We start from the raw sequence: 110,868 nt of genomic DNA, 5'->3' as shown, positions 1-110,868 counted from the left end.
GCAAAAAAAGACATTGGTTATTATGGGAATTTTCCAAGAACATTCAACAAAAACAAATTAAATTTAGCCAGAGTAATGAGATCTCGGTAGTTAATAAAGAGATATATAAATTTAGGTTGACTCAATGACTATTGTAGAAAAGTTTAGGTCACAGTGAAATCCCGAATAATCTTGTTTCACAGGAAAGTTTTACAAGAGTGTTTTGTGGGATTGCCGATGGAATTTGTCAAAGAGAAGTACAGCAGTTATATTGTTGTCTTCTTTCTTTTTATTTTCATTTTTGGCAGGAAATTTGATTATTTTGTAGAATATTGAAGTGGTAGATTATATCTTTCCCTCTGTTAGTTGTTCTTGTTCTAAAAAGAATTCCTTCTATTTTAACCTCGATTGATTTATCTTCCTATTTTATTCTTTCTTGAATTGTTTCTTTCTCAATTATTTTCATTCATCGACTATAAAACGAAATAGTTTGGAGGGTTTTGTATGACCGTAAAGGTTTCAAGTATTGGTTTGAAAGGATTAGAGGGCTACCGTGTTCAGGTGGAGGTGCGGATATCGCAGGACACGGAATCTATGGTGATTGTTGGGTTGCCTGATGCTTCTGTTAAGGAGTCTCGAGAGAGGGTGTTGGCGTCGATTGCTCATTTTGATTTGGATGTGACGGATAAGAAGGTAGTTGTGAATCTATCTCCGCCTGATCAAAAGAAAAATGGTTCGCTATTTGATCTGGCTATCGCAATTGCTGCTTTGAAGGAACTGGGGGAGGTGAAGCGTGAGATTCCCACAGATACGGCGTTCATTGGGGCATTATCCCTTGATGGTTCGGTTGTGAGTGGAGAAGGGATACTACCTGCAGTTATTGCGGCAAGGGGACTTGGGATCAAACGAGTGTATTTACCTTATGATTCGGTGCTGCCACTCCATATGCTACAGGATATTGAATGTATAGTTGTGTCTCATATCGAGGAAGTCGTTCAGCATTTGGAAGGGCAAGAAAGCATGCTGTCTCAACCTTCTTTTTCCTCAGAGAATCATCTAACACCAGAGATTGCCACACATCAAAAGGACTTCTGTCATGTGATTGGACATGAGAAAGCAAAAAGAGCATTAGAAATTGCTGCAGCTGGTGAGCATAATTTGCTGATGAATGGTCCTCCTGGTTGTGGAAAGAGCTTGTTAGCTGAATCTTTTCCTTCCATCCTACCTTCATTAACAAATCAAGCACAACTCGAAGTGATGAGTTTGTATCAGCTTGCTCGTGAAAAACGCATCCATGTTCCATCTGTTCCTTTCAGACATCCCCACCATTCTGCTTCTGCTGTCGCCATTATTGGTGGTGGATCGAACCCGCGACCAGGTGAAATTTCGATGGCTCACCATGGGATTCTTTTTCTCGATGAGATTGCAGAATTCTCCAAAAAAACGCTTGATATGCTCCGTCAACCACTCGAAACAGGTGAAGTAACCATTAGCAGAGCGCATTCTACAGTGACGTATCCAGCTTCTTTTATCCTAATAGGTGCTATGAACCCTTGTCCATGTGGATACCTCGGTTCTCTTCATCATTATTGCACCTGTTCCCAAAAGCAAATTCAAGCCTACCGAAATCGGTTGTCCGGTCCTATCTATGACCGAATGGACATCCTTTTATCCTTACAGTCAGTTAATGTTAACCGGTCCTCCACGACGCAAGAATCTTCTAATGATATTCGTAAAAGAGTGGAAAAAGCGCGCGTGCGCCAGTATGAACGGTATCAACAAGAAGTATCCAATGCGAAGGTTCCGTTTGACATTTTGGTGGAAACGAGTGCCTTGACAACAGAACAGAAAAAGACACTCACCCAAATTTCTTCTAAGCAAAACTGGAGCAACCGTGTTCAGATAAAAATTATCAGACTCGCAAGGACCATTTCTGATTTAGCAGGGGAAGAAAGAATAGCTGATCAAGCCATTTGGGAAGCGATGACCTTAAGACGCTGGGGGCAGAATAAACAAACGACGATTGCGAGGGAGAAATAATGCCCTATAAGAAACGAGTGTATACACCAGAGCGATTTTATCATATTGTTTCCAGAGGAAATCGACGTGACCCTTTGTTTCGGAATGCCAGTGATTTTCAAGCATTTCTTCATATCCTAACACAACTCTACGAAAAGTACCCCTTTGAAATCGCCTCCTATTGCCTTATGAACAATCATTTCCATTTACAATTACGTTCTAGGGAAGTACCCATTTCAAAGCTAATGGCACTAATCAATAAACGTTATGCCAATTACTATAACACCAAATACCGTTTAACAGGCCATGTCTTTGAAAAACGATTTTATGACAAAAGAATTGACGACAAAGAAGGAATGTTAAAAGTTAGCCGTTATATACACCTTAACCCAGTTGAGGCGAGGATGGTTAAGCTGGCAGAATACTATCCTTGGAGTAGCTATCAATATTATAAGGATAAGCATTCTACAGTACCTTGTTTTATGAATGTGAATTTTTTACTAGATTATTATGAAGGATCATTGACACAGAAACGGGAAAAGTACTGTAGTCTTCTTGGTCACAGGGACGACCCGAAATATGTCGAAGATTGATAGAAAATTAGAATGAGGAGTGATAAACTGAAATAGTAGTTGGATATTGGAGGTGTTTTTTTCGGTTTAGGAAAGGGGGGATAATCATAGAAAGATTTCTTTGTGGAAGGATTACGGCAAGGTGATTTTACCACGCTTGTCATATTTTTTACTAATCTTCTCCAATAAATGTATCACATAGCGCCAATTCGTTTCCCATGGATAGTAAACTCCAACAGATTACGTAAACTCTTGGTCACAGCGACGCCTCGAATAATCTTGTTTCAGAGGGGACTTTGTTGTGATTTCAGTTGGAATTTGTTAAAGAAGAAGTACAGCAATTATGGTGTTTTCTTTTTTTATTTTGGTAGGAAAATTGATTGTTCTGTAGAATATTGGAGTGGTAGATTGTGATGACCTTAAGATGTTGGGCGTAGGATACTTAAATGAAGATTTCGAGTGAGACATAATGCCTTTAAGAAAATAGTGCATATACCAGAGCCTTTTTATGACATTATTTCCAAGGAAAATCAACGTAACAACCTGTTTCAGAATATCAGATTTTCAAGCCTTTCTTCCTATCCTAACACAACTCTATGGAAAGTACCCCTTTGAAATCTCCTCTTATTGCCTCATGTATAATCACTTCCATTTACAATTAGTTCAAAGTACCCGTTTTAAATGGCACTGATCAATAAACGTTTCGCCAATTACTATAACACTGAATTTCACAAATAGTATTTCCTCGTATTTCCTCAATCAGGCTTTCTTATTGATATTTTTATTAAATAATAGGTGCTAGATACCCTATATAGAGAGGTTTTATGATTCCCATCTTAATTTGCCACAGAGAGAAAGTATCCTTATAAAAATGGAAGGAAGTAGATAATAATTAAAATTTTGTTTTTTGAATTGATAAATTATGGTAGTATTAATATGGGAAAATTAACTAATAAAATGATTCTTTTGGAATGTTTATCAAATTTTTGCTGGTTGATTAGACCTATTTTAGGAAGAGGGGGATATTTAAAAGTTGAATAGGACCGAAAATGTAAGGAACAAGAAAAAGATTACTATACTTGTACTGGCTTTATTATTATTAATAATATCTTTAGGTACTTATTTTACTGTACAAGTTGTTAATGCTAGAACAATTGATGAACAGTTGAAAATTGGTAATAAGTTTTATGAAGAGCAAAAATATGAAGAAGCAATTATAGCATATGAACAAGTGTTGGATATCGATCCCAAGAACACAGAAGCTCGTATTGGTATAGCAAAATCTTATGTGGCATTAGAAAAGCATGTTAAGGCAGTAGAAGTATTGGTAGCGGGAATTAAAATTGTTCCTAAATCTGCTAGTCTCTACTTGGAGTTAAGCGATGTAAAACTAATGCAAGAAGATATATTAGGAGCGATTGAATCTCTAGATGAGGGATTTGGAGTGACTAATGATAGCAAGATTAAGGAACAATTAAAAGAAATAGATGAAGATTTAATTCTAGTTTCTGATAGAGACAAGGTACAAATAGGAAAAACCGCTGAATTAAAAGTATTATATACAAAGCAAAATGATAATTCTTCTAAAGAAAAAGAACAAGAAAAAGAAAAAGAACAGAATGCTAATGAATCGAATGAAGAAAGTGATAATCAGCCTGCAAGTAATGATACTACTGACTCTACGAAAGATACTTCAGAGGAAACAGTTGAAAAGGATGAGGTAGAGAATATAACTACTGATGCTAATTCAACGGAAGAAACTTCAAAAAATGGCGATTCCGTTCAAAATACTGAGGATGTAAAGGTTGAACAAAGTATTGTAGTTCACGCAAAGTGGTCTTTAGGTAAAGATGAATTGGCGGAACTATCAGAAAAAGAAAGTGATGTAAATACACTTCTTGCTAAAAAAGCTGGACAGGAGACTGTAACTGCACAAATTGGTTCTATCAAGAAAACAGTTGCTATTTCTATCCAAGAACATGTTCTTGAGAGTTTAGAAGTGATTGCAACCAAAAATAAAACAACAATTGGACAAGAAATTGGATTAAAAGCAATAGGAAAAGATGCTGATGGCAAAGAAATGGCTATAAATCCAGTGTGGTACATAGAAGAGGGCACCGGAACACTTGCCAAAGCAAGTGGAGCGGAGAATACCTTTGTTTCAAATGAAAATGGTGAATCTACTATTATAGCTAAAATTGATGGAAAAGAATTTAAGATAAAGCTCCAAGTAGAAGACAACAACTATACCCTTACAAAGCTGGTAGAGGGACAAGGTTCTATTATAAGTAGTCCTACTGGAACTACTTTTAAAGAAGGAGACTCGGTTCTTCTAAAAGCAGTCGCTGATGAAGGATGGGAATTCGTAGGATGGGATTCAACGATTAAAACGAATTCTGCTGAAGTTTCCATTGTGATGGATAATGATAAGTCCATTAAAGCTAAATTTAAACAGAAACCTAAATATTATACATTGAACTTAACGAAAAAAGGCGAGGGAACAATTAAGACTTCCTCCGATAGTACTAGCATTAAAGAAGGGACAACTGTTGAAATTACTGCAACGCCAGCTGCGGGGTGGGAATTTGATCATTGGGAAGGATCCATTTCTGGTAATCAACGTGATACTAAAGTGAAAATGAATGGTTCTAAGCAAATTAAAGCAGTATTTGTTGAAATAGAAGAAAAGCAACCAGAAGATGAACCAAAAGAAGATGAACCACAAGAGGACGAACCAAAAGAAGAACCAGTAATAATACCGGTTGATAACGAAACTCCAAAAGAACCTAAGTATTATACATTGGAAACATCTGTTGCTGGCCAAGGAAGTATTGGAAAAGCGGTTAGCAATAATAAATATGAACAAGATTCCCTTGTGGAACTTACTGCCAATGCTGCGGACGGGTGGGGATTTGATCATTGGGAAGTAGATGGAGTGAATGCAGGTCAATCTACAAAGCTAAGTGTTAAGATGAATAGCAATAAACATATAAAGGCCGTTTTTGTACAGTACGGTAGTATTATAGGCATGATTAGTAATGCAAAAACTGGAAAAGAAGTTCCAGAGGTAAATGTTAAATTAAGAACTGGACTTGATAATCATTCGAGTAATCCAATTCTAGTTACCAAAACAAATAATGACGGTAATTATTCGTTTGCAAATATTTTTCCAGGTGAATATACGATGGAGATATCTTTAAATGAATATACAACTAAATTTATCAATGTTGTTGTGGAAACAGGAACAGTCGTCAAGAAGAATGAATCCATTATGCCTTTTGAAACAGAGATAAGTGATTTTGTGGTTGTATTATCTTGGAATGACTTGCCGAGTGACTTAGATGCACATTTAACTGGACCAAAATTAAATTCGACCGAACGCTTCCATATTTTTTATAATAATGAAATTTATGAAGAGAATGGTGTTAAATATGCGGAACTAGATGTGGATGATGTAAATGGATATGGTCCTGAAACAATCACCTCATTTAAACAAGTAGATGGTGTATATAGATTTTTTGTAAACAATTATTCTCTAGACGCACCTTTAGTTAAAAGTGGAGCAAAGGTAGAACTTTACAAAGACGGAAACCTTATTAAGGTATTTAATATTCCAACTAGCGGTGAAGGGGAATATTGGAATGTATTTGAAATTAATAATGGTATTCTCACGACTATAAATCAAATAAGTTCTCAGTCTATGGAATAATCACAAATATAGTAAATGGGGTGTCGCAAAGGTATGATACTTTTGCGATACTCTTTATTCTAATTATTAAATACAAGGAGTTTAAAAGAATGCATAAAAAGATAATGGCTAGTATGATAATTTTACTTATCACACTATTCTTCACAAGGACAACTATTCTAGCTGCAGAAGATACAGTCACATTTAAAGATAAAAATTTAGAATCAGCAGTAAGAAGTGAGATAGATAAACCAAGTGGTGACATTCTTAAAAGTGATGTGAAAGATTTAACGGAACTAGATGCAACCAATAACAATATTACAACATTAGAAGGTATTGAAGAGATTCAGAACTTAGAGGAATTAAGACTAGGAGATAATAATATTTCGAATCTAACGCCATTAAAAGAGCTGGATAATTTAAAGATTCTATATTTATCGAACAATGAAGTGAAAAATATTGAGTCGTTAAAGGATTTAGACAAACTAGAGCGTCTATTCTTAAGCGATAACCAAATTGAAAAAATAGAAGATTTAAAATCATTAAAAAAATTAAAAGTACTGAAAATAAGTGATAATCAGATTGAAGTTATCAATGGATTAAAGGATCTCATTAACTTAATGAATCTTGATATCTCTCACAATAATATAGAGGATTTATCTCCAATTCAACAATTAGTGAATTTAGAAGTTTTACATATTGAGGATAATGATATCGCTGATTTAAATGCATTAACAAATGCAACAAAATTAAAAGTACTTGGTGCTTCGGAAAATCCGATTGTATTAATTAAACCAATTGGAGCTTTATCTGAATTAGAAGTAGTGGAAATAAATGATGGGAAGGTAAAAGAGTTAGATAGCCTTAGAGCCTTAACAAAATTAAAGACACTACAACTAAAGAACAATAATATTAAGGAAATCGAAGCGCTGGAGGATTTATCCGAATTAGAAAATCTATATTTATCGGGAAATAATATTAAAGATTATACACCTGTTGAGGCTGTCTACGAAACACTTGATAAAAAGGATTTTACTTTAGCTGATGAAGAAAAATCTTCAGAAGAAAATAACGGGGAATCATCTACAAATAATATTTTAGTATATATATTATTTGGGATCGTAATCCTTCAATCTATCATCCTGTTTTATATGTTTTTACATTCAAAAAGAAAATAAGAATAGGATAACCGTGAGAATAGAAATTATTCTCACGTTCTTTTCCATATAAAAAACTAAAAGGGAGTTTTTATGTCTAGTTCAGTTTCAGCCAATAAAGGTATCTTAAATATTTATATAAATGATGAATTGGTAAGTACGTATGAATTTGATTTGAATAGCCAAAAAAAGATTTTGATTGGACGCTCCGCTAAAAATGATATTATCGTAAACTCTACTATTGTCTCCTCCCAACATGCAGAAATTTCGGTTCAAGATGGGGTTTGTGAAATTAGGGATTTAAACAGTACAAATGGGATTTTAATAGATAAAGAAAAAGTGAAAGAAAAAAAGCTTGAAAAGGATATGCAAATACGTATTGATAATCCGGATGATCCTCATAACCAGGGAATTTTAATTTTATATACAGAATTAAAGACGGATAGTGTAGAAAAATGGAATAATATATTTTTAAAAGATAAAAAGAATATCATCATAGGTAGAGAAAGTACAAATGATATTACGATTTCTCATAGTCTAGTTTCAAGAATGCATGCTGAAATCTACCAAGAGAAGAACGAATGGTATATTAAGGATCTAAATAGTACGAATGGTACATTTGTAAATGGAAAACAAGTGAAAAGTGCCACAAAACTAAATGTTATGGATACTATTTATATTGGCCAAACAAAGTTTGTCGTTCAACAAAATAAAATAATCTATAATTCGAATGTTCAAGGATTACAATTGGATGCAATCGATATTAGCAAGGTTGTAAAAGATTCAAATGCGGGCTTTTTTAGTGAAAAAAAAGAGAAAAAGATACTTGATCATATTAGTATAAGCATTAAACCAGGTGAACTAGTTGCTTTAATTGGTGGAAGTGGTGCTGGAAAATCAACTTTTATGGATACAATCAATGGATTCCGGCCAGCAACGGAGGGAACAGTTCTTGTTAATGGGGATGATTTTTATGCGAATTTTAATGCATATAAAAATATAATGGGATACGTCCCTCAACAGGATATTGTTTATGATTCTCTTACAGTACATCAAATGTTAACATATGCAGCTAAATTAAGAATGCCCGAGGATTCTAATGACCAGGAAATTGAGCAAAAGGTAAAGGAAGTAATAGCAGATGTCGAATTGACAGGCAGAGAAGAGTTAGTTATTAGCCAACTAAGTGGTGGGCAAAGAAAAAGAGCGAGTATAGCTGTAGAACTATTAGCAGATCCAAAGTTATTTTTCCTAGATGAACCAACTTCTGGGTTAGATCCAGGAATGGAACGGAATATGATGCGATTACTTCGAAAGCTTTCTAATATGGGGAAAACTGTTATTCTGATTACGCATGCTACAGCAAATTTACATCTGTGTGATAAGGTTGTTTTTCTAGGATATGGTGGAAGACTTTGTTATTTTGGACCGCCAAGTGGGGCACAGGAGTTTTTTAATGTAACTGACTATACAGATATATATGATTTGATTAATAATGAATCAGAATTCTGGCAGGATAAATTTGTGAAATCGCAGCATTATTCCTATTATCAATCTTTAAAAGGAAAAAAGGTGACAAAACATACCAAAGAAAAGGGACCTAGTAGGAGTTCTGTGAAACAATTTGGCATTCTTTGTTCCAGATACATGAAACTTACTTTAATTGATAGACAGCGGTTCTTATTTTTGATTATTCAAGCACCTATCATAGCGCTCCTTCTAGGACAAGTTAGTGAACGAGATTCTTTTTTCTTTTATGAGTCTTCGAAACAAATAATTTTTACTGCTGCATCTTCGGCTGTGTGGGTAGGTCTTTTAAATTCTATTCAAGAAATTACCAAAGAAAAGGTTATTTTTCTAAGAGAAAGGACAGTCAATTTAAAATTAGCGCCATATATTTTATCTAAGATGACTGTATTGGGTGTATTGGGCTTCATTCAGTCCATTTTATTTGTTCTTATTCTTAAATTGGTTACTGATTTTCCATCTACTGATTTGATTGGAAGCTTAGTGCTTGAAGTCATCATCACTTTTTTCCTAACTGTAGTTGCTTCGAGCGCTTTTGGTTTAGTCATTTCTTGTATTGTTGCAAATTCAGATCGTGCAATGGGGCTTGCTCCAATTATTCTTATTCCTCAACTAATATTTAACGGTTTAGTATTTGAATTAAAAGGAATTACTGAATTTTTCTCTAACTTCATTCTTAGTAAGTGGGCAGCAAGAGCATTGAGTATCTCTTTTGATTTAAATGGTGTACCGATGGAAATAGAGACGAAAGTAGCTGTTCCGCCAAGGGACTTACCAGACTACTATGATCACAGTTTAGCATTGCTATATCAAAACTGGGGGATTCTCCTGGGTATTTCCATTATTTCTATATTATTGTGCTTAATCCTATTAAAAGAAAAGAAAAAAGCCTAGGAGGTAAATGAAATGGGTATGGAGATTATTTATATAATTGTTGGTGCAATAGTTCTCATCAATATTATGTTATTTATTATTATTACAAAAAATAAAAAGCGAAATGATGTCATTAAAGTAGATACCACTAAGGCATCTAATTCCTCTCCTGTTTATAAACAAATGGTACAGGAAAACGTGGCGGATGAGTATTCTAAAACAGAAGTACTAGGTTCAAAGAAGGAACAAAAACCTGAATGGAAAATGCAAAACGAGAACTTAAATGAAGGCATGAATGATAAAACAGAAGTATTAGGAGGGATTTCTAATTTCACTACTCAAGAAAAAGCTCAATTAAAGGAACAATATTCTGTAGATGAAACAATGATATTGGCTGAAGTGCCGAATTATATAGATAAAAAAGTAATTCGCACAATAGAATATAAAAAAGCTGATGACTTAGAATTGTATAAATGGAATGAAGAGGAGGTAATTGTTATTGGAAGAGATCCGGAAAATAGTGATCTAACAATAACAAGTGATAACTTTATTGGAAGAATCCATGCCCTAATCTATAAAAAGTCAGATAAATATTTCCTAGTCGATTTAAACAGTAAAAATGGTACATTTATTGACAATATAGCCTTAAAGGGACAAAAAGAAATAGCTCTACAAAAGCCATTTCAGCTTGGAAAAACACAACTAGTAATCAAATAATGGAGGTAAGATACGTGCCTAATCATTCCTTAGAAGAAACAGAAGTACTAAATCCTTTTGTTAAATTTGGGTTTTGTACCAATAGAGGGATTCGTATAGAAAATCAGGACTCGTATTTAATTCATATTAATCAAAATGTGGCTTCCTTTGCGGTTGCTGATGGGGCTGGAGGACATCAATTTGGAAAACAAGCTAGTAAGTTAACAGTAGATGCCATAAAAAGGGAATTGGATTCTAATACGGACAATTCCCCTGAATATGTCTCATTATTAATGAAGAAAAAATACGAACAAATTAATAGTTATGTATATGAGGAAGGAAAAAAGCGGAATGCTGTTATGGCAACAACCTTAGCTCTCCTTCATATATTTTCTGGAAAAATCATTATTAGTAATGTAGGAGATACAAAAATATTAAGAATAAGAGATAAGAAAATTTCCTGTGTTTCTGAAATTCATACAGTTGCTTGGATGGAATTTATGGAAAACAAAATTAATGCGGAAGAATTAGATAATCATAAATTTAAGCATGTATTAACACGTGCTATTGGTGCTAGGGACCAAATAATACCTTTTATGCAAACAAAAAAAGCTTTGCCAAAAGATATATATATTATATGTACGGATGGTTTATATAATTTTATTTCTGAAGATACTTTACTAGATATTTTTACAAATACTACTGATGACTTTAATGAATTATGTTATCAGTCTGTTCAAAAAGCATTAAAGAATAATAGTAATGATAATGTAACGTTAATTGCAGTACAAGTGATGTAAGTCTGGAGTTGAGGATATGAATTTAGAGGTCGGACAAACATTTGACGGAAAATATTCTATTTTGAGCATACTGGGAAAAGGTGGAATGGGAACAGTCTATAAGGCTCAAAATATAAAACTTGGTACATTATGGGCAATCAAGCAGGTCAATAAAAATTTGAATCAATCTATTGATTTGTTGGCCGAGCCAAATATTATGAAAAAACTAAACCATCCATCCCTGCCTCGGATATTTGACATCATTGAGAATGAGCATTATTTATATATTGTCTTAGATTATGTGGAAGGTGTTTCTTTAGATAAAGAATTAAAAGCACTTGGCAGAATTCCTGAAAGAGATGTAGTTGAATGGGCAAAGCAAATTTGTGAAGTTTATATATACTTACATGAATATAGACCGAATCCAATTATCTATCGAGATATGAAACCATCTAACTTAATGAGAGTGCCAGATGGTTCGATTAAAGTAATTGACTTTGGGATTGCTCGAGAATATAAAGAGGAGTCTAGTACAGATACACAAAAACTAGGTACAGATGGTTATGCTGCCCCAGAACAAAGAGGAAAAGCACAAACGGATGAACGATCAGATATTTATAGTCTAGGTGTAACCCTATATCATCTAGTTACAGGATTAGGTCCTGCGGATATATTTGAATTTAAGCCTATTAGACAAATTAATCCTTCCTTTTCAGAGGGATTAGAGGAAATATTAATTAAGACACTTCGTCCCAATCCTAATGATAGATATCAATCAGCAAAAGAATTATTATCTGATTTAAACAATATCGACAAATTGTCTTCAGCCTATAAATTAGAAAGAAGAAAAAGATTATTTATATCATTAAGTTTAGTAAGTAGCCTCTGCTTTTTTGTTCTGCTTACTTTTGGAGGATTCTCAGAAATAAAGGCATCTCAATTTGACGAATACAACGTTATGATAAAAGAAGGAAATAAAGCAATTGATGCATATCAATTTGCAGAAGCAGAGAAAGCTTTTAAAAAAGCCATAGAAAAACTTCCTGAAGAATCAGATGCTTATAAAGGGTTAGTAAAGAATCTATATGTTCAAGGAAAATATAGTGATTCGATTAACTATGCTCAGAAAATCTTACCATTAATAAAAGAAGATAAGAGCATAGAATCGGAAATATATTATTATATTGGTTCCGCTTATTTTGAAACCGAAGATTTTGATAAAGCAATTGAGTATTTGCAAAAAGCTAGTACACTTTCTCCAGAATATACTTTGTATCAAAGGGATTTAGCTGTTTCATTAGCGAAAAATGGACAACCAGCACAAGCAATGGATATTTTGGAAAAGATGGAGAAGTTGAACTTAGATGAGGAAGTGACATGGTATCTAACCGGTGAAATTTCAGGTGCAGAAGGAAAGGTGGAAGATGCACTACATGCCTTTGAAAAAGTGTTGGAAGAAGGTAATGATCCATATATAAAAACAAAAAGCACACTAGAAATTGCTAAACTATATAAAAATAATAAAGAGCTACTAAAAGATACAGCAATTGATAAAAGGATAAAAACTTTAGAGAGTGGACTAGATAAATCAGAAGGTAACAATGATCTCTTAATCATTGAAATGCTTGCAGAAGCATATTATGAAAAAGCACTATATGAAAATAATAATACTTCCTTTTTTGAAAAATCGATTCAAAGGTTTACTCAATTGTTAGACAACGGGTACGAACGTCCATATTTATACAGAAATATTGCTATTATTTATCAGACTATGAATAGATTAGAAGATAGCGAGAAAACTTTACTGTTAATGAAGGAAAAATATCCTACTGAATATACTTGTTATTCTCAACTTGCTTTGCTTTATGCAAATATGGAAAATATAAAAGAAGAAGACGAACGAGACTTTAGTAAAGTAGTTGAAAATTATAATCTAGCTTTGAAATATAGTCCTGAAGGTGAAGCAACTCCAGAAATGAAGCCGTTAGTTAATTTGATTAATGAATTGAAGGATAAAAATTGGATTGAATAGGAGGAGGCTCATTGATATCAAAAGGGATAATTATGGTTATAATAGGCATAATCGGAAGTATAGTATCTATTATTCTACTATTTCTTCATTTATTTAAAAAAACTGCTGCAGATGAAACGGTATATGAATATGAAGCTAACATTCCTATAGAAACAATGGATATGAATAGTACCAAGACGATGAAATTTGATACAGAAAAAAATAAATCAAAACGATGGAATAATGGTATCAGTAAAAATATGAAGAAGTCAAAGTTAATGAGAGAAAATGAGGATAGTAGTAATAAGGAAAATATACTAAATAAATCTCATGATATGCCAGTTGCAGAAGATCAGGCTGTATTACATGATCCTATTTATGAAGCTAACACTGGTACAGAAGTACCATTACAGGCTGTTGATGAAACAATAATCATAGAGGACATTCAAGTTGAAAGTAGCAGCAAAGAGACGACAATCAAGGGTAGTGAAAAACAGCATAGGTCGATGAATGGGATAGAAGAAACTGTGTTATTGGAAGAACCAAATGGAGAAACAATAAGGGAAGTAGAGAATAATTTGTTGGAAGATAGAATAGAGCCAACAGAAATATTGAAAACTGAGTCAATAAAATGAATGAAATTTTAAAATATGGAGCAAATTATGCTCCATATTTTTATGTATTTTCCCCAAAAATTATAATGAGTCAAAGCTATTGGAAATTGGTATAAAGTTACCGAATATTCCGATCACCTTTACTTCCTGTTCTTCATAGGTAGTAGTGAATAGAGAACCAATGAGAAAGCTTTTTTTATTTGTCGTACTAGAAATAACACTATTGCCAAATAGTTCAATTCCTATGCTTGCTAAAGTATTGTCCTCTCCAACTGCCTCATTCAATTTATTCGAAGCCCAGTCAACATACTCTGCTTTTGTAGGATTAGTGAAAGCCATTAATAGGATGATTGCAATTACGATAATCAAAGATAATTTTTTTTTCAAATCTTCACCTCCTTTGTAAGTTTCTACTAATTTATTATAGCGTTTTTAGGTGTCAGCTACCACACAAAAATAGTTTCAATATGGTATTATGTATGATTATTCTTGTTCAATTCGAAAGTGTTTGTCTGGAATTAATGAGATTCTATTGGTATTAAATAATGCAGGGTTAATCCTGCTTTTTAATAGGTGATTTGTAAAACATGTTTGACTTTATTCCAATTAATGTTATTATAATGTCAAACGTTCTTTACATATTTGTGGGTGATATCTTGGAAAATAATATTCAATTTCAAAGGAAGATGAAGGGTTTGTCTCAAGAAGAACTTGCTAAAAGATGTAGTGTTTCAAGACAAACCATTAATGCCATTGAGAATAAAAAGTACGACCCTAGTTTACAGCTGGCATTTACTTTGTCTAATGTTTTAGGTATTCCTCTTGAAGCATTATTTATTTTTAAATACGAAAGGAATGAAGAAAAGTGACAACTGTAAAAAAGGTTAGTTTAATTTGTTCTCTAGTTTTAATTACTTCTATCGGTGGGTTTGGTATTTATGAATGGATTGCAAAAGATGAAATTAACGCAACAACAATCTTTTATTTGTTTTTAGGGATTGGATTTTTATTCCATTCCTTGACTTGGGGAGAAATGGAAGGGAAACATGAAGGGAAAAAAGATGAATTAGAAAAACATATTACACTATTAAGTTCAAAAATTAGTTATTATCTGTTACTTGTATTAATGGTGCTTGTATTAATTTTAACTGAGCAAGTAACGGCAATGAATGATATAAAAAATCTTCCACTTGTGATTGTTATCGGACTTGCGTTTGTAACACTTCCCATTACGGAGTTCGTGGTTTCAAGAAAGTACCGTTAGCAGGGACATGGGGGTCAGGTTCCTTGTCCCAACTCTAGAGATACACCGAAAAATCCTGTTTCACAGTCACAGGAAGATATCTGTGGGATTGCCGATGGAAAAATAAACGATATAAAAAGTTAATCGATTAGGCGCTAATCCTTCTTGAATTAGCGCCCTTAAAATATTGCGTCATCTACTCTACTAATCTATGCTTCATATTACCTCTAACTACTACTTTTAAATAGGGTTCCTCTTTTTCGTATTCAAAGAGACCGATATAATCTATTCCATGATAATTCAAATATATTTCTTCTGTATGTTCCGTCGTTTTTTATTTTTGTTCCTAATATATGCCTCTCATGGGGAGATGACATAAGTTCTTCTCTTCCATTAACTGCATTATCAGTATCTATAAGGATATAAGAAACGAGCATGAAATAGGGAATATCAAAATCTCTATCTACAAATTCTTTAATATCTAATTGTATTGTGTCTGTTTCTAAGAATGTTTTAACATACTCTACATCATTAAACTTCTCCACCAATTCATAAACTTCCCTAGATTCAGTGATATAGTCTATCGGAATGGGGGGAATAAAAAAATGAAGCACGGTGTTCGTTAGCATCCCAAAAATTACTGTTAGAAGCATTATTTTTTTCTCTTTCTTTACTAGGAATAAAAAGATTACTCCCAGTATTATTCCTATTGGTATAGTAATAGAATCTGTTTTAAATGAAACAAATGTAATAATGTATAGGAATGTTAGCTTCATAAAAAGAATTGGATTTTTTTCCTTCTGAAGAATAAAGACAGAGATACATAGTAGGAAATAAATGGCGTTCGCTATAATGAATTGCATAAATCCTCCTTTCCTGTTAATCATTTTATAGAATGGTTAAGCTGGCAGAATACTATCCTTGGAGTAGCTATCAATATTATAAGGAAGCATTCCACAGTACTTGTTTTATGAATATTAATTATTTTTACTAGATTATTATGAAGGGACATGGACGCAGAAACGGGAAAAGTACTGTAGTTATAAGCCGCTAAAAAATTGATTCATGGAAAAAGAAAGACCCTAATTCTAACTGTATTTTCTTGTTCATACCCATTCTAGGTTCCTTAAATAAATCTTTATACCCTTATCTTCATTGTTCTGCTAAATAAAAAGTTAACATTCAATTCAATCTGAATCATATTAATGACTCAGAAGTGCCATAGTGCTTTTATCTTTCAATAATCAATTCATACTCTTTCTTAAGCTCGCCTATTTTCGCCAGTAATTCTTTTCCTTTCACATCTTCATTCAATTTTTTCCCATCAGTCACCATAGGCGTTTTATTGTAGACTTTTCTCACCCCGAAGCTAATCCCATTGCCAGTAATGGATGATTGAATATTAATTTTTCCAGGAAAATGTATTAATAGATTCATTAATTCTTTTACAATAAGATTATTCGAATGGTTCAAGATGTTTAGTAACTCATAATCAGTTAAAAAAGCAATAGCAGAATCAACGGTACCCTCAAAATGTAGACTTATTGCTTCTGCAAGTATTCGATCAGCAGCTAATAAAAGGGGAGATAGAAATAATTCATGATCCATTAAGGCCAATTCCATTATGTAAAGAGCTGTTTCATAATCAGCTATTACTCCTTTTTTGGAACAATTAATAGAACTCAATACATCTTTGGGGAGTCTATCTATTCCTCCATTCATATAAGTATCCCTAAAAAAACTGTCTAAGTGATCCAGCCCTATTATCTCATCCGTTCCTGTGAGTTGATTTTGTGAGTTTAAAAAGTGTATCACTTCTAAAGAAGTAAGATTAATCTTATTCAATATACTTTCTATTTCCCAATCTTTCACGTATTTTTCAGTCAGTTCATGATGATTAAATCCTAACGTTCTTTCAACTGAATGGGAGAAAGGTAAATGGCCAATGTCGTGTAAAATAGCAGCAGCTCTAGCTAAGTTATCATTAGGAAAAAAGGAAGCTGTCAATTTCCAAACACCTATCGTATGTTCATACCTAGAATGGACTACAGGTGATATCAGCGAGCCTGCCCCAAAATGGGATAATTGCTTTAATCTTCTTACATAACTCGTATTAAAAAGTTCAACTTCCCATTCATTTAATTCAACTTCTGGATATAATGGTTCGTTTATATAGCTATAATTTTCTAGCATAATCAAATCCCCCTTGAGAAAAAAATTATTGGTATCTTATTTAGTAGATATGAATAATCTTGGTGCCCTTTGCGGAAGGGCAAGTTAATTATAAGAATATTAAAACCTTTTGTATCATGTTTCCTTTTTAACACGCTCATGAACTCATTTAGAAGAACAAGATGTTATACAGAAAGCAGTTATAAAACTTCAAGTTTATAAAGTCGATAGAACAAGCTATCGACTTTTTGAAAGCAAAAAATGGAGAGGTTTAAATTTAAGATGACGGAATTCTATTTAGCTTGTGATTCATTGAAAATATAAGCAGAACTAAAACAAGTGATTTTGGACTTTTATATTAATTAGTCCTTTGACTTATCCTTTTCCATCTTTTCACTATAGTGAAAAAATGCATTATAAGCAAGAAAGCCAGCAATGCCTAGTACACCTACAACCGTTACGATGAAAATGCTCATTCTCATTAAACCTCCATTCCTATTGCTAGTATATGAATATTTATCACGAAAACGCGGAATTACTGTAGAATTCTGAAATGACTGACTGTTTATAATTATAACAAATTTATGGAAACAGAGATGCCATAAAAAATTATGTTTCATGGGAGGGGGATAGATTCTTGGTCACAGGGACGCCTCGGAATTTGTCGAAGATTGATAGAGAGTTAGATTGTGTGAGTGTGATGAACTGAAATAGCAACTGAATGGTGTAAGGGTGGTTGGTTGTTGATTTTTAATGGTGTTGCTTGCTGCTTGGTTTGGGCAATATATTCAAGTGGGACCGAAAATTATTTCATTTTATTATTTACAATTTTTTTATATACTACCTTGTATATTCAAATCGTACTAGAAAAATCAGAGAAACTGCTGTTTATTTTAAAAGCTTATTAATTCAAATTAAAGAATCAAAAAAAGAAGATAAGCGCCGAACCAAAAAATGCTCTAAATAAAGGTATGGTTACTTTTCCCCGAATTTATACATGTGTACTAATAGGGGCTCGCTGCACAGGGACGCCCCGAAATATGTTGAAGATTGATAGAGAATAAGATTGTGTGAATGATAAATTGAAGTAGTAGTTGGATATTGGGGGGTGTTGGCGTTTTTCCTTTTCCAATGGCGAACCAAGATTTAAAAAGTAGACAATTGTAACCGTCAAGTAGAAATGGTTCTTACGCTAATTAGATGAAGTGCACCAAACAAATAAAGGTACACGTTTATGTTTACTTAAAACAACTCACTATACATGTACTTTCAATTAGTATATTATTACGTTATAACAGTATTACGTAATAATTGTATAAACGGTAAGATGCTTGCATATAATAAGGAGGAGAACAAAATGGCGGTGACTAATGTGGAACGTAAAATTGTACGTATCGGCAATAGCCTTGGTATCACATTACCACAAGAAGTGCTTGATCATCTGAAGGTGAAACAGGGCGATGAAATCAAGCTACAGCTTGAGAAGGATGGTACCGTATCCTTTAAACGACAAAAGAAACTGAATTACGATGCGTTAGATGGTATTGACCAGGATTTCCTTGATGGTATGCAGGAGTTATTCGAAAACTACGATCAGACGCTCAAAAATTTGGTGGATCGTTAAATAAATGGTCAGGTATTTACATCAAAAAGAACTCATCCTCATCAATGCTATGTTAATTAAAAGATACAGTTCTGGAGAGCAAATGGGGGTTAAGGACACAGCACTATTGGATAGTGCCATCAACCGGCCAAAACAAAGTGCTTTTGGTGAAGAAGCTTATCCTACCATCTGGTTAAAAGCTGCCGCATTATACAGCAGCATTGCCCAAAACCATGCTTTCCATAATGCAAACAAAAGAACTGCGTTTGCTGCAATGAAGCAATTTTTATGGGTAAACAGCTATCAGTTCGTTGCCCCTCAGAAAGAGGCAGAGGACTTTACTGTAGAATTGGTGGCAACAAAACCACCGATGGATATTCAGGAAGTTGCTAAATGGATTGAGAAACATGCAAAAGAAAGATAAAAGGTATACGTAAATGTTTATGTTTGCGTATACCTTTTATCTTAATTACTCAACTATCGCACCTTGAATATAGATCCTGTTTCTTGAGGTCACAGTGACGCCCCGAAAAATCTTGTTTCACAGGTATGTTTCACTTTGACTTGTCGATTGATATTCATTTGGAACGGAATATCAATCGACAGAGAGGTGATAGTCGGACCGTACTTTCGCTGTTTTCCATTTAGACATTTTGCAAGGTTGAGATGGTAGAGGGGAAAGTGCAAATTTCTCCTCATCCTCTGGTGTAGTCACTGTGACCATGAATTAATGATTCTCCTCCAATTGTAAAATCACTTTCGTAAAAACTATAAAATCATTAATGTGTTTTTCTAGAATCGCCTCTAATATATCTAGCTCTAACGTCTGGTAGTCATGTACAGCAATATTTCGGAATCCGACCATATTCATCAATGTATTTGCTAAGCTTTTTTCAATTAATCCAGCATTTAGTATCAATTTAAATGCTTCACGACTCGCTTTTGGTACTCCAAGCTTGCGTTTACTGATAATATGCATCGCTAAATCGATGCTCGCCTCACAAGCACGTTGAATATTTAAAATGATACTATCCTGTTTTGTAAAGTCCGTTAAGTTTGCAGGATTGTCCTCGTACACTTCATGAATACGTTTAACACAACGTTCAATTGTCGTCGCTTTATTTAAAATAACATCATTCATTGCCGAATACGCTCCCTCTTTCTTTGATCGCACTAATAATTGTAGCACGCTGCTCACTTAACGTAGCATACATGCTATAAGCACGCATTTTTTGGCGTGTAAATTCGTTCTCGTCATGTATATAAATCGGATTGCCTTGCTCAAAAATCTGCATTGTAAATACTGTATCGATTTGTTTAATGTCGACTAAATCGACTTCCCGACCGGCAATTGCAGCAAGCTCAGAAGCTAGCATAAAACGTTCATAAGATGATAGCTTCTTGTCACTGAAATAAGCAAGATCGATATCACTTGCATCATATGTCGTGCCTTTAGCGAATGAACCAAATAGAATGACGAAAGCTGGGTTTGTGTCTAGAATGATTTTATCAACTAACTTCTTTTGTAATTCTTCTTTTAGCATGCTTATCACCGTCCTTTCTCATATTATAAAGCTTATAAGGATAAACCGCACATATAGGGATAGGGACATGGGGTCAGGTTCCTTGTCCCAAACTCTAGAGATACACCGAAAAATCCTGTTCACACTCACAGGAAGATATCTGTGGGATTGCAGATGGAAAAATATACGATACCCAAAAAGGTAATAGATTAGGAGCTTAGTTCTTGGTCACAGTGGCGTCCCAAAATAGATAAATTTTCTTTTTCTAATCTAGGGTTAAATGAACAACTAACTGTTTGAATTTCCCCTTGTCCAGCAATAAGATTGGTAATCCCTTTTTCACTTAGGCATCTTTTTAAGGTATTTAACGTTTTTTAAATTATCATATTTATCCTCCAATGTTAATAGCTAGACCACCAAGAATTAACAACTTGTTGATGAATTTCTCTTGGTAATGGAAAGAGGTTATTAAAGGTATTTTTACCACCATACTCTCTAGGAGTAACATGATGAATATCATAATTAAACCAATTCCATTTTGGATTACCATACTTATCAATATAGGCCTTAATATATTTGTTTCTTTGTGTACTACTATCCCAAGTTACTCGTTTGTTAATAGGTACAACAGACATATTAGCCTTTGTTGGTCTAGGCATATATTTTTTATTGTGCTTATTTTGAATGGTTGGATATATGGCTGCTTTTTTATTGGCTAAGACTGGTTTTAATTGACCTGTTGTAGTTTTTGGATAGGAGCCTAACCATGCAGCGGTTGTAACACTTCTAGATATCCAAAATCTGTATTGATGATTTCGCTCTGAAAAGAGAACAAGTTACGGTACGACCTATACAATGGTAGAGTCATTGACATAATACAATCAAGAGACAAAGATGACGTTGTCGCTTGGCTCGCTGAATTTCCAAATTTGAAATATGTTTCAAGAGATGGATTTCATACATATGCTTCTGCTATTCGAGAATCTCATCCAAAAGCCCAGCACATCAGTGATCGATTTCATTTAGTGAAAAACTTGACGGATGCGATCACGCAATGCATTTATAAATTTTTATCCGCACGAATTGCCATTCCTTTGACAAAGGAAAAGAAGGTGATGAACGAATTACTGAGTAGTAAACCTTCGCAACGTGATAAAATTCTACTGGTTAAGTCCTTGGCTTCTCAAGGACGAACGGCACAAGAAATCAGATTTCTAACGAAATACAGTCTTCAAACAATTCGAAAATATATTAGAATGACCGAAGAAGAAATCCCCCAAAATTCAGATGATCGACGTGGCCGTGATCATAAGGAAGCTATTCAAAAGATCATGGGTAGAGTCGAAGAAGTAAGGGCCTTACAGAAAAAGGGATATAGTATAAGAAAAATAGTAGATAAGACAGGCCATACAAAGAAAACAATAAAAAATTATTTATCTCCCGACTTCAACCCTATCCATGGTCAATATGGTGTACGGCGTCCGGGAAAACTGTCTCCATTTAGAAATGAAGTCATTTCATTGCGCTCGAAAGGAACACCTTATAAAGACATCTATACAACCCTTTGTAAAAAGGGATATACAGGTTCTATAGCTGCCATTAGGCAATTCATAGCGAAGGAAAAAAGGCTACAAAGAGATTTAAAAGACTATGATGCCATCAGTTCTACTGAAATCATAGAAAGAAAATGGCTATTAAAGTTACTCTATAGGCCGCTAGAAAAAGTGAAAGCACTCACCCATGAACAAGTAAAGAACGTTGTTCAGAAGTATCCTTTATTGGGCAAATTGCATCATTTAGTTTGGCATTTTAAAGAGATTCTTCTTTCAAGGAAGGAAGATTCCTTACAGGCATGGATAACAGAAGCTGAAAGCCTCGAACTAAGTGAATTAACTAGTTTCTTGAACGGAATAAAAAAGGATATAGATGCAGTAAAAAATGCATTTATGCTTCCCTATAATAATGGATTAGCTGAAGGAAGTGTCAATAAGTTAAAAACTATCAAACGCATCATGTATGGTAGAAACAGTTTTGAACTTCTACGTAATAAATTATTACTGCTTGAATCACGCAAATTCAACTAACCTTGGAAAGAACCTATTTGACGCTTACCTTAATCTGCAATAATCATTGCTATTTAAGTTTATCATTCACTCAATCTAATTCCCTATCAATCTTCGACAAATTTCGGGTCGTCACTGTGACCATGAGTTTAAGTTCCCTCCAAAGTTTATTAATATCATTCAACAGTGCTTTATAATGATCCTCCTAAAATATTTTTTAACTAGCCTCCCAATTGTGTAAGTACCTCTTCTCACAAACCATTTACACTCTAACATTAAATGGTAAAATCTCTTTGTTTCTCACACAATAGACTCAAAATAATATCCTATTCCGATACGATGACAACAGCTATTTTAAGTTGCTATTCATGAGGCGTCGCTGTGACCTAGAATTTAACACATCAACCTTTCAATAAAGGTAAAAAGGGATAGGTACATTTCACTAAGTAAGAAATGTACCTATCCCTTTTTCTATTTACATACAAAACTATCAATATTATAATACTAGTATCGCTAGAGTGATTAATTGGTTACTCAGTATACCCAATACCTAGTAATCCTTACAAAGTGTTGGCGCACCTTGTAAGACTACTACGATATTTTATTTATACTTCTTGATTCTCACTAGACTACTGTCAAATGCTTGTTTAAATTCCAGAACTCGCTTACTTAATTTATGTTTGATAACATCATTATAATTTAGCGTTTACAATAAATTTACTACTATCAATAATATAGGTCGGAGAAACATAAGTTTGATTATTATCCCCTAAACCAAATTTGTATTTTGCACCAAAATAATATGACTGAAATACGAATTTTGAGCAATAATTCACATCAATTTTATGTGTTGCAGAAGTTATAGAATAGCTTTTTACTTTATTTAAGTTATTTTTAGCCCAAGTTCCTGCAAAAAACGATTTCCTGATGAGGTGTTTGGTCTATAAACACCAACAGTATTATTGTTGAACCGGTCAACAAAGTTACTAATTGAATTTACTTGAGTAACATCAGACCATTTTACAACATCATAGACTTTATAATCTGGCCCTACAATACCAACATGTCCAACATAATATGTATCCCATCCTGAAAACATTTTTGTCCCAATTATATCACCTACTTGCACAGTTGTGCTTGTACCTGGATACTTAGGAGCTCCACTACCTGTATTACTATCAGCAAAAGTACTAAAATCATCCGCATAAGAAGAGAATGGAAAAAGTAATATAATTGAGTTAATTTCATAATTCGAGCTTTTAAAGAAACACAGACTTACAGAATTTTATCTCCTATAAAATTTTTAAGCTGCTTGTTGCTTACTTAACTTACGGTTAATCCTATCTGCTCCTAACTTGGAAGCATTGTAAACAAGCGTTACGAGATCAAAATGGACTTTCGCTCTTTTCCCAGTACGATAACGAACATTGTTGAGCTGGAAATAACCTTTAAGATAGGCATTTACTCGCTCAACCGCTGTACGTCGTTTAAAGATGGTTTTCCAAGTTTTTGATCCACGGGCTGGTGCGGTATATCTTCTAAGATTGGTTGTGATTTTTACTTTGTATACTTTCTGGCAAAGACCATCATTCGCTAACGGACAGTCTTTACACTCTTTTGGACGTGTATATTTTAATGTTTCATACTGATGATCAAAGCTATCGTAACGGTAAGAATGCTCTCGAACACATGTAGGGGCGAAGTGCTTATCAAATCCAATAGGTTCGGGTTCATTCCGCTTATTATAAGCAATCACAGATTGATGCCCCATTCGATGAATTTGGGTATAAATCGCTTCAAAATCATAACCTGCATCCATTGTTTGATAACGCATGGAAGGAAACAAAACGTGTTCGTGAAGTCCTTTTAATAAAGGGATTGCAGCTTTTCCATCATTTAAATTAGCGGAAGATAGAAGAGATTGAAAGATATACTGACTCTTTGTCCCTACAGCTAAATGAGCTTTGTAGCCATACCAAAAAACATTTTTTCCTTGGCTGTTTTTCTTGATTCCCCATTGAGGATCTTGAGGAATTTCAGCTCGAAGTTCATCCAGAGGAATATCTAGTTGTTCTTCTATTTTCTTGTCATAAAGTGGAAGGTTGGCTTCCTGTTCTGCTTTTTCGATAAGCCATTGTTCACGCTCTTCTTTTGATTTACGTCCACGTTTTTTCGGTTCCGATTTTGGCTGTTCTTCCTTTGGAGGTGCTGCATCTTTGGCTAGTACATGAGTGGCATCAATGGCAACTGTGTCATCCTCCACAAAGCCTTCTGAAATGGCTTGATGGAGCAGTGTTCCTTGCACATTTTCAAGAACATCGGATTCACAAAGAACAGTAATCATTCTAGAATAAGCTGCTTCTGAGGGGATAGAGTCTGAAACTAAAAACCCACAGTCGAGACGAAAGATCATGTCATATTTTAACCGTTTCACTAAATCCTTAATAAACGGAATTCGCTCCGTAATTCTAGCGATGAGCGAATAAATCATCGCTGCATAGTTTAGCCCAACAGGCCTTCCAAAACGCGATTTCTTCGTTACCACAGCGAAGATCGGTTCGATGTCAATGGTAGAAAAAACAGCTTCAAACCGTTGGGTAGGTTCTAAATGATATAATTCTTGTAGGTCAAATAGGCTTCCTTGTCGTATAATAGTCATAGGGAGTCTTCCTCCAGTCTTATTAGTTTGTGTAGTGCTTACTAAATTCGACATTTTGGGGAGGTACTCCTTTTTTTGTGTCTCTGAGACCTTGAGGCTCTAAGCGTTAAATTTATGAAATTGATTCAATTATAAAAGCAAAAAAGAATCCTAGAAATATTTTTTTCATTAATAACCTCCTATTATATTATTATAGTATCTTTAATATAAATACTATTATATAATTAGAATAACAAAAAATCCCATTAATTGGAATATATCAGGAGGTTATTTTTTGAAAAATATGAAAAAAATAACTATTTTCACTATATTAATTTCTTTTATTGTAATTCTCTTAGTCTCTCTATATTTTTTCAACAGTTTCTCAAACAAAAAAAATCAGGTTAGACTCTCTCTAGAAGATCATTTATATGAAAATATGGATTATTCCAAGGATGATATTAAAAGCATTGATATTAATAACGCTATGTTCGGTTTTCATGCAGTAGTAATTTTCAATGATGAAAATGATATAGCATATACATACATGTATAGACCTGAAAATAAGACCGTTTATCAACATTCTGTAAATAAAATTAATGGAGATGATGCTTCTGATACCGAGCTTAAACATTTAGAAGAGGAACCAAAATAAATAATTTTAAACCCTTGGTCACAGTGACGGCCCGTACTCTTGGTCACAGTGACGACCCGAAATTTGTCGAAGATTGATAGAGAGTTAGATTGTGTGAATGTGATAAACTGAAATAGCAACTGAATATTGTGAGGGTGGTTGGTTGTTGTGCGTGAGATAAGCGCCTATTTCTTTCGGAAGAACATATTAGAAAACAAGAAAACCACCCTACGCCGTCGCAAGCAAAAGGGTGGTTCTCAAACAAAATAATATTTAATTGACAACCACACCCTGACGGTAGAGGTTGCAGAGAGAAGTGTTCGCGCACTTCTCTTTTTCATTATATACGTTTATTATATATTATATAGCTTATAATATAATATAGCTTATAATATAGCTTATAACAATTGCTTTCAACTATGTGTCATGCTAAAGATTGAGTCAAGTTTTTGTGAACTCTTGGTCACAGTGACACCCCGAACCAAATTAGGCTTTCCGCAAAATAAAAGAGTTATTATACAGAGATATGTTGGATACGTGTTTTAAAAGGTGTATAAGATTCGAAGTTTAAAAGAAAACTAGAAAACAATATAGTAAACCAGATATAGTGTAAAGTATATAAAAAAATTTGCGAGGTCATCATGCTTAAAAGTGTAACTGGGTTTTCAGGCAGAAACATAGACAATTTAATAAGTTACGACATTAAAAAATGAACCCCCTGGATAGAAGTACGTAATGAAACCACCCCAATCCAAAAGATGAATATATTCAAAAGATTAAACAAGGACGTATCATCTAAATTTGAATGTGACAATTCTAATGGGACTTGTACTCTGACAGACAGCTTATTCAGAGAATTGTGGGGTTGGTCATACGAAAGTAAGAAAACTTTACCGATTAAAGTTGCAAGAAAATTTAATGGTTACTGGAATAGACTAGGCAGTGATACGATGAATTCATTCTCTATTATATACAGACGAGCATTAAGAATAAATGATGATAATAAATCAATAGTAGACCAAAATAACAATCTGCAGACTTTCGCTACATTAACACATACTACTAAAAAACAAAGAGGGGTATGAGATGTATAATAGTTTAACAGGCTTTTTAGAGGAAAACAACATAGACAGTTTAATAGGATACGATATTAAAAATGAATCACCTTCTATTGAAGTATCCGCAGAACGTAACCCTATTAAAAAGATGGAAAATTACAAAAAGTATAAGAAGTTTGACTGTGATAACTCTAACGGAACTTGTAAATTAACAGGTAGTATGTTAGAAGAGTTGTTTGGTTGGACTTACAAAGGGAGATTTTCTTTACCATTAGAACTTCACAACAAGTTTGGTAGGTATTGGGATAGATTGGGTAGTGACACAATGAATTCATTTGCCACCATATACAATCAAGCATTAAGAATAAATGGTAGAAATAAATCAAATGTAGATAAAAATACTCAATTGCAGAGGTATGCTATATTAACTCATACAATTGGAAACATAACCTTAGTACCATTTAGATTATATCCTAGTGATGAAAAGTCTTTCAATCAAGCTAGAGGGTTTAAAGGTGGTGCAGACAGGAAGTATTTTGTTCATGACTTCTTTGATTTATCGTTAAAAATAATAAAAGAAAATGTAGATTTAGAAACATTCAAGACTTACATTGATACTTTTTATTTACAAGATTTTGTTAATGCAAACGACAATTATAGCATAAAACCTTTACTGCGTAAGCATGAATACTATCTTTCTCAAAGTAAAATGGATATAAGTAATTCTGATATCTTCTTACCTAATACTAATGAAGAACTAAACGAATTTCTAACGAATGTAAATAGTTTAATAATAAAACGTTCAGAAAGATTAGTAAATGTATTAAAAAAGAAACGAGGATTAAGCACTACTGATACAGAGGTAAAGTCAAAGGTGTTAGACTCTAATGAGAAAGTAACTAGAACAAGAACATCTAAAACAAGAAAAACTAAGTTAAAACCAATAGAGTTTTCAATGAAAGCACCACGTTGGTTAAAGATATTAATTGTGTCATTTATAGGAGCAAACATAGCTTGTTGGATTTATATAGATAGAACAGGAATAGGTATGAGTAATGTAATAGAACAATATGGAATAATAACTACTATAGTAGAATTTATGAAAGATTACATTGGGGGTATTTTAGAAACAACACTTACTATTTTTATTGTCCTGTATTTATCAGTCAAAGCTATAGAATTAGTGGTAGATATGTTATTAGATACGTTAGGTAGATGTTACTCTTGTAATAAGTTATTTGCAATGAAGAAAGTAAGAACAACAACACTTGAATCTACTAGCATTTCTATTAAAACTGAATTAAAACAAAAGAATTTAAATGGTGAGGTGGTAGGTACAATAGAGCAATTTGTACCAGGAACTAGAGAAGTTTATGAGATTACTTATCAGTGTAAGTTTTGTAATGAGAAACGTTTTGAGAAGAAAAGTAGAGAGTTTATAAATAATTAAAAAAAAATGAAAGGGTGGGTTGAATAAAATGGTACCTGTAGTTAGGACACTTGAAAAAAGAGTGTTTTATCGTAAGCCCCCAATCAAACAACGCATATAAACACGCAGTGCCTCCTGGTACGATGAATGTATCAATTTAAGGAGGTGCTTTTCATATGCCAGAACAAAAATTAACAATCGTCCCCGTCATGGTCACAGTGACTCCCCGAAATTTGTCGAAGATTGATAGAGAGTTAGATTGTGTGAATGTGATAAACTGAAATAGCAACTGAATATTGTGAGGGTGGTTGGTTGTTGTGCTTCTTTCCGTTTAGGAAAGGAGGTGATAATCATGGAAACATTTCTTGAATTTCTTCGTGAAGTTCTGAAGGGGATTGTGCGTGAGATAAGCGCCTATTTCTTTCGGAAGAACATATTAGAAAACAAGAAAACCACCCTACGCCGTCGCAAGCAAAAGGGTGGTTCTCGACCAAAATAATATTTAATTGACAACCATACCCTGACGGTAGAGGTTGCAGGGAGAAGTGTTCGCGCACTTCTCTTTTTCATTATATACGTTTATTATATAGCTTATAACAATTGCTTTCAACTATGTGTCATGCTAAAAAACTTGAGGTCACAGGAACGCCTCGAAATTTGTCGAAGATTGATAGAGAGTTAGATACAGGTGCAATAATGATGAAGAGAACCGAGGTATCCACATGGACAAGGGTTCATAGCACCTATTAGGATAAAAGAAGCTGGATATGTCACAGTAGCATGCGCTCGGCTAATGGTTACATTACCTGTTTCTAGTGGTTGACGGAGCATATCAAGCGTTTTTTTGGAGAATTCTGCAATCTCATCAAGAAAAAGGATTCCATGGTGAGCCATCGAAATTTCACCTGGTCGCGGGTTCGACCCACCACCAATAATGGCGACAGGAGAAGCAGAATGGTGTGGATGCCTGAACGGAACAGAGGGAACATGGATTCTCTTATCCTTACAATCGGTAAATGTTAACCAGGACTCCACAACGCAAGAATCTTCTAATGATATTCGTAAAAGAGTGGAAAAAGCGCGCATGCGCCAGTATAATCGGTATCAACAAGAAGTATCCAATGCAAAGGTTCTGTTTGAAACCATAGTGGAAACAAGTCCCTTGACAACAGCACAAAAAAAGACGCTCACCCAAATTTCTTCTAAGCAAAACTGGAGCAATCGTGTTCAGATTAAAATTATCAGACTCGCAAGGACCATTTCTGATTTAGCAGGGGATGAAAGAATAGCTGATCAAGCCATTTGGGAAGTGATGACCTTAAGATGCTGGGGACAGAATAAACAAATGACGATTGCGAGGGAGAAATAATGCCCTATAAGAAAAGAGTGTATATACCAGAGCGATTTTATCATATTGTTTCCAGAGGAAATCGACGTGATCCATTGTTCCGGAATGCCAGTGATTTTCAAGCTTTTCTTCATATCCTAACACAACTCTACGAAAAGTACCCCTTTGAAATCGCCTCCTATTGCCTTATGAATAATCATTTCCATTTACAATTGCGTTCTAGTGAAGTGCCCATTTCAAAGCTAATGGCACTGATCAATAAACGTTATGCCAATTACTATAACATCAAATACCGTTTAACAGGCCATGTCTTTGAAAAACGGTTTTATGACAAAAGGATTGAGGATAAAGAAGGTATGTTAGAAGTTAGCCGTTATATACATCTTAACCCAGTTGAGGCGAGAATGGTTAAGCTGGCAGAATACTATCCTTGGAGTAGCTATCAATATTATAAGAAGAATTCTACAGTGCCTTGTTTTATGAATGTGAATTTTTTACTAGATTATAATGAAGGAACATCGACACAGAAACGGGAAAAGTACTGTAGTAGTGTGATCTTTCAATGATGTGATCTTTCAATGATATAGATTCGTTGTGAATACCAACACCATACCAAGTGTCAGCACCACAAAAAGACAAAAATCATAAGTAGTCCATCTAAGAAATACATGTTGAGGAAGAAACTAATAATGATACTTGAAGGGAATTGGAGGGGGCAAGCTGATGTAACTGCATTGTGGGCATTTTTTTGTTGTCGATTCCGGACAAAATTTAAAGAGGACCAGACGCATCCAGTCCCCTTAAGTGTAAGCCGAAGCTATACACCGCTATTAATTATATACTATGATACTACAGTTCATCCTATTCGTAAAGTACAAGCCTAAATGTAGTTCGTTAAATTATTTACCTTATTTCTAAAATCAGACCCCATTATAGAGGTGTGAACAGGTATCGGTACTGAACTTCTCAGCTTTTCAGATTCAGCGTAGAACTTCCTGACAATCTGTTTTAATTCGGTTTTTGTAACACTGAGCTTTTTCAGTAGGAAGATTACAATAATAAAATAATCAACAATGGTGTCAAAAGTTATGTTGTTGATTCCTGTTTCACTTTGTAAGTATTCCTTAAGCCTAGAAGGGGGATTCATCTTTTTAAACCTGCAATCAAAGACTACAGAATTATGAGCTACTGCATTACGAAGCTCTTTAATAAGGAAGATGATATCTTCCACTATTCTTCCATTCTGATTATGGTTTGTAGTGTGCATATTTAAGTCTTCAGCAATTGCTATTCTAGTGTTTTGATTTAAACACTGAAGGAAGAATCCAAATTCTCCTAGATTAATGACTTCAAATATAGCCCACAGTGGAATTGGCTCATTCTTATGGAAGAAGTGTGAAATCACAGCCTTTTGTTCGGAATAGTTGTAACTAATTTGTTGATTGATTTTGTTCCGTAATTCAAGCCGTTTCTTCATTTTATCCCTATACTTACTATTACCCGTATTTTCTTTCTTATAATCATTTAATAGGTGTGAAAAAACAAAATCGAAGTCCACCGGTCCTATTCCAATTAAGGTATTAAGTGTATAGTTTTTAATCGCTGTTTCAATGAACATAATTCTTGGATATAAGAGTGTTTTAAGGTTTGTATCAAACTCATACACTCCAACAACCTCATCAAAGTTGGTATAGGGTATTTGGTGGTTTGCCTGTCCGATAAAACGATATCCTTTATATCCATGATAATATCCGATATTTAATAAATCTTTCTTCTGTTTGCTTCCGTTTATTTCTATGCCATGCTTATCCCTAAGATGACGCATTAACCCATTGGTTGTTTTCCCTTTTACCAAAATAAATCGCTCCCATTTACAACTATTATCCTAATTATAAAGGTTAACTACCAAAAAAACTACAATCCTAGTATTCAATTATAGTTGGAAGATTGTTCTTTTTGTCTATTATATTTCCAAAATTCTCACAATGATATAATAGTTCTAGAAACAATTGGATTAGAAGGGATGTGTATTTCTTGGATTCAGCCTATCTACATAATTCCATCTTTAACATTGAACTGAAAAGAAGAGAGCTAGAGCAACAAAATTTAACACGTTCTGAAGTCAAACGTTTGTTTGAAGATAATTATCGTGTTTATTCAAATAGTTCTTGGTCACAGTGACGTCCCGAAATTTGTCGGAGATTTATAGAGAATTAGATGGTATGAATGATAAATTGAAATAGTAGCTGGATATTGGAGGTGTTGCTTTCTGCTTAGGAAAGGGGGGATAATCATAGAGAGATTTCTTCGTGGAAGGATTACGGCGAGGTGATTTTACCACGCTTGCCATATTTTTTACTAGTCTTCGCCAATAAATGTATCACATAGCGGCAATTCGTTTCCTATGTATAGTAAAGTCCAACAGATTACGCAATAAACTGTAGGATTTTTTTCATTGTTTTTTTCTAGGAATTGAATATCTAAATATTCGTTTATAAAAGAAAAAGCATTGACTATTAAAAGAAATGCTAATGTTTTGAAAATGTATTTTCAAATGAAGTGAAGTAAACGACGTTGAAAAAGTAAAAGCGTCAAAATTAAATGAGTGAAAAAATTTAAATTTTTTTGTATTGACATGTAGACATTTTTAGTATGTATTAATCATATAGTTTTACCTCATTTATGATTTTATAGTTACCCAAACTTTATAAATAAATGAATCCTCAACCTTTACTCCTGGACGAATACGGAAACTTTTTTCTGAATGAACAACAAAATCAGGATTAGAAGCTAGAAAAAATGAAAGAGCATATGCTATTTTATAATCTGGTGTTATATATCCATTTATTGTTCTTGTTCTACTATGTATTTCGTTAGCTAGAGAATCAGCCCATACCTCTGATTCTCTTAAAGTTTCAATAATAAGCGTTTCTTTTTTTCATTCTATTTCCATCATTTACGACCTCATTTCTTTATGTCTAAATTCTATCACATTCACACAATCTAACTTTCTATCCATCTTCGACAAATTTCGGGGAGTCACTGTGACCAAACAACCACAGCGACGCCTCAAAATACACCGTTAAACTATTGTGCCACCATTTGGATGTAGAATCTGACCAGTCATGTAGCTTGCGTCATCAGAAGCAAGAAATACATAGCTGGTTGCCACTTCAAAAGGTTGCCCTGCACGTTTCATTGGTGGTTTGGATGTGTCGGTTCCATAGGTTGCTACTTTTTCTGCTGAGTAGGAAGAGGGGATGAGAGGTGTCCAAATAGGTCCAGGTGCAACACCATTCACACGAATACCCTTGTCTAGAAGAGATTGCGAAAGGGAGCGTGTGAAAGTCAGGATGGCCCCTTTAGTAGCGGAGTAGTCAATTAATTCTTGATTTCCTTGATAGGCTGCGAGAGAAGTTGTATTAATAATGGAACTGCCCTTCTTTAAATGTGGTAAACAGGCTTTGGTCATATAGAAAAATGAGTAGATATTTGTTCGGAAGGTTACGTCTAATTGTTCTGCTGTGATATCTAATATGCTCTGTTGAATAAACTGTACTCCGTGATTATTAACCAGAATATCAATTTTTCCAAAATGATGGACTGCCTGTTGGACGACGGTATATGACATTTTTTCCTGTTGTAAATCACCGGGAACTAGTAGGCACTTTCTGCCGATTTGTTCAATTCTACTTTTTGTTTCTTGTGCATCTTGATGTTCATAAAGGTAGGAAATAACAACGTCGGCTCCCTCTTTAGCATAAGCATAGGCGATGGCTCTTCCTATTCCACTATCCCCACCTGTGATAATAGCTACTCGGTCTTTCAGTTTTCCGCTTGCTTGGTAATAAGGATTTTCCGAAATAGGTTTTGGCTCCATAGTGTGTTCAAGACCTGGATGTTGTTCTTGGTGTTGAGGAGGAAAAGCAATATTTATATCTTGACACTTTTGTTTTTTTTCTAAGAATTTATAAACAGGATAGATAGGACATTCCCCTTTCCTATTTCATTTAAATAAGATAAAGTTCGTTAAAACCTTTTACTCACAGATTCGTTAGTGCTCGGATGGTTTCATAGCAATTTACAATTGGATGATAATCCGTCTTCGTTACGGGGCTTTTCTTATTCCCTACCTTTTGATTAAATCGATTTACTTTTTCATACCAACCACCCCGTTTTTTATCTATGAAATAGTTCCAAGCATAATTAAATAGAGCATCATAATTTCTCCAATATGTGAAAGCTTTTAATCGTGTTCCAAGAAGTGCTGATGCACCAATCGCTTCTGCCATCACCCAATAGTATTTATCTGACTCTAGTACTTTTCCTTCACGGTCAATCGAATAGTATATCCCCCCATATTCAGTGTCTAAGCCTAGCTTTAGTGCGCTATTATATAATTCTACTGCTCTCTCTATCATCCATGATTCAGATTTATATCTTTCCAAGAGTAAGAGTAGTTTGCTCCATTCAATGGAATGACCAGGAATAAAGCCTTGGGGCCGAAATTGCTGCATCTCTTTATTGGTTTCAATATAGTTCCAATCAATTACCCAATTAGGGTCATAGTGTTCCCATATTGATCCTTCTGATTGTTGAGCTAAATTTAAGGTAACATTATATGCTAATATATAGGCTCTCTCTAGATACTTATGGTTACCGGTTGCCTCATAGGCTGAGATCATTGCCTCGCACAGGTGCATATTCGGATTTTGCCCTCTGTATGGATTTATAATGGACCAATCTGAATTCATTTCATTTAGATATAACCCGTGATCTGGCTCCCAAAAATATTGGTCGAGTATGTTATAAATATAGTCTATTAGGTGAGAAGCGCAAGGTATCCCTGCCTGATAGGCTTTGGAAGCTGCAAGTAAAGCAAATGCGTGTCCATATGCATATTTATTAGAAACAGACACCTGATTATCGTTTAACTTCCAAAAATAACCTCCGTTATTAATATCCAGATGATAATTTTGAAGGTAGGATAAACCATGCTCAGCCGCCTGTAGACACCATGAATCACCACGTAACATGGCTCCAACACTAAACACGTAAATAAAGCGAGATGTCCCTACTAAGTGTTTCGTCTGATTATTGCAGATTGTCCCGTCATCTAAGTAGCACTGAAAGTATCCACCATTACGATAATCAATACATCTTGGATAATAAAATTGCAAGGTACCAAATATATGATTGGTTAACCATGCTGGATCACGAACCCGAATCTCACTATTCATTCACCACCACTTCCTTTTTTGAAATCATTCCCATTCTTTTGGGACCTATCTTAAAATAGTGACTTAACTAAAAATATTCTTTTTAGGACGGCAATATACATTGTCCAAACAAACTGTTAAGGGACATGGGGTCAGGTTCCTTGTCCCAAACTCTATGTATGATTGCGGTTGGAAATTGATATTCATATTAAAATTATCATACTCGCAAGGACCAATTCTGATTTAGCAGGGGAAGAAAGAATAAGCGGATCAAGACAGTTGGGAAGCGGTGACCTTAAGACGCTGGAGGCAGAATAAACAAATGACGATTGTGAGGGAGACATAATGCCCGATAAGAAAAGAGTGTATATATCAGAACGATTTTATCATAATGTTTCCCGGGGAAATCGCCGTGAACCCTTATTTCGAAATGCCAGTGATTTGCAAGCTTTTCTTCATATCCTAAACAGAACTCTACGAAAAGTACCCCTTTGAAATCTCCTCCTTATTGCCTCATGAATAATCATTTCCATTTATAATTGCGTTCTAGTAGAGTACCCATTTCAATGCTAATGGCACTGATCGATAAACGTTATGACAATTACTATAAGCCAAATACCGTAACTGGCCATGTCTTTGAAAAACGGTTTTATGAAAAAAGGATTGACGACAAAGAGGGAATGTTAAAAGTCACCCGTTATATTCATCTTAACTCATTGAGGAAGATAATAGTTCTTGGTCACAGTGACGTCCCGAAATTTGTCGGAGATTTATAGAGAATTAGATGGTGTGAATGATAAACTGAAATAGTAGCTGGATATTGGAGGTGTTGTTTTCGGTTTAGGAAAGAGGGGATAATCATAGAAAGATTTCTTCGTGGAAGGATTACGGCGAGGTGATTTTACCACGCTTGCCATATTTTTTACTAGTCTTCGCCAATAAATGTATCACATAGCGGCAATTCGTTTCCTATGCATAGTAAAGTCCAGATTACGCAATAAACTGTAGGATTTTTTTTCATTGTTTTTTTCTAGGAATTGAATAACTAAATATTCGTTTGTAAAAGAAAAAGCATTGACTATTAAAAGAAATGCTAATGTTTTGAAAATGTATTTTCAAATGAAGTGAAGTAAAAGACGTCGAAAAAGTAAAAGCGTCAAAAATAAATAAATGAAAAAATTTAAAATTTTTGTACTGACATGTAGACATTTTTAGTATGTATTAATCATATAGTTTTACCTCATTTATGATTTAATAGTTACCCAAACTTTATAAATAAATGAATCCTCAACCTTTACTCCTGGACGAATACTGAAACTTTTTTCTGAATGAACAACAAAATCAGGATTAGAAGCTAGAAAAAATGAAAGAGCATATGCTATTTTATAATCTGGTGTTATATATCCATTTATTGTTCTACCATGTATTTCGTTTGCTATAGAATGAGCCCATACCTCTGATTCTCTTAAAGTTTCAAAAATAAGCGATTCTTTTTTCCATTCTATTTCCATCATTTACACCCTCATTTCTTTATTTCTAAATTCTATCACATTCACACATTCTAACTTTCTATCAATCTTCGACAAATTTCGGGGAGTCGCTGTGACCAAACACTTGAAATAGTAGCTGGATATTGGAGGTGTTGCTTTCTGCTTAGGAAAGGGGGGATAATCATAGAAAGATTTCTTCGTGGAAGGATTACGGCGAGGTGATTTTACCACGCTTGCCATATTTTTTACTAGTCTTCGCCAATAAATGTATCACATAGCGGCAATTCGTTTCCTATGTATAGTAAAGTCCAACAGATTACGCAACAAACTGTAGGATTTTTTTCATTGTTTTTTTCTAGGAATTGAATATCTAAATATTCGTTTATAAAAGAAAAAGCATTGACTATTAAAAGAAATGCTAATGTTTTGAAAATGTATTTTCAAATGAAGTGAAGTAAACGACGTTGAAAAAGTAAAAGTGTCAAAATTAAATGAGTGAAAAAATTTAAATTTTTTGTACTGACATGTAGACATTTTTAGTATGTATTAATCATATAGTTTTACCTCATTTATAATTTAATAGTTACCCAAACTTTATAAATAAATGAATCCTCAACTTTTACTCCTGGACGAATACTGAAACTTTTTTCTGAATGAACAACAAAATCGGATTAGAAGCTAGAAAAAATGAAAGAGCATATGCTATTTTATAATCTGGTGTTATATATCCATTTATTGTTCTACCATGTATTTCGTTAGCTAGAGAATTAGCCCATACCTCTGATTCTCTTAAAGTTTCAAAAATAAGCGTTTCTTTTTTCCATTCTATTTCCATCATTTACACCCTCATTTCTTTATTTCTAAATTCTATCACATTCACACATTCTAACTTTCTATCAATCTTCGACAAATTTCGGGGAGTCGCTGTGACCAAACACTTCTTTTCACTAACTCGTATTTCATTTTAAAGTAATTTTTGTTAATCTAACTAAAGTAAGGAATATTATTAGTAAAATAGTTAGATAGGAATGAGGACATGAGTGATTTAATCGTTGCAGTGGGGAAAGTATTGTTTAAGGTTGTCGAGTGGCTGTTAGATCAGCTGTTGGGGGATACTTACACTCATTTTAAAACTAGAATTAGTAAATGGCTACAAAGGAAAATAAAGGGGAAGTCCAAAAGGTATCAAACCATTCAACAAGACGATGGGGTACTTTGGATAGCAGGCCGAAAAACAAATTTTGTTGTTAGCGGTGGTTCTGGAGAATTTGCTTATGATCGAAATTATATCCAGACAAGGTATGATGATGAGTATTTCGAATTGCCTCAAGAATTGAAAGAGCTGCGAGACAAGATTGAAGCAAGAGAACAAATGAAAAAAGAGCAAGGCCAAAAGCATATGTACAATACATATCAGGTAGCCTTAACCAATGCTTTTCAAACAAACACGGATATTATTGAAAAACCATATCCAGTTTTACATTTCAAAAGATCTGATTATTATAACTTTCAAGCAACGGTGGCAAGCCTAGACAATTACCAATTAAGCAGTGGAGAAACGATTAGAGAAAAATATATCGATCAAGCCATACAGGATTTACATGTGCCTTCCGATGTCTTGTCCCAAGGGATTGGAATCGTCTTAACAGTCGTAACCGCAGACGAAAAAATTGTTCTTACAAGAAGAAGAGCAGATACTGGCATTCGTCCAAATGAATTGGATGTTAGTGTAGTAGAAGCAATTGATCCATATCAAGATGCAGTAGAAAATTCCAACGGAGAGCAAAATTCCCGTAAAACCATCGATCTCTACAAAGTAGCTATTAGGGGATTAAAGCAAGAATTAGGGATTGTAGCTAGTCCAGATCAAATCCATCTCCTCGGATTTGGTGTAGATTTAGAATACTACCAATGGAACATCATAGGCACGGTAAAAACAGAACTTACCTCCAGCCAAATTATCGAATTAAAGTCATCCGGCATTCATGGCATTAACGAATTATCCAAGATAGAATTCATCCACCATGACCATATCAAGGTTGCAGAAGTCCTCCGTGATCAGCCATTATGGAGTACCGCTCAAATTGCTCTGTATTGGACGATGGTATATGACATGGGGAATCCTAATAAGGTTTTTGCGGATAGGACTTTTAAGTCGGTTTTTGGGAGAACGTAGGGTGATAGATTTACTTTAGGGAAGGTGTGTACATCCTCTGAAGTTACATCTGATTGATCTTTTTATTAAGGAAAAGCAGCAATCTCTATACTATGTGTTAGAAAGGAACAAGATAAATGGCTTTTTTAGAAAAAATACAACCACACTTACTCAGTCCAGATTTATTAATCCAGGAAACGATTTTATACGCAATTAATGATTATCCTGCCCTTCCTGCTGATTGGACGGTTCATTTATTGCAGGAGGCTTTTTCAAATAAAGATAAGCTATCTTCTATTTTAATTCATATAGAAAATCAGCCAATAACGGAAGAAGCATTACAAATTTTGATGGAAAAGGTACCGACAATGGACCGAACAAAGGTTCATCTGGCTTTGAAATTATTAAACAATGTGGAACCAGCACTAGCGATGAAATATAAAGAGGCCTTAAAAGGGTTTATTCCCGAAGATAATTGGTCCTTATTTGAACTATTAGTAGGCGGAGAAGAAGAGGAAGTTTATGAGAAATATGGAGAAGTTATAAATGCTATGGAGACAGCAAGTACATTCCCGTATCTTCTATTTAAGCAAGCTAAATATATCGCGAATTGTATAGTGAAAAAAGGCTGGATTACAGAAGAAGAAATAGATATGGTTTTCGCTGAAGAAATAGAGAACCAGTGGTTTTCTTTCAATGGTATCCTAAATGTCTATATGGTTGGTTTGCTAAAAATAGAAAAGTATATTCCACTTTTAGCAAGCTTGCTAGAACGAGAAGAAGACTCATTATTAGAAGAAGTTTCCACAGCCCTTATTAGCTTTCAATCTGACAAAGTGGTGACTGCTGTAGAACCTTATGTGAAGAAGTCTGAATCCGTTATTTATGCCGCATCTATAGTTGAAAATATTAAAACAGATTTGGCAGTTAAGGTGTTAAGAGAAGCTTATTCCACATTCAACGATTTGGAAAATCAAGACACAGTAATAGAAGCTCTTTGTCATCAATTTTCAGAAGATGGACTTCCGGAAATAAGCAAATATATGAAGAAGGAATACTTTTCCTCTTTTATTGATATGGAACATACTGCCTACAGTTATTATTCCATTTTAGGTTTCGACCATCCAGAATTAGGGGATTGGAAAAAGGCTGCGCTGCAAAGAGAGCTAGCACATCAAGCAAATTTAAACCAAAATAGAAGTGATAAAGAGCCTATTCGTAAAGAAAATAAGGTAGGAAGAAATGATCCTTGTCCATGTGGAAGCGGAAAAAAGTATAAGAAATGTTGTGGGAAATAAATTAAAGAGAGAAGGAAGCGATTTCCGTTGCTTCTTTCTTTAAAATGCAAACGTTTGCGTTATTTTTGCATTAAATACTAAAATTTTGATTTTTTTTCTTGTAAAATGGTAGATATATTACTATAATCAAAGATAAGTTTTAGTGCAAACGTTTTAATTGGAAATGGGAGGGAATAGAATGAAAAAGATGTTTTCATTTGAATTTTGGCAAAAATTCGGAAAAGCATTAATGGTAGTAGTAGCTGTTATGCCGGCTGCTGGTATTATGATTAGTTTAGGAAAGTTAATTGCAATGATTGATGCTTCTGTTTTTATCACAATTGGAAGCGTTGTAGAGAACATTGGTTGGGGAATTATTGGTAATTTACATATTTTATTCGCATTAGCAATTGGTGGTTCATGGGCTAAGGAAAAAGCAGGTGGAGCATTTGCTGCTGGGATTGCCTTCTTATTAATTAATAGAATTACAGGTTCTATCTTTGGTGTAACAAATGATATGCTTTCCCAAGAGGGAGCTTTTACGCATACTTTATTTGGAACGAAGATTTTAATAGATGGATATTTTACAAGCGTATTGGAAGCGCCTGCACTTAATATGGGTGTTTTCGTGGGGATTATATCCGGATTTATCGGAGCTATTGTCTATAATAAATATTATAATTTCAGAAAGCTGCCTGATGCACTTGCTTTCTTTAATGGAAAACGATTTGTACCGTTTGTAGTTATTCTGTGGTCTGTTATCGTATCCTTACTGCTTGCAGTGATTTGGCCAACTATCCAAACAGGAATTAATCAATTTGGATTATGGATTGCTACCTCAAGTGAAAGCGCTCCAATCCTAGCGCCTTTTATCTATGGTACGGCAGAGCGCCTTCTCATTCCATTCGGTCTACATCATATGTTAACGATTCCAATCAACTATACATCATTGGGTGGAACCTATACGATTATGTCTGGTGTGATGGCTGGTAAAGAAGTATTTGGACAAGATCCACTTTGGTTAGCATGGGCAAGTGATTTAGTGAATCTACAAAATGCAGGGGACACTGCTGGATATAATCAACTGCTATCATCTGTTACTCCAGCACGTTTCAAAGTAGGGCAAATGATTGGTGCTACTGCTATTTTAATGGGTGTGGCTGTTGCGATATACCGAAATGTTGATATGGATAAAAAGAAAAAATATAAGTCGATGATTTTTTCAGCAGCGATAGCTGTATTCTTAACAGGAGTTACAGAGCCTCTAGAATTCATGTTTATGTTTGCGGCACCATTACTTTATGTTGTTTATGCTATTTTACAAGGATTAGCTTTTGCCTCTGCCGATATTGTGGATTTACGCTTACATTCCTTTGGGAATCTAGAGCTAATCACACGCTTACCAATTGCTTTTAAAGCAGGCTTGGGCGGCGATGTTCTAAACTTTGTGATTGTGTGTATTGTCTTTTTTATAGTGAGCTATTTTATTGCGAATTTCATGATTAAGAAATTTAATTTTTCAACACCAGGTCGTAATGGTAACTATGAAAGTGATGCAGATTCTAACAATAGAGAGACTGGGAATGCTGTACCTACTAACAGCCAAGTTTTAGAGATTGTAGCATTATTAGGTGGAAAAGCGAATATTACAGATGTGGATGCATGTATGACAAGATTGCGTGTATCTGTAAAAGAGATAGATAAAGTTGGCGACGAATCGTCCTGGAAAGCGGCTGGCGCAATGGGCTTAATTAAAAAGGATGGCGGTGTTCAGGCAATCTATGGTCCAAAGGCGGACATTCTGAAATCAGACATTAATGACTATTTGGAGCAAGGGGAATGAAATTATTAACGTTAAATACTCATAGCTGGATAGAAGAAAAGCCTTTGGAAAAACTCGAGGCGATCAAGGAGCAATTGCTGGCTGATCCATATGATGTAATTTCCTTGCAGGAGGTAAATCAGTCGATGGATGCAGAGGAAGCGGAGGTAGATTCTTATTTCATAGCCCCGAATCCAAATACGGTGATTAAAAAAGATAATTTTGCTTTTCTTCTCCAGCAGGAGCTGAAGAAAAGCGGGCTCGAATATTATTGGAGCTGGGTTCCTAGTCATATTGGTTACGACCAATATGATGAAGGAATCGCCATTCTCACTCGATTTAAAGTAATAAATACAAGAGGGATATTGCTGTCACGCAAAGATGATTATACTGACTATCATACAAGAAAAGCATTGGAAGTTCGTTTTCAAGCAAATGATAGAAACTATTTTGTGTACGGATTGCATCTATCTTGGTGGCAGGATGAGACAGAAAGCTATCCTTTCTTGTATGAATGGAACAAGCTAGTAGAAGCCTGGGAAACGGAAGCGCAGAAAGGTAGCTGTATTTTGTTGATGGGCGATTTTAATAACCCTGCCCATATCGAGAAGGAAGGCTATAGCGTTGTTTCCAAGCATCCGCTTTTAAAGGATGCTTATCTGGACGCCACCGTTAAAAACGGCAGCCATACAGTTGAGAAGAAAATTGATGGTTGGGAGAACAATAGTGATCTTCTTCGCATTGATTATATCTTCGTTTCTGCTAATCTATCTGTAGACTCATATGAAACGGTTTTTGATGGAAGAAAGACCCCGGTTGTGTCTGATCATTTTGGGGTGGGGGTTAGGTTAGAGTGACAGGCACCATAAAAAGACAAAAAGCATTATTTTGTCTTTCTGTGAAGGACAATGGGAAAGGAATCATTTTTTTGGTTCTTTCCTATTTTTTTGTGGGGAAATGCAGGGATTTTGATTGTTAGGTAGAATGTTGTAATTTAATGTTCTTTCTTTCTTCGTATTCTTTCTATTTATTTAGTGAAGCATTGATAACCCTCCCCTTTTGCTTTGGCAAAATCTATCCATTTTATCCTTCATCGTATGCAATCAAATTTCATAAAAAAGGAGGTAGTTAGTTGGCAAGAAAAAGGCGCATTTGGTATCCTGGTGCTAGTTATCATATTACGAGTCGAGGTATTCGTCGAACTTCTTTATTTTGGGACAAGGAAGATCGAGATGAATATTTGCGATTGTTGGCAGAAGCAATGGAAAAAAGGCCTTTTATTCTGCAAACCTATTGTTTGATGACAAATCACATTCATCTTCAAATAAAAACCCTTCAACATTCCCCAAGTGATATTATAAGAATTCTCCATTTTAATTACGCAATCTATGTTAATAAGAAATACGATTTTACAGGACATGTGTTTGAAAGTCGTTATGGATCTGAGTTGATTACGTCTGCTCAATATGAATTAGAGGTAAATCGGTATATTCATCTGAATCCAATTCGAGCCGGTATGGTAGATTGCTTAGAAGAATATCCGTGGAGTAGTTATTTTAACTATATAGAGGCAAAGGAAGGAAGTCTGGTAAATTCAGAACGGATTCTTGCTTACTTTCCTGAGCCTCAAATCGAGCAATATCTCCAATTTTTACATGCAAGAGGGAAAGAATCGGATCAATATCCAGTCTGAGTTTTGATAGAACCGCTTTTAGGACAGTTGTATATGTGTTAGAGGTTATAAATGATACAGTGGAGTGGTACAATGAAAATTATATAAATAGTAGAAAATTTATAAGAAGTCATATATGGACCGATGTGGATGAAAGGGGTATGGAATGAAAATAGATAAAAGAAAGAATCAAAAAGAGAAAGTTAAGGGATTGGCTACATTAAAAGAAGGGCTAACTGTATATAAAGTGGCAGACCTTCGAGAGATTGGTAAAAAACTAGGAATCAAAAATTTAAGCTCTTTAAAAAAGGCAGAATTAATTTCCTATTTAGCGGAGGAAATTCCTAATTATCTTAGAACGATAATTAGTGAGTATGATGAGCGACGAATTTTTTTACTAAAGAGGATTATTGCTAATAATGGAATAATAAGTGAAGAGGATGTAGAAATAGAGGAGATGGAGTATTTCCCGAAGACGGGTTTCATGTTTATTGTCTATCATAATCGAAACCCATTCGTAACGATTCCTGTAGAAATATTGCCTTCTTTAGAAGAAATTGTTCAAGATAGTGCAATTCTTACCGATGTGAAGCGAAATACAGAATGGATTAAGATAACGCGCGGATTAGTCTATTATTATGGAACTATACCTGCAAACCGATTAATAGAGTTGGTGGAAAAATATATACCGGTCCATCCAAACGTTCCTGCGTTTAATCGTGTTATTTTGGATGCAATGGAATATTACCAAGAAGTTCATTATGACAGATACGGTTATTCTTACTGGGAAGTCCTAGAACCTGCAGAGATTTTGGCAGAACAAGCGTTGAGAAAAAATATTGCTTATTATCCTTTTACGAAGAAACAGCTCCTTGAAGCTGGTGAAACGAACTATTTGGAGCGTCCAAAGGGTTATTTTCAACTTATGGAACTATTTACAGAGGTGTATCAGATTCCAAAGGACGAAGCGAAGGCAATAATTGATGACTGTATCATACATGTGAAATTAAACGAACACCCTAGTCAGATTCTTCAATATTTACAGTTGGAATTACCACTCGAAAGCTTAGAAGAAGTAAAAAGGCTAATGGACATCATTGTTGTTTTTATGAATAATACAAGACAATGGTATTTAAAAGGATATACACCAGTAGAGTTATCAGGACGTGATAAGCAGGCATCACCGCCTTTATCGAGTCAAAAAGGAGAAGTTATTAGCTTTCAAACTCGTGAAAAAATTGGCAGGAACGATCCATGTCCATGCGGTAGTGGGAAAAAGTATAAGAAATGTTGTGGGAAGTAGTTAGGGGTAGTTATAAATATTAAATAGGAAAGAAAATGAGATTTCTATCATCGTTGGGTAGATGAGGAGGATTTACCAGTATGATAAATGCTAAGACGAATCGATTATCTGAAGAAGAAATAAAAGCCATATTGAGAGCAGCGGATATGATCATTGACAGTGGAGGAAGAACGCTTCTTGCGAAAATTTTAAAGGGCTCACGGGAAAAGAAGGTATTACAACTGGAGCTGGATAAGTGTCCGGCTTATGGTTATTTTAAAAAAGAGAAACTAGAAGAGATTATGAAGAAAATTGATTGGATGATTGATTATGATTTTCTAGATATTCAGTATTCTGGAAAACTCCCGATGATTATTTTTACAGAGCGAGGATGGGACCTTGAATCTGATCAATATACGGATGAGCTGTTAAATGAGTGGAAGGAATGGATCAAGCAAGGGAAGCAAGATCCAGATATGAGCTATTTAAAGGATCGAAACAGAAGCATGATTCTCTTGCTACTAGAGAAAGTGAGAGAATCTGGGGATCAATCATTTATCCCTTATTTAGAATTATGGGAGAAAGTGGATTATAAAAAAGTAAAAGAAGAGATTCGCACAACGATAAATGCATTAACCAGTGATGAGCCGATTGATAGCTCGATTGCAAAGGAAAGAAAGGAATATATCAAAAAAGCACTAAAAGGTGTGGAGCCGCAAGATATTCTTTTAAAATGCTGGGAATGTGGAGACCGGTTTACTTTTACATTAGGAGAGCAGCAGTTTTATAAGATGAAGGGGTTATCTTATCCTAAGCGGTGTAAAGAGTGTCGCTAATAGGTGACAGGCACCATAAAAAGACAGTTTTTAGATTTTGTCCATATCAGAAGGACAAAACTTATGATTGGATGGCGATAGCTGGTATCATGAGAGTTTCCAAACTTTTGGGAGCTCTTTTTTTGCTTTTGGACTTCTATAGAAGCTGGAATACTGATGAAAACAACTTAGGTATTAGCCTAAGATTAATAGTTAATAGACATTTTTAAGCAAATTGGGCAAGAGAACTAAACCAACTATTAAATCAAACATAATTATCTATGGAATTACTTATAGCTAAGTAAGACAATACCTTCTCTCATCTCCATACCAGATGAGGTTATTTCGTATGATGTACTTCGAAAATAAATATCAGAATAAAAAAAATATTGTCATATATTCTGACAACAATATAGATTTCCAAAAAAGTTAGTAGTATCATTCATGTATGTTATTTAATTTTGAAACATCGTTCCGTTCAGTGAAACGACTGGCGGTAGAAAGACATAAAAGATAATTTTGGGGAGAGGAGAAGGGAAGTAGTTAGTGGTTCTTTGATAGAAAGATAGAACTTTTTTTCATTATTTTTGGTAAGGGGAGGATTTTTTCAGTGAATATGAAAGTACATGAAACTTCAGAGGTACCGGAGAAGAAGATAACGGGTTATCAGTGGAAAACACTATGGTCTTCAACGATTGGGTATGCCATGGATGGATTGGATATGATGATTTTGGCATATACGTTGCCGCTTATTATAGCTTTTTTTGGCATTAATCAAGCACAGGCGGGAAGTCTTTCTACAATTACTTTGCTTGGGGCTGTAATTGGCGGAATTGTGTTTGGAGTAATGGCCGATAAATTTGGGCGAGTACGTGTATTTACTTGGACTATTTTAATTTTTTCTGTTTTTACAGGTTTGTGTGCTTTAGCTCCTAATTTAGAAACATTTGCTATCTTCCGCTTTTTAGCTGGTTTAGGGCTTGGGGGAGAATTTGGAATTGGGATGACGCTTGTCAGTGAGACTTGGCCGAAAAAGTATCGATCTCGTGCTACATCTGTTGTAGCGGTCGGCTTTCAAATAGGAATTGTTCTTGCTACTTTAACAGTATTATTTGTTGCACCGAAATTTGGATGGCACGGTGTATTCCTTGCAGGGGTTGTACCAGCTATTTTTGCATTTTGGTCCCGCAAAAATTTAAAGGAACCTGAGATTTGGACAAAGCTAAAAGAAGAAAATAAAAATAAGATAGCAATTGGACAATTATTTGCTTCTAAGGACACAACGAAGATAACAATTGGCTTAATCATTGCTACAAGCGTTCAAAATTTCGGCTTTTATGGCATTATGACTTGGATGCCCACAATGCTTGCTTCAGAACTAGGCTATGATTTTAATAAAACAACGTTATGGACAGTAACGACGATTATCGGCATGATTTTAGGGATTTTAATCTTTGGTTATTTGGCAGATAAAATTGGACGCAGACCATCTTATATTACCTTCTTGATTGCAGCAGCAATTATTGTTTGGGTTTATTTCCAAGTGACATCTACGGTAGCTTTATTGCTTCTTGGCGGAGTATTAGGATTCTTTGTAAATGGGATGATGGGTGGCTATGGAGCACTTCTAGCGGAACATTATAATACAGAAGTTCGTTCCACTGCGGAAAATATAATTTTTAATGTAGGACGAGCGATTGCTGGATTTGCGCCATTTATTATTGGCTATATCTCTCTTAATCATTCTTTAAGCTATGCACTTAGCTTACTATCAGGTGTTTATATTTTATCTGCATTAGCGTTTATCTTTTTAATTCCTGAATCGAAGGATAAAGAGATTGTTTAACAATTAAGGTTAAATACAGTTTCACTATATCTATATTTTAAAAGAGAGGGGTGTTTAAATGACACCTTCTCTTATTCTAAAAAAATGGAACAATGTTCCGCTTAGAGAAACTCATTTTCAAAGGAGAGAAAAGGCTTGGAATGGTTAAATCGATTTACACTTGTAATGGACTGCATCTCTTCTAATGCTAATATGGGGATGGGAGTCAGCGAACTTGCGCGAGAGACTAATTTAAGTAAGGGTACCATTCATCGAATGCTCACAAGTATGTGTGAACAACAGCTTGTTATTCAGGATAAAACCACTAAACAATATTATTTAGGACCGAAAACGATGCTGTGGGGAAGTCAGTTTTTAAGATTGCAGGATCCGATTAAACTATTGGGACGATATGGGGAAAAATTATCTAATGAAACGAACCTCTATACATTCATTTGTCGCTATCATGGCGGTGATGTCTACTGTGTTTATACCCATCAGCCATCCGATTTGCGCAACAAGTATTTTGTCCATGTGGGACAAAGGATGCCGATACATAGTGCAGCGGCAGCAAAGGTAATTGTAGCATACCAAGAGGAAGCGATGGTTGAGAAAATTGTGCAAGAGACACCATTTGAAGCTACCACGCCTTACACCAAAACGAATCCTCTTGATATAAAAAAGGAATTAAAAGAAATTTATCATTCTCAGCTTGCTTTTTGCATCGAAGAATTGGAAATAGGGGTATCTGCTATTTCCTCGCCAATATTTTATGACGACAAAAAAACAAATGTCAGCATCAGCATTGTTGGAGAAAGTGATTATATAATGAGGCAGCAAGAAACATTAGTGAAGCAAATAAACGAAGTGGCCAAAGAGGCAAGTGAACATATGAAATCTATGCATCTATTAAGTTCTATTCGCTTATAAAGAGAAGGGCGGAGCTCCATGGCCCATAATCAAGGAGATAGAAAGATGGATCGAAAAAGAAGATACGAAGAGCTTTTGAATAATATGAATCAATATAATTCAGGAAGTGAAGGAATTACAAGAGTTGCCTTTACGAATGAGGAGCAGGCATGCAGTCATGCTTTTATGCGTTTATGCAAAAATGAGGGACTAGAAATTAGGATGGACTATTGCGGCAATATTATTGCCAGACGAGAAGGAAAGAAGAATCTGCCGCCAGTGGTGATAGGGTCCCATCTCGATACCGTTTATCAAGGCGGTAAGTACGATGGCGTGGTAGGAGTTACAGCAGGATTAGAAGTGATAAAGCGCCTAAATGAACAAAATCTGGAAACGGAACATCCGATTGAAATTATTTCATTCGCTTGTGAAGAATCGTCTAGGTTCGGTGTATCTACGGTTGGAAGCAAGGCAATGGTAGGAACGCTACAAAAAGAGAAATATCAACACCTCAAGGATAAGGATGGAATTACCTTTGAAAAAGCTCTTTCACTTTGTGCCTTGCGATTTGATCAATTAGATTTGGCCAGCAGAGAGACAGAACGATTTCAGGCTTTCTTTGAATTACATATTGAGCAAGGTCCGATTCTGATGAATACCAATAAGAAAATTGGGATTGTAACAGGAATTGCCGCACCTGTTCGTTTGATTATTGAAGTAAAAGGTGCTGCTTCCCACTCTGGTACAACACCTATGAATATGCGTAAGGATGCATTACTTGGGGCAAGTGAATTAGCACTCGCGTTAGAAGAAGCAGCGAAAAAGGAACAGCATAACGGAACCGTCGCCACAATAGGAGTACTTTCGATTCCAATGGGAGCGATGAATGTCGTACCAGGTACAGTAGAAATGAAAGTAGATATTCGCTCCACTTCGATTGCCTCAAGAAATAAGGTACTTGACGTCCTTTATAAAAAAATGGAGGACATACAGGAAAGACGAGGATTGGAGATATTTTCACAGGAGATAAGTAAAGAAGAGCCAGTACAGTTATCAAAAGAACTTTCACTCGAAGTTGAAAAAATTTGTCTGGAAAAAAATCTTCCTTATCAATGGATGCAAAGTGGAGCTGGGCATGACGCCATGAATATGACTTCTTTAGGACCAGTGGGATTAATCTTTATTCCATCTTTAAATGGAATTAGTCATCATCCAGATGAGCATACCGATTTAGACGATATATTAATCGGAATTGATGTTCTAGAGGCAGCCGTATTACAGCAGGCAAGAGGGATATAAAAAGAAAGGGGAGAAAAAGGATGGCAGTGAAGACAGAAATTTTATTCAATAAGCAAATAAGCAAGCGCTATTTTCATCTAAAAGTAAAAGTCCCCAATAAACAGCTATTCCCAGTTCAAGCAGGTCAATTTTTCCATATTAAATGCAGTGATGGTTCAAAACCTTTGCTGCGCAGACCACTCAGTATATTTCGCATAAATGAAGCGGAAAGTACGCTGGAGTTTCTTTATCTAGTAAAAGGTGTCGGGACAATGGCATTAGCAGAGCGAAAGAAAGAAGAGAGGCTAGATATATTAGGTCCGTTAGGCAAGGGGTTTAGCGTAGCGGAAGGAAGCGAAAATATTCTTGTTGTTGCTAGAGGTGTTGGAATTGCCACCCTTTCTGCCCTTGCTTTTAAGATGAAAAGGATGAATATTTCGTGTTTTGCCATTGTTAGTGCTAGAACAAAAGAGGACTATTTAATGGAAGCAGAGTTAAAGGCAGCTGGTGTGGAAGCGGTTTTTGTAAATGATGAGGACGGAACGAGTGATCCTCATCATGTAAAATTTTTAGCAGAAACGCTAGTAAGCGAAAAAAAGATAGATGGGATCTATACATGTGGGTCAAGAAGGCTATCAATATTAATGAAGGAATTAGCTTGTGAACATCAGCTGTTTGCGGAAATTGCCTTGGAAGAAAATATGGGGTGTGGGATTGGCTCTTGCTATGGATGTGTTTGTCAGATAGAAGAAGAGGAGAGCATAAGGCCTGTTCGAATTTGCATGGAAGGACCAGTCTTCCCATTAGAAAAGGTGGTTTTTGCATGAGTGGATTGGAAGTATCATTAGGCAAGCTACATTTGAAAAATCCTATTATGCCAGCATCTGGAACATTTGCGGAACAAATGACGAATTATATCGATATAAATGAGATCGGGGCTGTTATTCCAAAAAGCATTACGAAGAATCGCCGCACAGGCAACCCAACTCCGCGTATTTGTGAAACAAAGGCAGGTGGAATGATTAATTCGATTGGGATTCAAAGTGAGGGATTAACGTATTTTAAGGAAAAGACAATCCCCTTTTATGCCAATTTTTCCACCCCATTTATTCCTAGTGTTTCAGCAGATAGTATCGAAGAATTTGTGGAGGTTTGTGAAGAGCTTGGTGCTATAGATGAGGTGGACGCCATTGAATTAAATATTTCCTGTCCGAATTTGAAAAATAATGGTCTGGCTTTTGGCATGGATCCATCCATCTCGCATGAATTAGTAAGCCAGGTTCGAAAGGCGACAAATAAACCGCTTATTCCGAAGCTGTCTCCTAATGTAACGAGTATTGTGGAGATTGCGAAAGCATGTGAAGCATCCGGCGCCGATATTTTAACGGTTTCCAATACTTTTTTGGCTATGTCTATTGATGTTCATACAAGAAAACCGAAGATCAGCAATGTGATGGGCGGCTATTCCGGCCCAGCCATTTTGCCACTTGTTGTCCGAATGGTTTACCAAGTATACCAAGCAACTTCTCTCCCCATTATAGGATGCGGTGGTGTCATGAATGGAGAAGATGCTATCGAGTTAATGCTCGCAGGTGCGTCCGCTGTACAAATTGGGACGGCATCCTTCATTGATCCAGAAGCAATGATAACAATACGAGACGAAATCGAAGCGTATATGAAGGTACATGGAATAAAGGATATACAAGAAATCATTGGTGGAGTGGTGGTTCGGTAGTCGTTGGGATGGGAGATTGGCAGAAAAGAATGTGGTTTTGGCTGATAAAAGGAGAGGTTGGCTGATATCCTCACCGTATTGGTTGATATATAAATTTTTCGTATAAAAAAAGGAGTGGAGAGTATGTTGTGGGATCATGTTATTAAAAACGGCTATTTATATACCGGAAATGGGTTTGAAAAAGGGCATCTCTATATAAAAGATGGAAAGATTGCGGCCATCTCCAAAGAGGAGTTAGCGGGAGAAGCTTTGGAAGCAACAGATGGAGAAGGCTTATATGTTTGCCCTGGCTTTATGGATACCCATATTCATTCAAGGGATCCAGGTCCAACGTATAAAGAGGATTTTTATTATAGCACCCAAGCAGCAGCGGCTGGCGGTATCACGACTGTTTTTGAAATGCCGAACACCAATCCTCCTATTAATAATGTTGGGAATTTTGAAAAGCAAAAGGAAAACCTTTCGGCAAAAGCACATGTGGATTTCGCGATATGGGGAATTTGCTTAGGGGATGTCAATCGAGAAGATATTGTTCCGCTTCATCATGCAGGGGTTATTGGCTTTAAGTTTTTCTGGGGATATGCCATTAATAAAGAGACTTATCAGTTGATGTATAACTACAAGGATGGAGATGAAGGGGTCATTCCACCGCTTTCAGATGGAGAGGTCTATAGTATTTTCCGAGAAGTGCAAAAAACAGGGCAAATTCTAGCTATTCATGCGGAAAATAATCAAATAATCCAACGGCTAACAGAGGAAGTAGAAGCTTCTGGGAAAAGAGATTACGAAGCGCTTCTCCAAGGACGACCGAACTTAGCGGAGGAAATGACGATTCAATCTGGTATTGCCTTGGCGAAAAATCTCGGAACTAGACTGCATATTCTTCATGTAAGTACAGGAGAAGGTGTGAAGTTAATAAGGCAAGCCCAAGCAGATGGCTATACAAATATTACATCTGAAACATGTCCACACTATCTCTTTTTATCCAATGAGGATTATGAAAGAGTTGGCCCGCAGATGAAGGTATATCCGCCTATTAAATATAAAAAGGATCAGGAGGAGCTTTGGAGGGGGATTCGAGATGGCACGGTAACAGTAGTTTGCTCCGACCATGCTCCCCATACAGAGGAAGAAAAGGATGGTAGCTTGTGGGATATCCCAGCTGGAATGTGCGGTGTTGAAACACTGGCACCACTACTCTTAAACGCAGTGAGTGAAGAGAAAATCTCTTTAGTCGATGCCTGTAAACTCCTTTCTGAAAATCCAGCAAAACAATATGGAATCTATCCACAAAAAGGATCCTTACAAGTAGGAACCGATGCAGATATCACCATAGTGGATATGAATAAAAAACACTCCATAACAAGAGAACAGCTCCACAGCAAAAGCAAAGTAACCGCATATGACCAAACACCAATTACAGGAATGCCAGTCGCCACCATTGTCCGTGGAACAAAAGTAATGGAAAACGGCCAAATCATAAGCAAACCAATCGGAAGAATCGTGGTTCCAGGAGGGAATGAGAGAGACGGTTCTCCTTTCCAGCTTAAGAGCATAGGTGATTTGTGATAGCTGGCTTCCATTCAAGATAAGGACAGTTTCTGGTTTAGTAGATAAAATATCTGTTACAAAAACAGAAGGAGAGAGGATAAATGAATAAAAAAGAAAAGCTAGATTCTTTTATAAAACTATACCACCTAATCAACTTTTACTACGAAAACCGCGACCGCCCAGCAGATAAGGAATTCGATTTCTTTGAAGAAGTAAAAACCAACTGCGAAATACTAGAGATTGATTATGATTTGTTTATTCAAGAATTACGGTTGCAGCGGTTGTGAGGAGGAAAGCGGGGGAAAGATTCTCCCGCTTTCTTTTTTAATTAATTGTATAGAAGAGTAGGGTAAACTAGCTTCAATTAAGAAGCTTTCAATCATTCTCATAATAATTTTTGATGGATACGTACTGAGCTCTAAGTAATATATTGGTAAAAAGATTTGAAGATTTGTTTATAGTTCTGCCTGATAACCGATAACAAGAATAGGTGGTGAGAAAAAATGGATATTGCAGCATTATCAATAGGAATGAATCAAGCACGCTTATCTCAAAATGTCGGCATAGCTTTAACAAAAAAGGCAATGAATACAGCTGAGCAGAATAGTGATCAATTACTAAAAATGCTAGAAGCTCCTCATCCCACACTAGGTAAATCAGTTGATATGTCGGTTTGATTGGTATTGTAATCATCTATTAGCTGGAACTTTCAAAAGCTAAAAAGTGGTAAGATTCAGCAAGAGGGACTAGGGAAATGGGCCATTTTCTTGGTTCCTTTTTTCTTTGTAAGTTCATTATATATAGGAAGTCATCTAATACTTAACAATTTTTTACAAGACTAGTGTATATAGAAAACGTATCAGAAACCACCATGTTGGAAATGAATAAATACACATAGTGTATATATTTATCGAAAAAAGGCTAAATATCATCGCCTAAATAAAGAGTATTTCTAACTAAGAACATGAAATAGAAGATACTTATACACTGATTTGAGAGACTTGTTTCAGCGAATATCTTAGTGGGATTCATTTTTGAGTTTTTTCACTAAAAGATCCGTTAATTAGCATTCTGTTAATATTATCGTTTGGGATTCCTGATTCAATATAACTCCTTATCAACTTCCATCCATAAGAACGATTATTTTTAAAGGTTTGGAAAAATAAATTTGCAGTATCTAAACTCTTACCCTGAATAATCATAGTTGCAGATATTATCACCATTGTTTCATCAGCATTTAATGGGATAGTAGAGAGCACATTTAGTTTCCATTCTGCATTATTTTCTTTAACAAAATTAAATCCTTGTTCCCACCCACGCACGGCTTCTTTCATTCCAAAATCAGCTATCTCACCCTTTGTGATTTCTCTACCTTTGTAATCTTTTGATATTAAATTTCTTAATTCAATCAAAGAGGAAGAATTCCAAACTCTTAAATAAGTATCAAGAAATTCTCTAAATGAATTATCCATATAATAGCCTCCTGTTCTTGTACTGGTATATTCATCTCACTGCTTATTAGTTGAACAAATATTATGATAATTTTACCACTAAAAGTAATACTTTGCCTTTTTGAGCCTGTAGTTTAATAAAATAATTCTGGGACAAGGGGTCAGGTACCTTGTCCCATGATAGATTGCCCTTAGCCAATACTTGGTTGCGGCTTTTTTATGTTTGCTGTGTTTAGTTGATGAAAGGCAATTTAGATGAGATTATATATAATATAGAGATAAACAAGATTTCGTGCAATCTATTATTAGAAAAGGAAAGGAATAATCATGGATAAATCAAAAGAGAGGGAAGAAATGTCCTTATCGTTAAAAGATAAAGTGAAGAAAATTCTACGAGACGAAATTATTATTAATAAGCTAAAACCAGGAGATCGTGTGGTAGAGACGGAGGTCGCTAAACGGCTTGGCATTAGCCAAGTTCCTGTTCGAGAAGCGCTTAGAGGCTTGGAAGAAGAAGGGCTTATCCGCACAGTAAAGTATAAGGGGGCATTTGTAACAGAAATAAATAAGACAGAAATGTACCATATTTTTTCCTTGCGTGCATCGATTGAGACAAATGCAATCGAAATAATTACTCCTTATCTAACAAATAAAAAACTTGGTGAGCTATATGATATTGTTGAACAGATGAAAAATGAAAAACCTGACTATTTGCTGCAATCTAAATTAGATATGGAATTTCACCGGACTATTATCTCTTGGTCAGGAATAGAAACATACAATCGAATATGGTCTATGCTCAATAGTCATATTCAGCGCTATATTACCGTTCTAAATCCTGAAATCAAAATAATGCCAGAAGAAGTGCATACATACCATTTAAAGCTAGTAGAAGTCTTAAAGGAAAAGGATATTCAAAAATCAAAGGAAGTATTTTGGGAACATATTATGAAAATGGTTCTATAAGTCTTTTTGCTCCATAACATAAGATTAAGTGTTGGGATTATATATAAAAATTAAAATTATATATATTTAATCTCGACACGTCTTTAAAAATTATATATAATATTATTAATTATATATAAAGTGAAAAGGAGGGATAGAAAATTAAATGATCTTTTTGCCAACAAAATGATAGCGGTTTCTATAAGGGTGTTTATAATCTGCTACATGAATTCAAGAATGAAGGAGGATATGATTAAATGTTTCGTTTAGAAGGAAAAGTTGCTGCTGTAACAGGTGCGACAAGAGGAATTGGAAAACAAATGGCAATCGCGTTGGCAGAGGCTGGAGCAACGATTGCGTTGCTGCAGAGGAATACAGCAGATATTACAGTTCAAAAAGAGATAGAAGCAATTGGTCAAAAGGCGATTATTGTTGCCTGTAATTTAGAGAATCAAACACAAGTAAAAGAGGCGATACCAACAGTAGTGGAGCAATTAGGCAGCATTGATATCCTTGTTAATAATGCTGGTATCCAACGTCGTTCTCCTTCTTTGACTTTTTCTGAAGAGGACTGGGATGATGTTATAAATATTAATTTGAAGACAGTTTGGCTTTTATGCCAGGAAGCAGGGAAGTATATGGTTCCCCAAAAGAAAGGAAAAATTATTAATATGGCATCTCTTTTGTCTTTCCAAGGGGGATTGACTGTACCTGCCTATGCTGCTGCTAAAGGAGGAGTTGCCCAGCTTACAAAGGCGTTAGCGAATGAGTGGGCAAAGGAAAATGTCAATGTAAATGCGATTGTGCCTGGATATATTGCTACAGATATGAATGAAGCATTAATGTCAGATGAAACACGCAATAGACAAATTCTTGAACGTATTCCTGCCGGTCGATGGGGCACAGCCGAAGATTTCAGTGGAGTCGTAGTTTTTTTAGCATCAGATGCTTCTAACTATATTCATGGACATTTATTGGCAGTGGATGGTGGCTGGTTAGGCCGCTAAATCTAGGAAAGGTTGATTTGCATACGAAAAATTTTTATAGTTTGCAAGGGAAGTAAATCAAACGTTTAAGTGTGAATACATCCTGTTCTTCTAAATAGGGTCTCCCTTGCAAAAGTGGTATTGATTGTTTAGTTATAGATTATTGTAAGCGCTTCACGATGACTTTTAATAAGATCGACTATATCATTTTTTGGAGGGAATGCAATGCCTATTATCATTGTTGCAATTGGTATTCTTATTTTATTATTTCTTATCATCAAGATGAAGCTAAACACGTTTGTATCGCTAGTTATTGTCTCTTTTTTGGTTGCGATAAGCCTTGGCATGGAATTATCGGAAATAGTAATGACAATAGAAGCCGGGATTGGAAGCCAATTAGGGCATTTAGCCTTAGTATTTGGATTAGGAGCAATGCTTGGGAGATTAGTATCTGATGCAGGGGGCGGAAATAGAATTGCCATTACCCTTATTAATAGGTTCGGTCCGAAACGGATTCAGCTAGCTGTTGTTGTTGCTTCCTTTATTATAGGGGTTGCCTTATTTTTTGAAGTAGGGCTTGTTGTATTAATTCCGATTATTTATGCAATAGCTAAAGAATTAAAAATGCCTTTTCTTTATTTAGGAATACCAATGGCAGCTGCCTTAAATGTTACACATGGCTTTTTGCCTCCACATCCGGCGCCAACTGCGATTACTGCTGCATATGGTGCAGATATTGGACAGGTGTTGTTATTAGGGACCCTTATTGCTATACCAACAACAATTATATCAGGACCGCTATTTAATAAATTTGCCATGAAGTTTTTTCCATACGCTTATAAAAAAAATGGAAATCTTGCAGCTTTGGGACCACAAAAGGAGTTTAATTTACAAGATACGCCTGGGTTTGGCATAAGTGTGCTAACATCATTATTCCCAGTTATATTTATGGGGCTTGCAACAATCTTCTCGTTATTGTTTCCTGGGGAATCTATTGGGAAAGAAATCATAGAATTTATTGGTGCACCGGGAACTGCCATGCTTTTATCACTTTTAATTGCAATCTATACAATGGGATATTCAAGAAAGATTCCAATGAAAGAGATTGGTAATACACTGTCTGAGTCTATTGCCCAAATTGCGATGATGCTATTAATTATCGGCGGTGGTGGTGCCTTTAAGCAAGTGCTAGTAGACGGAGGAGTGGGCGATTATGTAGCGACATTATTCAATGAAACGAATATGTCTCCTATTTTAGTAGCTTGGATGATTGCAGCAATATTGCGTCTCTGTTTAGGATCTGCAACAGTAGCTGCACTTACAACAGCCGGCCTTGTGACTCCTTTATTGGCCACAAGCTCCGTGAACCCAGCACTTATTGTTTTAGCAACAGGAGCAGGCAGCGTTATATTCTGTCATGTTAATGACGCAGGATTTTGGATGGTAAAAGAATATTTTGGTTTAAGCATAAAAGAAACCTTCCAAACATGGAGTACCTTGACCACGGTCATTTCGGTAACAGGTCTATTATGTGTATTGCTGTTGGGAGTGTTTGTTTAGTAATGGTGACAGTAATGGTGACAGGCACCATAAAAAGACAAAACACCACATCTGTCTCTCTCAGAAGGACAAGGGAAAGGAATCATTTTCTTGATTTCTTTCCCTTTTTTTGTTTATCAGCAGCCTTGAACTTCGCTAATAATATTTACTCCTTGCTTTCCACGGATGCTTAAGATTTTCTTGCTCATAAAAGGAAGTGGCATCTTCCATACTCTTATTTTGGTTAACATGGTTATTTTCGGTTAACTCCTCATCGGTTTGGCCGATTGCATTTAGTATCGTTCCCACTGCTTGTATCCAGCTTCCACTTATTACTAAAAATTTCCCCTTATCGTTATTGTTAAAGAGGATATGCTTCTCGCCGATTGCTTGGAAGGAGTTACCGACTGCCTGTGTGGTATTTCCTAAGATATTTAATGTTTGTTCCTTGCCTGAGTTATCGAATACTTCATCCACAGCTTCGACGATTGCACCAAATGCCTGTAACCAATTCCCTTTAATGATTAACTTACTTTCTAACTCATCTTCTAATAAAATATACGAACTGGCTACGACCGTATTCCCAATTGCTTGTATCTCAGCTCCGATTTTTTCATATGTTATCGTTTCTTGTTGATCTGCCTGTACGGCATTTCCAAAAGTTTGTAAAACATTTCCTATTAAGTCCAAGTCTTTAATTTCTTCTTCACTTAGTAAATTCCATGCACTGTTTCCTAAAGCAGCAAGGATGGCACCAATTGCTTGCACCCATACCGAAGCAATCTCGACTTGGTTCTTCATAATACCACGCCCACATTTTCTTCTAAGCTGTTTCTATATGGTATTCACATAATGGTGTCAGGGCACTTTGAAAAGATAAAATGTATAATTAGCTTCTAGTTTTTCTGTCGGAAGAATGATAGTGCCTTTGGTGCATGGTTTTGTCCTTCTGGTATGGACATAAATTAAAAAGTGTCTTTTTGTGGTGCCTGTCACCATATCAAAAGAAAAATTAAGTTTTTTTTAAGCAACTTTCATTATGCTAACAGTGAGATTGATTGCCTCTTTTAGCCAATCAGTCTCTCCCATTATGAAAGGAGTTTTTTATATGTCTGTATCAATCAACAGCAATTATTCCAATTTGTATGGCAATTGGACTACGGCAAACCTGACAAGCATACCGAGTACCCAGCAAACATCCAGTAATAGTGAATCAACTTTTAAAGACTATATGCAGCTTGCAACAAGTACCCAATTCACTAGTAGTGGCAATTACAGTAGTAGCACAACAGATCTAACATCTTTAACAACGGAACAGAAAACAGCTTATTTAGAAACGATGCTTAAACGTTTGGAGTCAACAGATTCTAGCGAGAGTTCTTATCTTCCTGAAAGCCTGCAAACAGCATTAAGCACAGTCGGCGATCTTCTTAGTGACTTTCAGGCAAGTGACAGCTCAGAAGAGGAGATTTCCGAGCTATTCACAGCTGTAACGGAAACGCTGGAAGAAGCAAAGCCTTCCAAAGCGGAAATGACGCCACCTCCACTACCAATAAATAACATAACTGCACAAATGGATGATTCGTCATCGGAAACAAGCACAGAACTATCAGTGGACCAGATGAAAGAACTAATTTTTAATCTAATTAATACACTTTCAGAGAACGATTCTACTGATAACACAGATACTTTGAGTGCATCTATTACAGAGCAACTTTCTGATTATGATCAAACTACTGCAACAGATGAAGAAATTTAGGGTGACAGGCACCACAAAAAGACATTGTCCATATCAAAAAGACAAATTCCAACAAAAAAATCTTCCATCTAGGAAGATTTTTTATTTTAAATTCGGATATCCCTGTTGTCTCAATGCTTCAAACACCAATATAGCTGCTGTATTAGAAAGGTTTAGGGAACGGATGTGTTCTGTCATTGGTATTCTTAAAAAATGGTCTTTATGTGTTTCTAGTAAATCTTTTGGTAATCCCGTTGTTTCTTTTCCAAATATGAAATAATAATCCTTTGATTTATCTTTGAAATCATGAGATGTATAGGTTTCTTCAGCGAATGTTTCAATATAGTAAAACTCACCTTGATTTTTTACAAAAAAGTCATTTAATGAGTCATAATATGTGATTTTTACAGTCTCCCAGAAATCAAGACCTGCTTGTTTGATCATCTTTTCATCGGTTGAAAAGCCAAGTGGTCGAATTAAATGCAAGGCTGTATCTGTTCCTGCACAAGTACGTGCAATATTGGCAGTATTAGCTGGAATTTCTGGCTGATATAATACAACATGTATGGCCATGAATGTCACCTCTATCTTTCTTTTCCCCTTCGAATTATAGCATATTTTGATCTCGTTGCAGGTATGATTTAGGTGATATCTCCCTTCGAAAATTATTACTATTTATCAGGTAGGAACCACTATCGCTTCAAGTAAAATGCTATTTTTTCTAATTTATTCCATTTTTAGCATCGTTGCCTTCTTTTTCTTTAATCGAAAAGCTTTCTTTTTTTCCATAAAGTAAAAGTACCTAGGAATAACAAAGAAAAGCGCTTTTCTAAAAGGAAACGATAATGGAAGGAAAAACATATGATCAACTCGTTGAAGAGTTTACGCCCATGATTAACCACATGATGAAAAAGCTGACGATTTATAAAGATAAGCAAGATTTTTTTCAAATTGGCTTAATAAGCATTTGGGAAACGACGAAAACCTTTAATCCAGAAAAGGGTAAGTATAGCAATTATTTATATCGGCATATGTGGGGAAGATTTCTAGATGAATTAAAGCGTCGGACAAGAGAGGCAGAAAGGAATGCTTATCCAAGTGAAGAATTTTGGGAGGTGATGGAAAGTCCTATCTTGTATCGGGAAGAAGAGGATTACGTAAAAGGACTTTGCAAGGAATTATCTGAAGGGGAAACAACGTGGGTAGTTGACACCTTTGTACATCAGCTGACGGTGAAGGAAATAGCGCAGAAAGAAAGAGTCTCCCCTTCTGCTGTAAAATGGTGGCGGAAGGGTGCGAAGGAGAAGTTGAAGCGGACATTGGTCCCTGAAAGAGGGGAATGATTTTTTTAAGAGATGTAACCTCGAAAAATAGAACGAATCCATTATTTGGCTATAAATCCATTTATTATTACAAAATTGTCCAAGAATCTATATAGTACAAATTCCGATAAAATTATATAATAAATGGCATATGTCCGTAAAAATAGGGAGAAATCTATGAAATTAGAACCATTTATAAATGCGAGTCCAGATATTATTGTTTTAAAAGATAAAGATGGACGCTGGATGGAAGCGAATAGTAAAACTTTAGAACTTTTTAATATAGAGGAATACCAAGGTAAAACGGAAGATGAATTAGGAAAACTATATCCTCATTTTGCTGTATACGTACCTGTTTTTGTGAAAAGTGATCTTGAGGCTTGGGAGACAGGAAAACAGATAGAAGTAAAAGAGTCTATTATTTTCAATAATTCGGAAAGAATATATGAAGTAATTAAGGTACCGATATTTGATGCTGGTGGAAATCGCCAAAACTTGATAGTATTTGGGCGAGACATAACAGAATTGGAAAAAAGTGAACAAACGTATAAATCTCTATTTTTACATGATCCCGACGGAGTCTATACGTTGGACAAGGAAGGGAATTTTTTAGATGTTAATAAAGTTGCAGAAGAAATCAGCGGGTATACAAGGGAGGAATTAACGAACTTAAATTTTCGTGATTTGATAGTACCTGAAAAACTTCCAAAGGTGTTGCAGCGTTTTGACAAAGTACTATGTGGAATGATTCAAGGGTTTGAGTCTCAAATCATTCGAAAAGATGGAGGAATTAGGGATATCAAATTAACCACTATTCCATTGAAGTTGAATGATCAAGTTATTGGTATACACGGAATAGCACAAGATATCACAGATAAGAAAAATGTAGAGAAACTACAAAAGAAACAAAAGACTATTTTATCGAGAATTGCTGTTGGAGAGCCGTTAGAACAAATAATCGAATGTATTACTGAAAGTGTAGAAGAACTATCAAGAGGGATTTGCTCGATTATGTATTATGAACAAGAACATAATTGGTTGCGTTTTGGTTATGGTCCAAAGCTAGACCCTGAATTTGCTGAAAAAATGGATAAGTTTCCTGTCGGTGAAAATTTTGCATCTTATGGGTATTCAGCATATGCGAAAGATATAAAAATTGTATCTGCTATACAAACTGAGACATCCTGGTCCAATTGGAAAGAAATGGCTCTGGTAGAGGGGCTGCATTCCTGCTGGTCATTGCCCATTCTCTCTTCAAAGGGCTCTTTATTAGGAACATTTTCTGTTTATTATAAAGAATCAATAACACTAAAGGATTCTGATATTGAAATCTTTAAAGATTTTAGTCATCTGACAGGAATTGCATTGGAGCGTCATTACCGGGAAGAAGAGATTAAATACTTAGCTAATTATGATAGTTTAACAAATCTACCGAATTTGCGATATTTAAAAGAACTCTTCCCGAAACGTTTACAAGAAACAAACAACCTTGCTGTTATGTTTTTAGATTTAGATAACTTAAAACCACATAATGATACTTTTGGTCATTCTTCTGGGGATAAGTTATTACAAGAAGTAGGGAAACGAATTCAAGAGGCCATTGGAGAAACGAATGTTGTTGCACGTATGGGCGGGGACGAATTTGTTATATTAATTAGTAATTGTACGAATAAAACCATGCTGCTTGAATTGGCTGATAAAATTCTCAAAGCAATTGAAGAACCGATTATTATCGATGGTCAAGAATTTTCCACCTATGGGAGCATCGGCATAAGTCTTAGTGGGGAACATGGTCAAACGTTTGAGGAGCTTATGAAAAACGCCGACATTGCTATGTATAGTATGAAAAAAATGGGTGGTAACGCCTTTAATCTGTATGATCCAACAATGAATAAAAACAATCTTAATGCTTTTCAATTAAAAAGCAATCTCAGAAAAGCACTGAAAGAAAATCAGTTTGTTCTTTATTATCAGCCCAAAATTAATACAGAAACAGGTACTATTATTGGAGTGGAAGCATTAATTAGATGGATTCATCCAGAGAAAGGAATGATCAATCCGGCCACCTTTATTTCCCTAGCGGAAGAAAGTGATTTTATTTTACTGCTAGGTGAGTGGATACTTAATAAAGCGTGTAATCAAATAAAGGAATGGGAAAAGTTAAATATAAAGATTCCCATCGCCATAAATGTATCAATTAAGCAGCTATTAAAACAAGATTTCGCTACACTAGTGAGTAAAAAGCTAAAGGAATTTAAGATATCCTCAGAATATCTTGAAATAGAAATAACAGAAAGTGTGTTATCTAGCAATGAATCGCTGGTTAGGGATGCGGTCTCCAAATTGCGGAACATGGGAATAAAGGTTTCTATTGATGACTTCGGAACTGGATATGCCTCCTTCATGTACTTAAAACAGTTTCAGGCGGATACCATTAAAATTGATCAATCATTTATTAGCCATCTTCCTACTAGTCAGGTAGATACAGCTATTGTTTCAGCCATCATCACTCTTGCTTCGGAATTAGGTATAAATGTGATAGCAGAAGGTGTAGAAACGCAAGAACAATTCAACTTTCTAAAAGATAAAGGGTGCAGTCAGCTCCAGGGCTACTTGTATAGTAAACCACTGCCACCTAACGAAATACTTTTATTATTAAGGGAAACAGAGGGACGGTTCTTGTGAGGTCAGTGGTCTCACAGAGAACCGTTCTCTTTGTTTCCTTTTTTGTTTATCCATTTACAGTTGATTCCTAAAAAAGTAACAAAATGTTAACAAAATCATTCCTATAGGAAGTAGTGCAAGCAACTAGTCTCCGTCATAATAGTTCTAAAGGAGGTGATGCATTTGAAAGAGAGAGGGGAAAAAAGTTGCATTGATTATAAATTTTTGAAAAAAAGGAGGTTGCAAAAGAATTTTACTCAAATGGAACTTGCAAAAGAGACAGGCCTAGATCATAATCATTTGGGGCAAATTGAAAGGGGACAAAAGGAACCCAAAGTTCGTACATTGTATAGGATTTGTGAGGTACTCGATTTACAGCTTGATGCGGTGTTAATTAAAGAGGAAACGAAGGAATTAGAGGAGTTAGAATAAAAGGGTGTGAAAGAAGGAGTGTGTAGGATGAGAGAGGAAATTATTGTGAATAAATATATGGTGAACAATCGTACCATGTTAATCATGCCAGCAGAAGCGGTAGATTATTATGCAGTTGTAAAAGAAATAGATCGGATAGTATTTGTTAAACAAACTCCTTTTGACATTATCAAAGAAAACCTTTTAATCGGAGGATCTGATTTTAATGGACGACGTCGCTCCATTACATATAAACTAGGAATGCAGAAAAAGCTGCCAATGCCAATTAACCCCCCAAGAAATATCTATGCATTTCCAACCCACTCACCTAAGCAATTTCACTGTCACTGGATATTCACCGAGCATATTGATCAAATACACCCAGTAAGAAATAATAGGAAATATAAGAGCGCTATTTTATTTAAAAACGGGGAAGAGATATACTTTGAAGTATCAGCATTCATCTTAGATAATCAAGTAGTGAAAACATGGAAAGTAAAAAAAGGAATGGAAGACAGAAAAGTAATACTTGAATATAGTTTTCTTTTAAATGGTAGAAAGGGAATGGAGAGAGAGAAGGATTAGTACATGGAAATATTTCTAAATTTTCTTATTATTATTAATTAAAGCTTAGGGATAGTTTTTGTATGTCGATTAATTACTCAAGGACTATCCCTCTACTAATGTCACTAGATGTCATTTGCCGTCGTAATGTCAAATTCTCTCGAAATTTTTCCCTTTATATTTATTGTATCTCTATTTTCACAGTGTTAATATTATTTTTGTAAGCGTTTTCTAAAATTGGTACTTGACCGTTAAATATACTTTTTAAGGAGGAATTCGATGAACCAACAGACTGTAGTTTTAAAAGAAAAGGTTGAAAAGTTCCTGAGTGGTAAGAAAAAGTTATTTATTTATGGGGAGTTTGTGGAGAGTAAATCGCAAAAAACGTTCGATAGTTATAATCCAGCGACTGGAGAAGTTTTAGCAAGTGTCTATGAAGCGGGTGTGGAAGATATTGATTTAGCAGTGAAGGCTGCACGAAAAGCGTTTGATGAGGGTCCGTGGTCAAAAATGAGTGCTTCTGAGCGTAGTCGTCTTATGTACATATTGGCTGATTTGATGGAGGAAAATAGCGAAGAACTTGCCCAATTAGAAACGCTAGATAATGGAAAACCAATCCGTGAAACGACGAATGCCGATATTCCTTTAGCCATTGAGCATATGCGCTATTATGCTGGATGGAGTACAAAGATTGTTGGACAGACAATCCCTGTTAGTGGTCCATACTTTAACTATACACGTCATGAGGCGGTCGGTGTAGTTGGGCAAATAATTCCGTGGAATTTCCCACTTCTTATGGCGATGTGGAAGCTTGGAGCGGCACTTGCCACAGGATGTACGGTTGTGCTGAAGCCAGCTGAGCAAACACCACTATCTGCTCTTTATTTAGCAGAACTAATGCAGGAAGCTGGGTTCCCAGATGGCGTCGTAAATATTGTTCCTGGATTTGGAGAAACAGCGGGGCAGCCACTAGTTGATCATCCGTTAGTTGATAAAATCGCTTTTACAGGTTCAACAGAAGTTGGAAAAATGATTATGTCTAATGCTTCGAAAACATTGAAGAGAGTAACACTGGAGCTTGGTGGGAAATCACCGAACATTATCCTTCCTGATGCGGATTTAACAAAAGCAATTCCAGGAGCATTGAATGGTGTTATGTTCAACCAGGGACAGGTATGTTGTGCAGGCTCACGGGTGTTCATCCAGAAGAAGCATTTTGATAATGTCGTTGCAGATATGGCTGCACAGGCCAAAAACATTAAGCAAGGTGCGGGTATCCACGGTGATACAGAAATTGGACCGCTCGTTTCTGCTGAACAGCAGCAGCGTGTTCTTGGCTATATTGAGAGAGGGTTGAAGGAAGGGGCACAGCTAGTAGCAGGTGGCTTTAATCCACGAGAAGAAGGCTACTTCGTTTCTCCGACAGTATTCGCCGATGTTCGCGATGAAATGACTATTGCCAAGGAGGAAATCTTCGGACCAGTTATTTCCGCTATGCCTTATGATGATTTAGATGAATTAATCAATCGGGCCAACAATAGTGAGTACGGATTAGCAGCAGGCGTATGGACGAGAGATATTGCAAACGCCCACTATATTGCTAGCAAGCTACGTGCCGGAACTGTTTGGGTCAACTGCTACAATACATTCGACGCAGCATCCCCATTCGGTGGCTACAAACAATCCGGAATCGGCCGCGAAATGGGATCCTATGCTTTGAATAACTATACGGAAGTGAAGAGTGTTTGGGTTTCGATGCAATAAGAGAAACGGTGGGAAGCAGAGAGAAGATTCTACTGCTTCCTTTGTTTTATTCAATTTCCCTTGAAAATTGGTAGCTTTTCTAAGTAGATGATATCGTCTCTTTCAACTGCAGCCCCTTCTGCTAGAATCGCTGCCTTAGCAGCAACGATTCCACCTGCCTTGCTAACAAGTTCTTCGAGTACTCGCATAGATTCTCCTGTACTAATGACGTCATCAATTAGGGCAATCTGCTTTCCTTTAATTTTGGCTGCGTCTTTACCATCCAGACAGAGTAATTGTTCCTTTTGAGTCGTAATGGAAACTACTTGATTGATTAGTGGTTCATTCATATATGGTTTCACATTTTTTCGGGCAACGATGTATTCATTCATTTCTAATTGTTTAGCTAATTCATATACAAGTGGGATTCCTTTTGCTTCTGCTGTAACTAAATAGTCTACTCCATTCAAATGTTCTGCTAGTAAAGGAGCGGAAGCAGCAACTATTTCTGTGTCTCCTAAGATTACAAAGCTTGCAATCTTTAATTCCTTAGAAATAGGGATTATAGGTAATTCTCTTTTTACTCCTGCGACTCTTAGTGTATAAGTTTCCAATTAATAAAACCCTCCTATTCTTTTAAACTCCAAAGATTCCTAGTAGAAATTCCATAACAACTCCAGCTAATAGTCCGAAAAATGGATCAGCGATAGCTGTAACAATTATGGTTACAGCAGCAACGATAGGAGAACCAGCTTCAGTGCCAGTTAGTGCAGCAGTCGCGTTTCCTGGTAATGTCACGATTGCTCCTAAAACGAATAGAAAGCCGGCAATTGAAGAACTAGGTACATACTTTCCGATTTTTGGTAAGAGTTTAAAGAGTAAGATAGCTGCCATTATTGCCATTGTTAAAACGCCTGCCCAAACGGCATGTGGGGCAGATGCTGTGGCTGAAATAATTACTTCGACTGGTCCTCCGCCAAACAGGGAAGAAGCCATGTCAGCTAAACTACTTATGATTGTAAGAGTATCAATATTTACACTTTCTCCAGCGATTTCTCCATTGATTTTACCAAAGGCAATATTTGCCCCAATGTTTAAACAAACAAGAGCTAATGCCCCACGAATAACCGAAGAATTCACAATGAATTTTTGAAGCTTAAATTTATCTTCTAATATGTTTTTTGTGACAGTGACACCCTCTTTTTTCGTGAAATGATAGACAATGCTAGAAAGTATGACAGAAATAGTGATTGTATACACTAAGTCCTTTGTAATAATATAGGTCAGTAAAGCACTTGCAAAAGAAGTTATGCCAATGATTCGATCATTTTTTGCCATATCCCACGCAACCTTCGCAAGCATGAAACCAACACCTGCCATCATTCCATTTGTAATAACAGGACCAATCCAGGTAACAATCTGCTCCATCAATCCAAAGATACTAATGATAACTAATAAAAGAGCACCAAAAAAGATCGAAGAAAGTCGTTCTCTCATATTTTTACCCATTGTTCCTGCAACGGCGATTGTTTCGGCTTGAAAGGAAATAACAGCCACATTACTTGTTAAGCTATTCCCAACAGCCCCCACAAAAAATGCTAATGCAGTTGGTACAGATGCGAATCCAAAGGAAAGTGCCAGTAATCCTTGTGGCAATCCATTTAATACAACACTTAATGCCGCAAGTATGTCTTTAAGTATATCTTCCATTTTCCTTCTCCTTTTCTATTTCCCGCTTGTTGCCTCCTATAGAAAAAAACCGTTCAGCAGAAAAAGAACGGTTTCTAGAAAAAAGAAATTTTCCGTCCATAGTAGAGTGATTTACGGCCACTCTGTAGAGACTTCCAGACCATATTACCGGAATTATAAGGGGGTATTTGTCGTATAATGTCATCATTATAGCGTATAATATTCGGATTTTAAATATAAAATTCGGAAAATTATAAAATGTTCTTTTTATGGGTATCTGTATAAAATAAACCTCTTTTATATCCAAAATGTACGTTCGACAGTTTATGAGTGCATATAAGAGCCTTGGATAAGTGTTTATAATGCTGAGGGTAATGGTCGAGCCTGACAAAAGATATGATAAACTTTGCAAAGGAAATATTTGATTAAAGCGAAGTACAGTTAGTTTCAATCTAAGTTGTCAAATCCTAAGCAAGTTATGTTGGATTTAAATTATGTAGATGTAGATTTTTGCTTAGAAAAACGTGCTGAACCCACATGGAGAATTATCAGATATATCTACTTTAAGTATTTTTCTAAAGATATTTTGATATTAGTGAAAAGGTTTAAAGTTGATTCAGCTGAACGGGAGAAATTTAAAGGGAATTAGAGGGAATATCAAAAAAATATGTAAGATAATTTAACAAGTTAATAGACAGAATATTTTTAATAATCTATAGTTTGTTTATTGATTGTTTGTACTAAGTCAAAACAAACTGAAACTTACCAATCTAAATGGAATAATTGCTCTAATAAATGACTATTTAAATACGAATAGAGGTGTGGAAGATGAGTAGGATTGGAAATTTAGATTTTATTAAAAGAATGAATCGAACATTAGTCTTGGAAACGATAAGAAATGAACAACCAATTAGTCGTGCTAAGGTTGCAAAATCACTAGGTTTAAGTAGATCTACGGTTTCCCTAATTGTAGATGATCTATTAGCAAAGAAATTTGTTACAGAATTAGGGCTAGGTGATTCTACCAAAGAAGGTGGAAGAAGAGGAATTGAACTCGGGTTTAACCCGAAGTCTGCCTATGGTCTTGGAATAGAAATTGGAGATAAAGGTATCTTGCACATTTTAACCGACTTAAATGGGGAGATTTATAAAGAACAAACACTACCATTGACCAACAAGATGAATGAAATAATTGGTGGTATTCTACAATTTTTAGATGAATTAGACATCGATCAGCAATTAATCTTAGGTTTAGGAATAACGGTACCATCTATTGTTGATAGTACAAATGCAATAGTTATCGATGCTCCTTTATTAGGATGGAAAGATTTCAATGTAAAAGAACATATGCAAGGAGTATTTCCATTTCCTGTATTTGTCCATAATGATGTCAATTCGGCGGCATTAGGAGAACGATGGTTAGGAAATGGAAAAGAAACAATGGACATGTTTTACATAGCTTTCGGATCAGGTGTCGGAAGTTCTATCATCGCCAATGGTCAATTAATTTTAGGACATTCCTATTCAGCAGGTGAGATTGGTTACTTTTTAGATCAAACAGATATAGAAAAAGGAATCTTAAATAAAAAGGGAGAGTTTGGCTCTCTTGAAAGTAAGTTTACAAAATGGCTAGAAGATATAGAAAAAAAAAAGCTTGATTCCATAAATATGGAAGAAATAATAAACTATCTATCTATTACTCTAGCAAATGTAGTGAGTCTGTTAAATCCTGAAAAGATCATAATAGGTGGGGTTAAAGCAAGCTATTTTGATTCTTATGTAGGAAAAATAGAAAAAAATGTTTCGCAGTTATCAACTTATCCGGTAACAGTTAATAGGGGGTGTTTGGAAAAATATGCTTCTCCACTTGGAGCCATAAAATATGTTTTCGAACAAATACAAGAAACAATATAAGGAGGATAATCATGAAAAAGTATTCAAAATGGTTCGTGTTACCTGTTCTTTCATTGGCTTTACTAGCTGGATGTTCATCTAATGAGGATGCGTCAGAAGATGGTGTTGAGACAATTCGTGTTTTATCAAGTGATGACTTTGCAGGATTTAGAGAAGAAGCAGTAAAAGAATTCAATGAGAAATATCCTGATATTAAAGTAGAATTAGACAGCGTGGCATATGATCAACTCCATGATAAAGAATTAGCTTCTTTTAATGCGAGTGGAAATGCTGCATACGATATTGTGGATGTAGATGAAATCTGGACAGCTGAATATGCAGAATCAGCATTTATACAACCAGTTACAGATAGATTTACAGATGATATGAAAACAGGCATTTTACAATCGAGTTTAGATATAGCTTCTTATAAAGACGATTATTATGGTATTCCTATGTTTAACGATGTGCTCTTCTTTTATTATAACGAAGAAATGCTAAAAAAAGCTGGGTATGATCATCCACCGAAAACATGGGTTGAATTCACTGAAATGTCAAAAGCTTTAGAGGCAAAAGGAATTACGGATGGAGCAGCAAGCTCATGGGGATGGACAGCAACAGAAGGCCTAGTTGCTTATTATACACAATTTTTAGGATCATTTGGTGGTTCGTATTTTGATGCATCTGGAAATCCTACTTTTAATGACGAGAAAGGGGTAGCCGCATTGGAGTTTATGGCTAATTCATTAAAAGATGGCACGATTGATAAAGCATCCATCAATAATAATGATCGCCAAATATTAGATGCCTTTATAAATGGAAAAACAGCGTTTGTTTCTGGATGGTCTTTTTACTGGGGAGAAATCAATGCAGATAATTCACCTGTAAGAGGAAATGTGAAGGTTGGATTGATTCCTGCGGTAGAAGGTGCGCCGAATGCAACCACAACAGGATCTATGTATCTAGCTATTACTTCACAATCAAAACATTCAGAAGCAGCATGGAAATTCATGGAGTTTCTTGGAAGTAAAGATATTCAAAAAGAACAATCCTTAAAAGCAGGAGCACTCTCTACTTGGAAAGATTTATACGAAGATAAAGAACTAAATGAAAACCATGGTGCATTAAAAGAAATGGAAGTTCAATTAGGTTCTACTATTTCAAGACCTGCTATCGAAGATTACAATGAATTCTCTAAAGAATTACAAGTACGTCTTCAAGAAGTATTGGTAGGGGAAAAAGAACCGAAAGAGGCTTTAGATGAAGTAGCCGAAATTGTTAAGGAATTACAGGCAAAATAAAAGAATTAAGGAAAAAGAGGAATTAGAAATAAAGAATTCTAATTCCTCATCAAACAGTTAATGTGATTAAACACTAGTTTGGAGGTACAAATGGTAAAAAAAATTAGACCTTACTCTTATTTAATTCCAAGTTTTCTTGTCATCTTGTGTGTTACCTTACTACCTCTATTTTATGCCATTTTTATTAGTTTTATTGATTTAACGAAAAATGTCCATAAGTTAGATAATCCGAATCTCTGGAATTTTGTGTGGTTAGAAAATTATTTTGAGGCATTAAAAAGTGGTGTTTTTTGGTCTTCTTTTACAAAAACACTTCATTTTACTGCTGTCTCAGTAGGTCTTGAATTTCTGTTAGGTTTAGCGATTGCACTTATTTTAAATGAAAAATTCAAAGGAAGAGGTATCGTTAGAGGATTAATGCTGATTCCTTGGGCTTTTCCGACTATAGTAAATGCAGTACTTTGGAAGTGGCTTTACGATGCAGATCACGGAACGATTACAAAACTACTATCGGTACTTGGATTGACTGATGGATATGCCAATATTTTAGGAAGTGCATTTTCAGCGATGAATGCTGTTATTATTGCTGACGTTTGGAAAAATACAGCTTTTATTGCCTTAATATTATTAGCAGCCCTTCAATCCTTGCCAGGCTATATGTACGAAGCAGCACGTGTAGATGGTGCAAATGCAATGAAACGTTTTTTCACAATTACATTGCCAATGTTAAGCCCTGCTATACTAGTTGCGTTAGTGATGAGAACGATGGAAGCATTTAAAGTCTTCGATATTATTTATATCATGACTGGAGGGGGACCTGCTGGAGGCACGCAAGTACTGTCCTTTTTAACATATGAATCATCTATGATGTACGGTAAGTTTAGTTATGGCGCATCCATTGCTTTTATCATGTCTATTTTTACGATGATAATAGCTTTCGTTTATATAAAAATTCTATACAAGAATGTGGAGCAATAACATGAGAAAAACGACATTTCAAAAGTTATTAACGTATGTTGGAGTGATTGCTGTCCTGGTTTTTACTTTAACACCAGTTATTTTACTAGTAATTGCTACTTTTTCATCCAATGGAGATTTAAATGCAAGAACCTTTCATATCTGGCCTGAGAAATGGACATTAGAAAATTATATAAATGTCTTTTCTGGTTCAGCAAGTGACGGTAGTATTCCACCTTTTTTAACAGCAATGAAAAATAGTTTGATTATTTCGTTATCTAGTACTATTTTAACTTTGTTTATTGGGATTTTTGCGGCTTATGCTTATGCGAGATTCCGATTTAAAGGGAAAGAACCGATGCTTCTTTCTGTTTTAGGATTTAGAATGGTTCCAGAAGTAGTTTTGTTAATCCCGTTATATGTAATTTTTGCGCGAATGGGAATGACCAATAAAAAGATAACATTGATTTTCATGTATACTGCTTTTAATTTGCCATTTGTTATCTGGATGCTTCAAAGTTATTTTCGCTCTATTCCAAAAGCGATGGAAGAGGCTGCCTTTATCGATGGTGACTCTCACTTAGGGGTCCTTTTTAAATTTATTATTCCGATTTCTCTACCTGGAATAATTGCCGCAGGAATATTTGTTATGTTAATGACATGGGATGAATTTATGTTCGCAAGTATTTTCACTTCTTCCTATGATGCAAAAACTATCACAGTCGCTATATCGGAGTTTTCAAAAAGAGGAATGATTGACTTTGGTATGCAAATTACAGGTGGATTATTAGCTTCTATACCACCGATTATTTTAGCTTTATTTTTCCAAAAATACATCATTAGTGGCCTTTCAGAAGGTGCAGATAAGGGGTAATTTAATGACTATATTTTTTAATGAAATGAATGAACAACCAAAAGTTATAAGAGAAACAATTGATCAAAATAAAGATTCAAGTTTAAAGTTAGATCCTGAAAAACTATTATTGCTAACAGGAATGGGAAGTTCTCTTGCTGCTGCTGGACTACTTGTGATGACTTTACAACAAAATGGGATACCAGCAATCGCAATTGATAACTCTGAATTACTTTATTACTATCCAGAAAGTTATTTAGATAAATTCAATATTATTGTTATTTCCCAAAGTGGGGAAAGCTTTGAGGCGATTCATTTCACTGAAAAAAAGGAAGGAATAATAGCAATAACTAATAATAGAAATAGTACATTAGATAAAAATGCAACAACAGCTTTTTATACACACGCAGGAAAGGAAAATGCGATTGCATCCACTAAGTCCTTTACATCAACTGCAGCATTGTTGCTTCTTCTTGGATCTAGAATTGTCGGAAAAGATTTTTCTGATGAATTATATGAAGCAGCTAATATAATGGAGAGCCAATTAGCTAATGCCGATGAATATATGGAGAAAATTGGAGGATTTATCGATCCTGATAGACCATTGGTATTATTAGGAAGAGGTCCAAGTGTATTAACAGCTGAACAAGGATCATTGACACTAAAAGAAACATCACGAATTTTTGCAGAGGCTATGTCTGCACCACAATTTAGACATGGACCATTTGAATTAATAGAGGAAAATCTGCAAGCGATATTCTTTAATCCAAAAGGCAAAACCTATGAGAGTAATAAGAAGTATGTACTTGAAATGGCAGAATTAGGAGCGAAAGTTATCTATGTGTCCGATGAGCCAATCGAGCATAAAAATGTCCTAGCGTTTGCTATTCCATCTGTTAGTGAGTTAGTAAGTATCATTCCATATTCTCTTGTCATTCAGCTTGCTGCAGTCGTTTTATCAAAAAAACGAGGATTAGTCGCAGGTGAAGCTAAAATCATTAGTAAAGTTACAGGTAAAGAATAATGATAAATTTAGTTGGGAATTTAAATGCAGATTTAATATTAGCACAAATAAAAGATCGACCTGATTTTGGAGAAGAGTTTTTGGTTGATGATATGATTCTTCGCCCTGGTGGTGTGGCAAATCTAATTTTTCCTCTTGCTAAATTAGGAGTGAAACCAAGAGTTATTGCGACAGTTGGATACGATGATTATGGACAAAAAATATATGATGAAATGCTTCCTTTAATGGAAGATGGAGTAACGAGAACAGAAACACCGACAGCTGTTTCTGTAGCTATAGTGAAAGAAGACGGTGCAAGATATTTTGTCACTTATAGAGGGAACTTTAACTGTTTTACAAAAGAAACGATTGAAAAAGTAGAGCGATTTGAAGACGCGAAAGCAACGTTGTTTTATGGATATTTTCTCCTGCCGAAAATGGGGGTAGATGGAGCAAAAGAGTGCCTGATAAAAGCGAAAAAAGCATGCCAGCTTACCTTTTTTGATGCTAATTCTGCTATTGATGGTTGGAGTGCAAAAAGTAAACAAGATATTATCCAACTTCTCCCATATATTGATTATTTTATGCCGAATGATGATGAATTAGTTTATTTAACTGGTATCAAAGAAATTGAGAAGGCAGTCCAGTATTTATTTTTAAATGGTGCAACGAATATAGTAGTGAAACGAGGAAAAGACGGGTCTAGCTTCTATTCGAAAAATCAAACAATCCACCAAAAAGGATTTCCTGTTAAAGCATTTGACACAACAGGTGCGGGTGATAGCTTTAATGCCGGATTTATTTATTCTATTGTTCAGCATCAAGATATTCAGCAAAGCCTTATATTTGGGAATGCATTAGCTAGTTTTGTTGTTTCACGAAAAGAAAACCGTTATCCAACTTTAATGGAAATTGAAGAAAGAGTAAGTGTTTTAAATAACTCTTTTTCCATGAAGTCTATTTAAAAAAAGACCGAACTTTTTGTGAAAGATTCGATTTTAGAAAATGCTGTAGGGGAAGATCAGCTTATATGGGAAGGTAGGATCCCCATTAGGAGGAGAAGAAGATGGCTGGATTAAAATTAGTACATGTTAAAAAGAAATATGATCACCATGATTACACAGTAAAAGATTTTCATTTAGAAGTACAGGATAGAGAATTTTTAGTGTTTTTGGGAGCATCGGGTTGTGGTAAATCAACTACATTAAGAATGATTGCAGGATTGGAAGAAATTACAGAAGGTGATTTATTTATAGGGGATAGAAAAGTAAATGATCTAGCTCCGAAAGATCGAGATATTGCCATGGTTTTTCAAAATTACGCCCTCTATCCGCATATGAATGTTTATCAAAACATGGCTTATGGATTAAAACTTCGAAAATTTTCGAAGGAAGAGATTGATAAACGGGTGCAAGAAGCCGCTAGAATTCTGAGCTTGGAGAACTTATTGGATCGAAAACCAAAAGCTTTATCTGGTGGACAACGTCAAAGGGTGGCAATTGGTCGTGCTATTGTTAGGGAGCCTCAAGTATTTCTAATGGATGAACCATTATCTAATTTAGACACAAAACTTCGTGTGCAGATGAGATCTGAATTGATAAAGTTACATAAAAGGCTAGAAGCAACTTTTGTATATGTAACTCATGATCAAACAGAAGCTATGACAATGGCAGACCGAATTGTTGTTATGCATGATGGTGTTATACAGCAAGTAGCAACACCAATAGAGATATATCAATCTCCTGCGAATAAATATGTGGCAGGTTTTATCGGGTCTCCATCAATGAATTTTTTTCAAGGAGAAGTAAAGGAAGAAAATAACGTTGTCTATTTTGTGAATGAAGAACTTCGATTCATTATTCCTGAAGAGAAAGGTAAGTTTTTAATAAAAAAGGGATATAAGGATAAAGAAATTATTTTTGGTATTCGACCGGAAGACCTATCAGATGAAATAGATTCTGATCAAACCATTACAGGTGTTATGGATATGATTGAAAACATGGGTTCTGCGGCATATTTATATATTCAATTAAATAATAATAGCTATGTAGCCCAGGTAAAAGCAGGGAAAAACTATCCTTTTGGTCAAAATATTACTTTATCTTTTGATATGAATAAAGCTCATTTTTTCGATTCTGATACAGAAATGGCTATTCGCTAACAGGAGGATAAGATGAATATTATTCGAACGGAAAATTATGATGAGATGAGCATTATTGCAGCAAAGATACTAGCAAATCAAATTAAAGCTAAACCTGATTCTGTTGTAGGTTTAGCGACAGGTAGTACTCCAATTGGCTTATATCAAAAGTTAGTTACTCTTTATAAAAAAAGAGAACTTGATTTTAGTCAAGTTACTTCCTTTAATTTGGATGAATACATTGGTTTGGAAGAGAACCATCCACAAAGTTATACCTCTTTCATGAAAGATAAGTTATTTTCTCATGTGAATATAAATGCTGATAATACCCATATGCCTGATGAAAGGTTATCAAGTAATCTAGCGGCTTATGACGAACGAATAAGGAAGTCTGGCGGTATAGATATGCAATTATTAGGAATCGGTGAGAATGGACATATTGGATTTAATGAACCAACAGATTATCTAACAGAATATACTCATATTGTAGAGCTGTCGAATAAAACAATTGAAGCCAACTCCAGGTTTTTCCCTTCATTAGCTGAAGTACCTAAAAAAGCCATAACAATGGGAGTTGGAAGCATTATGAAAGCAAAAAGGATTGTCCTACTTGCTTCTGGAAGAGAAAAGGCAGAAGCGCTACATCAAGCACTAAATGGACAAGTGACAACAAAATGTCCTGCTTCCTTCCTTCAGTTGCATACTAATGTTACATTCGTCATAGATAAACAGGCTGCATATTTACTAGAAAACATCCCAAAACCCCCAATGATACGTACAGAAATTATTTACTAGAAGAGCTGATTTCCAGCTCTTTTTTGTTTAGATAAGTAAAGAAAAACAGTTTATAGCTAATGTCTCTTATTGTTTTAATGGTTAATTGATCTTTATTCTTCTATTTTTTTACAGAGGGATTTAATGATAGAGAGAAAATACGTAAGATTATTTAACATATTAAAAGATAATATTCTCTTTATTCGGTATGATTCGAAATACAACAGAATGAAAAGGGTGAGATAAAATGTTCAAAAAACTAGAAAACCTATCCACATTCAATCAAGTAAACTTACTGACTACTTCTCTCGTAAACATTCTAAGTATTAATGGAACAGTGGGAGAGGTTGAGATTGCCAATAAGATAGAGGAAATTCTTCGTAGTTTTCCTTATTTTAAAGACAGTCCTGAAATGATACGGACACAGCCTTTGCCTAATGATGGAATTGGCAGAAAGAATGTTTTTGCAAGGATAAAAGGCAATGGTGCATCCAAGAAGACTGTCATTTATCATGCTCATTTAGATACAGTAGGAACAGATGACTATGGGAAAATTCAAGAACTAGCAAATATACCAGAGCGCTTGCTAGAATTTTTCAAAAGCTGGGAGGGAAATAAAGAGATTCAAGAACAAGCGCATTCAGGTGATTGGATGTTTGGACGTGGAGCGCTTGATATGAAGAGTGGGATTGCTGTTCATCTAGCGAATATTCTTTATCTGAGTGAGCATCGTGATAAATGGGATGGAGAGATTATCTTTATGGTCAATCCAGTGGAAGAAAATCAGCATACTGGAGTAATTGCTGCTGTTGATGAGCTACTGCGACTTCGTAAAGAGGAACAGCTGGATTATATTGTAGCAATCAATACTGATTACATAACTTCTCTTTTTCCAGGGGATGAGCAGAAATATATTTATACGGGAGCAGTTGGCAAGCTACTTCCTTGCTTTTACGTATATGGGAGAGAAACGCATGTTGGAAGAACGCTAGATGGGTTAGATCCAACGCTTGTAACCTCAGAATTAAACCGTCTTATCAATAATAATATGGAATTGATCGAACAGGTAGAAGGAGAGCTGATGACACCGCCGTCTGTTTTATATCACCGGGATACTAAAAACTTTTATAATGTGCAAACAGCGGTAACGAGTCATATTTATTTTAATTTAATGGTATTAGAGGATAGTCCACAAGTAGTAGTTGAGAAATTAAAAAGGATTGCGAATAAGGCAGCGAGAACGACGGAAACTTATTATCAGAAGCAGTATCAATTGTATGCCTTACGTAATCATTTTCCTGAGGAAATGCCCAAATGGGAAATGGAAGTTTATACGTTTGAAGAGTATTGCGAGAAGCTTCGAAAGCAAGGAGTGGATGTGGAGGGAATAGCGGAACAAATGGAAGCTGCCTATAAAGAGGAAGACCCACGGGAGGTTTGTTTTCAAATAGTAGATTCCCTAAGGCAGCAAGATTCTACTGGAGTTCCTTGTATTATTATCTTTTTTGCTCCACCTTATTGTCCCCATCATTATTTAATAGGAGAAAGTAAGCGGGATAAACGCGTAATAGGCGTTATCGATGAAGTGGTAGGAAAATGGGAATCTGGTTCAGTCGAACAATTTTCTATCAAAAGATTTTTCCCCTATCTATCAGACAGTAGCTATTTATCCCTTCATGACACAGAAGAAGAAATAGAATCCCTTATTCATAATTTTCCTGAATGGAAGAGTATTTACCCAGTCCCGGTTGATAAGATAAGGGAGCTGAATGTTCCAGCTATTAATATTGGCGTATATGGGATGGATGCTCACCGGTGGACAGAGAGAGTTTATAAGCCATACTCGTTTGAAACGTTGCCGCATTTGATTAGGGATTTAACGGTTTGTTGGTTAGGGAAGTAGTCATATATTGTTATGGAAAAAAGGAGACGGAGATCCTATTTAAAAAGTTCTTTAAATGGTATATTACCATTATAAATCAATAGGAAATAATAGAACTTTTTAAAAAACTTCTATTAAAAGATACATCAAATATTATATGAATAGATAATATAAAAGACGGAACGCGCTTGCAGAAGAAATGTTATGGAAAGAGTTCAAAGAAATGGATACTGATCCTTGGATTTCATGGGTAATCAATCAAATAATAGCAACACATGGTACCATGCGAATTAATGAATTAGCCCAAGATGTAGTTCTTAGCAGAAGGCAATTTGGACGAAAATTTACGGAGAGAATCGGCGTTTCCCCTAAGGCATTCTCACAAATTGTCCAATTTCAATATGCTCTAGAATTGGCGAATACAACAAATAAATTGGTAGATATAGCTTTTGAAGCTGGATATACTGACCAATCACACTTTATAAAAGAATTTCGAAAGCATACAGCCTCCATACCGAGTGATTTTTTTCTCTTCATAAAGATAATGTCCCATTTTTACAAGAATAAGAAGTATGTTCAAGGTTAAAATGATGATACACATTGAAAGGAAATACAATCATTAGTGGAGGTATTATGTATGAATGACAAAATAACAGAAAACGAGTTCCAAGAAATTATTCAGAGAAGAAGTAACGGTGTAATAGATTTTGCTCCATTCTTAGATGAATTGTCCCAATGAGGAATTAATGAATACGAAATCGAAGTTGCAACAGGGCAAGCCACCTATAAAGGAGTATACAAGGAATTTAAAACAGATTCCCAGGTAAACTTGGTAGTTTCAGATAATTTTAATAGAAAGAAGGTACTTGCGGCCATTGCTAACATCTCACTCCCTTTCTTAGCTTTCTTGCAAGAGATTGCTGAAGCAGGAATTGTCAGCTATCGTGTACTCATACAAGAAAAAAAGGTCCTATACCTTGGAGCAAGAGGAGAAGAAATAGAAGAACAGCTTAAAATATAAAAATTTAAAATAAGGTGCTAAGTGATGGACGTAACAAATAATTATGTAGAGGAACTTGTTAAACTATATACACAACATATGGATAGGGATTATGCGGAATGGTCGGAGAATTATTTGCGGAACCAATTTGCCTTTTTAGGGATTCGAACACCAATACGCCGAAAACTGACGAAACAGTTCTTTCGTGAATATGGAGTCCCAACAAAAGAAAACTTAAAAGATATTATTTTTATATTGTGGGAACGATCAGAAAGAGAGTATCAAAAAGCAGCTCTTGATATTCTTGAAAAAGTAAAAAAAGAGCTTACCCCAGATGATATACCATGGTTAAGTTCTTTATTAGTGAAAAAATCATGGTGGGATACGGTGGATGTGCTTTCTCCACATATAATGGGTAATCTGTTCACAATCTATCCAGAACTAATAGCTCAATATGCAGATCAATGGATTGTAGATGATAATTTTTGGTTGCAAAGATCCGCATTGCTATATCAACTTTACTATAAGAAGAGAACAGATGAAAAACGTTTGTTTCAATATATTCTTACTACAGCTGATAGTGACGAATTTTTTGTCCAGAAAGCAATAGGATGGGTACTGCGAGAATATGCAAAAACGAATCCTGTAGCTGTGAGAGATTTCGTTTCTTTCAACGATTTAAAGCCACTTAGTCGACGAGAGGCTTTAAAAAATCTGTGAATGATAGTTCTGTAAAGGTTGTTAAATAGCCTTTTAATTAAGAGGCTGGGACATAAACATTTCAGCCAACAATAAATACGAACGATTATGCGGTAAGTTTACATGATCGTTCGTATTTATATTTTAGAAAAAGGTTTAAAAATGAAGTGAAATGGAGCGGAGGACGGTCGACTCCTGCGGGAAATAGAGGAAAGGCTGAGACCCCGCAGCGCAGCGAGGAGGCTCAGCTTCCTCCCCGGCGCATCGACAGTCTGTAGCGCAATGGAACGACTTAGTTTTTACACTTGAATATATTTGAAACCATAAATAACTAATATGAAAAAGTAGCTTTATTTAAGAGCTAAATTAGAGATTGTTCGTCTTTAAAGATTAGTTATTTAGATTTGTCCCAGCCTCTAGAATGATTTCGAATATTCACTAACTATTTAGTGTTAATGTCCAGAACCTAATTCATCTACATGGCTTACATGCTTACTATTAAACCAGATGAATACTACGGAAACTAACACAAATCCTGCTCCTACTAGGAATGGTACAGATGGATTGAAAATTTCCGCTAATTTACCAGCTGTAAAAGGTGCAATGGCACCACCTATAAAGCGTAGAAAACTGTATGCTGCTGAAGCAGTTGAGCGTTCAACAGGAGCTGCATTCATTACAGCAGTTGTAATCAGTGTATTATTGTTACCTAATAAAGCACCAGCTGCAATAACCGCTACGATAATTACCCATTGTGTCGATGTCCAAATCCCCATCGCAACTAACACTACTGCAAACAATGTTAACATGGCACACATAGATTTCACTGTACCGAAGCGCTCTTGTAATTTCGGTGCCATAAAGACAGAAGTTACAGCTAATAAAATTCCCCAGCCCAAGAATACAAAGCCTAATCCATGTTCATCTAAGCCCATAACAAAAGGAGCATAGGCCAACAATGTGAAAAATCCAAAATTATATAATGCAGCAGCAATCCCGAATATAAGCAAGGAACGGTGTTTTAGTGCCCTAAACGGATCTGCTAAAGATGTTTTTGGCTTAACCGTGTTATTCTGTAATGTAGCTTTTGGCATTAAAATTAAAATACCAAAAAAGGCAATAACCATTAAAGCTGCGACACCTAGGAAAGGACCTCTCCAAGACATAGCCCCTAACCAGCCACCTAGAAGAGGCCCAACAGAGATTCCTAGTCCAATAGCAGCTTCATAAAGAATAATTGCTTTTGCAGTACCGCTGTTTGATAGAGATACAATCGCGGCGAGCGCAGTTGCTACAAATAGCGCATTTCCGAGACCCCATCCGCCGCGTAGTCCCACAAGTGTCCAGATACCATTTGAAAGTCCGCCTAAGCAAGAGAAAACAGCAATGATTACTATTCCTAAGATAAGTGTCCACTTAACTCCAAGTCTTGATGAAATCATCCCAGTAATGAGCATTGCTACGGCCATTACCGCATTATAGCTAGTGAAGAGCAGGGTTACTTGACTTTGTGAGGCATCAAGCTTCTCTGCAATCGCTGGAAGGATTGGATCAACGAGACCGAGACCCATAAAGGCGATAATCCCAGCAAAAAATACAGCCCATACTGCTTTCGGCTGTTTTAACAAGCTAGCTTCAGTCCTCGTATTTACATTATTTTTTGTTGAATCTGCTGATACAGATTGTAAAGATGGCATGGATAAATCTCCCCTTTTTCTATTATCCCTTTGGTTCAAAATGTATTAGATTAATTCCTTAAAAGAATTCCGTATTACATCTCCGCGGCTAATAATGCCTGCTAAAATTCCGTTTTTTTCAACGGGCACTTTTTTTATTTGCTTCTTACCTAGTAAAGCCGCAATCACTTCTATTTTTTCATCCCAAGCTACCTTTACAACTTTTTTCTTCGCGATTTTCATTACATTCAAATGCAAGAGACTTTGTAATCTCTGGTTAAAATCTTCATCATCGCCTTTAATTACCACAGCATAATAAATACTGTCGATAATATGATCATCATGTTTACCAATATAGCGCAACACATCTCCATCACTGATGAAACCAACAATTTCATTTCGATCATTGACTATTGGAAGACCGCTAATTTTGTAATCAATAAATTTTTCGATAACAGAACGGACGGTGTCGCTTTCCTTCACTTTATATACTTGGTTTACCATAATATCACGGGCTAGCATTTTCTTTCCCCCTTAGATTTTTAAAAAATAGTTGTATAAGGAAACTATATAATTGTATTATACAACTATATTTCAAAACGTCAATTCTATTTTCAGAAATGGAGCTTCCCCTGTCCATTACAAATCATTAAATAAGTGTGCTATCATATTTTTATAGAAATATTTTGAAACGGTGAGGTAGTTAATCTATGCATGAAGAATCGTTGGAAGAACTAGAGGTTGAATTATCCATTCTGATACGTCGCATTACACACACGTCTTCCCATAAAAAAAATGGTAATCTTGATCGGTCAGCATATCTGTTATTACATGAAATAGTGACAAAAGGGCCAGCTGGTGTTAAAGCGCTAGCAACTGAATTTCAACTAGATGTTTCCACAGTAAGTAGGCAGGCAGCAGCACTGGAACAGAAAGGCTACTTGTTCCGAATTCCAGATGAAACAGATGGCAGAGCCTATACACTCCAGATAACCGATATAGGATTAGAAGAATTTAAAAAAGAAAAACAGTTTAGAAAGAAAAGAGTAGCAGAAGTTACCAATGTTTGGTCAGAAGAAGAACGAGAGACATTTGCAAGGTTGTTAAAAAAATACAATCAGTCTGCGATGAATGTTAATAATACATGAGATAGGGAAGCGGTTTTCATATTGGAGATGAAAGCCGCTTTTAGCATTGTGAGTAATGAAAGCGGCGTTCATTGTGGAAAGGAAAACCAAAATTAGGAATGTGGGAAGTAAAAATGGCGTTCATCCTGGAAATGAAAACCAAAATTAGGATTGAAAGTAGTGAAAAAGGCGTTCATCCTGGAAATGAAAACCAAAATTAGGATTGAAAGTAGTGAAAAAGGCGTTCATCCCGGAAATGAAAACCACAATTAGGATTGAAAGTAGTGAAAAAGGCGTTCATCCCGGAAATGAAAACCAAAATTAGGATTGAAAGTAGTGAAAAAGGCGTTCATCCCGGAAATGAAAACCACATCTAGCATTGCATCATGTTGTAAAAGAGGCGTTCACCCCAAAAAGCAACCCCACATTTAGCTTTCCTCATCAGAAAAAAATCGTTCATCCCCATAAAGATACTTCTATAGTTAACTTTTTTTCAAAAAAGTAATAAACCACTATTTGTCCCTCGGAAAATTTATAAACATATTACATTCTAGCGAGTCATAGACTATTCAAGAAGTAAGGAAGATTTACTAACTGCCATGAATGGAGGAATGGATGAGTATATTGCAATCAGGAACTCCCAACTACTTGAAGACAATTAATAAAAGAAAAGTGCTACAAGAAATTATCGAAGGAGATAATCTTTATTCCAGAGCAAGTTTGGCAAAAAGATTGAAGCTAAGTAAACCGACTATATCGGCATTGGTAGATGAACTGGTGGAAGAAGGCTGGATAATTGAAAAAGAAAGCAAAAAGGCAGCAAAGAGAGGGGGACGAAAACCGGTTCATTTAGTCTTTGATAAACAATTTAAATATACCATTGGCATTGATATTGGCGGAACCTCGACAGAACTAGCGATTATGGATTTGGATGGTGGCTTGATTCTTCATCGAAAAATCGATACACAGGATGGATTGAAGAAAGATTTTATTCTTTTACTAGTTAGTGAAGTAAATGCAATGCTAGAAGACAAAAATATTTGTCATACGAAGGTGTTGGCTTTGGCGATTGGTGCGCCGGGAATTACTGATTCGGATCAGGGAATCGTGATGGAAGCACCAAGCTTAGGGTGGCTCCACTATCCATTGAAAAGGGAGATGGCAGAGCATTTTCCTTTCCCGATTTACATTGAAAATGATGTGAATATGGCGGTGTTGGGAGAGTGCTGGAAAGGTGCTGCTAAAGATAAATCCCATGTAGTTTTAATAACGATTGGAACAGGAGTAGGCTGCGGAATTGTAATTAATGGAGAATTATTTCGCGGTGGTCAATATGCAGCTGGAGAAATAGGCTACATGATTACTAATAAAGATCAGGCAAGCCAAGGATTTGAATCGGTGTTTGAGGGCTATGGTTTTCTCGAAAATCAGGTAGGTGGTCCGTCTATTGTGAAACAGTATCAAAGCGGTTCTGCTACAAAGAAGGAGAATGCGGAGAAAATATTTCAAAAGGCAATCGAAGGAGAAGCACTAGCGGCTAAAATCATTAACGAGGCTTTGGATCATCTTGCTGTATCTTTAATAAATGTTGCTGCATTGCTTAATCCTGAATGCATCGTATTAGGGGGAGGGATTTCCAAATCAGGCCATTGGTTTTTGCCAAAACTACAAGCGAGAATCGAGCATTATCTGCCTGAACAAAGTAGAACAACGGTAATGCTAACAAAGCTGCCGCATGCTTCCTTGCTTGGCGCAACCGTTCTTTGTATGAAAAAACATGCATTATTGTCTAGTTGAAAAAATAGATTAGAAGGGAGATATACATGCTCTTTCAAAATGCTTTTAAAGTGGTTGATATTCATGGGCATTTACCTGCGAAAAAAGGCAGTAGTTTTATTAAAAGATCCAAAACGGGGGATGCCTATAATGCAGAAAGATCAGAAAGAATGAGGTTAACTTGGGATTTTCCCCATCCTTCAGAGGAAACAGACGAGCAAAAAGCAATCCCGCTCATGGATCGATGGCTAGCAGAGCTCGATACATATGGTGTAGAAGTCATGAACTTTCTTACGGCAGAAGACAATGATGATATGGCTGCGAAAATTAGCGAGCATTCAGACCGATTTATCGGGTTTGCTCATCATTCTATCGAAAGTAGCGATGCTCTGCCCGAGCTAAAAAGAGCGATTGAACAATTAGGATTAAAAGGCTATAAAATGTTTGGGCCCCTTGTGAATAGACCGTTGCATGATGAAGCCTTAATGCCAGTTTGGCAATATTTATCAGATAACCAACTGCCAGTTTTAATTCATTTTGGATTGTTAGGCAGAGCTGGTGGAATAGTGGAACATCAAAATATGTCTCCCCTTGCGATTTTTCAAGTAGCAAGAGAATTCCCAGATCTTCCAATCATTATTCCTCATTTTGGTGCAGGCTACTTCAAAGAGCTGTTACATTTATGCTGGAGCTGCCCAAATGTTTATGTCGATACATCTGGCTCTAATCAGTGGGTAAGATGGATGCCATATCCATTAGATTTAGAGACGCTCTTTCGAAAAACATTTGAATTGATTGGACCAGAAAGAATTATATTTGGCACAGATTCCAATGGCTTTCCGAGAGGCTTTTCCTATCGATATTTACAAGATCAGGTAAGAGTATGCAGAGAAATTAATATGAGAGAGGATGATATGGAGAATATCTTTGGGAACAATGCACGCCGTTTACTCAATTTAGAGATGGGAGTGAAGCAGCTGAATGCCAGACAGTAGATCACATATATATGTAAATCATATCCTAGAACCTACCTACGATTTTACCAAGCAACATTTCCTTCCCTACTTATTAGAAATTAATATCGCACATGCTACCATGTTAGCCCGCCAAAAAATCTTAAAAATCGCAGATACCGAAAAAATCATTAAAGCGAATCAAGGCATATTAGCGAAAGGCTATGGAAAGAATTATGATCCTATCTTTGAAGACTTATTTTTTATGATAGAAGAAGATTTAAAACAAGAAATCGGCGAAGAGCTTGTAGGGAATATGCATATTGCCTTCAGTCGAAACGATATGGATGCTACCATGTACAGGATGTTAGCTCGTGAAAAGCTTTTGCATTTTCTCACCGTGCTTATCGAATTAAAAAAGGTATTGCTGGGTCTTGCAAAAGAACATGAACGAACGATTATGCCAGCCTATACACATAATCAGCAAGCACAGCCGACTACTTTGGCCCATTATCTTTTAGCCATAGATAGTAGCTTAGAGAGAGATCTGGAGAGAGGCTTTTCTCTTTTAAAAAGAATAAATCAGTCGCCAATGGGTGCTGCTGCTCTAGGTACTTCTGGCTTTCCAATTGACCGTCCTTTTATGGCAACACAATTAGCTTTTGATAAAGCGATGGAAAATTCCTATGATTCGATTAGTGCCGCAGATTATATGCTTGAAATAGCTAGTGTAATCAAAATTGCCTTAAGCACCTTGTCCCGCTTTACACATGATCTTATGTTTTTTACGACAAATGAAGTAGATGCAATCAGGCTAGATGAAAGCTTAGTGCAAACATCAAGCATCATGCCTCAAAAACGAAATCCATCATCCTTAGAACATACCAAATCCCTTATTAGTAGAACAATTGGAGAAATAAACGCCGTATTTATGATGCCACATAATGCACCTTTTGGGGACATTGTCGATATCGGGGATGACATCCAACCTATTCTTATTAATGGCTTTTCTCATTCTTATCAAATCATCGAATTATTGACAGAAATTCTTAAATCTATGGAGGTGAATGTAGATAAGCTCTTTACCCGGTGCTGTGAAGGCTTTTCCACCGTCACGGAATTAGCAGATGTGCTTGTAAGAGAATGCCATTTATCCTTCCGTGATTCTCATCAAATTGCCAGTGTTTTAGTCCAACAATTATCTAGCTCTGGGAAAAAAATAAATGATGGCTCTGCTGAATTGGTTAAACAAATTGCCAAGGAAATATTGGGTACACCACTTGTTTTTACAGAAGCACATTATAAAAATGCGATTGATCCCTATCAATTTGTCCTTGTTCGCTCCGTACTAGGAGGTCCTAATCCGAAAGAAACAGAGAGGCAGCGGATACGCTCCACTCAACATGTAGAGGCTTTTTCTAAAGAAGTAGAAACATATAGACAGAAATTTACTTCTTATAAACAGCTACTACACCATAACAGCTACAACGTGTTAAGTAATAATAAATAACTTGTTTAATAGGAGGGGTTCTATTGAAAAAAATGTTAGGTGTTTTTCTTTTTCTCATAGTGTTAATGGTAGTTGTTGGCTGTTCAAAAGGAAAGGAATCTGGGGGAGAAGAAGGGGATACAGTAACCATTGAATACTGGCAATATGCCTATAAGGCTAAAGTTGATTTAATGGATGAGCTTATTAAAGAATTTGAAGAAGCAAATCCAGGTATCAAAGTAAAGCAAACAACCTTCCCTTATGAGCAATACAATGAAAAAGTGGCTACATTAGTTCCAGCTGGAAGAGGTCCAGATGTCATTAATTTATATTATGGCTGGCTTCCGAAATACATTGATTCAGGTTATTTACAGCCTCTTCCGGAAGATACATTCCCGGTAGATCAAATTGAAAGTGAATACTTCTCCTTAGTAAATGCAGCGAAATTGGATGATAAGTATTGGGCAATTCCAACGGCTGTTCGTACACTGGCGCTTTTTTATAACAAAGATCTTTTCGAAAAAGCAGGCTTAGATTCGAACAGTCCACCAGAAACATGGGATGAATTAGTAGATTATGCGAAAAAGCTGACAGTCAGAGAAAATGGAAAGTTAGTAACAGAAGGGATGGCATACGAAATAGGAGCTCAGTTGAACAACTGGTTTTATGATGCCTTAGTTTATCAGGCTGGTGGTCAAGGATTAAGTGAGGATCGGAAGCAAATTCTTTGGGATGATACTCCTGCTGGGTTAGAAGCATTTACGTATTTAGTGGAATTTGGATCCAAGCATAAGGTTGGGGAAAGCGGATTTTATACAGATGATGTAACAGCATTTAAAACAGGCAATGCAGCGATGAATATTGATGGCTCCTTCCGTCTGGGAACATTGGCTACAGATGCACCTGATTTAAATTATGGAGTTGCGCCACTGCCATCCTATAAAGAGAAAGCAACCCAATCATCATTCTGGGCAAATGGCATTACTGCAAAAGTAGAAGGGGAAAAATTAGAAGCATCGAAAAAATTCTTAGCGTTTTTAACAAGTGATGAAGTGATGGAACGCTGGATTGATGAGGTAGGGGAACTGCCAGCAAAAGAAGCGGTAGCAACACAAGATAAATACGTAAATGATCCGCTATATGGTCCATTTATTGAACAGCTTCCTTATGCGAATGCACAATTCTATGTCGACGAAACCGCGCAGAGACAGTATGTTATTGATGCGGTGAATGAAGTATTGCTAAATGGGGTTTCTATTGAGGATGCTTATAATGAATTTGCGGCTAAATCACAGAAGCTTTACGATGACTATTGGAGTAAAAAGTAAATCTGATGGGATAAAGAAAGGCGAATTTCGTCTTTCTTTATTCAGAAAGGAGGGGGCTCCATGACTAGTAAGAACGATTCTATTGTCAAAAAAAAGACTGCTAGATTCACGTTAAAACAGCAAAAATATATATTTGTGTATACTTGCTTGCTTATTCCTCTTCTCTTTTTTATTTCGATTCGATTTTTGCCAACACTTTATACCTTTAATATAGGATTCCGGGAATGGGATATTCTTTCGGAGGAAAAACCATTTGTTGGAATGGATAATTATATGACTCTTTTTAAAGATGAAATTTTTCGAAAAGCACTAGTAAATACGTTCATCTATGTTGTATTTGGTGTCATTGGGCAGTTGCTGTGCGGGATAGGGGTAGCTTTACTGCTGCAAAGAATCAATAAATTTGTCGGTGTGTTCCGAGCGATATACTTTATTCCTTATGTGACAAGCATTGTTGCCGTAAGCTGGGTTTTCAAATGGATTCTAATGAACAACGGGATTGTGAATGATATCCTGATGAAATGGGGCTTTGAGGCCCAGCTTTTTCTAAAATCACCGGATCAGGCGATTTATATTATTATCTTAACAATGATATGGCAAGGCTTAGGCTTCCAGATGATTATCTTCTTAGCTGGCCTTGAAAATATTCCGAAAATGTTCTATGAAGCAGCAGAAATAGATGGGGCGAATAGCTGGAATAAATTTATTCATATTACTTTGCCCTTATTAAATCCGACAATCGTATTTTCCGCTGTCATTGGAAGTATTAGCTTCTTACAAACCTTTACACAGGTCCAAAATATGACACAGGGTGGACCACTGAATTCAACGATATCGGTTGTGCTTTATATTTACGAATTAGCATTCCAGCACTTTGATATGGGCCTAGCTTCTGCGGCAACCGTTCTGTTATTTATTATTATTTTAATCATAACCATTATTCAAATGAAGGTATTAACGAAGAAATTTGAATACTAGAAAGGTGTGGGGGTGAAGACTTGAAAAAAAGAAGGTACTTTAAAAAATCGATTGTCTATATTCTACTAACCGTGGGTGCAATTTTTATGTTGTTTCCATTTATTTGGATGGTATCAACATCCTTTAAACCGCCATCTGAAGTATATGGACTAAAGCTGCTTGCTGACCATCCTACTTTAGACAATTATCGAAAAATCATGGTAGATACGCTATTTAATAAATGGTTTTTTAATAGTTTTATCGTTGCAATTATTACTACCTTAAGTGTTGCTTTATTTGACACTCTTGTTGGCTATGTTATCGCTAAATTTTCGTTTGTTGGGAAAAATATTATCTTTTTATTCATCCTAAGCTCTCTTATGATTCCGACCGAAATGCTAATTATTCCTTGGTATATCATGTCTACCGATTTAGGCTGGGTCGATACTTACTGGGGAATTATGTTTCCAGGCGTCATATCAGCTTTTGGCATTTTTCTGATGAAGCAGTTTATGGAATCTATCCCAGATGATTTGCTTGATGCAGCAAGAATCGATGGATTAAATGAATTCAAGATTTTCTTTCAAATCGCCATCCCACAGGTTTATCCAGCCTTATCAGCACTTTGTATTTTCACTTTCCTAGGAAACTGGAATGCCTATCTATGGCCCCTTATCGTCATCGAAACAGAAGAAATGCGAACACTGCCTGTCGGACTTGCCTTTTTCTCCGGCGAAAACCAAACCTATTGGGAAATCGTCATGGCAGGCGCAACGATAGCCGTCGTTCCACTCATCATCGTCTTCTTGATCTTCCAACGCCATATTATAAAGGGAATTACGCTGACGGGGTTGAAGTGAGGTTGGTTGGGACATGGGGTCAGGTTCCTTGTCCCACGCTGGTATCGAGGAGGGGAATGACGATTGAGAAGAAAAACGTAAACGACTCGAGTTTACGTTTTTTTTAGGTTATAGCAAGTTTTCTTTCCTGTACAAAATTCACACCCCCTTCAACAATAACTTCTTTATCACTATAGTAACTCCTCTTCACATTAATATTTTCATATAGTTTGAGACACAAAATAAGTTTACCCGTTAGAAAAGAAATAGTCTAATTTATGAAGTGAATGAACTTATTTAAGAATAGTTTCTAAGAAAATGAATGGAAAACAATCAATCTAGTAAGGAAGTTGAAATGTTTATAGGTAATCGAAAGAGAAAATTTTAAAAACAGAAAATTTTCTGATATAAAAGTACTATTTTAAAAAAATAAAAAGGATAATTGAATATTAATTTAGAATATTGAATCTTGTAATAATTACATACTTGCTAGAGGGGGATTTATTAGTGGTTAAGAAGAAGCTTAAAAAAACAGCATTGGCAGCGGTACTTGGAATAAGTACCCTCTCACTAGGATTATATGGGCCTCCTGAGAAGGCTGCTGCAGAAGCAGTTTATAAGGAAGTTGCCTCCAATTATGGAGGGGCCCCGATTGATTTAGGCATTGCTAATGATGAGCGAATCATTGAGATGCTGAAAAAAGAAGGAAAATTAGCAAAAAATGCAAGCCAAAATGAAGCAGAAGAAGCTCTGCAAAAATATTTAAAGGGTAAAGCGGAAGGGGTCAAAAAGGAAACAAAGGATAAATTGCCAAAAGCCTTAGCTGAATTAGAAACAAAGGGCGAAAAAGAAGCATCTACTAGTCTTCAAAAAGGCAAGGGAAATAAATTAGGGCAGGCAAAGAAAAATAAGGTTGATTCAGTAGAAGAAGAAGCATATAACGGGGAAGTTCGTGAAGATAAAGTGCTTGTTTTAGCAATAGATTTCCCGGATTATGAAAAAAGCTCAATTACCAAAGAGGAAACAGATATGTTCTATGAAGACTACACACATGACCATTTCCAAAATATGATTTTTGGAGAAGATGGCTATGAAGGTCCGAATGGCGAAAACCTTGTCTCGATGAAACAATTTTATGAAGAGCAATCTGGCGGAAGCTATACGGTAGAAGGGGAAGTTGCTGGCTGGTATACAGCTGATCATGAAGCAGCTTATTATGGAGGGAATTATCCTGGACCAGATGATAGTGATGCACGTCCTCGTGAGCTAGTATATGAAGCATTAACAAAGGCTGGACAAGACCCTAATGTAAATTTAAGCGAATACGATGTATGGGATCGTGATGATTATGATGGTGATGGTGTTTATAATGAGCCAGATGGTATCATCGATCATTTAATGGTTATCCATGCAGGTGTTGGTGAAGAAGCAGGTGGTGGTGCATTGGGAGGAGATGCTATTTGGTCCCATCGCTGGAATCTAGGAAACCTAGTTGCTGTACCTGGTGGAACTTCTAATAGTGATCGTTTTGGTGGTTTACTTGGTGCGTATGACTATACAATTGAACCCGAAGATGGAGCAGCTGGTGTATTTGCTCATGAATTCGGCCATGATTTAGGTTTGCCTGACGAGTATGATACGCAATATAGTGGTGGCGGTGAAGCAGTAGCTTATTGGTCGATTATGGCAAGTGGAAGCTGGGCTGGTGATGTTCCTGGAACAGAACCAAGTGGATTCAGTGCTTATGCAAAGGAATATTTGCAAGGAGCACATGGAGGTAATTGGTTAAGTGGTCCAACCTTAAATGTGGAAGATATTACAAGCAAAGGAACAGAGCTTTTATTAGACGAAGCAGTAACAAAAGGAACAAATAATGATGCTGTTCGTATTAATCTTCCGGATAAAACAACCGATGTAAACATACCAGCAAGTGGTCAATATGAGTATTTTGGTGGCAGTGGAAATAATTTGGATAATTCCATGAAAACTACATTAGACCTAACGAATGCAACAAGTGCAGAGTTAACGTTTAAAACTTGGTATGATATTGAAGCAGATTGGGATTATGCATCTGTAAAAGTAAATGGAACGTCCATTAAAGGGAACATTACAACAACGGAAAATCCAAATGCTCAAAACCCAGGTAATGGTATTACAGGAAGCACAAATGGAGAATGGGTGGATGCATCCTTTGATTTAAGCGCATATGCTGGACAAAAGGTGGAAGTAGAATTTAATTATTGGACAGACGTAGCTGTAGCTAATTCTGGATTCTATGTAGATGATATTAAGGTAACAGTTGATGGTGCAGAAGTAGTAATAGATGATGCAGAAGGTGACTCTGTCTTTACTTTGGATGGATTTAAGAAGGATGAAGGTAAATTCTATTCTAAACATTATTATCTATTAGAATGGAGATCCCACAATGGAGTAGATGCAGGCCTTTCTCATATTCGCCGCGGTGCTAGCTTAATGAGCTACGATCCAGGTCTTGTTGTTTGGTACGTAGATGAAGCATATGGAGATAACTGGACAGGAATTCATCCTGGAGATGGTTATTTAGGAGTAGTCGATGCTGATCAGCATACTAATTACTGGAGTGATGGAGTGGTTGGAACTACACGTTATCAATTAAACGATGCAGCCTTTAGCTTAGGTAAATCAAGCAAAATGCTTTTAGATTATTCCGCTATTAACGGCACAACATTGAAAGATAACTTTACAAAGAGAACTCCACTCTTTGATGACAGCGCAGATTACAGCAATCCAGGAAACCTAGAAGCAGGGCGTAACATCCCTACTACTGGATTGAAAATTCGCGTAGTTGGCGAAAGCAATGACGGTACGGTAGGTAAGATTTTATTATTTAAATAGTAGGACAAGGGGGCAGGTTCCTTGTTCCAGCTCTAAATAAGTAGAGTAAAGAAGCAAAGGCTAGTTCTTTTGCTTCTTTATTAATTTGGAGGGAAACAGGGGAACGATTCTTCATCCTATTTCACAAAAATGCGCCTTAATCTTAATACACTACCTAAAATCCGTGGCTTCATTAAGAAGCTAATGGGTTCTACTAAATTCATGACTTTTATAAAATGATCATAGATATCCCGTTTTTCCGTAGACAATAGGTAAATTTGCTTGGCATACCATTGTTGAATCTTTAACTCTATTGGTTTCTTTCCTATGATATCGGGATAGCGGAAATCCTCGGTAATAACCATCTTCCAAATCGGGGCAATAATCTTTGCAACCTTATTATGAAAAGCGGTAATGGTTTCCTGCAAGGAACCCTTCTGCTCTTGAAGTATTTTCTGCAGCGCTAGTGCTTCTAATACAGCAATACTCATGCCCTGACCAAAGACAGGATCAATTCTGCAAATCGTATCCCCCATTAGCAAAAGCCCACTTGGAAATGCTTTTACCTTGTCTATTCGTTTCCACTTAATCTGTGGAACCCGGTAAATAGAGGGGTTAGTTAAGGGTGTTGCATGGAGCAGCTCATGATAGATATCTAGTTTAGGTAATTTTTTTGCAAGCTCTAAAAATCCATCATCTTTTTTTATAATTTCTTTTTCGGAAATAGCGTTAAGATAGCCTATCATCGTAACAATATATTGATCACCTTCTACTTTTGAAATCGTTCCGCCCACTTTTTCCTGGGGAGGATTAGGATAGATTAATTTTATTTTCCAGTCTCTCTTGGGATCTTCAGGAAGATTGAATTTTTGACTTACATACGTTAAACCGATTTCTACTTTTTCTTGGGGAATTGTGATTCCTTTTTTATGCAGCCAAGTGGATGTTAAGCTGGTTGCACCACTAGTATCCACAATGAGATCAGCATAGATTTGTTCGGTTTTTTTGTTTGGTAATTGTATTTCAACTCCATTGATTCTGGACTCGTCTGTTTGATATAAAAAGTTTTTAACAGTTACTTGGTATTTGGATGTAATATTAGGAATCTGCTCTATGTATTGCTCAATATGGTATTCAAGATGTGGGCGAGTTTGGAGGGTCGTTGTATATCCTCCGTCATAACGTAGCTTCCATCCGCCATGATGATACCATGATAAATCCATTGTGGAATTAATCTTGATAGCACCACTGCTGTAGAATTTTTCTGTAATACCCGGAAAAAGTTCCTCCATTCCATATTGTCCAGCGTGAAGAAGGGCATGCAGATGTTCTCCCTGTCTTGCACCTTTTCGTGGTGTTGGATCCATACTTTTTTGGTCCTTTTCTAGGATAATTACCTCTTTAAATTTGTCTGATAACACTCTGGCTGCAAGCTTCCCAGCAATGCCTCCTCCGATGATAATTGCCTTGTTTGTCTCTGTCATCCACATTTCCTTCTTTCTATCTGATTTCAGCATATGTAATGCTTCTTTTATCGGATTCCAATCTTCTAGTAAATTGAGAGCAGTCATCATTCTATTAAACGATAACATTGCTTTTATGAAATAGAAGCAAGCAGAAGGACGGTTCCTTCTTTAATTAAAAGAACAACTAGTTAAAAACAAATGTGTTTTTTCAACTTTCTTCCATATATGATAGACTAATAGCAGTACAAAAGATATAGAAAGTAGTGAGGGGAACAGTGAAAAAGATTTTAATCATTATGAATATAGTAGTATTAACGGTGCTGCTAACGTTAGTTATATTGTGGAAGCTTGATGTTATATATCTGAATATTTCTGCACCAGTAGAAAAGAGTAAGGAGATTTTAGGTAAAGATGAAGTGTCCTTATTACTAGAGCTAGAGTATCCGAAGCTTGGGGAGGATATACAAGTAGCCTATTCTTTGTATGGTGAACCAATATATGAATCAAATGGTCAGAAGGATTTTTTGCTGTTAAAGGAAGAAAGAGAAACGATATACATAAACTATGACCAGAAAGAAAAAATAGAAGCTATGAATTTTTATATAGAAGGAGCGAAGGAGGAAATTCGTAGTTTGGGAGAGAAACTACTTCCGACAGACAGCTCATTTTTAGATGAAGATCATGAGGAAAAAGAGAGAAAAAACGATGCCCTCCGTTATACAACAACCGATTATAAAGAAATCTATTACTATCGTTTAACAGAGGAACAAGGCTATGCGATGATTATGATATCAAATAGTATTACGGACTTTTTTGGGGAAGAAGAAGAGGGAGAGTTTCCAAATTATCATGTTGTAGTTTCTAAAATCACAGGATTTGATTTATATGGTGTAAATGATTGGGATGAGGGACCGTTAGAGGAAGTAAAGGAAGAGGATCATTATGATGACGTTTTGGAATCTAGTGAATCTGAAGCGGGCGAATTAGATTCTGCAGAAGCAGTTGAATTAGATCAATCTGCTGCATTGTTAAATAATGAAAAGATAAGGCATTCGGACTTTTTGCCAAATGCAAAAAATGGAATGATTGCAGGTATTGATATATCCCTACATGATCCAATTGGTTCTCTTATAGAAGATCAAATTGGACAGCCTGACTGGAGAGTATCAACAGAAGGAGGCTATCTTATCTATTATGATGATTATCAAGCTGGATTTGGCGTTCCTTATGATTATGAAGAGTATTCAGATTCTCCAATAAATTCCTATTACCTTCCCATTTTTCTAACGGGGGATGAAATTATCGAATACTTAGGAAAACCAACTAGTCAGGATTATAGTGAAGTAAGTAGTGGATATTACCTATATTATGATTTAGGAGAATATAAATTGTTTTTTGAGAAAAATACAGATGAACCAGCTGAACGGTATTACTCGGTTGAATTGAGAGATTAATTTCTTACAGGACAAGAAAAAGAGATATTTTCTCATCATTAATTCTGCAAGTAAGCTAAAAAGGTTAAGCCCCATAAAAGAAAAAGGACAATCACGTTATAAAAATCTTAAAACGTGATTGTTCTTTTTTATCCCTTTTTAATCAACTGCACTCGTCCTACTTGTCCATCTTCTAAACGAACTTTAATTCCATGTGGATGGGAGGCTGACTTTGTTAATATATCTTTTACAATGCCTGCTGTTCGCTTCCCGGTTCTTTGGTCTTGTTTTAGGACAATTTCAACGTGAACGCCTGGAGTGATGTCTTTTCTATTTTGCCCGTTCATTACACACCCATGCGTTTTCTTTGATTATTTGGTTTTTTCGTTAGCTGGCTTTTCATTTTCTTCGTTTTCTGATTGCCGCTCAAGCTTGCTTTTTCGCCTTGTCCTTGCTGCATTTTATTTGCTAACTGTTGCTTCATTGCTTCTTGTAAGCTAATTTTCTTTTTTCCTTCTTGCTCATTTGTCTGCTTATCGTTCACGGAAGTTTCCTCCATTATTATTGAAATAAGGTTCCTCTCCCCATCATAACAAAGGACGGGATATACTTCAATCAGGTGAGTGGGACAAGGAACCTGACCCCTTGTCCCCTCATATCCCCTCCTTTTTCTGAATAGGATGTAAGAGAACTGAAATGGATGGTGGTAATGATGAATCTGCCGTTAATTTTGTCTGGCCCAATGGTGCGCAGAGTGGAGGAAACTTGCGCCTATCTGTGGATTGCATTAAGTGAGAAATATCGATTAAACGCAAATCTTTATGCCATTCAACGCAATCAAGAGACAGAAGAATATGATTATCAGCCAATTGCAAGTAAAGCTGATACACAAATTGTTCGGTTAGGGAAACATTTATATATCTATTTGATTAAAATCCAGCCACAATCAGAAAGGTTTCCCACTCAAACCTTGATAGGATACAATATGGAATTTAAAAAAGGTATCGATACGTATGATTTAAGTGATTTCGAATTATTATCCCCCAATAATCCAGCATCTATTTGCTATGGAACCCTACACTATCCCACATTTTTTATTCCAGAAACAGATGAACGAAATATATTATATGGATCCTGTCGCAAGCTGCATGGAATTGGAGAAGATGCATTATGTTTGGGGGATGAAAAACTGCAGGAGTCCTATTTTCATTTGGAGAAAAGGCCAAGTGCTCTTTTTCTAACAGGCGATCAAATATATGCAGATGATGTCCCAGCGCCAATAGCGCCCTTTTTATCCTTATTGGGTAAGCAGCTAATAGGGAAGGAAGAACCATGGAGGGAATTATGTAAGGACCTTAAAAACAAAGCACTCCAAACAGCCATCAATCAAATAAATGGGAGACAAGAAATTATCAATAAATACTGCCAATTTACTTCGCGAAATGCTGCAAATCACCTTTTGGCACTTGGAGAGTACGCAGCTATGTACGTCATGAGCTGGAATCCTGAAATTTGGGAGCTGGCAAGAAGGATGGAGTATCTAAAGGGATTTGATGACTATTTAAAAGATAATCAGATTTATCTGGAAGGAGAGAAAGCGAAGGATAAAGTAAATGAAAGAAAAATAAGTACATTAAAAAAAGAATACACTGAACAGCAAAAGGAAACGGAAATGTTCCAGCAATGTCTGCCAAATGTACGCCGTTTATTGGCGAATATCCCTACTTATATGATATTTGATGATCATGATGTAACAGATGACTGGAATATTACAAAGGAATGGCAGGAAAAAGTGGCTAGTTCACCGCTCGGAAATCATGTTATTGCCAATGCTTTAACTGCCTATTGGGCTTTTCAAGGCTGGGGAAATGATCCGGCTGCTTTTCCAGAGTCATTCATTCCAAAAATAAGCAATTATACGAAAAAGCTAAAAGCGAATACCCCAGCATATGAAGAGTGGCTATACACACTATTATCCTTTCGTGGTTGGAGCTATGTTGCACCAACCAATCCACGAAGCCTTGTATTAGATACCAGAACCCAACGAGCCTATCCAGCGGAACAAACTTATGTTGTCGGAAATGTGCTTAAACAGCGGACAAATGGACCAAATTTAATTCGCAAAAATGAATGGAGGCATTTATCGGATTTATTATTTGCGAGCGGCTGGCATTCTCATACGCCATTAGTAATTATTTCTGCTACTCCATTATACGGCGTTCATATGATTGAATCTTTTTTGAAAAATTATATCCTGCCTCTTACTAATATCTTGCCATCACTGCAGCGAAGCTTAGATTTGGAATGGTGGAAATTCAACGGAAGAGGCTTTTTCTTTTTCCATCAACAAATAGCGGCATGGAATCCAAGTATGTGTATTATCTTATCTGGAGATGCACATATGGCCTCTTCTATTCAAGCAGAAGTCTATTTTCAGCAAGAAAAGAACCGAAGCCTACATCAAATCACAAGTAGCCCCATAAAAAATCAGTCTTTTGATGGATTATCGGGGTTTGCTTTAAAAAGCATTCTCCAGTTTAGACAAAGTCGGGCAAAGGAGCAGAAGCTGTCCCGGTATTGCGGACATGATTATGTCATTCATGAAAAGGAAGCAAACTCTCCTTATCTATGGAAGGAAATTATTGCCCATGAAGTTTTACCAAATAGTTCGTTGATTGATATGAAGAATAATTTAGGATGGTTGGCTTTTCATAAAGAAGGCTATACCCATCAATTTTTAAGGCAGGAAAAGGGACGATTCTTGTGAGCTTATTTGACTCACAGGAACCGTCCCTTCGAATTCTTTATTAATATTCCACCATCATTTTAGCTCTTGAAAGCTGAACGTTACTAAACGCAATTCCCCCTAATATAAGAACAACTCCAGTCCATTGTAATGCACCAACAGGTTCTCCTAAAACTAGCGCGGACATGGAGACAGCTACCGGAAGCTCAGATGCTGTTAAGATGGTGCCGAGTCCTGGACCAACCTTTGGCATTCCAATCGAATAGAGAAGAGGTGGTAGAACTGCCCCGAAAAGTCCGAGAAGTAATCCATATGGTGCAACCCCTATTAAAGTAGGTAAATCAACTAAATACACAGGTGGAAACACTAGAAAAACAACGAATAAACCACCTATGGATAGAAGACCACTCTTAAGTAAGGCTGGAGTATTTTTCCCAACTGATCCGCTAAGGAAAATAAAAGTCGCAAATGTGAAGGCAGAGAGTAAGCCCCATCCAGCACCTTGCCAGGAAATGTTCATCCCACCTTCTAAAGAAACACCCCCTGCAAGTATAGAGCCGAACAAAAGAATAATTATCGATATTACCTTCTCTTTTGTAGGCTTTTTCTTATAAAGGATCATTTCAAAAAGTGTACCAATCCATACAAACTGAAACAGTAAAATAATTGCAAATGATGCATTTATCGTCTGTAATGCTTCATAATAAAAGATTCCCGTTAAACCAAAGGGGATGCCAGATAATAGTAGTTTGATAGCTGGCACACGTGTAGCTTTATATGTTTTCGTAAACAGAACAAGTCCCCAAGTAATTAAGGTTCCAAATAAATATTGTGCTCCTGTTACCTCTGCCGCCGAAAAACCAGCTGTGTAGGCAAGTTTAACAAAGGTCGATAGAATTCCATAACAGCAGCCTCCTAAAAAAACGATGAAAGCATAATGCCATTTTTTCAAATTGATTTTCCTCCCAGTGAACGTAAAATAGCCACACAACGGTCTGCAGACAATTGTGTGGCGAAAATAGAGTTTCCTCTAGAAAAATCCACGTCCTAAAAATAAGGTTTTATTATTCATTTCGTCCTTTATTATAAAAACAACTATGCTAGTTGTCAAAGGGGTTCTTTTTCCATTCCTTTGTATGGAGATTATGAAAAATATGTGAAATAGTAAACAATGTTAAGCGTTTTACATACAACTAGAGTAAGATAAAGCTATAAAAGAAAGAAGGGAAGATAAAACGAAATGTATACCAATAATCAAACGTTTTCCGCCATCGACAGTTTTGATAAAAATGCACAAGTAAATTCCATTCAGGAGACAGGCTTTGATTCCAAAGGGCATTATCATTCAAATGCGATTACAATCCAAATACAGCTAAATCCTCATCAATGCGCAAATCTATTAACTTACGGCTACGCTGGGAAATTGCATAATGTTTATTTCACGATAAGATCCAATAATCACGCCGATTTTTACGCAAATTCAACAGAAGACATCCATCATCTTCTAAAAGTAATAAGCTAATAAGAAGTTACTAAAGATCAATCATACTTAGATTGTCCAGTTATAATTTGACAGGATGGGAGGGATCTCCTGCATTCCTTGGGTGTATTTACAGCATGGGCTAGTTTGGGGGAATCATGTCTCCAATAGACGGAAAAGTATATCTATACAAATAAATGAAACTAATGGAAAGCCAAAAGCGTATATATATACTAAGATGATTTCGGAGGTGTTACAATGATATTCTTATTGTTATTTGCACCAATAGCCATAGTGGTAGGGTTAGTGTTATATTTCGAAAAGAAATCTGGCATGACGACCCCTGATGAAAACAAACAAGCAGAAAAATTAGGAGAAGTTGTCCATTACAATCGCGTTAATTCCAGCGGTGGACCAGGAGGAATGGGTTGATATAATGAAGGAGAAACAGAGGAACGGTTCTTTTTGAGATTATTCAACTCATAAGAACCGTTCCTTTTATTTTATAAAGTGGGACAAGGGGGCCTGTCCCCATGTCCCATTATTTAATGACAACATAGTCTAAATCAACTAGTTTTGCATAGGAAATAATTTGGTCTGTTGTCAAATTTAAGGATACTACTGTATGGTGACCGCCGCCATTTTCGATCCAAGCTTTAACACCATCTTGGAAATTTGGTTTAATGTCCCATAGAACGCGAGCTACTGGTAGGTTTGGTGCTGGTATGTTTGGCTCAAATGCAGTAACTTCATTAATTAAAAGTTTGAAATGGGTACCAAAGTCTGCCATGGAAACAACTACCCCATCACCAGCTTTTCCATCAAATACTAGACGAGCTGGGTCTTCACGATTGCCAATACCTAATGGAGAAACAATAATCTTTGGTTTGTTGCTTGCTAAAGTTGGGTCTACTTCAAGCATATGAGATTGAAGAACGGCTTCTTGTCCCTCGGCTAATTCGTATGTGTAATCTTCCATAAATCCTGTTGATTGGTTATGACTCATTACTTTTAATAAACGATCAAGAGCAGCAGTCTTCCAATCTCCTTCACCAGCAAAGCCGTAACCTTGTGCCATTAAACGTTGAACGGCAAGACCTGGAAGTTGTTTCATGCCATATAAATCTTCGAAGTTCGTAGTGAAGGCGTTGTATCCACCGTCATCAAGGAAGCGCTTAATCGCAATTTCGTAGCTTGCTTGGACTTTTACACTAGATTCCCATTCTTCCTTACTGTATGTGCCATAATCAAATTCATAAAGTGTTTCATATTCGGCAAATAGATCATTTATCTCATCTTCTGTAACAGCGTTCACGTATTGAACAAGGTCACCGATGGCAAAATAGTCTACTGTCCATCCGAATTGTATTTGAGCTTCTATCTTATCTCCATCTGTAACACCAACATTACGCATGTTATCTCCAAAACGAGCAACCTTAATATTAAAGCTTTCATTATAAGCTACTGCAACATCCATCCAATCAGCTATTTGTTGTTGAACAAGTGCTCGCTGCCAGTAGCCGACAACCACTTTATTTTGTTTGTTTAAACGAGCGTTGATAAAACCATATTCACGGTCACCATGAGCTGCTTGGTTTAGATTCATAAAGTCCATATCAATGGTTGCCCAAGGGATACTTTCATTGTATTGTGTTGCTAAGTGAAGTAATGGTTTTTGTAATAGTTTTGTTCCGCGAATCCACATTTTCGCAGGAGAGAAAGTATGCATCCAAGTGATGACACCTGCGACTTCATCTCGGTAGTTGACTTCTTTCATAATGCTTGTGATTTTATCTGAGCTAACGGCTAAATCCTGTAGAACGAGTGGGTAAGGCAAGACTCCGCTTTCATTTAAAGCATCAGTCATTCTTTGGGCATTTGCTTTTACTTCTCCTAACGCTTCTTCTCCATATAGATGTTGTGAACCGACAACAAACCAAAATATTTTATTAGTTGACATTCTATTTCCCTCTTTTCCATTTATTAGTTTAGTAGTTTAAGTTATTTTACTTTTGACCGTAATAGGCATTTTTGCCATGTTTGCGTAAATAGTGTTTATCTAAGATTCGTTGAGGTAATTCTTCTGAAAAACGATTTAATTCTCGTGTAAATAAATTCATTTTTGCAACCTCATCTAACACGACGCTATTCATGACAGCAGAATGCACGTCTTTGCCCCATGTGAAAGGACCATGTCCATGCAGCAATACTCCAGGAATAGCTAAAATATCTAATCCACGCTCTTTGAAGGTTTCGATGATTACGTTACCAGTTTCCGCTTCGTAGCTACGATCGATTTCTTCTTGGGTTAAATAGCGAGCGCATGGAACAGACCCATAAAAGGTGTCTGCATGAGTGGTGCCCAATGCCGGGAGGTCCAGCCCTGCTTGAGCCCATATTGTTGCCCAAGTAGAATGAGTATGCACAATGCCTCCGATTTCTTGATAATGCTTATAAAGTACTGCGTGAGTAGCTGTGTCGGATGAAGGTCTAAAGTCTCCTTCTACTACATTCCCATCTAAATCAATAACAACCATATCGCTTGGTTTCATTGTTTCATAGTTAATGCCACTCGGTTTGATAACAAATAAACCACTTTCACGATCAATGGCACTAGCGTTACCCCATGTATATTTCACAAGCCCATGCTTAGGCAATTCTAAATTTGCATAAAATACTTCTTCTTTTAGCTGTTCTAACATGTTAAATCTTCATCTCCTTACTCGTGAATCATATTTTCGACGGCTACTTTCTCAATAGCTAACCCTTTTTTATAACGGGCAATAAATGCTTCAAATCCTTCTACGTCAAAGCGATCTGGATACATTTCTTGCTTATCAACCTCTTTAAATACTTGCTTGTCGAGGAAGTCTTCTAAACTATCATTTTCATCTTTGTTCCTCATGTAAGAAGCAAGAATAGCCATTCCCCACGCTCCGCCTTCTCCTGCAGTTGCCATTATGGAAACGGGAGTATTCATGGCAGCGGCAACAATTTTTTGACCGACAACAGGGGTTTTAAATAAACCACCATGACCTAAAATGCTATCGATTGCCACATCTTCTTGTTTCGTTAAAATATCCATGCCAATTTTCAATGCACCAAATGCAGAGAAGAGATGTGTGCGCATAAAGTTCGCTAAATTAAATGTACTTTCTGGTGACCGGACAAAGAGAGGGCGCCCGCTTTCTAAACCTGTAATATTCTCACCTGAATAATAACCATAGCTTAGTAGTCCACCACCATCTGGATCCGCTTCCAAAGCAGTACTCAATAAAGCTTCAAATAATTTATTCATATCAACCTTTTGGCCCATCGCCTCTAAAGATTCACGGAATAATCGCATCCATGCATTTAGATCACTTGTACAGTTGTTTGCATGAACCATTGCAACTGGGCTGCCATCTGGCGTTGTTACTAAGTCGATTTCTGGATAAACCTTTGAAAGCTCTTTTTCTAGAACAATCATTGCGAAAACAGAAGTTCCGACAGAGACGTTTCCAGTGCGTTTTCTCACACTGTTTGTTGCGACCATCCCTGTTCCCGCATCGCCTTCAGGGGGACATAATGGAATCCCTGGCTGTAAATTACGAGATCGATCGAGAATTTTTGCCCCTACCTCTGTTAATACACCTGCTTGTTCCCCTGCGGTTGCAACTTTAGGAAGAATGTCTTTTAGCTTCCAAGGGTATTCTTTCGCAGCAATTAATGCTTCAAACTGTTCAATCATAGCTTGGTTGTAATCCTGTGATGCTTCATTTATTGGGAACATTCCTGAAGCGTCCCCAATGCCAAGTGCCTTTTCGCCAGTCAATAGCCAGTGGATATAGCCAGCTAAAGTGGTAATATGCTCGATTCGTGGAATATGCTGTTCATCATTCAATATTGCTTGGTAAAGATGGGCGATGCTCCATCGTTCTGGAATATTGAATTGAAAGGCATCTGTTAATTTTTTTGCGGCAACGCTAGTTGTAGTATTGCGCCATGTCCGAAAGGGTACAAGTAGTTCGCCAGTGTTATCAAAGGCCATATATCCATGCATCATCGCAGAAAATCCAATAGAACCAACCGTTCGTATGGTGACACCATAGTTGCGTTCAACCTCTTGCTTCATTTCACTATAAGCTGTTTGGAGACCGTTGATAATATCGACTAGGTTGTACGTCCAAAATCCATCTTCTAAAAGATTTTCCCACTCATAGCTTCCAGATGCGATGGTTTCAAAGTTATGATCAATTAAGACTGCCTTAATTCTCGTGGAACCGAATTCAATCCCAAGTGAAGTTAATCCCTCAACAATTGCTTGTTTTGTATTTGTTTGATTGGTTTTCATATATTCCCTCCTTGATAGCGATTTCATCAATTGTAATCGAATGGAGATTCATTTGTTTCATTAGTACATATTCACCTTAATATATGTACGTACTTATGTCAATTAAAAGTATAAATGTACACACAAATGCCAAAGAACACGATTGATGTTTCTATTAATTTTTTAACAAGAACTGATTCGATAACCAATAAAATAATAGTAAAAGATGATGTTGATATTTGTATGTAATTTGTCTGGTTTGATAGGTGTTATTTTATTTTATTCATACATATGCTAGAATATGACCATACAAATATCGTGATTATCAAATTTGAATGGATAACAACATTGAAGGAAGTGCGTTAAATGAAATTAAAGTATCAAATCATCATTGATGAAATAAAAAGTAAAATTCTTTCTGGGGACTATCGTGTTGGAGAACAAATTCCTACTGAATCAAGCCTGCAAGAAAAGTACCAAGTGAGCCGTCATACTGTTCGAAAGGCGATTCTAGAATTGGCGAATGATGGATACCTGAGAAGCGAAAAAGGATCTGGTACTTATGTTAGTAATCAATATCAGTCAAAAACGAGCGGGAAATCTAATAGTAAAACAATTGGTGTTATAACAACCTATATTTCTGATTACATTTTTCCGTCAATTATCCGCGGGATTGAAGGGAGATTAAATGTAGAAGATTATTCGTTATTATTAGCTAGTACCAATAATGATGTGGAGCAAGAAAAGAAAGCATTAGAAATGATGCTATCCTTTGGTGTAGATGGATTAATTGTAGAGCCGACGAAAAGTAATTTATACAACCCTAATATTGCTTACTATTTATCCTTTAAAGAACAAGAGGTTCCATTTATAATGGTCAATGCTTATTACGAAGAGTTAGAGGTTCCCTTCTTTTGTTTAGATGATGTGCAATCTAGCTATCTCGCTACAAACGAATTAATTTCAAAAGGACACACCCAGATAGGGCTTATAGCAAAAATGGATGATTTACAAGGGAAGTTTCGTATGAAAGGATATATAAAAGCCTTGGGAGAAGCCAAACTGCGATTTCAGGCAGAGCATGTTTTTTCTTATACTACGGAGACTAAGTTAGATTTAAATAGAAACTTGAAGACGTTCTTAGATGAAAATTTAGAAAATATGACTGCTATTGTATGCTATAACGATGAAGTTGCATTAGAGGTTGTAAATGTATGCAGACAACTTACTATCTCGATTCCAGAAAAACTATCTATTATTGGGCAGGATAATTCTTATATTGCCAAAAATGCAAACATTAAACTCACCACATTAACACATCCCCAAGAACAAATGGGACACGATGCAGCTGATTGGATCATTAAAAAAATCCAAGGGAAAAAGGACGTGCAAAACGAAAATTACTATCAACCGCAAATAATAGAAGGAGAAACGGTTAAAGATTTAAAAGCAGAAGCAGAGGGACGACTCTTGTGAGGTCACAAGAAGCGTCCTTTTTTCTTATTAATTTTCTTATTTTGCTTAAAGGTCTTTTCTATAAGAGAAAGATAGTATTTAATAGATAGAAAGATAGATATAGTAGAAAAAGGATGAATATACTATACTAACCATTTTTAACATAAAAAGAAGAAATGGGAGGTCAGCATGGGGTTCAGAGATGGATTTGAATATGATATGCAAAACTTGAAAAAGGATATGGAAAAAGAGGTTCATAAGACTTGGACCGTTGATTATAAAGGACATTGTATTGAAGTTGTAAATAAAATGAAAGAGGAATATCTTATCATTGATGGAGTAACAGTTGCTGTGAATAAACGGAAATCTATCTTTTCACATCTTCTTCCTTACGTAAGTTTATCAGGGATTCTTACTTTGGAGAATGGAAAAAGGCAAAAAGTTTCTGTCAAAATTGGTGGATATATAAGCCTTAACTGTATCATTAAAATCGATAACGAGACTATTATGAATGAATCGCAAAGGCTGGAATTTCTGCCTTGGGAGCATAAAGACAAAATCATTCCTTTTATCCAAAAGCAGGTCCAAGAACATAATAGAATAGTAGATGGACACTTACCAGATGATGACTACTTTTTTGGTACAAATAAGCCAAGATTAGATCCTGGCCTTTTTGATCTGATTATCAAGGAACCGAAGACACCATTTTTTGTGAGCAAGCTCATGAAACTCTTTAAAGAGCAACTGGAAAATCCAACTGTAAAAGCAAGAAAAGCGACATATGAACAAATTATTTTTGACCATTTGGCCATTTATCGAGAAGAGGTCATTCGGGAATTAGGACAACTTGAAGTTGATGAGCAGGCGCTAAAGCAAGAGGCGTTATGGCTTCTTGAGCATGCGGCACATAGAGATGTTGTTAAATTTGCAATCCTTGTACTCGGCTTTACTAATTGTGAAGAACACCAAGAGCTTCTATATACAATAGGCTTGCACGATGAATTTACGTCATATGCCATTTTTGCTATAAGAAGTGGGGGGAAGAGAGTAAATGATCAAATATGGAAACTAGTGCAGTCAGTTCAAGGGGTGGGAAAAATGACAGCAATTGAGCTAGTGGAAGCCAAAACTCCTGAAATGAAATATTGGTTACTAACAAAAGGTTGTGAAAATAGAAAATTTCATGATTTTATTGCCCTCCGTTGTGCTACAAAGGGAGAGTTAGATGTGGCGCTCTATGAGAAGAGTATTTCGAAGGAACTATATACTGGAGCAGCCATAATGATAGAGGGATTATTAGATGACTCAAACCCAGACGGCATGGATCACTATCCGTATGCTAGTGCTGTATTGTCTCGTTTCCTTTACCATGCACAAACGCATTGTGAAACCTTGGAGGATTTCTACCCGATTATCAAAATTAGTGAATTTCTAAATGAGGATGAAGAAATTTGGGAAGAGCGATTTAACGAACAATGGAAACAACATGAACGTAAAGCACTTCAAGAAGCGGTAGAGGTCTATATTACTAATCCTAAATGGTCAAAGCTTGCACTAGCTGCTTTGCAAGAGAGTGAGGAAATTGATTTCCGTTCGATTGAGATTGCTCGATTCTATCAATTGGACATCACGTCTCTACTATTTGAATGGCTGAAGAAGGAACCAACAAACAGTATGTTATTTTTGGCTATAATGGATACAAGAGAGCTACAGTCTATTAAGGATCTTTGTGCCTTTGCACAATCTCATTTCTCTTTTTCAAGCTTATCAATAGAAGAAGAGAAATGTCTCGAATGTATTATACTAGATTTACATGATTTCGAGGGTGTTGGAGTACCATTAGTACAAGTAGCACTCGAATCTGCAAATGAAGACTTGCGCCTGCATGCGTTAAGTGTCTTGACAGCATGGTCATCAACTTTTAGACATCAACCAGAAATACAACAAAACCTTAAAATGATCACCACTACTACAAAAGAAAAAGAAGAACGGAAATTAGCTAAGCAGTTGTTGAAGTAGGGAAGTGGAGGGACGGGACATGCTTTACCACAACCGTCCCTCTATTTTTTTCTTTCCTATCCCTCTAAATGCTTTAAGTGATGGGGAAGAGGAATTTCAGGATCAACAAATTTATTATTAAGATAGATTCGGGTATAGGCATCTCTGTATTGAGTTGGAGTCATTCCTTCATAGCTTTTAAATAGCTTCATAAAGTATTTCTCGTCGATAAAGTGGAGCTCGTATGCGATTTCTTTTATGGTTTTATTGGTAATACATAGCATTTCTTTCGCTTTGTTTATTTTTAAAGTATTAATATACTTGATTGTGCTCATCCCTATCTTCTTTTTAAACATTCTCGTCAAATGGTCTGGATTAAAAGAAAATTTCTCAGCAATTTCTTTTACCGTTAAATCTTTATAAATATTGACTCGAACCCATTCAAGAATCTGTGTGAATTTTTGAGAGGATTCACTGTCCTGATGATGGGATTGAAGTAACAGCTGTGTGTATTGATTCGTCAGTTCCAGTAGCAAAGAGGTAACCAAATAATCAACAGCATAGGTACTATAATAATTACTATGAGAAATATCCAATATTTGTTTCATAAGAATTAAAGCCTTTGTGGATTGCTTCAAATGAAAATAAGATGGTAGAAAAACAGAACTATTTAGCACATCATTTGTTGGATGAATATCTTGAGTGAATAAATAATGTGATAATTGAGCTTTACTCATTTTATTTACATCTTTTCGGGGGAAAAAGTGCATCCAGTAAAAGCTTGCATTCTCCTTTGAAGCTGCAAATCCTTGATAGTGAATAGCAGGAGGAATTAATAATACATCCCCAGGTTTTACCTCTAATCTAGTATTATCTATTTCTAAATAAATCGTATCCTGTAGACCTAAAATGAGTTCATAATCGCCATTTAAACACATAGGTTTATGCTTCCATCCGGCATTACTAACAAATTGTCCACATTTAAAATACATTAATGGAACACTGATAGGAAGATTGAGTCAAGTTTTTGTGGGAGTTTTTTTAGCTCCCTTTTTATAAAATAAAACTTTTAATTTTGTATCCGCTTTCTAAATATTTTCTTTCATCAAAATTTCGTTTTTTTCTTTTTTTAAGGCTCTGTTAAAGGCAAATGTTGATATTTGATACCTGTCAAAAAACTTGATATAATTAACACAAGAACGAACATTCGAGGAGGTTTTCAAGGTGAGCAAAGCGTTTAGCAACTTATTAAAGCATATTGATAAATTGCCACACACTCAAAAAGAACAAGTTTATCAATGGGTTAAACGCTATGTTGAACCTTCTTCCTCCGCAGGTGGTCGTTTAATCAATGAAATGAGAGAAACTCGCTTCAAAGAAGGTTTTGAATGCCCTCATTGTACATCGGAACACGTTGTTCGATTCGGAAAGTACAATGGTCGCCAACGTTATCGTTGTAAGGCTTGTAGCAAAACCTTTACTGATACAACCAATACCGTCTTGTACCGTACCCGAAAAGGAAACGAATGGATTACATTTGTTGATTGTATGTTCAAAGGTTATTCCCTCCGAAAGTCCGCTGAAATCGTAGGGGTTACTTGGGTTACGCTTTTTTATTGGAGACACAAACTGTTAAACGCTTTAAAGCAATTGGATGTTGAACATTTTGAAGGTATCGTTGAAATTGACGAGACCTATTTCCTATACTCTCAAAAGGGACAACGTGGCATTACTGACCGTAAACCTCGTAAACGTGGTGGAAAATCCAAGCACAGAGGAATCAGCCACGAACAAGTTTGTGTCCTCGTTGCCAGAGACCGAACAAAAGCAACCATCTCCAAAGTTGCTTGTATGGGGCGTATTGTAAAACCGAAAGTCGATACCTTGATTGGTTCTAAACTATCCAAAGAAAACGTAATTGTAACCGATGCTTGGAGGGCTTACAAAACCTATGCAAAAGAAAAAGGTTTAGAGCATTACCGTATTAAATCAGACGGTGGCAAACACGTTATTAAGGGCTTATATCACATCCAAAATGTCAACGGTCTTCATTCTCGCTTAAAACAATGGATAGACCGTTTTAAAGGTGTGGCTACAAAGTATCTTGACAATTACCTTGCTTGGTTTTTATTTGTTGATAGTCGTAGTAACGAAAGTACAAATCAACATATAAAAGAATTCCTATTAACATCATTTGTATTTGAGATGACAGACACATATGACAGTTTGCGACAGTCAAAATTTACTGTGTAGTTTCCATTTGTTAGGGCAAAATATTTTATTAATCCCTTATGAAATTGGAGGTCATTTAATGCAAAGGTATTTAATCGGAATTGTAATGATTATTTGTGGAATAATACTCCTATTTATGGCAAAGGGAAGAAGTTTTTTAGAGATTGAACAGTCACTTGTGATTGCTTATTCCTTTTTAGTATTTGGTGTTATTTATATTTTTTATAAAATGCTTCGTAAGTGATTATTATCTCCGCAAATAAAGAGTTTTTTCGCCCTTAATAGTTCGGGAAACCAGTGAGAAGTGGTTTCCCGAACTTTTCTCCTAAAAATCAACATTAAAATTTAACAGAGCCTTTTTTAAAAACCTTTTAATCCCTGTAAGGCAAAGTGAATGGGTTTTCCAATCGCTTGATTTAAGTATGGCATGTTCTGACGCACGGTTTCTGTTACTAATTTTGTGGGTATTTTTCTTTTCGGTCGATGCTCTTTCTTTGATTTTTCCGTGGTCTTTTCCCATTTTCCATATATCGTTTGG

The 110,868-nt window shown here is 36.0% G+C and carries 102 protein-coding genes, 3 pseudogenes and 1 riboswitch; of the genes and pseudogenes, 74 read left to right on the top strand and 31 right to left on the bottom strand.

Features of this window, described 5'->3' with window-relative positions; translation table 11 throughout:
- Positions 1-483 precede the first annotated feature (483 nt).
- From ACTQ5K_RS09690 to ACTQ5K_RS09650, 9 genes are all read left to right on the top strand, one after another.
- Positions 484-2,019, top strand: a complete 1,536-nt coding sequence (locus ACTQ5K_RS09690) for a YifB family Mg chelatase-like AAA ATPase (protein ID WP_441993847.1) — start codon at positions 484-486, stop codon at positions 2,017-2,019.
- Positions 2,019-2,591 (top strand): transposase, encoded by a 573-nt coding sequence (locus ACTQ5K_RS09685; protein ID WP_441993846.1) that lies wholly within the window; start codon positions 2,019-2,021, stop codon positions 2,589-2,591. The genes ACTQ5K_RS09690 and ACTQ5K_RS09685 overlap by 1 nt, the downstream gene beginning before the upstream one ends.
- A 1,012-nt stretch (positions 2,592-3,603) precedes the next feature.
- Complete coding sequence (locus tag ACTQ5K_RS09680; RefSeq protein ID WP_441993845.1) at positions 3,604-6,279, top strand: InlB B-repeat-containing protein; 2,676 nt, start codon at positions 3,604-3,606, stop codon at positions 6,277-6,279.
- Between the two features lie 89 nt (positions 6,280-6,368).
- Positions 6,369-7,436 carry a leucine-rich repeat domain-containing protein gene (locus tag ACTQ5K_RS09675; protein WP_035416691.1) on the top strand — a complete coding sequence of 356 codons (1,068 nt, stop codon included), beginning with the start codon at positions 6,369-6,371 and terminating at the stop codon, positions 7,434-7,436.
- Between the two features lie 72 nt (positions 7,437-7,508).
- A complete protein-coding gene (locus tag ACTQ5K_RS09670) occupies positions 7,509-9,836 on the top strand; it encodes an FHA domain-containing protein (protein ID WP_441993844.1) in 2,328 nt (775 codons plus the stop codon).
- A 12-nt stretch (positions 9,837-9,848) separates the two neighbouring features.
- Positions 9,849-10,532: an FHA domain-containing protein gene (locus tag ACTQ5K_RS09665; protein ID WP_048717653.1), complete on the top strand. Its 684-nt coding sequence runs from the start codon at positions 9,849-9,851 to the stop codon at positions 10,530-10,532.
- A 14-nt stretch (positions 10,533-10,546) separates the two neighbouring features.
- A complete protein-coding gene (locus ACTQ5K_RS09660) occupies positions 10,547-11,311 on the top strand; it encodes a PP2C family protein-serine/threonine phosphatase (protein WP_441993843.1) in 765 nt (254 codons plus the stop codon).
- Positions 11,312-11,327: 16 nt separating this feature from the next.
- Positions 11,328-13,322 (top strand): serine/threonine-protein kinase, encoded by a 1,995-nt coding sequence (locus tag ACTQ5K_RS09655; RefSeq protein ID WP_031539440.1) that lies wholly within the window; start codon positions 11,328-11,330, stop codon positions 13,320-13,322.
- 11 nt (positions 13,323-13,333) lie between these two features.
- Positions 13,334-13,936: a hypothetical protein gene (locus tag ACTQ5K_RS09650; RefSeq protein WP_441993842.1), complete on the top strand. Its 603-nt coding sequence runs from the start codon at positions 13,334-13,336 to the stop codon at positions 13,934-13,936.
- Positions 13,937-13,996: 60 nt separating this feature from the next.
- Here ACTQ5K_RS09650 and ACTQ5K_RS09645 read toward each other — a convergent pair whose 3' ends face one another.
- Positions 13,997-14,302, bottom strand: coding sequence for a DUF4359 domain-containing protein (locus tag ACTQ5K_RS09645; RefSeq protein WP_031539842.1), 306 nt, complete (start codon positions 14,300-14,302; stop codon positions 13,997-13,999).
- A gap of 269 nt (positions 14,303-14,571) precedes the next feature.
- On the opposite strand from ACTQ5K_RS09645, the gene ACTQ5K_RS09640 reads away from it, so the two are divergent.
- Positions 14,572-14,784, top strand: coding sequence for a helix-turn-helix transcriptional regulator (locus tag ACTQ5K_RS09640; protein ID WP_441993850.1), 213 nt, complete (start codon positions 14,572-14,574; stop codon positions 14,782-14,784).
- Complete coding sequence (locus ACTQ5K_RS09635) at positions 14,781-15,179, top strand: hypothetical protein (protein WP_048717659.1); 399 nt, start codon at positions 14,781-14,783, stop codon at positions 15,177-15,179. Before ACTQ5K_RS09640 ends, ACTQ5K_RS09635 begins: the two co-directional genes overlap by 4 nt.
- Before the next feature lie 245 nt (positions 15,180-15,424).
- On the opposite strand, the gene ACTQ5K_RS09630 is transcribed toward ACTQ5K_RS09635, so the two are convergent.
- Complete coding sequence (locus ACTQ5K_RS09630) at positions 15,425-16,021, bottom strand: hypothetical protein (protein WP_441993841.1); 597 nt, start codon at positions 16,019-16,021, stop codon at positions 15,425-15,427.
- A gap of 367 nt (positions 16,022-16,388) precedes the next feature.
- The gene (locus ACTQ5K_RS09625) at positions 16,389-17,351 is read right to left on the bottom strand and encodes an HD domain-containing protein (protein ID WP_441993840.1); all 963 of its coding nucleotides are present in this window, start codon (positions 17,349-17,351) and stop codon (positions 16,389-16,391) included.
- A 1,336-nt stretch (positions 17,352-18,687) separates the two neighbouring features.
- On the opposite strand from ACTQ5K_RS09625, the gene ACTQ5K_RS09620 reads away from it, so the two are divergent.
- Both ACTQ5K_RS09620 and ACTQ5K_RS09615 read left to right on the top strand, forming a co-directional pair.
- Positions 18,688-18,954, top strand: coding sequence for an AbrB/MazE/SpoVT family DNA-binding domain-containing protein (locus ACTQ5K_RS09620; RefSeq protein WP_051641024.1), 267 nt, complete (start codon positions 18,688-18,690; stop codon positions 18,952-18,954).
- 4 nt (positions 18,955-18,958) lie between these two features.
- The gene (locus ACTQ5K_RS09615; RefSeq protein WP_441993839.1) at positions 18,959-19,357 is read left to right on the top strand and encodes a type II toxin-antitoxin system death-on-curing family toxin; all 399 of its coding nucleotides are present in this window, start codon (positions 18,959-18,961) and stop codon (positions 19,355-19,357) included.
- A 171-nt stretch (positions 19,358-19,528) separates the two neighbouring features.
- Here the strand turns inward: ACTQ5K_RS09615 and ACTQ5K_RS09610 are convergent, their stop codons facing one another.
- The 4 genes from ACTQ5K_RS09610 to ACTQ5K_RS09595 form a co-directional block, all read right to left on the bottom strand.
- Positions 19,529-19,657, bottom strand: a complete 129-nt coding sequence (locus ACTQ5K_RS09610; RefSeq protein WP_269320395.1) for a hypothetical protein — start codon at positions 19,655-19,657, stop codon at positions 19,529-19,531.
- Between the two features lie 3 nt (positions 19,658-19,660).
- On the bottom strand, positions 19,661-20,074 hold the full coding sequence (gene hepT / locus ACTQ5K_RS09605; RefSeq protein WP_031539830.1) for a type VII toxin-antitoxin system HepT family RNase toxin: 414 nt from the start codon (positions 20,072-20,074) through the stop codon (positions 19,661-19,663).
- The gene (mntA, locus tag ACTQ5K_RS09600; RefSeq protein ID WP_031539829.1) at positions 20,067-20,477 is read right to left on the bottom strand and encodes a type VII toxin-antitoxin system MntA family adenylyltransferase antitoxin; all 411 of its coding nucleotides are present in this window, start codon (positions 20,475-20,477) and stop codon (positions 20,067-20,069) included. Before mntA ends, hepT begins: the two co-directional genes overlap by 8 nt.
- A gap of 380 nt (positions 20,478-20,857) precedes the next feature.
- Positions 20,858-21,115 (bottom strand): HNH endonuclease signature motif containing protein, encoded by a 258-nt coding sequence (locus ACTQ5K_RS09595; RefSeq protein WP_155986786.1) that lies wholly within the window; start codon positions 21,113-21,115, stop codon positions 20,858-20,860.
- Between the two features lie 204 nt (positions 21,116-21,319).
- On the opposite strand from ACTQ5K_RS09595, the pseudogene ACTQ5K_RS09590 reads away from it, so the two are divergent.
- Together ACTQ5K_RS09590 and ACTQ5K_RS09585 are read left to right on the top strand one after the other, a co-directional pair.
- Positions 21,320-21,877: pseudogene (locus ACTQ5K_RS09590) on the top strand (transposase); the annotation flags it as partial.
- 99 nt (positions 21,878-21,976) lie between these two features.
- Positions 21,977-22,540, top strand: a complete 564-nt coding sequence (locus tag ACTQ5K_RS09585; RefSeq protein ID WP_441993849.1) for a transposase — start codon at positions 21,977-21,979, stop codon at positions 22,538-22,540.
- A gap of 862 nt (positions 22,541-23,402) precedes the next feature.
- Here ACTQ5K_RS09585 and ACTQ5K_RS09580 read toward each other — a convergent pair.
- Together ACTQ5K_RS09580 and ACTQ5K_RS09575 are read right to left on the bottom strand one after the other, a co-directional pair.
- Positions 23,403-23,648, bottom strand: a complete 246-nt coding sequence (locus tag ACTQ5K_RS09580; RefSeq protein WP_031539824.1) for a hypothetical protein — start codon at positions 23,646-23,648, stop codon at positions 23,403-23,405.
- A gap of 174 nt (positions 23,649-23,822) precedes the next feature.
- Entirely contained in the window at positions 23,823-25,178 is a 1,356-nt protein-coding gene (locus tag ACTQ5K_RS09575; protein WP_048717801.1) for an IS1182 family transposase, read from the bottom strand.
- Positions 25,179-25,452: 274 nt separating this feature from the next.
- Between ACTQ5K_RS09575 and ACTQ5K_RS09570 the strand changes: the two genes are divergently transcribed.
- The 3 genes from ACTQ5K_RS09570 (at position 25,453) to ACTQ5K_RS09560 (ending at position 28,777) form a co-directional block, all read left to right on the top strand.
- A complete protein-coding gene (locus tag ACTQ5K_RS09570) occupies positions 25,453-25,812 on the top strand; it encodes a hypothetical protein (RefSeq protein ID WP_441993838.1) in 360 nt (119 codons plus the stop codon).
- Between the two features lie 1,065 nt (positions 25,813-26,877).
- The gene (locus ACTQ5K_RS09565; protein ID WP_031540292.1) at positions 26,878-28,299 is read left to right on the top strand and encodes a hypothetical protein; all 1,422 of its coding nucleotides are present in this window, start codon (positions 26,878-26,880) and stop codon (positions 28,297-28,299) included.
- A 331-nt stretch (positions 28,300-28,630) separates the two neighbouring features.
- Positions 28,631-28,777: a hypothetical protein gene (locus tag ACTQ5K_RS09560; protein ID WP_251629087.1), complete on the top strand. Its 147-nt coding sequence runs from the start codon at positions 28,631-28,633 to the stop codon at positions 28,775-28,777.
- A gap of 185 nt (positions 28,778-28,962) precedes the next feature.
- On the opposite strand, the pseudogene ACTQ5K_RS09555 reads toward ACTQ5K_RS09560, so the two are convergent.
- A pseudogene (locus ACTQ5K_RS09555) lies at positions 28,963-29,259 on the bottom strand (ATP-binding protein); the annotation flags it as partial.
- Here ACTQ5K_RS09555 and ACTQ5K_RS09550 point away from each other — a divergent pair.
- The 3 genes from ACTQ5K_RS09550 to ACTQ5K_RS09540 all read left to right on the top strand — a co-directional run bounded on the left by ACTQ5K_RS09550 (position 29,213) and on the right by ACTQ5K_RS09540 (position 30,510).
- Positions 29,213-29,647, top strand: a complete 435-nt coding sequence (locus ACTQ5K_RS09550; protein WP_031540097.1) for a hypothetical protein — start codon at positions 29,213-29,215, stop codon at positions 29,645-29,647. The pseudogene ACTQ5K_RS09555 and the gene ACTQ5K_RS09550 overlap by 47 nt on opposite strands.
- Positions 29,647-30,192 carry a transposase gene (locus ACTQ5K_RS09545; RefSeq protein WP_031540098.1) on the top strand — a complete coding sequence of 182 codons (546 nt, stop codon included), beginning with the start codon at positions 29,647-29,649 and terminating at the stop codon, positions 30,190-30,192. Before ACTQ5K_RS09550 ends, ACTQ5K_RS09545 begins: the two co-directional genes overlap by 1 nt.
- 123 nt (positions 30,193-30,315) lie before the next feature.
- Complete coding sequence (locus ACTQ5K_RS09540) at positions 30,316-30,510, top strand: hypothetical protein (RefSeq protein WP_031540099.1); 195 nt, start codon at positions 30,316-30,318, stop codon at positions 30,508-30,510.
- Here the strand turns inward: ACTQ5K_RS09540 and ACTQ5K_RS09535 are convergent.
- Positions 30,507-31,481 carry an Abi family protein gene (locus ACTQ5K_RS09535; protein WP_031540100.1) on the bottom strand — a complete coding sequence of 325 codons (975 nt, stop codon included), beginning with the start codon at positions 31,479-31,481 and terminating at the stop codon, positions 30,507-30,509. The genes ACTQ5K_RS09540 and ACTQ5K_RS09535 overlap by 4 nt on opposite strands.
- A gap of 179 nt (positions 31,482-31,660) precedes the next feature.
- On the opposite strand from ACTQ5K_RS09535, the gene ACTQ5K_RS09530 reads away from it, so the two are divergent.
- The gene (locus ACTQ5K_RS09530; protein WP_155986790.1) at positions 31,661-31,807 is read left to right on the top strand and encodes a hypothetical protein; all 147 of its coding nucleotides are present in this window, start codon (positions 31,661-31,663) and stop codon (positions 31,805-31,807) included.
- Positions 31,808-32,306: 499 nt separating this feature from the next.
- Here ACTQ5K_RS09530 and ACTQ5K_RS09525 read toward each other — a convergent pair whose 3' ends face one another.
- From ACTQ5K_RS09525 to ACTQ5K_RS09505, 5 genes and pseudogenes are all read right to left on the bottom strand, one after another.
- Positions 32,307-32,549: a hypothetical protein gene (locus ACTQ5K_RS09525; protein ID WP_081836733.1), complete on the bottom strand. Its 243-nt coding sequence runs from the start codon at positions 32,547-32,549 to the stop codon at positions 32,307-32,309.
- Positions 32,550-32,708: 159 nt separating this feature from the next.
- Entirely contained in the window at positions 32,709-33,611 is a 903-nt protein-coding gene (locus ACTQ5K_RS09520) for an SDR family oxidoreductase (protein ID WP_031540101.1), read from the bottom strand.
- Positions 33,612-33,669: 58 nt separating this feature from the next.
- Complete coding sequence (locus ACTQ5K_RS09515) at positions 33,670-34,866, bottom strand: AGE family epimerase/isomerase (RefSeq protein ID WP_251629088.1); 1,197 nt, start codon at positions 34,864-34,866, stop codon at positions 33,670-33,672.
- 1,223 nt (positions 34,867-36,089) lie between these two features.
- Entirely contained in the window at positions 36,090-36,350 is a 261-nt protein-coding gene (locus tag ACTQ5K_RS09510) for a hypothetical protein (RefSeq protein WP_441993848.1), read from the bottom strand.
- A 554-nt stretch (positions 36,351-36,904) separates the two neighbouring features.
- Positions 36,905-37,164, bottom strand: a pseudogene (locus tag ACTQ5K_RS09505) (hypothetical protein).
- Between the two features lie 207 nt (positions 37,165-37,371).
- On the opposite strand from ACTQ5K_RS09505, the gene ACTQ5K_RS09500 reads away from it, so the two are divergent.
- The 15 genes from ACTQ5K_RS09500 (at position 37,372) to ACTQ5K_RS09430 (ending at position 53,333) form a co-directional block, all read left to right on the top strand.
- Positions 37,372-38,511, top strand: coding sequence for a hypothetical protein (locus ACTQ5K_RS09500; protein WP_251629079.1), 1,140 nt, complete (start codon positions 37,372-37,374; stop codon positions 38,509-38,511).
- Between the two features lie 116 nt (positions 38,512-38,627).
- The gene (locus tag ACTQ5K_RS09495; protein WP_048716977.1) at positions 38,628-39,788 is read left to right on the top strand and encodes an SEC-C metal-binding domain-containing protein; all 1,161 of its coding nucleotides are present in this window, start codon (positions 38,628-38,630) and stop codon (positions 39,786-39,788) included.
- Between the two features lie 178 nt (positions 39,789-39,966).
- On the top strand, positions 39,967-41,610 hold the full coding sequence (locus tag ACTQ5K_RS09490) for a PTS transporter subunit IIBC (protein ID WP_441993837.1): 1,644 nt from the start codon (positions 39,967-39,969) through the stop codon (positions 41,608-41,610).
- Positions 41,607-42,446 carry an endonuclease/exonuclease/phosphatase family protein gene (locus ACTQ5K_RS09485; RefSeq protein WP_441993836.1) on the top strand — a complete coding sequence of 280 codons (840 nt, stop codon included), beginning with the start codon at positions 41,607-41,609 and terminating at the stop codon, positions 42,444-42,446. The genes ACTQ5K_RS09490 and ACTQ5K_RS09485 overlap by 4 nt, the downstream gene beginning before the upstream one ends.
- Before the next feature lie 275 nt (positions 42,447-42,721).
- Positions 42,722-43,282, top strand: coding sequence for a transposase (locus tag ACTQ5K_RS09480; RefSeq protein WP_031538597.1), 561 nt, complete (start codon positions 42,722-42,724; stop codon positions 43,280-43,282).
- A 145-nt stretch (positions 43,283-43,427) separates the two neighbouring features.
- The gene (locus ACTQ5K_RS09475) at positions 43,428-44,564 is read left to right on the top strand and encodes an SEC-C metal-binding domain-containing protein (protein ID WP_031538599.1); all 1,137 of its coding nucleotides are present in this window, start codon (positions 43,428-43,430) and stop codon (positions 44,562-44,564) included.
- An 80-nt stretch (positions 44,565-44,644) separates the two neighbouring features.
- Complete coding sequence (locus tag ACTQ5K_RS09470) at positions 44,645-45,379, top strand: RQC-minor-1 family DNA-binding protein (protein ID WP_284561600.1); 735 nt, start codon at positions 44,645-44,647, stop codon at positions 45,377-45,379.
- A 595-nt stretch (positions 45,380-45,974) separates the two neighbouring features.
- Positions 45,975-47,204: an MFS transporter gene (locus ACTQ5K_RS09465; RefSeq protein ID WP_349205247.1), complete on the top strand. Its 1,230-nt coding sequence runs from the start codon at positions 45,975-45,977 to the stop codon at positions 47,202-47,204.
- Between the two features lie 135 nt (positions 47,205-47,339).
- Entirely contained in the window at positions 47,340-48,113 is a 774-nt protein-coding gene (locus ACTQ5K_RS09460) for an IclR family transcriptional regulator (protein WP_441993835.1), read from the top strand.
- Positions 48,114-48,131: 18 nt separating this feature from the next.
- Positions 48,132-49,391 carry a M20 family metallo-hydrolase gene (locus tag ACTQ5K_RS09455; RefSeq protein WP_235251935.1) on the top strand — a complete coding sequence of 420 codons (1,260 nt, stop codon included), beginning with the start codon at positions 48,132-48,134 and terminating at the stop codon, positions 49,389-49,391.
- Positions 49,392-49,411: 20 nt separating this feature from the next.
- A complete protein-coding gene (locus ACTQ5K_RS09450) occupies positions 49,412-50,197 on the top strand; it encodes a dihydroorotate dehydrogenase electron transfer subunit (RefSeq protein WP_284561602.1) in 786 nt (261 codons plus the stop codon).
- Positions 50,194-51,105 carry a dihydroorotate dehydrogenase gene (locus ACTQ5K_RS09445; protein WP_441993834.1) on the top strand — a complete coding sequence of 304 codons (912 nt, stop codon included), beginning with the start codon at positions 50,194-50,196 and terminating at the stop codon, positions 51,103-51,105. The genes ACTQ5K_RS09450 and ACTQ5K_RS09445 overlap by 4 nt, the downstream gene beginning before the upstream one ends.
- A 123-nt stretch (positions 51,106-51,228) precedes the next feature.
- Positions 51,229-52,674 (top strand): dihydroorotase, encoded by a 1,446-nt coding sequence (locus ACTQ5K_RS09440; RefSeq protein ID WP_441993833.1) that lies wholly within the window; start codon positions 51,229-51,231, stop codon positions 52,672-52,674.
- Between the two features lie 83 nt (positions 52,675-52,757).
- Positions 52,758-52,943: a hypothetical protein gene (locus tag ACTQ5K_RS09435; RefSeq protein WP_235251931.1), complete on the top strand. Its 186-nt coding sequence runs from the start codon at positions 52,758-52,760 to the stop codon at positions 52,941-52,943.
- A 216-nt stretch (positions 52,944-53,159) separates the two neighbouring features.
- A complete protein-coding gene (locus ACTQ5K_RS09430; RefSeq protein ID WP_235251930.1) occupies positions 53,160-53,333 on the top strand; it encodes a YjfB family protein in 174 nt (57 codons plus the stop codon).
- 351 nt (positions 53,334-53,684) lie between these two features.
- On the opposite strand, the gene ACTQ5K_RS09425 is transcribed toward ACTQ5K_RS09430, so the two are convergent.
- A complete protein-coding gene (locus ACTQ5K_RS09425; protein ID WP_235251929.1) occupies positions 53,685-54,128 on the bottom strand; it encodes a flavoprotein in 444 nt (147 codons plus the stop codon).
- 306 nt (positions 54,129-54,434) lie between these two features.
- On the opposite strand from ACTQ5K_RS09425, the gene ACTQ5K_RS09420 reads away from it, so the two are divergent.
- The 3 genes from ACTQ5K_RS09420 (at position 54,435) to ACTQ5K_RS09410 (ending at position 57,598) form a co-directional block, all read left to right on the top strand.
- Positions 54,435-55,073, top strand: a complete 639-nt coding sequence (locus ACTQ5K_RS09420; RefSeq protein ID WP_235251928.1) for a GntR family transcriptional regulator — start codon at positions 54,435-54,437, stop codon at positions 55,071-55,073.
- A 236-nt stretch (positions 55,074-55,309) separates the two neighbouring features.
- Positions 55,310-56,059, top strand: a complete 750-nt coding sequence (locus tag ACTQ5K_RS09415) for a glucose 1-dehydrogenase (RefSeq protein ID WP_235251927.1) — start codon at positions 55,310-55,312, stop codon at positions 56,057-56,059.
- A gap of 204 nt (positions 56,060-56,263) precedes the next feature.
- Positions 56,264-57,598 (top strand): gluconate:H+ symporter, encoded by a 1,335-nt coding sequence (locus ACTQ5K_RS09410; RefSeq protein ID WP_235251926.1) that lies wholly within the window; start codon positions 56,264-56,266, stop codon positions 57,596-57,598.
- Between the two features lie 135 nt (positions 57,599-57,733).
- Here the strand turns inward: ACTQ5K_RS09410 and ACTQ5K_RS09405 are convergent, their stop codons facing one another.
- Positions 57,734-58,378 (bottom strand): DUF6944 family repetitive protein, encoded by a 645-nt coding sequence (locus tag ACTQ5K_RS09405; RefSeq protein ID WP_048716983.1) that lies wholly within the window; start codon positions 58,376-58,378, stop codon positions 57,734-57,736.
- A gap of 307 nt (positions 58,379-58,685) precedes the next feature.
- On the opposite strand from ACTQ5K_RS09405, the gene ACTQ5K_RS09400 reads away from it, so the two are divergent.
- On the top strand, positions 58,686-59,336 hold the full coding sequence (locus ACTQ5K_RS09400) for a hypothetical protein (protein WP_441993832.1): 651 nt from the start codon (positions 58,686-58,688) through the stop codon (positions 59,334-59,336).
- An 81-nt stretch (positions 59,337-59,417) separates the two neighbouring features.
- Here the strand turns inward: ACTQ5K_RS09400 and ACTQ5K_RS09395 are convergent, their stop codons facing one another.
- Positions 59,418-59,888: a tRNA (cytidine(34)-2'-O)-methyltransferase gene (locus ACTQ5K_RS09395; RefSeq protein WP_109768547.1), complete on the bottom strand. Its 471-nt coding sequence runs from the start codon at positions 59,886-59,888 to the stop codon at positions 59,418-59,420.
- 272 nt (positions 59,889-60,160) lie between these two features.
- Between ACTQ5K_RS09395 and ACTQ5K_RS09390 the strand changes: the two genes are divergently transcribed.
- The 5 genes from ACTQ5K_RS09390 to ACTQ5K_RS09370 all read left to right on the top strand — a co-directional run bounded on the left by ACTQ5K_RS09390 (position 60,161) and on the right by ACTQ5K_RS09370 (position 66,040).
- Positions 60,161-60,658, top strand: a complete 498-nt coding sequence (locus tag ACTQ5K_RS09390; RefSeq protein ID WP_251629068.1) for a sigma-70 family RNA polymerase sigma factor — start codon at positions 60,161-60,163, stop codon at positions 60,656-60,658.
- A 156-nt stretch (positions 60,659-60,814) separates the two neighbouring features.
- Positions 60,815-63,322, top strand: coding sequence for a bifunctional diguanylate cyclase/phosphodiesterase (locus ACTQ5K_RS09385; RefSeq protein WP_441993831.1), 2,508 nt, complete (start codon positions 60,815-60,817; stop codon positions 63,320-63,322).
- A 156-nt stretch (positions 63,323-63,478) separates the two neighbouring features.
- Positions 63,479-63,733, top strand: coding sequence for a helix-turn-helix domain-containing protein (locus ACTQ5K_RS09380; protein ID WP_081836676.1), 255 nt, complete (start codon positions 63,479-63,481; stop codon positions 63,731-63,733).
- A 27-nt stretch (positions 63,734-63,760) separates the two neighbouring features.
- Complete coding sequence (locus ACTQ5K_RS09375; RefSeq protein ID WP_048716991.1) at positions 63,761-64,297, top strand: competence protein ComK; 537 nt, start codon at positions 63,761-63,763, stop codon at positions 64,295-64,297.
- Positions 64,298-64,555: 258 nt separating this feature from the next.
- Positions 64,556-66,040: an aldehyde dehydrogenase family protein gene (locus ACTQ5K_RS09370; protein WP_154708574.1), complete on the top strand. Its 1,485-nt coding sequence runs from the start codon at positions 64,556-64,558 to the stop codon at positions 66,038-66,040.
- Between the two features lie 50 nt (positions 66,041-66,090).
- Here ACTQ5K_RS09370 and ACTQ5K_RS09365 read toward each other — a convergent pair whose 3' ends face one another.
- Complete coding sequence (locus ACTQ5K_RS09365; RefSeq protein ID WP_154708573.1) at positions 66,091-66,633, bottom strand: phosphoribosyltransferase family protein; 543 nt, start codon at positions 66,631-66,633, stop codon at positions 66,091-66,093.
- Between the two features lie 22 nt (positions 66,634-66,655).
- Positions 66,656-67,729 carry a solute carrier family 23 protein gene (locus ACTQ5K_RS09360; RefSeq protein WP_031538616.1) on the bottom strand — a complete coding sequence of 358 codons (1,074 nt, stop codon included), beginning with the start codon at positions 67,727-67,729 and terminating at the stop codon, positions 66,656-66,658.
- A gap of 79 nt (positions 67,730-67,808) precedes the next feature.
- Positions 67,809-67,910: riboswitch (purine riboswitch) on the bottom strand.
- Between the two features lie 626 nt (positions 67,911-68,536).
- Here ACTQ5K_RS09360 and ACTQ5K_RS09355 point away from each other — a divergent pair.
- The 12 genes from ACTQ5K_RS09355 to ACTQ5K_RS09300 all read left to right on the top strand — a co-directional run bounded on the left by ACTQ5K_RS09355 (position 68,537) and on the right by ACTQ5K_RS09300 (position 80,231).
- A complete protein-coding gene (locus ACTQ5K_RS09355; RefSeq protein ID WP_441993830.1) occupies positions 68,537-69,622 on the top strand; it encodes an ROK family transcriptional regulator in 1,086 nt (361 codons plus the stop codon).
- Between the two features lie 11 nt (positions 69,623-69,633).
- Positions 69,634-70,902 (top strand): extracellular solute-binding protein, encoded by a 1,269-nt coding sequence (locus tag ACTQ5K_RS09350; RefSeq protein ID WP_441993829.1) that lies wholly within the window; start codon positions 69,634-69,636, stop codon positions 70,900-70,902.
- A gap of 90 nt (positions 70,903-70,992) precedes the next feature.
- A complete protein-coding gene (locus ACTQ5K_RS09345; RefSeq protein WP_031538621.1) occupies positions 70,993-71,880 on the top strand; it encodes a carbohydrate ABC transporter permease in 888 nt (295 codons plus the stop codon).
- 1 nt (position 71,881) lies between these two features.
- Complete coding sequence (locus ACTQ5K_RS09340) at positions 71,882-72,733, top strand: carbohydrate ABC transporter permease (protein WP_031538622.1); 852 nt, start codon at positions 71,882-71,884, stop codon at positions 72,731-72,733.
- Between the two features lie 4 nt (positions 72,734-72,737).
- Positions 72,738-73,736 carry an SIS domain-containing protein gene (locus ACTQ5K_RS09335; RefSeq protein ID WP_031538624.1) on the top strand — a complete coding sequence of 333 codons (999 nt, stop codon included), beginning with the start codon at positions 72,738-72,740 and terminating at the stop codon, positions 73,734-73,736.
- Positions 73,736-74,680, top strand: a complete 945-nt coding sequence (locus tag ACTQ5K_RS09330; protein WP_031538625.1) for a carbohydrate kinase family protein — start codon at positions 73,736-73,738, stop codon at positions 74,678-74,680. The genes ACTQ5K_RS09335 and ACTQ5K_RS09330 overlap by 1 nt, the downstream gene beginning before the upstream one ends.
- A gap of 101 nt (positions 74,681-74,781) precedes the next feature.
- The gene (locus tag ACTQ5K_RS09325; RefSeq protein ID WP_031538627.1) at positions 74,782-75,876 is read left to right on the top strand and encodes an ABC transporter ATP-binding protein; all 1,095 of its coding nucleotides are present in this window, start codon (positions 74,782-74,784) and stop codon (positions 75,874-75,876) included.
- Positions 75,877-75,888: 12 nt separating this feature from the next.
- Complete coding sequence (nagB, locus tag ACTQ5K_RS09320) at positions 75,889-76,650, top strand: glucosamine-6-phosphate deaminase (RefSeq protein ID WP_031538629.1); 762 nt, start codon at positions 75,889-75,891, stop codon at positions 76,648-76,650.
- Positions 76,651-76,876: 226 nt separating this feature from the next.
- Positions 76,877-78,532 (top strand): M20/M25/M40 family metallo-hydrolase, encoded by a 1,656-nt coding sequence (locus ACTQ5K_RS09315; protein WP_441993828.1) that lies wholly within the window; start codon positions 76,877-76,879, stop codon positions 78,530-78,532.
- Between the two features lie 202 nt (positions 78,533-78,734).
- The gene (locus ACTQ5K_RS09310) at positions 78,735-79,097 is read left to right on the top strand and encodes a helix-turn-helix domain-containing protein (RefSeq protein ID WP_051640991.1); all 363 of its coding nucleotides are present in this window, start codon (positions 78,735-78,737) and stop codon (positions 79,095-79,097) included.
- 156 nt (positions 79,098-79,253) lie between these two features.
- Entirely contained in the window at positions 79,254-79,532 is a 279-nt protein-coding gene (locus ACTQ5K_RS09305) for a DUF1398 family protein (RefSeq protein WP_109768554.1), read from the top strand.
- 24 nt (positions 79,533-79,556) lie between these two features.
- On the top strand, positions 79,557-80,231 hold the full coding sequence (locus ACTQ5K_RS09300; RefSeq protein ID WP_031538636.1) for a DNA alkylation repair protein: 675 nt from the start codon (positions 79,557-79,559) through the stop codon (positions 80,229-80,231).
- 431 nt (positions 80,232-80,662) lie between these two features.
- On the opposite strand, the gene ACTQ5K_RS09295 is transcribed toward ACTQ5K_RS09300, so the two are convergent.
- A complete protein-coding gene (locus tag ACTQ5K_RS09295) occupies positions 80,663-81,907 on the bottom strand; it encodes an MFS transporter (protein ID WP_441131736.1) in 1,245 nt (414 codons plus the stop codon).
- 45 nt (positions 81,908-81,952) lie between these two features.
- Entirely contained in the window at positions 81,953-82,408 is a 456-nt protein-coding gene (locus tag ACTQ5K_RS09290; protein WP_031538833.1) for a CBS domain-containing protein, read from the bottom strand.
- A gap of 188 nt (positions 82,409-82,596) precedes the next feature.
- Between ACTQ5K_RS09290 and ACTQ5K_RS09285 the strand changes: the two genes are divergently transcribed.
- The 8 genes from ACTQ5K_RS09285 to ACTQ5K_RS09250 all read left to right on the top strand — a co-directional run bounded on the left by ACTQ5K_RS09285 (position 82,597) and on the right by ACTQ5K_RS09250 (position 93,229).
- The gene (locus ACTQ5K_RS09285; protein ID WP_031538834.1) at positions 82,597-83,034 is read left to right on the top strand and encodes a MarR family winged helix-turn-helix transcriptional regulator; all 438 of its coding nucleotides are present in this window, start codon (positions 82,597-82,599) and stop codon (positions 83,032-83,034) included.
- A gap of 594 nt (positions 83,035-83,628) precedes the next feature.
- Entirely contained in the window at positions 83,629-84,810 is a 1,182-nt protein-coding gene (locus ACTQ5K_RS09280; RefSeq protein WP_441993827.1) for an ROK family transcriptional regulator, read from the top strand.
- 26 nt (positions 84,811-84,836) lie between these two features.
- Positions 84,837-85,784 (top strand): amidohydrolase family protein, encoded by a 948-nt coding sequence (locus tag ACTQ5K_RS09275; RefSeq protein ID WP_048716845.1) that lies wholly within the window; start codon positions 84,837-84,839, stop codon positions 85,782-85,784.
- On the top strand, positions 85,771-87,252 hold the full coding sequence (argH, locus tag ACTQ5K_RS09270; protein ID WP_048716843.1) for an argininosuccinate lyase: 1,482 nt from the start codon (positions 85,771-85,773) through the stop codon (positions 87,250-87,252). The genes ACTQ5K_RS09275 and argH overlap by 14 nt, the downstream gene beginning before the upstream one ends.
- A 32-nt stretch (positions 87,253-87,284) precedes the next feature.
- The gene (locus ACTQ5K_RS09265) at positions 87,285-88,559 is read left to right on the top strand and encodes an extracellular solute-binding protein (protein WP_048716851.1); all 1,275 of its coding nucleotides are present in this window, start codon (positions 87,285-87,287) and stop codon (positions 88,557-88,559) included.
- Positions 88,560-88,619: 60 nt separating this feature from the next.
- On the top strand, positions 88,620-89,537 hold the full coding sequence (locus ACTQ5K_RS09260) for a carbohydrate ABC transporter permease (RefSeq protein WP_048716840.1): 918 nt from the start codon (positions 88,620-88,622) through the stop codon (positions 89,535-89,537).
- Positions 89,538-89,557: 20 nt separating this feature from the next.
- On the top strand, positions 89,558-90,376 hold the full coding sequence (locus tag ACTQ5K_RS09255) for a carbohydrate ABC transporter permease (RefSeq protein WP_031538843.1): 819 nt from the start codon (positions 89,558-89,560) through the stop codon (positions 90,374-90,376).
- Positions 90,377-90,862: 486 nt separating this feature from the next.
- Positions 90,863-93,229 (top strand): immune inhibitor A domain-containing protein, encoded by a 2,367-nt coding sequence (locus tag ACTQ5K_RS09250; RefSeq protein ID WP_031538844.1) that lies wholly within the window; start codon positions 90,863-90,865, stop codon positions 93,227-93,229.
- A gap of 116 nt (positions 93,230-93,345) precedes the next feature.
- Here the strand turns inward: ACTQ5K_RS09250 and ACTQ5K_RS09245 are convergent, their stop codons facing one another.
- A complete protein-coding gene (locus tag ACTQ5K_RS09245; protein WP_441993826.1) occupies positions 93,346-94,692 on the bottom strand; it encodes an FAD-dependent monooxygenase in 1,347 nt (448 codons plus the stop codon).
- A 257-nt stretch (positions 94,693-94,949) separates the two neighbouring features.
- Here ACTQ5K_RS09245 and ACTQ5K_RS09240 point away from each other — a divergent pair, with 257 nt between their 5' ends.
- Positions 94,950-96,128, top strand: coding sequence for a hypothetical protein (locus ACTQ5K_RS09240; protein WP_048716817.1), 1,179 nt, complete (start codon positions 94,950-94,952; stop codon positions 96,126-96,128).
- 128 nt (positions 96,129-96,256) lie between these two features.
- On the opposite strand, the gene ACTQ5K_RS09235 is transcribed toward ACTQ5K_RS09240, so the two are convergent.
- Positions 96,257-96,454: a YwbE family protein gene (locus ACTQ5K_RS09235; RefSeq protein ID WP_031538847.1), complete on the bottom strand. Its 198-nt coding sequence runs from the start codon at positions 96,452-96,454 to the stop codon at positions 96,257-96,259.
- Positions 96,454-96,666, bottom strand: coding sequence for a hypothetical protein (locus ACTQ5K_RS09230; RefSeq protein WP_035416599.1), 213 nt, complete (start codon positions 96,664-96,666; stop codon positions 96,454-96,456). The genes ACTQ5K_RS09235 and ACTQ5K_RS09230 overlap by 1 nt, the downstream gene beginning before the upstream one ends.
- 150 nt (positions 96,667-96,816) lie before the next feature.
- On the opposite strand from ACTQ5K_RS09230, the gene ACTQ5K_RS09225 reads away from it, so the two are divergent.
- Entirely contained in the window at positions 96,817-98,874 is a 2,058-nt protein-coding gene (locus tag ACTQ5K_RS09225) for a hypothetical protein (RefSeq protein ID WP_251629041.1), read from the top strand.
- A gap of 40 nt (positions 98,875-98,914) precedes the next feature.
- Here the strand turns inward: ACTQ5K_RS09225 and ACTQ5K_RS09220 are convergent, their stop codons facing one another.
- A complete protein-coding gene (locus ACTQ5K_RS09220) occupies positions 98,915-99,805 on the bottom strand; it encodes an EamA family transporter (RefSeq protein ID WP_109768557.1) in 891 nt (296 codons plus the stop codon).
- A 288-nt stretch (positions 99,806-100,093) separates the two neighbouring features.
- Here ACTQ5K_RS09220 and ACTQ5K_RS09215 point away from each other — a divergent pair, with 288 nt between their 5' ends.
- Both ACTQ5K_RS09215 and ACTQ5K_RS09210 read left to right on the top strand, forming a co-directional pair.
- Positions 100,094-100,375 (top strand): hypothetical protein, encoded by a 282-nt coding sequence (locus ACTQ5K_RS09215; protein ID WP_031538852.1) that lies wholly within the window; start codon positions 100,094-100,096, stop codon positions 100,373-100,375.
- Between the two features lie 216 nt (positions 100,376-100,591).
- Positions 100,592-100,765: a hypothetical protein gene (locus tag ACTQ5K_RS09210; protein WP_154708645.1), complete on the top strand. Its 174-nt coding sequence runs from the start codon at positions 100,592-100,594 to the stop codon at positions 100,763-100,765.
- Between the two features lie 109 nt (positions 100,766-100,874).
- On the opposite strand, the gene araA is transcribed toward ACTQ5K_RS09210, so the two are convergent.
- Genes araA through ACTQ5K_RS09195 form a run of 3 tightly spaced genes read right to left on the bottom strand, consistent with a single transcriptional unit; the run spans position 100,875 to position 104,666 of the window.
- Positions 100,875-102,293 carry an L-arabinose isomerase gene (gene araA, locus ACTQ5K_RS09205; RefSeq protein ID WP_031538853.1) on the bottom strand — a complete coding sequence of 473 codons (1,419 nt, stop codon included), beginning with the start codon at positions 102,291-102,293 and terminating at the stop codon, positions 100,875-100,877.
- Positions 102,294-102,339: 46 nt separating this feature from the next.
- On the bottom strand, positions 102,340-103,035 hold the full coding sequence (locus ACTQ5K_RS09200; RefSeq protein WP_031538854.1) for an L-ribulose-5-phosphate 4-epimerase: 696 nt from the start codon (positions 103,033-103,035) through the stop codon (positions 102,340-102,342).
- A 17-nt stretch (positions 103,036-103,052) separates the two neighbouring features.
- Entirely contained in the window at positions 103,053-104,666 is a 1,614-nt protein-coding gene (locus tag ACTQ5K_RS09195; protein WP_031538855.1) for a xylulokinase, read from the bottom strand.
- Between the two features lie 345 nt (positions 104,667-105,011).
- Between ACTQ5K_RS09195 and ACTQ5K_RS09190 the strand changes: the two genes are divergently transcribed.
- Complete coding sequence (locus ACTQ5K_RS09190; RefSeq protein ID WP_031538857.1) at positions 105,012-106,121, top strand: GntR family transcriptional regulator; 1,110 nt, start codon at positions 105,012-105,014, stop codon at positions 106,119-106,121.
- Positions 106,122-106,289: 168 nt separating this feature from the next.
- Positions 106,290-108,119 carry a hypothetical protein gene (locus ACTQ5K_RS09185; RefSeq protein WP_031538859.1) on the top strand — a complete coding sequence of 610 codons (1,830 nt, stop codon included), beginning with the start codon at positions 106,290-106,292 and terminating at the stop codon, positions 108,117-108,119.
- A gap of 56 nt (positions 108,120-108,175) precedes the next feature.
- Here ACTQ5K_RS09185 and ACTQ5K_RS09180 read toward each other — a convergent pair whose 3' ends face one another.
- Positions 108,176-109,090, bottom strand: coding sequence for an AraC family transcriptional regulator (locus ACTQ5K_RS09180; protein ID WP_081836688.1), 915 nt, complete (start codon positions 109,088-109,090; stop codon positions 108,176-108,178).
- A 232-nt stretch (positions 109,091-109,322) separates the two neighbouring features.
- On the opposite strand from ACTQ5K_RS09180, the gene ACTQ5K_RS09175 reads away from it, so the two are divergent.
- Both ACTQ5K_RS09175 and ACTQ5K_RS09170 read left to right on the top strand, forming a co-directional pair.
- Entirely contained in the window at positions 109,323-110,351 is a 1,029-nt protein-coding gene (locus tag ACTQ5K_RS09175) for an IS1595 family transposase (RefSeq protein WP_031538861.1), read from the top strand.
- A 58-nt stretch (positions 110,352-110,409) separates the two neighbouring features.
- The gene (locus ACTQ5K_RS09170; RefSeq protein WP_155986770.1) at positions 110,410-110,574 is read left to right on the top strand and encodes a hypothetical protein; all 165 of its coding nucleotides are present in this window, start codon (positions 110,410-110,412) and stop codon (positions 110,572-110,574) included.
- The last annotated feature ends 294 nt before the right edge of the window (positions 110,575-110,868 follow it).

This window comes from Niallia sp. Sow4_A1 (genome assembly GCF_052116745.1).
Lineage (GTDB): Bacteria > Bacillota > Bacilli > Bacillales > Cytobacillaceae > Niallia > Niallia hominis.
Note: the sequence above shows the minus strand (reverse complement) of the source record. Positions and strands in the feature narration are given on the sequence as shown.

Bases quoted from the DNA above. Each gene is read 5' to 3' on its own strand.
- ACTQ5K_RS09690 (WP_441993847.1), top strand. From the start codon at position 484: ATGACCGTAAAGGTTTCAAGTATTGGTTTGAAAGGATTAGAGGGCTAC.
- ACTQ5K_RS09685 (WP_441993846.1), top strand. From the start codon at position 2,019: ATGCCCTATAAGAAACGAGTGTATACACCAGAGCGATTTTATCATATT.
- ACTQ5K_RS09675 (WP_035416691.1), top strand. From the start codon at position 6,369: ATGCATAAAAAGATAATGGCTAGTATGATAATTTTACTTATCACACTA.
- ACTQ5K_RS09670 (WP_441993844.1), top strand. From the start codon at position 7,509: ATGTCTAGTTCAGTTTCAGCCAATAAAGGTATCTTAAATATTTATATA.
- ACTQ5K_RS09665 (WP_048717653.1), top strand. From the start codon at position 9,849: ATGGGTATGGAGATTATTTATATAATTGTTGGTGCAATAGTTCTCATC.
- ACTQ5K_RS09655 (WP_031539440.1), top strand. From the start codon at position 11,328: ATGAATTTAGAGGTCGGACAAACATTTGACGGAAAATATTCTATTTTG.
- ACTQ5K_RS09630 (WP_441993841.1), bottom strand. From the start codon at position 16,021: ATGCAATTCATTATAGCGAACGCCATTTATTTCCTACTATGTATCTCT.
- ACTQ5K_RS09625 (WP_441993840.1), bottom strand. From the start codon at position 17,351: ATGCTAGAAAATTATAGCTATATAAACGAACCATTATATCCAGAAGTT.
- ACTQ5K_RS09620 (WP_051641024.1), top strand. From the start codon at position 18,688: ATGGCGGTGACTAATGTGGAACGTAAAATTGTACGTATCGGCAATAGC.
- ACTQ5K_RS09615 (WP_441993839.1), top strand. From the start codon at position 18,959: ATGGTCAGGTATTTACATCAAAAAGAACTCATCCTCATCAATGCTATG.
- ACTQ5K_RS09610 (WP_269320395.1), bottom strand. From the start codon at position 19,657: ATGGTCACAGTGACTACACCAGAGGATGAGGAGAAATTTGCACTTTCC.
- hepT (WP_031539830.1), bottom strand. From the start codon at position 20,074: ATGAATGATGTTATTTTAAATAAAGCGACGACAATTGAACGTTGTGTT.
- mntA (WP_031539829.1), bottom strand. From the start codon at position 20,477: ATGCTAAAAGAAGAATTACAAAAGAAGTTAGTTGATAAAATCATTCTA.
- ACTQ5K_RS09595 (WP_155986786.1), bottom strand. From the start codon at position 21,115: ATGCCTAGACCAACAAAGGCTAATATGTCTGTTGTACCTATTAACAAA.
- ACTQ5K_RS09575 (WP_048717801.1), bottom strand. From the start codon at position 25,178: ATGACTATTATACGACAAGGAAGCCTATTTGACCTACAAGAATTATAT.
- ACTQ5K_RS09565 (WP_031540292.1), top strand. From the start codon at position 26,878: ATGTATAATAGTTTAACAGGCTTTTTAGAGGAAAACAACATAGACAGT.
- ACTQ5K_RS09560 (WP_251629087.1), top strand. From the start codon at position 28,631: ATGGAAACATTTCTTGAATTTCTTCGTGAAGTTCTGAAGGGGATTGTG.
- ACTQ5K_RS09550 (WP_031540097.1), top strand. From the start codon at position 29,213: ATGGCGACAGGAGAAGCAGAATGGTGTGGATGCCTGAACGGAACAGAG.
- ACTQ5K_RS09545 (WP_031540098.1), top strand. From the start codon at position 29,647: ATGCCCTATAAGAAAAGAGTGTATATACCAGAGCGATTTTATCATATT.
- ACTQ5K_RS09540 (WP_031540099.1), top strand. From the start codon at position 30,316: ATGATACTTGAAGGGAATTGGAGGGGGCAAGCTGATGTAACTGCATTG.
- ACTQ5K_RS09515 (WP_251629088.1), bottom strand. From the start codon at position 34,866: ATGAATAGTGAGATTCGGGTTCGTGATCCAGCATGGTTAACCAATCAT.
- ACTQ5K_RS09500 (WP_251629079.1), top strand. From the start codon at position 37,372: ATGAGTGATTTAATCGTTGCAGTGGGGAAAGTATTGTTTAAGGTTGTC.
- ACTQ5K_RS09495 (WP_048716977.1), top strand. From the start codon at position 38,628: ATGGCTTTTTTAGAAAAAATACAACCACACTTACTCAGTCCAGATTTA.
- ACTQ5K_RS09490 (WP_441993837.1), top strand. From the start codon at position 39,967: ATGAAAAAGATGTTTTCATTTGAATTTTGGCAAAAATTCGGAAAAGCA.
- ACTQ5K_RS09485 (WP_441993836.1), top strand. From the start codon at position 41,607: ATGAAATTATTAACGTTAAATACTCATAGCTGGATAGAAGAAAAGCCT.
- ACTQ5K_RS09475 (WP_031538599.1), top strand. From the start codon at position 43,428: ATGAAAATAGATAAAAGAAAGAATCAAAAAGAGAAAGTTAAGGGATTG.
- ACTQ5K_RS09470 (WP_284561600.1), top strand. From the start codon at position 44,645: ATGATAAATGCTAAGACGAATCGATTATCTGAAGAAGAAATAAAAGCC.
- ACTQ5K_RS09465 (WP_349205247.1), top strand. From the start codon at position 45,975: ATGAAAGTACATGAAACTTCAGAGGTACCGGAGAAGAAGATAACGGGT.
- ACTQ5K_RS09455 (WP_235251935.1), top strand. From the start codon at position 48,132: ATGGCCCATAATCAAGGAGATAGAAAGATGGATCGAAAAAGAAGATAC.
- ACTQ5K_RS09450 (WP_284561602.1), top strand. From the start codon at position 49,412: ATGGCAGTGAAGACAGAAATTTTATTCAATAAGCAAATAAGCAAGCGC.
- ACTQ5K_RS09445 (WP_441993834.1), top strand. From the start codon at position 50,194: ATGAGTGGATTGGAAGTATCATTAGGCAAGCTACATTTGAAAAATCCT.
- ACTQ5K_RS09440 (WP_441993833.1), top strand. From the start codon at position 51,229: ATGTTGTGGGATCATGTTATTAAAAACGGCTATTTATATACCGGAAAT.
- ACTQ5K_RS09435 (WP_235251931.1), top strand. From the start codon at position 52,758: ATGAATAAAAAAGAAAAGCTAGATTCTTTTATAAAACTATACCACCTA.
- ACTQ5K_RS09430 (WP_235251930.1), top strand. From the start codon at position 53,160: ATGGATATTGCAGCATTATCAATAGGAATGAATCAAGCACGCTTATCT.
- ACTQ5K_RS09425 (WP_235251929.1), bottom strand. From the start codon at position 54,128: ATGGATAATTCATTTAGAGAATTTCTTGATACTTATTTAAGAGTTTGG.
- ACTQ5K_RS09420 (WP_235251928.1), top strand. From the start codon at position 54,435: ATGGATAAATCAAAAGAGAGGGAAGAAATGTCCTTATCGTTAAAAGAT.
- ACTQ5K_RS09415 (WP_235251927.1), top strand. From the start codon at position 55,310: ATGTTTCGTTTAGAAGGAAAAGTTGCTGCTGTAACAGGTGCGACAAGA.
- ACTQ5K_RS09410 (WP_235251926.1), top strand. From the start codon at position 56,264: ATGCCTATTATCATTGTTGCAATTGGTATTCTTATTTTATTATTTCTT.
- ACTQ5K_RS09405 (WP_048716983.1), bottom strand. From the start codon at position 58,378: ATGAAGAACCAAGTCGAGATTGCTTCGGTATGGGTGCAAGCAATTGGT.
- ACTQ5K_RS09400 (WP_441993832.1), top strand. From the start codon at position 58,686: ATGTCTGTATCAATCAACAGCAATTATTCCAATTTGTATGGCAATTGG.
- ACTQ5K_RS09395 (WP_109768547.1), bottom strand. From the start codon at position 59,888: ATGGCCATACATGTTGTATTATATCAGCCAGAAATTCCAGCTAATACT.
- ACTQ5K_RS09390 (WP_251629068.1), top strand. From the start codon at position 60,161: ATGGAAGGAAAAACATATGATCAACTCGTTGAAGAGTTTACGCCCATG.
- ACTQ5K_RS09385 (WP_441993831.1), top strand. From the start codon at position 60,815: ATGAAATTAGAACCATTTATAAATGCGAGTCCAGATATTATTGTTTTA.
- ACTQ5K_RS09380 (WP_081836676.1), top strand. From the start codon at position 63,479: ATGCATTTGAAAGAGAGAGGGGAAAAAAGTTGCATTGATTATAAATTT.
- ACTQ5K_RS09375 (WP_048716991.1), top strand. From the start codon at position 63,761: ATGAGAGAGGAAATTATTGTGAATAAATATATGGTGAACAATCGTACC.
- ACTQ5K_RS09370 (WP_154708574.1), top strand. From the start codon at position 64,556: ATGAACCAACAGACTGTAGTTTTAAAAGAAAAGGTTGAAAAGTTCCTG.
- ACTQ5K_RS09360 (WP_031538616.1), bottom strand. From the start codon at position 67,729: ATGGAAGATATACTTAAAGACATACTTGCGGCATTAAGTGTTGTATTA.
- ACTQ5K_RS09355 (WP_441993830.1), top strand. From the start codon at position 68,537: ATGAGTAGGATTGGAAATTTAGATTTTATTAAAAGAATGAATCGAACA.
- ACTQ5K_RS09350 (WP_441993829.1), top strand. From the start codon at position 69,634: ATGAAAAAGTATTCAAAATGGTTCGTGTTACCTGTTCTTTCATTGGCT.
- ACTQ5K_RS09345 (WP_031538621.1), top strand. From the start codon at position 70,993: ATGGTAAAAAAAATTAGACCTTACTCTTATTTAATTCCAAGTTTTCTT.
- ACTQ5K_RS09340 (WP_031538622.1), top strand. From the start codon at position 71,882: ATGAGAAAAACGACATTTCAAAAGTTATTAACGTATGTTGGAGTGATT.
- ACTQ5K_RS09335 (WP_031538624.1), top strand. From the start codon at position 72,738: ATGACTATATTTTTTAATGAAATGAATGAACAACCAAAAGTTATAAGA.
- ACTQ5K_RS09330 (WP_031538625.1), top strand. From the start codon at position 73,736: ATGATAAATTTAGTTGGGAATTTAAATGCAGATTTAATATTAGCACAA.
- ACTQ5K_RS09325 (WP_031538627.1), top strand. From the start codon at position 74,782: ATGGCTGGATTAAAATTAGTACATGTTAAAAAGAAATATGATCACCAT.
- nagB (WP_031538629.1), top strand. From the start codon at position 75,889: ATGAATATTATTCGAACGGAAAATTATGATGAGATGAGCATTATTGCA.
- ACTQ5K_RS09315 (WP_441993828.1), top strand. From the start codon at position 76,877: ATGTTCAAAAAACTAGAAAACCTATCCACATTCAATCAAGTAAACTTA.
- ACTQ5K_RS09310 (WP_051640991.1), top strand. From the start codon at position 78,735: ATGGATACTGATCCTTGGATTTCATGGGTAATCAATCAAATAATAGCA.
- ACTQ5K_RS09300 (WP_031538636.1), top strand. From the start codon at position 79,557: ATGGACGTAACAAATAATTATGTAGAGGAACTTGTTAAACTATATACA.
- ACTQ5K_RS09295 (WP_441131736.1), bottom strand. From the start codon at position 81,907: ATGCCATCTTTACAATCTGTATCAGCAGATTCAACAAAAAATAATGTA.
- ACTQ5K_RS09290 (WP_031538833.1), bottom strand. From the start codon at position 82,408: ATGCTAGCCCGTGATATTATGGTAAACCAAGTATATAAAGTGAAGGAA.
- ACTQ5K_RS09285 (WP_031538834.1), top strand. From the start codon at position 82,597: ATGCATGAAGAATCGTTGGAAGAACTAGAGGTTGAATTATCCATTCTG.
- ACTQ5K_RS09280 (WP_441993827.1), top strand. From the start codon at position 83,629: ATGAGTATATTGCAATCAGGAACTCCCAACTACTTGAAGACAATTAAT.
- ACTQ5K_RS09275 (WP_048716845.1), top strand. From the start codon at position 84,837: ATGCTCTTTCAAAATGCTTTTAAAGTGGTTGATATTCATGGGCATTTA.
- argH (WP_048716843.1), top strand. From the start codon at position 85,771: ATGCCAGACAGTAGATCACATATATATGTAAATCATATCCTAGAACCT.
- ACTQ5K_RS09265 (WP_048716851.1), top strand. From the start codon at position 87,285: ATGTTAGGTGTTTTTCTTTTTCTCATAGTGTTAATGGTAGTTGTTGGC.
- ACTQ5K_RS09260 (WP_048716840.1), top strand. From the start codon at position 88,620: ATGACTAGTAAGAACGATTCTATTGTCAAAAAAAAGACTGCTAGATTC.
- ACTQ5K_RS09245 (WP_441993826.1), bottom strand. From the start codon at position 94,692: ATGACAGAGACAAACAAGGCAATTATCATCGGAGGAGGCATTGCTGGG.
- ACTQ5K_RS09235 (WP_031538847.1), bottom strand. From the start codon at position 96,454: ATGAACGGGCAAAATAGAAAAGACATCACTCCAGGCGTTCACGTTGAA.
- ACTQ5K_RS09230 (WP_035416599.1), bottom strand. From the start codon at position 96,666: ATGGAGGAAACTTCCGTGAACGATAAGCAGACAAATGAGCAAGAAGGA.
- ACTQ5K_RS09225 (WP_251629041.1), top strand. From the start codon at position 96,817: ATGATGAATCTGCCGTTAATTTTGTCTGGCCCAATGGTGCGCAGAGTG.
- ACTQ5K_RS09215 (WP_031538852.1), top strand. From the start codon at position 100,094: ATGTATACCAATAATCAAACGTTTTCCGCCATCGACAGTTTTGATAAA.
- ACTQ5K_RS09210 (WP_154708645.1), top strand. From the start codon at position 100,592: ATGATATTCTTATTGTTATTTGCACCAATAGCCATAGTGGTAGGGTTA.
- araA (WP_031538853.1), bottom strand. From the start codon at position 102,293: ATGTCAACTAATAAAATATTTTGGTTTGTTGTCGGTTCACAACATCTA.
- ACTQ5K_RS09200 (WP_031538854.1), bottom strand. From the start codon at position 103,035: ATGTTAGAACAGCTAAAAGAAGAAGTATTTTATGCAAATTTAGAATTG.
- ACTQ5K_RS09195 (WP_031538855.1), bottom strand. From the start codon at position 104,666: ATGAAAACCAATCAAACAAATACAAAACAAGCAATTGTTGAGGGATTA.
- ACTQ5K_RS09190 (WP_031538857.1), top strand. From the start codon at position 105,012: ATGAAATTAAAGTATCAAATCATCATTGATGAAATAAAAAGTAAAATT.
- ACTQ5K_RS09185 (WP_031538859.1), top strand. From the start codon at position 106,290: ATGGGGTTCAGAGATGGATTTGAATATGATATGCAAAACTTGAAAAAG.
- ACTQ5K_RS09180 (WP_081836688.1), bottom strand. From the start codon at position 109,090: ATGTATTTTAAATGTGGACAATTTGTTAGTAATGCCGGATGGAAGCAT.
- ACTQ5K_RS09170 (WP_155986770.1), top strand. From the start codon at position 110,410: ATGCAAAGGTATTTAATCGGAATTGTAATGATTATTTGTGGAATAATA.